The sequence below is a fragment of the Pseudomonas sp. 05N432 genome (genome assembly GCF_056396945.1).
This window is the reverse complement of the sequence record NZ_JBFTMM010000024.1, coordinates 1-113,470: the sequence shown is the minus strand read 5'-3', so window position 1 is coordinate 113,470 and position 113,470 is coordinate 1. Positions and strand designations below refer to the sequence as shown.

Annotated in this window: 93 protein-coding genes and 2 pseudogenes; 51 read left to right on the top strand and 44 right to left on the bottom strand. The window is 58.3% G+C overall.

The window, feature by feature from the left end:
* Positions 1 to 24 precede the first annotated feature (24 nt).
* The 6 genes from AC1DHT_RS26435 (at position 25) to AC1DHT_RS26410 (ending at position 5,929) form a co-directional block, all read left to right on the top strand.
* Positions 25 to 675: a DUF2931 family protein gene (locus AC1DHT_RS26435; RefSeq protein ID WP_442114800.1), complete on the top strand. Its 651-nt coding sequence runs from the start codon at positions 25 to 27 to the stop codon at positions 673 to 675.
* 510 nt (positions 676 to 1,185) lie between these two features.
* The gene (locus tag AC1DHT_RS26430) at positions 1,186 to 2,562 is read left to right on the top strand and encodes a glutamine synthetase family protein (RefSeq protein ID WP_427540534.1); all 1,377 of its coding nucleotides are present in this window, start codon (positions 1,186 to 1,188) and stop codon (positions 2,560 to 2,562) included.
* 108 nt (positions 2,563 to 2,670) lie between these two features.
* On the top strand, positions 2,671 to 3,333 hold the full coding sequence (locus AC1DHT_RS26425; protein WP_427540537.1) for a class I SAM-dependent methyltransferase: 663 nt from the start codon (positions 2,671 to 2,673) through the stop codon (positions 3,331 to 3,333).
* A 112-nt stretch (positions 3,334 to 3,445) separates the two neighbouring features.
* On the top strand, positions 3,446 to 4,579 hold the full coding sequence (gene rnd / locus AC1DHT_RS26420) for a ribonuclease D (RefSeq protein ID WP_427540540.1): 1,134 nt from the start codon (positions 3,446 to 3,448) through the stop codon (positions 4,577 to 4,579).
* Positions 4,576 to 4,869, top strand: coding sequence for a YcgL domain-containing protein (locus tag AC1DHT_RS26415; protein WP_019692499.1), 294 nt, complete (start codon positions 4,576 to 4,578; stop codon positions 4,867 to 4,869). Before rnd ends, AC1DHT_RS26415 begins: the two co-directional genes overlap by 4 nt.
* A 127-nt stretch (positions 4,870 to 4,996) precedes the next feature.
* Complete coding sequence (locus tag AC1DHT_RS26410; RefSeq protein WP_427540543.1) at positions 4,997 to 5,929, top strand: D-2-hydroxyacid dehydrogenase; 933 nt, start codon at positions 4,997 to 4,999, stop codon at positions 5,927 to 5,929.
* Positions 5,930 to 6,052: 123 nt separating this feature from the next.
* Here the strand turns inward: AC1DHT_RS26410 and AC1DHT_RS26405 are convergent, their stop codons facing one another.
* Positions 6,053 to 6,646 (bottom strand): nitroreductase family protein, encoded by a 594-nt coding sequence (locus AC1DHT_RS26405; RefSeq protein WP_427540545.1) that lies wholly within the window; start codon positions 6,644 to 6,646, stop codon positions 6,053 to 6,055.
* 282 nt (positions 6,647 to 6,928) lie between these two features.
* Between AC1DHT_RS26405 and AC1DHT_RS26400 the strand changes: the two genes are divergently transcribed.
* Complete coding sequence (locus tag AC1DHT_RS26400; protein ID WP_054596149.1) at positions 6,929 to 7,378, top strand: YcgN family cysteine cluster protein; 450 nt, start codon at positions 6,929 to 6,931, stop codon at positions 7,376 to 7,378.
* 39 nt (positions 7,379 to 7,417) lie between these two features.
* Positions 7,418 to 8,647 (top strand): hypothetical protein, encoded by a 1,230-nt coding sequence (locus AC1DHT_RS26395; RefSeq protein WP_427540548.1) that lies wholly within the window; start codon positions 7,418 to 7,420, stop codon positions 8,645 to 8,647.
* A gap of 143 nt (positions 8,648 to 8,790) precedes the next feature.
* On the opposite strand, the gene AC1DHT_RS26390 is transcribed toward AC1DHT_RS26395, so the two are convergent.
* The 4 genes from AC1DHT_RS26390 to AC1DHT_RS26375 form a co-directional block, all read right to left on the bottom strand.
* On the bottom strand, positions 8,791 to 9,159 hold the full coding sequence (locus tag AC1DHT_RS26390; protein WP_427540551.1) for a YgaP family membrane protein: 369 nt from the start codon (positions 9,157 to 9,159) through the stop codon (positions 8,791 to 8,793).
* Between the two features lie 77 nt (positions 9,160 to 9,236).
* Positions 9,237 to 9,707 carry an RNA methyltransferase gene (locus tag AC1DHT_RS26385; protein WP_019692493.1) on the bottom strand — a complete coding sequence of 157 codons (471 nt, stop codon included), beginning with the start codon at positions 9,705 to 9,707 and terminating at the stop codon, positions 9,237 to 9,239.
* 208 nt (positions 9,708 to 9,915) lie between these two features.
* Positions 9,916 to 10,290, bottom strand: coding sequence for a YajD family HNH nuclease (locus AC1DHT_RS26380; protein ID WP_054596159.1), 375 nt, complete (start codon positions 10,288 to 10,290; stop codon positions 9,916 to 9,918).
* Positions 10,291 to 10,339: 49 nt separating this feature from the next.
* Entirely contained in the window at positions 10,340 to 11,026 is a 687-nt protein-coding gene (locus tag AC1DHT_RS26375; RefSeq protein WP_427540553.1) for a spermidine synthase, read from the bottom strand.
* Positions 11,027 to 11,144: 118 nt separating this feature from the next.
* Here AC1DHT_RS26375 and AC1DHT_RS26370 point away from each other — a divergent pair, with 118 nt between their 5' ends.
* Positions 11,145 to 11,435: a hypothetical protein gene (locus AC1DHT_RS26370; protein ID WP_123582250.1), complete on the top strand. Its 291-nt coding sequence runs from the start codon at positions 11,145 to 11,147 to the stop codon at positions 11,433 to 11,435.
* Here the strand turns inward: AC1DHT_RS26370 and AC1DHT_RS26365 are convergent.
* Together AC1DHT_RS26365 and AC1DHT_RS26360 are read right to left on the bottom strand one after the other, a co-directional pair.
* Positions 11,432 to 11,905, bottom strand: coding sequence for a cyclic nucleotide-binding domain-containing protein (locus AC1DHT_RS26365; protein ID WP_054598263.1), 474 nt, complete (start codon positions 11,903 to 11,905; stop codon positions 11,432 to 11,434). The genes AC1DHT_RS26370 and AC1DHT_RS26365 overlap by 4 nt on opposite strands.
* Positions 11,906 to 12,088: 183 nt before the next feature.
* Positions 12,089 to 14,143: a S9 family peptidase gene (locus AC1DHT_RS26360; protein ID WP_427540556.1), complete on the bottom strand. Its 2,055-nt coding sequence runs from the start codon at positions 14,141 to 14,143 to the stop codon at positions 12,089 to 12,091.
* A gap of 100 nt (positions 14,144 to 14,243) precedes the next feature.
* Here AC1DHT_RS26360 and AC1DHT_RS26355 point away from each other — a divergent pair, with 100 nt between their 5' ends.
* The 3 genes from AC1DHT_RS26355 to AC1DHT_RS26345 are packed head-to-tail and all read left to right on the top strand — an operon-like array spanning position 14,244 to position 16,106.
* Positions 14,244 to 14,741 carry a hypothetical protein gene (locus tag AC1DHT_RS26355; RefSeq protein ID WP_054598264.1) on the top strand — a complete coding sequence of 166 codons (498 nt, stop codon included), beginning with the start codon at positions 14,244 to 14,246 and terminating at the stop codon, positions 14,739 to 14,741.
* A 32-nt stretch (positions 14,742 to 14,773) separates the two neighbouring features.
* Positions 14,774 to 15,550 (top strand): class II glutamine amidotransferase, encoded by a 777-nt coding sequence (locus AC1DHT_RS26350; protein WP_427540559.1) that lies wholly within the window; start codon positions 14,774 to 14,776, stop codon positions 15,548 to 15,550.
* 13 nt (positions 15,551 to 15,563) lie between these two features.
* Positions 15,564 to 16,106 carry a DUF2937 family protein gene (locus tag AC1DHT_RS26345; RefSeq protein ID WP_019692484.1) on the top strand — a complete coding sequence of 181 codons (543 nt, stop codon included), beginning with the start codon at positions 15,564 to 15,566 and terminating at the stop codon, positions 16,104 to 16,106.
* Between the two features lie 44 nt (positions 16,107 to 16,150).
* Here AC1DHT_RS26345 and AC1DHT_RS26340 read toward each other — a convergent pair whose 3' ends face one another.
* The 5 genes from AC1DHT_RS26340 to AC1DHT_RS26320 form a co-directional block, all read right to left on the bottom strand.
* On the bottom strand, positions 16,151 to 18,262 hold the full coding sequence (locus AC1DHT_RS26340; protein WP_427540562.1) for a TonB-dependent receptor: 2,112 nt from the start codon (positions 18,260 to 18,262) through the stop codon (positions 16,151 to 16,153).
* A 12-nt stretch (positions 18,263 to 18,274) separates the two neighbouring features.
* Positions 18,275 to 19,486, bottom strand: a complete 1,212-nt coding sequence (locus AC1DHT_RS26335) for an MFS transporter (protein WP_427540565.1) — start codon at positions 19,484 to 19,486, stop codon at positions 18,275 to 18,277.
* Positions 19,476 to 21,398, bottom strand: a complete 1,923-nt coding sequence (locus AC1DHT_RS26330; RefSeq protein WP_427540568.1) for an IucA/IucC family protein — start codon at positions 21,396 to 21,398, stop codon at positions 19,476 to 19,478. The genes AC1DHT_RS26335 and AC1DHT_RS26330 overlap by 11 nt, the downstream gene beginning before the upstream one ends.
* Before the next feature lie 125 nt (positions 21,399 to 21,523).
* Entirely contained in the window at positions 21,524 to 22,441 is a 918-nt protein-coding gene (locus tag AC1DHT_RS26325) for a LysR family transcriptional regulator (protein ID WP_054596167.1), read from the bottom strand.
* Positions 22,438 to 22,584: a hypothetical protein gene (locus AC1DHT_RS26320; protein WP_427534386.1), complete on the bottom strand. Its 147-nt coding sequence runs from the start codon at positions 22,582 to 22,584 to the stop codon at positions 22,438 to 22,440. The genes AC1DHT_RS26325 and AC1DHT_RS26320 overlap by 4 nt, the downstream gene beginning before the upstream one ends.
* Here AC1DHT_RS26320 and AC1DHT_RS26315 point away from each other — a divergent pair.
* The 4 genes from AC1DHT_RS26315 to AC1DHT_RS26300 all read left to right on the top strand — a co-directional run bounded on the left by AC1DHT_RS26315 (position 22,583) and on the right by AC1DHT_RS26300 (position 26,314).
* On the top strand, positions 22,583 to 23,875 hold the full coding sequence (locus tag AC1DHT_RS26315) for an MFS transporter (protein ID WP_427540572.1): 1,293 nt from the start codon (positions 22,583 to 22,585) through the stop codon (positions 23,873 to 23,875). The two genes, AC1DHT_RS26320 and AC1DHT_RS26315, sit on opposite strands and share 2 nt — an antisense overlap.
* A gap of 65 nt (positions 23,876 to 23,940) precedes the next feature.
* Positions 23,941 to 24,693 (top strand): 5-oxoprolinase subunit PxpA, encoded by a 753-nt coding sequence (locus AC1DHT_RS26310; protein ID WP_427540575.1) that lies wholly within the window; start codon positions 23,941 to 23,943, stop codon positions 24,691 to 24,693.
* On the top strand, positions 24,690 to 25,394 hold the full coding sequence (locus tag AC1DHT_RS26305; RefSeq protein ID WP_427540578.1) for a 5-oxoprolinase subunit B family protein: 705 nt from the start codon (positions 24,690 to 24,692) through the stop codon (positions 25,392 to 25,394). Before AC1DHT_RS26310 ends, AC1DHT_RS26305 begins: the two co-directional genes overlap by 4 nt.
* Positions 25,391 to 26,314 (top strand): 5-oxoprolinase subunit C family protein, encoded by a 924-nt coding sequence (locus AC1DHT_RS26300; RefSeq protein WP_427540581.1) that lies wholly within the window; start codon positions 25,391 to 25,393, stop codon positions 26,312 to 26,314. The genes AC1DHT_RS26305 and AC1DHT_RS26300 overlap by 4 nt, the downstream gene beginning before the upstream one ends.
* Before the next feature lie 119 nt (positions 26,315 to 26,433).
* Here AC1DHT_RS26300 and AC1DHT_RS26295 read toward each other — a convergent pair whose 3' ends face one another.
* The gene (locus AC1DHT_RS26295) at positions 26,434 to 27,612 is read right to left on the bottom strand and encodes a vWA domain-containing protein (RefSeq protein WP_427540584.1); all 1,179 of its coding nucleotides are present in this window, start codon (positions 27,610 to 27,612) and stop codon (positions 26,434 to 26,436) included.
* Between the two features lie 31 nt (positions 27,613 to 27,643).
* Entirely contained in the window at positions 27,644 to 28,489 is an 846-nt protein-coding gene (locus tag AC1DHT_RS26290; RefSeq protein ID WP_024265085.1) for an AAA family ATPase, read from the bottom strand.
* Positions 28,490 to 28,743: 254 nt separating this feature from the next.
* On the opposite strand from AC1DHT_RS26290, the gene cysK reads away from it, so the two are divergent.
* The 4 genes from cysK to AC1DHT_RS26270 all read left to right on the top strand — a co-directional run bounded on the left by cysK (position 28,744) and on the right by AC1DHT_RS26270 (position 32,212).
* On the top strand, positions 28,744 to 29,718 hold the full coding sequence (cysK, locus tag AC1DHT_RS26285; protein ID WP_427540587.1) for a cysteine synthase A: 975 nt from the start codon (positions 28,744 to 28,746) through the stop codon (positions 29,716 to 29,718).
* A gap of 315 nt (positions 29,719 to 30,033) precedes the next feature.
* Positions 30,034 to 30,972, top strand: coding sequence for an aspartyl/asparaginyl beta-hydroxylase domain-containing protein (locus AC1DHT_RS26280; RefSeq protein WP_427540590.1), 939 nt, complete (start codon positions 30,034 to 30,036; stop codon positions 30,970 to 30,972).
* 115 nt (positions 30,973 to 31,087) lie between these two features.
* A complete protein-coding gene (locus AC1DHT_RS26275; protein ID WP_167360482.1) occupies positions 31,088 to 31,252 on the top strand; it encodes a hypothetical protein in 165 nt (54 codons plus the stop codon).
* A 96-nt stretch (positions 31,253 to 31,348) separates the two neighbouring features.
* Complete coding sequence (locus tag AC1DHT_RS26270) at positions 31,349 to 32,212, top strand: DMT family transporter (RefSeq protein ID WP_427540593.1); 864 nt, start codon at positions 31,349 to 31,351, stop codon at positions 32,210 to 32,212.
* Positions 32,213 to 32,251: 39 nt separating this feature from the next.
* Here AC1DHT_RS26270 and AC1DHT_RS26265 read toward each other — a convergent pair whose 3' ends face one another.
* The 9 genes from AC1DHT_RS26265 to AC1DHT_RS26225 form a co-directional block, all read right to left on the bottom strand.
* Positions 32,252 to 34,834 carry a fimbria/pilus outer membrane usher protein gene (locus tag AC1DHT_RS26265; RefSeq protein ID WP_427540596.1) on the bottom strand — a complete coding sequence of 861 codons (2,583 nt, stop codon included), beginning with the start codon at positions 34,832 to 34,834 and terminating at the stop codon, positions 32,252 to 32,254.
* Positions 34,835 to 34,918: 84 nt separating this feature from the next.
* A complete protein-coding gene (locus tag AC1DHT_RS26260) occupies positions 34,919 to 35,671 on the bottom strand; it encodes a fimbrial biogenesis chaperone (protein ID WP_427540599.1) in 753 nt (250 codons plus the stop codon).
* 73 nt (positions 35,672 to 35,744) lie between these two features.
* A complete protein-coding gene (locus AC1DHT_RS26255; protein WP_427540602.1) occupies positions 35,745 to 36,338 on the bottom strand; it encodes a fimbrial protein in 594 nt (197 codons plus the stop codon).
* A gap of 205 nt (positions 36,339 to 36,543) precedes the next feature.
* Positions 36,544 to 37,191 carry a response regulator gene (locus AC1DHT_RS26250; RefSeq protein WP_427540605.1) on the bottom strand — a complete coding sequence of 216 codons (648 nt, stop codon included), beginning with the start codon at positions 37,189 to 37,191 and terminating at the stop codon, positions 36,544 to 36,546.
* 72 nt (positions 37,192 to 37,263) lie between these two features.
* Positions 37,264 to 40,488, bottom strand: coding sequence for a hybrid sensor histidine kinase/response regulator (locus AC1DHT_RS26245; RefSeq protein WP_427540608.1), 3,225 nt, complete (start codon positions 40,486 to 40,488; stop codon positions 37,264 to 37,266).
* Positions 40,489 to 40,572: 84 nt separating this feature from the next.
* Entirely contained in the window at positions 40,573 to 41,766 is a 1,194-nt protein-coding gene (pvrR, locus tag AC1DHT_RS26240; RefSeq protein ID WP_427540731.1) for a response regulator cyclic di-GMP phosphodiesterase PvrR, read from the bottom strand.
* Entirely contained in the window at positions 41,753 to 44,584 is a 2,832-nt protein-coding gene (locus AC1DHT_RS26235) for an ATP-binding protein (RefSeq protein WP_427540610.1), read from the bottom strand. Before AC1DHT_RS26235 ends, pvrR begins: the two co-directional genes overlap by 14 nt.
* A gap of 69 nt (positions 44,585 to 44,653) precedes the next feature.
* Positions 44,654 to 45,640 carry a fimbrial protein gene (locus tag AC1DHT_RS26230; protein ID WP_427540613.1) on the bottom strand — a complete coding sequence of 329 codons (987 nt, stop codon included), beginning with the start codon at positions 45,638 to 45,640 and terminating at the stop codon, positions 44,654 to 44,656.
* A 37-nt stretch (positions 45,641 to 45,677) separates the two neighbouring features.
* Positions 45,678 to 46,415, bottom strand: coding sequence for a fimbrial biogenesis chaperone (locus AC1DHT_RS26225; RefSeq protein ID WP_427540616.1), 738 nt, complete (start codon positions 46,413 to 46,415; stop codon positions 45,678 to 45,680).
* A 259-nt stretch (positions 46,416 to 46,674) separates the two neighbouring features.
* Here AC1DHT_RS26225 and AC1DHT_RS26220 point away from each other — a divergent pair, with 259 nt between their 5' ends.
* Together AC1DHT_RS26220 and AC1DHT_RS26215 are read left to right on the top strand one after the other, a co-directional pair.
* Entirely contained in the window at positions 46,675 to 47,052 is a 378-nt protein-coding gene (locus AC1DHT_RS26220) for a type 1 fimbrial protein (RefSeq protein WP_427540619.1), read from the top strand.
* Between the two features lie 212 nt (positions 47,053 to 47,264).
* Positions 47,265 to 47,696: an ANTAR domain-containing protein gene (locus AC1DHT_RS26215; RefSeq protein WP_427540622.1), complete on the top strand. Its 432-nt coding sequence runs from the start codon at positions 47,265 to 47,267 to the stop codon at positions 47,694 to 47,696.
* Between the two features lie 487 nt (positions 47,697 to 48,183).
* On the opposite strand, the gene AC1DHT_RS26210 is transcribed toward AC1DHT_RS26215, so the two are convergent.
* Positions 48,184 to 49,092: a DMT family transporter gene (locus AC1DHT_RS26210; RefSeq protein WP_427540625.1), complete on the bottom strand. Its 909-nt coding sequence runs from the start codon at positions 49,090 to 49,092 to the stop codon at positions 48,184 to 48,186.
* A 129-nt stretch (positions 49,093 to 49,221) separates the two neighbouring features.
* Here AC1DHT_RS26210 and aceK point away from each other — a divergent pair, with 129 nt between their 5' ends.
* The 6 genes from aceK (at position 49,222) to AC1DHT_RS26180 (ending at position 58,649) form a co-directional block, all read left to right on the top strand.
* Positions 49,222 to 50,943, top strand: a complete 1,722-nt coding sequence (gene aceK / locus AC1DHT_RS26205) for a bifunctional isocitrate dehydrogenase kinase/phosphatase (protein ID WP_427540628.1) — start codon at positions 49,222 to 49,224, stop codon at positions 50,941 to 50,943.
* 220 nt (positions 50,944 to 51,163) lie between these two features.
* Positions 51,164 to 55,075 (top strand): ATP-dependent RNA helicase HrpA, encoded by a 3,912-nt coding sequence (hrpA, locus tag AC1DHT_RS26200; protein WP_427540631.1) that lies wholly within the window; start codon positions 51,164 to 51,166, stop codon positions 55,073 to 55,075.
* Between the two features lie 305 nt (positions 55,076 to 55,380).
* Complete coding sequence (locus AC1DHT_RS26195) at positions 55,381 to 56,502, top strand: beta-ketoacyl-ACP synthase III (protein ID WP_427540634.1); 1,122 nt, start codon at positions 55,381 to 55,383, stop codon at positions 56,500 to 56,502.
* A gap of 61 nt (positions 56,503 to 56,563) precedes the next feature.
* The gene (locus AC1DHT_RS26190; protein ID WP_477761528.1) at positions 56,564 to 57,172 is read left to right on the top strand and encodes an RNA polymerase sigma factor; all 609 of its coding nucleotides are present in this window, start codon (positions 56,564 to 56,566) and stop codon (positions 57,170 to 57,172) included.
* Complete coding sequence (locus AC1DHT_RS26185) at positions 57,166 to 57,402, top strand: anti-sigma factor family protein (protein WP_427540640.1); 237 nt, start codon at positions 57,166 to 57,168, stop codon at positions 57,400 to 57,402. Before AC1DHT_RS26190 ends, AC1DHT_RS26185 begins: the two co-directional genes overlap by 7 nt.
* Positions 57,403 to 57,524: 122 nt before the next feature.
* Positions 57,525 to 58,649 (top strand): GNAT family N-acetyltransferase, encoded by a 1,125-nt coding sequence (locus tag AC1DHT_RS26180; protein ID WP_427540643.1) that lies wholly within the window; start codon positions 57,525 to 57,527, stop codon positions 58,647 to 58,649.
* Between the two features lie 180 nt (positions 58,650 to 58,829).
* Here the strand turns inward: AC1DHT_RS26180 and AC1DHT_RS26175 are convergent, their stop codons facing one another.
* The 4 genes from AC1DHT_RS26175 to AC1DHT_RS26160 form a co-directional block, all read right to left on the bottom strand.
* On the bottom strand, positions 58,830 to 60,662 hold the full coding sequence (locus AC1DHT_RS26175) for an ABC transporter ATP-binding protein (RefSeq protein ID WP_427531351.1): 1,833 nt from the start codon (positions 60,660 to 60,662) through the stop codon (positions 58,830 to 58,832).
* Positions 60,663 to 60,750: 88 nt separating this feature from the next.
* Positions 60,751 to 61,305: a peptidylprolyl isomerase gene (locus tag AC1DHT_RS26170; RefSeq protein ID WP_427531353.1), complete on the bottom strand. Its 555-nt coding sequence runs from the start codon at positions 61,303 to 61,305 to the stop codon at positions 60,751 to 60,753.
* A 3-nt stretch (positions 61,306 to 61,308) separates the two neighbouring features.
* On the bottom strand, positions 61,309 to 62,112 hold the full coding sequence (locus AC1DHT_RS26165) for an alpha/beta fold hydrolase (protein ID WP_427540646.1): 804 nt from the start codon (positions 62,110 to 62,112) through the stop codon (positions 61,309 to 61,311).
* Between the two features lie 14 nt (positions 62,113 to 62,126).
* Positions 62,127 to 63,050, bottom strand: coding sequence for a PA3225 family LysR-type transcriptional regulator (locus AC1DHT_RS26160; protein WP_477761527.1), 924 nt, complete (start codon positions 63,048 to 63,050; stop codon positions 62,127 to 62,129).
* A 49-nt stretch (positions 63,051 to 63,099) separates the two neighbouring features.
* Here AC1DHT_RS26160 and AC1DHT_RS26155 point away from each other — a divergent pair, with 49 nt between their 5' ends.
* From AC1DHT_RS26155 to AC1DHT_RS26145, 3 genes are all read left to right on the top strand, one after another.
* Entirely contained in the window at positions 63,100 to 63,414 is a 315-nt protein-coding gene (locus AC1DHT_RS26155; protein WP_427540649.1) for a 3-phosphoglycerate kinase, read from the top strand.
* 149 nt (positions 63,415 to 63,563) lie between these two features.
* Entirely contained in the window at positions 63,564 to 64,163 is a 600-nt protein-coding gene (locus AC1DHT_RS26150; RefSeq protein WP_054596217.1) for an FMN-dependent NADH-azoreductase, read from the top strand.
* Between the two features lie 282 nt (positions 64,164 to 64,445).
* Entirely contained in the window at positions 64,446 to 65,312 is an 867-nt protein-coding gene (locus AC1DHT_RS26145; protein WP_427540652.1) for a carboxylate/amino acid/amine transporter, read from the top strand.
* Between the two features lie 14 nt (positions 65,313 to 65,326).
* Here AC1DHT_RS26145 and AC1DHT_RS26140 read toward each other — a convergent pair whose 3' ends face one another.
* The gene (locus AC1DHT_RS26140) at positions 65,327 to 66,262 is read right to left on the bottom strand and encodes a CgnE/CgnB domain-containing protein (RefSeq protein WP_427540655.1); all 936 of its coding nucleotides are present in this window, start codon (positions 66,260 to 66,262) and stop codon (positions 65,327 to 65,329) included.
* 480 nt (positions 66,263 to 66,742) lie between these two features.
* On the opposite strand from AC1DHT_RS26140, the gene srmL reads away from it, so the two are divergent.
* Positions 66,743 to 67,891, top strand: a complete 1,149-nt coding sequence (gene srmL, locus AC1DHT_RS26135; protein ID WP_427540658.1) for a PheS-related mystery ligase SrmL — start codon at positions 66,743 to 66,745, stop codon at positions 67,889 to 67,891.
* Positions 67,892 to 68,010: 119 nt separating this feature from the next.
* On the opposite strand, the gene AC1DHT_RS26130 is transcribed toward srmL, so the two are convergent.
* Positions 68,011 to 69,309 (bottom strand): mechanosensitive ion channel family protein, encoded by a 1,299-nt coding sequence (locus tag AC1DHT_RS26130; protein ID WP_427540661.1) that lies wholly within the window; start codon positions 69,307 to 69,309, stop codon positions 68,011 to 68,013.
* Between the two features lie 193 nt (positions 69,310 to 69,502).
* On the opposite strand from AC1DHT_RS26130, the gene AC1DHT_RS26125 reads away from it, so the two are divergent.
* From AC1DHT_RS26125 to AC1DHT_RS26075, 11 genes and pseudogenes are all read left to right on the top strand, one after another.
* Positions 69,503 to 70,849, top strand: a complete 1,347-nt coding sequence (locus AC1DHT_RS26125) for a DEAD/DEAH box helicase (protein ID WP_477761526.1) — start codon at positions 69,503 to 69,505, stop codon at positions 70,847 to 70,849.
* Between the two features lie 271 nt (positions 70,850 to 71,120).
* Positions 71,121 to 72,839 carry a ShlB/FhaC/HecB family hemolysin secretion/activation protein gene (locus AC1DHT_RS26120; RefSeq protein WP_427540664.1) on the top strand — a complete coding sequence of 573 codons (1,719 nt, stop codon included), beginning with the start codon at positions 71,121 to 71,123 and terminating at the stop codon, positions 72,837 to 72,839.
* A gap of 24 nt (positions 72,840 to 72,863) precedes the next feature.
* Positions 72,864 to 86,999: a two-partner secretion domain-containing protein gene (locus tag AC1DHT_RS26115; RefSeq protein ID WP_442114799.1), complete on the top strand. Its 14,136-nt coding sequence runs from the start codon at positions 72,864 to 72,866 to the stop codon at positions 86,997 to 86,999.
* Positions 86,996 to 87,394, top strand: a complete 399-nt coding sequence (locus tag AC1DHT_RS26110) for a hypothetical protein (RefSeq protein ID WP_477761525.1) — start codon at positions 86,996 to 86,998, stop codon at positions 87,392 to 87,394. Before AC1DHT_RS26115 ends, AC1DHT_RS26110 begins: the two co-directional genes overlap by 4 nt.
* 211 nt (positions 87,395 to 87,605) lie before the next feature.
* Positions 87,606 to 87,950 (top strand): annotated as a pseudogene (locus tag AC1DHT_RS26105) (transposase); the annotation flags it as partial.
* A 68-nt stretch (positions 87,951 to 88,018) separates the two neighbouring features.
* Positions 88,019 to 88,252, top strand: coding sequence for a hypothetical protein (locus AC1DHT_RS26100; RefSeq protein WP_427540673.1), 234 nt, complete (start codon positions 88,019 to 88,021; stop codon positions 88,250 to 88,252).
* Between the two features lie 320 nt (positions 88,253 to 88,572).
* Entirely contained in the window at positions 88,573 to 88,932 is a 360-nt protein-coding gene (locus tag AC1DHT_RS26095) for a hypothetical protein (protein ID WP_427540676.1), read from the top strand.
* A gap of 137 nt (positions 88,933 to 89,069) precedes the next feature.
* A complete protein-coding gene (locus tag AC1DHT_RS26090; RefSeq protein ID WP_427540679.1) occupies positions 89,070 to 89,777 on the top strand; it encodes a transposase in 708 nt (235 codons plus the stop codon).
* 188 nt (positions 89,778 to 89,965) lie between these two features.
* Entirely contained in the window at positions 89,966 to 90,577 is a 612-nt protein-coding gene (locus tag AC1DHT_RS26085; protein ID WP_427540682.1) for a hypothetical protein, read from the top strand.
* A 126-nt stretch (positions 90,578 to 90,703) separates the two neighbouring features.
* Positions 90,704 to 91,234 carry a hypothetical protein gene (locus AC1DHT_RS26080; protein WP_427540685.1) on the top strand — a complete coding sequence of 177 codons (531 nt, stop codon included), beginning with the start codon at positions 90,704 to 90,706 and terminating at the stop codon, positions 91,232 to 91,234.
* Positions 91,235 to 91,339: 105 nt separating this feature from the next.
* Complete coding sequence (locus AC1DHT_RS26075) at positions 91,340 to 91,660, top strand: hypothetical protein (protein WP_427540688.1); 321 nt, start codon at positions 91,340 to 91,342, stop codon at positions 91,658 to 91,660.
* A 275-nt stretch (positions 91,661 to 91,935) separates the two neighbouring features.
* On the opposite strand, the gene AC1DHT_RS26070 is transcribed toward AC1DHT_RS26075, so the two are convergent.
* The 5 genes from AC1DHT_RS26070 to AC1DHT_RS26050 all read right to left on the bottom strand — a co-directional run bounded on the left by AC1DHT_RS26070 (position 91,936) and on the right by AC1DHT_RS26050 (position 95,399).
* Entirely contained in the window at positions 91,936 to 92,202 is a 267-nt protein-coding gene (locus AC1DHT_RS26070) for a short-chain dehydrogenase (protein WP_427540691.1), read from the bottom strand.
* Complete coding sequence (locus AC1DHT_RS26065) at positions 92,199 to 92,483, bottom strand: DUF3077 domain-containing protein (protein WP_427540694.1); 285 nt, start codon at positions 92,481 to 92,483, stop codon at positions 92,199 to 92,201. The genes AC1DHT_RS26070 and AC1DHT_RS26065 overlap by 4 nt, the downstream gene beginning before the upstream one ends.
* A 694-nt stretch (positions 92,484 to 93,177) precedes the next feature.
* On the bottom strand, positions 93,178 to 93,786 hold the full coding sequence (locus tag AC1DHT_RS26060; protein ID WP_427540697.1) for a hypothetical protein: 609 nt from the start codon (positions 93,784 to 93,786) through the stop codon (positions 93,178 to 93,180).
* Positions 93,787 to 93,795: 9 nt separating this feature from the next.
* Entirely contained in the window at positions 93,796 to 94,395 is a 600-nt protein-coding gene (locus AC1DHT_RS26055; protein ID WP_427540700.1) for a papain-like cysteine protease family protein, read from the bottom strand.
* Between the two features lie 266 nt (positions 94,396 to 94,661).
* Positions 94,662 to 95,399: a DUF899 domain-containing protein gene (locus tag AC1DHT_RS26050; protein ID WP_427540703.1), complete on the bottom strand. Its 738-nt coding sequence runs from the start codon at positions 95,397 to 95,399 to the stop codon at positions 94,662 to 94,664.
* Positions 95,400 to 95,591: 192 nt separating this feature from the next.
* Here AC1DHT_RS26050 and AC1DHT_RS26045 point away from each other — a divergent pair, with 192 nt between their 5' ends.
* Positions 95,592 to 95,984 carry a transcriptional regulator gene (locus tag AC1DHT_RS26045; RefSeq protein ID WP_427529804.1) on the top strand — a complete coding sequence of 131 codons (393 nt, stop codon included), beginning with the start codon at positions 95,592 to 95,594 and terminating at the stop codon, positions 95,982 to 95,984.
* Here the strand turns inward: AC1DHT_RS26045 and AC1DHT_RS26040 are convergent.
* A complete protein-coding gene (locus AC1DHT_RS26040) occupies positions 95,981 to 96,850 on the bottom strand; it encodes a DUF6279 family lipoprotein (RefSeq protein WP_427540706.1) in 870 nt (289 codons plus the stop codon). The genes AC1DHT_RS26045 and AC1DHT_RS26040 overlap by 4 nt on opposite strands.
* A gap of 176 nt (positions 96,851 to 97,026) precedes the next feature.
* Complete coding sequence (locus tag AC1DHT_RS26035; RefSeq protein WP_017337097.1) at positions 97,027 to 97,215, bottom strand: hypothetical protein; 189 nt, start codon at positions 97,213 to 97,215, stop codon at positions 97,027 to 97,029.
* A 351-nt stretch (positions 97,216 to 97,566) separates the two neighbouring features.
* On the opposite strand from AC1DHT_RS26035, the gene AC1DHT_RS26030 reads away from it, so the two are divergent.
* Complete coding sequence (locus AC1DHT_RS26030; RefSeq protein WP_262116753.1) at positions 97,567 to 98,403, top strand: CvfB family protein; 837 nt, start codon at positions 97,567 to 97,569, stop codon at positions 98,401 to 98,403.
* 97 nt (positions 98,404 to 98,500) lie between these two features.
* Complete coding sequence (locus AC1DHT_RS26025; protein WP_054596231.1) at positions 98,501 to 99,430, top strand: DMT family transporter; 930 nt, start codon at positions 98,501 to 98,503, stop codon at positions 99,428 to 99,430.
* Here AC1DHT_RS26025 and AC1DHT_RS26020 read toward each other — a convergent pair.
* The gene (locus AC1DHT_RS26020) at positions 99,378 to 100,556 is read right to left on the bottom strand and encodes an MFS transporter (protein WP_427540710.1); all 1,179 of its coding nucleotides are present in this window, start codon (positions 100,554 to 100,556) and stop codon (positions 99,378 to 99,380) included. The two genes, AC1DHT_RS26025 and AC1DHT_RS26020, sit on opposite strands and share 53 nt — an antisense overlap.
* A 103-nt stretch (positions 100,557 to 100,659) precedes the next feature.
* Between AC1DHT_RS26020 and ptrR the strand changes: the two genes are divergently transcribed.
* Both ptrR and AC1DHT_RS26010 read left to right on the top strand, forming a co-directional pair.
* Positions 100,660 to 101,595: a putrescine utilization regulator PtrR gene (gene ptrR, locus AC1DHT_RS26015; protein ID WP_427540713.1), complete on the top strand. Its 936-nt coding sequence runs from the start codon at positions 100,660 to 100,662 to the stop codon at positions 101,593 to 101,595.
* A gap of 73 nt (positions 101,596 to 101,668) precedes the next feature.
* Positions 101,669 to 101,797, top strand: a complete 129-nt coding sequence (locus AC1DHT_RS26010) for a PA1414 family protein (RefSeq protein ID WP_009042667.1) — start codon at positions 101,669 to 101,671, stop codon at positions 101,795 to 101,797.
* A 78-nt stretch (positions 101,798 to 101,875) separates the two neighbouring features.
* On the opposite strand, the gene AC1DHT_RS26005 is transcribed toward AC1DHT_RS26010, so the two are convergent.
* The 3 genes from AC1DHT_RS26005 to speB form a co-directional block, all read right to left on the bottom strand.
* Positions 101,876 to 102,601, bottom strand: coding sequence for an MBL fold metallo-hydrolase (locus tag AC1DHT_RS26005; protein WP_427540716.1), 726 nt, complete (start codon positions 102,599 to 102,601; stop codon positions 101,876 to 101,878).
* Between the two features lie 87 nt (positions 102,602 to 102,688).
* Positions 102,689 to 104,068 carry a sodium:solute symporter family protein gene (locus AC1DHT_RS26000; protein WP_427540719.1) on the bottom strand — a complete coding sequence of 460 codons (1,380 nt, stop codon included), beginning with the start codon at positions 104,066 to 104,068 and terminating at the stop codon, positions 102,689 to 102,691.
* Positions 104,069 to 104,243: 175 nt separating this feature from the next.
* Positions 104,244 to 105,194, bottom strand: coding sequence for an agmatinase (gene speB, locus AC1DHT_RS25995; protein WP_054596236.1), 951 nt, complete (start codon positions 105,192 to 105,194; stop codon positions 104,244 to 104,246).
* Between the two features lie 387 nt (positions 105,195 to 105,581).
* Here speB and AC1DHT_RS25990 point away from each other — a divergent pair, with 387 nt between their 5' ends.
* Together AC1DHT_RS25990 and AC1DHT_RS25985 are read left to right on the top strand one after the other, a co-directional pair.
* Complete coding sequence (locus AC1DHT_RS25990; RefSeq protein ID WP_427529820.1) at positions 105,582 to 106,475, top strand: LysR family transcriptional regulator; 894 nt, start codon at positions 105,582 to 105,584, stop codon at positions 106,473 to 106,475.
* 14 nt (positions 106,476 to 106,489) lie between these two features.
* The gene (locus tag AC1DHT_RS25985; protein WP_427540722.1) at positions 106,490 to 107,092 is read left to right on the top strand and encodes a tRNA-uridine aminocarboxypropyltransferase; all 603 of its coding nucleotides are present in this window, start codon (positions 106,490 to 106,492) and stop codon (positions 107,090 to 107,092) included.
* A gap of 86 nt (positions 107,093 to 107,178) precedes the next feature.
* Here AC1DHT_RS25985 and AC1DHT_RS25980 read toward each other — a convergent pair whose 3' ends face one another.
* From AC1DHT_RS25980 to AC1DHT_RS25970, 3 genes and pseudogenes are all read right to left on the bottom strand, one after another.
* Positions 107,179 to 108,534, bottom strand: coding sequence for an HlyD family type I secretion periplasmic adaptor subunit (locus tag AC1DHT_RS25980; RefSeq protein WP_347929292.1), 1,356 nt, complete (start codon positions 108,532 to 108,534; stop codon positions 107,179 to 107,181).
* A 9-nt stretch (positions 108,535 to 108,543) separates the two neighbouring features.
* Positions 108,544 to 110,703, bottom strand: coding sequence for a type I secretion system permease/ATPase (locus AC1DHT_RS25975; protein WP_477761524.1), 2,160 nt, complete (start codon positions 110,701 to 110,703; stop codon positions 108,544 to 108,546).
* 18 nt (positions 110,704 to 110,721) lie between these two features.
* A pseudogene (locus tag AC1DHT_RS25970) lies at positions 110,722 to 110,982 on the bottom strand (TolC family outer membrane protein); the annotation flags it as partial.
* 1,307 nt (positions 110,983 to 112,289) lie between these two features.
* Between AC1DHT_RS25970 and AC1DHT_RS25965 the strand changes: the two are divergent.
* A partial coding sequence (locus AC1DHT_RS25965) for an Ig-like domain-containing protein (RefSeq protein WP_477761523.1) occupies positions 112,290 to 113,470 on the top strand: 1,181 nt, incomplete at its 3' end.

Sequence of the window (113,470 nt, the reverse complement as noted above, 5' to 3'; positions counted from 1 at the left end):
CCCGCAGTTAAAGCGAGTGTTGCAATGTTATTGGCGTTGCTCTTGGGGGGATGCACCAAGGGCCTTGGTCGGTCACTGCCTTATGACGCGTGGAAGCTCAACTTTTTTGGTCCTGCCTACATGGAAGCCTGGATCGAAACGGCGGACGTGGTTGATATCAATGGACGCGTGTTTCGCGGTGCGGGCAGCGGAGGAGTGACCACAGGTTATCCGCGAGCACTCAGTAAAGGCATACCGACGACGTTTCGCGGCAACCCCAAAGGTTGGGCCGAGCATCCGGGAGGGAGTGGTCGACGCGTAACCGGTGCAGGTCTCCCCCGCTTGGTCTACGTACGCTGGCAGTCGCTGGCCGAGCCGCAGACCTACGAGGCGTATATCGAGATTCCCGAATCGGCTCGAACCACCATGCTCAAGGGTGAAGAGGCTTATTGCGGTGCCGTCGGCAAATGGAAAACGGACTACCGAAAGCTGCTGATTGTTGGTCTGGCACCGGGCGGTATCGCCAAAGTGTATTTGGGTGGCCCTTGCCTGAAGTCGACCGAAGTCACCCGCGTACAAGGCACGATCAACCCCGAAGGCCCTTACAGGGGCAAGACAAATGGTGAGTATTACTTTCTGTCAGAAGAGTCCAAAGCCTACATCGACCAGTTCGGTATTCCCTATGGCTCCTGGTAACCAAGGGGGCGCGTAAAGGGAGGGTATTACTCGTAAAGGCACTTGAAGTAGCGGCTGCTGAGTGGGCGTGCCATTCGGTGCTCAAGTCCATGCAATCACGCATTGCAGGCAGCCAATTGCCCGCAAACACCCGCGATTGTTTAGCCAATCCGCAACCAAGGTTCTTCAAGTCTGGATTTAACGGCTTATCACTGCGTGTGACGCTGCTCAGCCTCTGTGTTCTGCGGTGTTCTCTATGGACGGTTGCTCAGTCGACACTCACCCCGAGGCTTCGCCTGGCGCTCATGCGTCATGCCGTCAGCATCGGCGTCGGTTCACATCCGCCACCGCCCTGAACCTGTCTGCACTGCCTTCTGAACTGGCCTTTTGGGCGTTGTGGCACTGTCGCCATGCGCGCCCGCCGGATGCCTGTATTTCCCGTTAAGTCTTCTCAACGGTCCTTGCCTCATGTGCAGGGATTCAACTGGCGGCGCCTGTGCGTTTGCCTGACGCGGAAATACGAGTGTTCCCATGACTACGACTCCCTTTGCCTCGAAGCAAGAAGCCCTGACCTTCCTTGAACTCAACCCGGATATCGAGATGTTCGAGTTGTTCATCCTCGACAACAACGGCGTGCCGCGCGGCAAACTGCTCCATCGCGATGAACTGCTGGCGGTCTATGAAAGCGGCCGGCCGCTGCCGAGCACCATTCTCGGGCTGACGATCAATGGTGACGATGTGGAAAACTCCGGGCTGGTCTGGGAGGTTGGCGATATCGATTGCCGGGCCTATCCGCTCAGTGGCAGTTTGCAGCGCATGCCGTGGCGGCAGATTCCGACGGCGGCGGTGCAAGTCAGCATGCACCCGCAGGAGGGCCTGCCGGCGACCGTGGCCGATCCGCGGCATTTGCTGGCCAAGGTGATCGACGGGCTCAAGGCCGATGGTTATTACCCGGTGATGGCGGCAGAGCTGGAGTTTTACCTGCTCGACCAGCAACGCGACAGCAACGGTCGCCCGCAACCCGCGCGGGATGTCGACGGCGGCCGGCCACGGACAACCCAGGTCTACGGCTTGCGTGAACTGGAGCAGATCGAACCGTTTCTCGCTGATCTCTATGCGGCCTGCAAACTCCAGGGCATCCCGGCACGCACGGCGATTTCCGAGTACGCCCCGGGTCAGGTGGAAATCACCCTCGAGCACCGCAGCGATGCGTTGCAAGCAATGGACGAAGCGGTGCGTTACAAGCGTCTGGTCAAAGGCGTGGCGCACCGGCACGGGATGGTCGCGTGTTTTATGGCCAAACCCTTTGATGACCTGGCGGGCACCGGCATGCACCTGCACGTCAGTCTGGCGGACAAGCACGGCAACAACCTGTTCGCCAGTGAGGCGCCGGACGGCACGCCGCTGCTCAAGCACGCAGTGGGCGGCATGCTCGGCACTTTGCTCGATTCATTGCTGATGTTCTGCCCCAATGCCAATTCCTATCGGCGTTTCCAGACCAACAGCTACGCGCCACTGGCCGCGACCTGGGGCGTGGACAACCGCACCGTGAGCCTGCGCGTGCCGGGCGGACCGGCGTTTTCCCGGCACATCGAGCACCGCATCTGTGGCGCCGACGCCAACCCTTACCTGGCGGCTGCGGCGATTCTGGCCGGTATTCATCACGGCATTCGCGAACAGCGCGCCCCCGGCGCCCCGGTCGAAGGCAATGGCTACGCGCAAGCCAGCGAGTTGCTGCCGACCGACTGGCTGACCACGTTGCGCGCGCTGGAAGCTTCGGCCTGGGCGCGCGATGCGTTCGGCGCGCAATTCCTCGGGGTTTACCTGGCCGTGAAACGCGCCGAGTACCGTACGTTCATGGGGGAGGTCGGGGAGCAGGACTGGCGCTGGTATTTGCATCAGGCGTAATGCTGAAAGCGGCAGGCTAGAGCCTGTATCGTGATTAAACCTTTTTTTCACGCGCAGCTTGATAACCTGTCGCCAGTCAGTCGTTCCCTTTATCAAGAGTCGCCAGTTATGTCTGCGCAACCCCCATCCTCAGTCGAGCACGAATTTGCTCGACGCTACGATCAGGAGCACGCTCGAGTCTGCCTCCAGCCGCATCCCCGTGGGCTGGTGCAGCGGTTTTTGCAGTGGCGCGGCAAGCGACTGGTGCGGCGCGCACTCAAGGCGGCTGGCGAGCCGGGGCTGATTCTCGATGTGGCCTGCGGGGCAGGGGGCAACTGGCCGGTGCTGGCCGAGCACACCAACCGGGTGATTCTCGCCACCGACCCGTCCCAGGAAATGCTCGACCACGCCCAGACTCATCATCCGGCCGAGCTGCTCAAACGGGTCAAAACCTTTCAGAGCTCGGCATTCACCATCGGTTTGCCGGAAAATGCCGTGGATTGCATTTTTTGCACACAGTTGTTTCAGCACATCGAAAACAGTGAGCACCGCCTGGCGATACTGCGTGAATTTCACCGGGTCAGTCGCGACGCGCTGATCGTGTCAGTACAGCGAGATGGGTACTTCAAGCTGCGTGCGCGGTTCGGCGAGGATGCCCAACCGCGTCAATTGGCGACCAAGGCCCAACTTGAGGCAGAGTTCCGGCAAGCGGGCTTCAAGACGCTCAAATACCTGGACACCCTGCCTGGCAGCGATCTGCCGCGAGTCTACGTGCTGCATAAAGCCGACTAGTTGTCCTATTCTTCTCGAGCCGCGGGAGTTTTGCTCAAGCGCTTGCTCAGTCAGTGCGCGGAAATCGCCGGGGCCGATATATACTGCGCGCCATTCTTCAAGGGAGAGCCGTGTGGCCATCGATATTCACTGGATTCGCGACAACGATAGCCTCGGTCAGTTTTGCGCCCAATGGCAGCAGTTGCCGTTCGTCGCCCTCGACACCGAATTCATGCGGGTCGACACCTTTTATCCGATCGCCGGCCTGTTGCAGATTGGCGATGGCGAGCGGGCTTTCCTGATTGATCCGCTGACGATCGACAACTGGCAACCGCTGGCCCAATTGCTGGAAAACCCGGCAGTGGTCAAAGTGCTGCACGCCTGCAGCGAAGACCTCGAAGTCCTGCTGCGCTTGACCGGCAGCCTGCCGGCGCCATTGTTCGACACGCAACTGGCGGCTGCCTACCTGAACCTGGGCTTCTCCATGGGTTACTCGCGTCTGGTGTCGGAAGTGCTCGGCATCGACCTGCCCAAGGGTGAGACCCGTTCCGACTGGCTGCAACGTCCGCTCTCGGAAACCCAGATCAGCTACGCCGCCGAAGATGCCGTGCATCTGGCGGAGCTTTTCGTGCGTCTGCGGCCGAAGCTGTCGGACGAAAAGTACACCTGGGTCCTGGAAGATGGCGCCGAACTGGTGGCCAACCTGCGCCGCGAGGTCGACCCTTACGAGGTGTATCGCGAGGCCAAGCTGGCCTGGAAACTCTCCCGCGCCCAACTCGCGGTGCTGCGCGAACTCTGCGCCTGGCGCGAGCGCGAAGCCCGTGCCCGCGACCTGCCGCGCAACCGCATCGTGCGCGAGCATTCGTTGTGGCCGCTGGCACGCACCCAACCGGACAATCTCGGGGCACTGGCGAAAATCGAAGACATGCACCCGCGCACCGTGCGCCAGGACGGTGAGTTTCTGCTGGGCTTGATCAAGCAGGCGGGCAGTGTCCCGCCGGACCAGTGGCCGCCAGCGGTGCCGGAGCCCTTGCCGGTGGAAGCCGCGGCACTGGTCAAGCGTCTGCGGGCGCTCGGTCAGGCCGAAGCTGAACGCTTGAACATTGCCCCGGAACTGATGCTGCGCAAGAAAACCCTCGAAGCCTTGCTCAAGAGCGGCTTCCCCGAGGGCCCTTACCAATTGCCTGATTCGCTGCGTGGCTGGCGCCGCGAATTGATGGGCCAGGCCCTGCTCGACTGCCTGGCCACTGCCGGAGAACAGCCTTGAAACGTATTTGCTCTATCTACCGAAGCCTGAAGAAAAACGAGATGTACCTCTATGTGCTCAAAAGCGATGCACTGGAGCGCGTCCCGGAAAACCTGCTGCTGGCGTTCGGCAAACCGCATCACGCCTTCGACCTGGTGTTGACCCCCGAGCGCAAGCTCTCGCGCGAAGACATCACGGTGGTCCTGGAAAACCTCGACAAGCAGGGCTATCACCTGCAAATGCCGCCGGCTGAAGACGAGTACATCGAACACTTGCCGGAAGAGCTGCTACGACGCAATGATCCGGTTTGACGGATATCTGTAGGGGCTCTGTCCAGAGCCTCTGGAAACAATGGAATTGATTATTTTGGCGAGGGCCGCGAGCGAGGGAGAAACACTCCTTTGGCGGTCTTGTGCACTGTTTTTGAAGGTTTGAACCATGCGCGTTCTGATTGCCGAACACGACCACGCTGTATATGCCCAACTGTTGCGTCAGGCCGCACCTGAACTGCAAGTACTGACCAGCGGCGACTCCGCTGAATTGGCCAGCCTGGCCGCCGACTGCCCGGTCTGGCTCGGCCAGCCGGACCTGTTGGCGACGCTGTTGCGTCAAGGTCACGAGCCTCAGTGGCTGCAATCGACCTGGGCCGGTATTACACCGTTGCTCGCCGACGGCTTGCCACGCCACTACCGGCTGACCCGTGCGGTCGGGATTTTCGGTCAGATGATGGCTGAATATGTGCTGACCTACATGCTTGGCCATGAGCGCGAAGTACTGGCGCGATTGGTCAGCCAGGTCGAGCGCAAGTGGGACAACCGTCTGGGCCAGAGCCTGGCGGGGCGCAAGGTGCTGATCGTCGGTACCGGCGATATCGGTCAGAGCGTGGCGCAGTTCCTGGTGCCTTTTGGCGTCAAGCTGTACGGGATCGCCAGTACGCCGCGTGAGCAGGCGCCGTTCATTGAAGTCGCGGGGCTGGAGGCTCTGGGGCGCCTGGTCGGTGAAGTCGATTACGTGATCAACCTGCTGCCGAATACGCCGAACACTCACGACCTGTACAACGCCGCGTTGTTCAAGCAGTTCAAGTCGACCGGTTTGTTCATCAACGTCGGGCGTGGCGTGGCGGTAGTCGATGCGGATCTGGTCGAGGCCCTGAAGGAAGGGCACCTGGCGGGGGCGGTGATCGACGTCTGCCGTCAGGAACCGTTGCCGCAGCGCCATCCATTCTGGACCGCCTGGGGCTTGCTGCTGACTGGCCACAGCTCGGCACCCACCTCACCGCCGATGATGGTGCAGCTGTTTATCGAGAATCTGCGGGCGTTTCAGGCGGGTGAAGCGTTGCGCGGCGAAGTGGATTTCACACGCGGCTACTGATCAACCCCGATCAACTGTGGGAGCGAGCCTGCTCGCGATGAGGCCTGCACATCTAACATCAAGGTTGAATGTGAAACCGTCATCGCGAGCAGGCTCGCTCCCACATTGTTTTTTCAGTGTGGCTTACAGGCTGAAATCACCTTCAGCCGCCAGCTCGCTCAATGGGCGACGCGGGCTTGGGATTTCCCGGGCTTGCAGGTAATCGGCGAGGGTTGCCTTGTCACCCAGCTTGCCGATCGCCACCGCTGCGTGCAGTGCGTAGCCTTCAGGAATATTCAGCTCCTTGCGGGTCAGTTCCTGATCGAAACCGGCCATGCCGTGGGTGTGCCAGCCGCTGATAGAGGCTTGCAGGGCCAAATGACCCCAGGCGGAACCGGTGTCGAAGGTGTGCCACAGGGCGGCGGTTTCTTCGGTGGCGCCTGGCGCGGTGAAGGTGGTTTTCGAGATCACGATCACCAGGGCCGAGGCGTGTTGCGCCCAACTGCGGTTGAACTCGTTCAGCAGGCCCAGATAACGCTCCCAGTTCGGCGTATCGCGGCGCGCGTAGAGAAAACGCCATGGCTGCGAGTTGTAGGCCGACGGCGCCCAGCGAGCCGCTTCGAAAAAGCTCAGCAGGGTTTCTTCAGGGATACTTTCACCGGTGAAGGCGCGCGGCGACCAGCGATCAGTGAACTGTGGGTGAATGGCATATTCGGCAACGCGGGGATTAGCGCTCATGGACGAGTTTCCTGACTACGTTTATGAAGGAAAAGTTGAGTAAAAACCGACGCGCGCAGTTGAGCTGGGCAGTGAGGTTTTTCAGACCCGGGGCAATTGCCCTGAATGCAACGCGGTTGAGCGTTAATGGCACCTTGGCATGGGTCGTTGCGACTCGCAAAGCTACTTCGCGGCGGCATAACTGACAAGTCCTGTTCTACCGGCAGTCGCCAGCACTTGGCCCGCAGGGGCTGGGGCACTAGACTGGCGGCCTTTTCACCACCTGATGTTGATGCTTGAGCCATGGCCGCCAAAGTCGAACCTTTCTGGATACGCAAAACCCTCGAACAACTCGATCAAGAGGAGTGGGAGTCGTTATGCGACGGGTGTGGCCTGTGCTGCCTGCAAAAGCTCGAGGACGAAGAAGACAACAGCGTCTACTACACGCGTATTGCCTGCAAACTGCTGGACCTGAAAACCTGTCAGTGCACCGACTACGCGAACCGTCGCGACTCGGTACCGGACTGCATCCAGCTCACACCGGGCAAAGCCGATCAGTTCAAGTGGCTGCCGCCGACGTGCGGTTACCGTTTGGTCAGTGAGGGCAAGGACTTGCCGCTTTGGCATCACCTGGTCTGCGGCGATCGGGATGCCGTGCACCACGAGCGCATTTCCCAGTCCGGGCGCATGCTCGCTGAAGGCAGCGTGGCTGAGGATGATTGGGAAGATCATCTGATTTTTCGGGCGGGTTAAGTACCTGTCGTAGTACGAGCAAGTCACGAAGGAGTGTGTATGGCTGTTGGGTTGAAGCTGCCGTTGGTTTTGTCGTTGCTGGTGCTGGGTTCACCGGTGTGGGCGGCAAAAAAAGTCGATCTCGATTACCACGTACGATTATTGCCGCAAAGCGATCAGGCTGAAGTGCGCTTGACCCTGGCACATGGCTCGGCGGTGCGCAGCCTGGATTTTGATCTGGGCGATGGCAGCCAGTACAGCGACTTCAAGGCCGATGGTCAGTGGCAGCTCATTCCGGGCAACGCGGCGCGTGGCGTCTGGCATCCGGCTGCTGACAAGGCCAGCCTGACCTACCGGGTACGCATCAGTCACCCCCTCAAGAACGCCAGTTTCGATACCCGCATGACGCCCAATTGGGCGTTGATGCGTGGCGACGACCTGGTCCCGGCAGCGCGCCTGGATCAGCAGGACGGTGTCGAGCTGGTGTCGCGGCTGGAGTTCGAATTGCCGGAAGGCTGGAAAAGCGTCGAGACTTCCTGGCCGCGGGTTGGCAAGAACCGCTTTCGCATCGACAACGTTGCTCGGCGGCTCGACCGTCCCACGGGCTGGATGCTCGCCGGCAACCTGGGCAGTCGTCGTACACGCCTGGGCGAAACCGAAGTCACGGTTGCCTCGCCGCAAGGGCAGGGCATGCACCGGATGGACGTGTTGACGCTGCTGACCTTCGTCTGGCCGCAAGTGCAGGCGCTGTATCCGCGTCATCCCGGCAAGCTGCTGATTGTGGGCGCCGCCGACCCGATGTGGCGCGGTAGCCTGGCCGGGCACGAATCGATTTATCTGCACAGTCATTTGCCGTTGGTCAGTGAAAGCGGCAGCAGCCCGTTGCTCCGTGAGTTGGTCCAGGTATTGGGGCGAATCAAGGACAGTGATCGCAGTGACTGGATCAACGAAGGCTTTGCCGAGTACTACGCGATTGAACTGCTGCGCCGTGCCGGTGGCATGAGCGATGAGCGTTATCAGACGCTGGAAGACAAAATGGCCAAGGTCAGCCACCACGTCAGCACTCTGCGTGGCGATCAGCTCAGCGCGGCGCAGCTCGCCAAAGCGGTGTTGCTGCTACAGGAGCTGGACCGCGAAATTCGCCTGAAAACCCGCAACAAGCGTTCATTGGACGACATGTTGCGCGGCGCGATGGACCTTGGACGGGTGAGYACCAAGGAGTTTGTGGTATTGGCCCAGAGCATTATCGGCGAGCCGTCGAAAGTGCTGGATACCGAGTTGCTTCGCTGACACCGCCATCGTCGGATCGCCGCCCGGAGCCGGCTCGCTCCCACATTGATTCTGTATGAACACAGATTATGTATACGACAAAGATCCAGTGTGGGAGCGAGCCTGCTCGCGATGAGGCCTTAAGCCTCAGTACATTACTCGGATCAAACCCCAGCCTTGGGCGACTTCAGCGAATCATTGCCCGTCACCGTCGCGGTACGGGTTGCCGCATCGGCATTGGCTTTAAGGGTTTTGAGCTCTGCGCCGGCCCGTTCAATTTTCGACCTGGCGTTGTTCAGGTCCTGACGACTTTTTTCGAAGAAGCTTTTGGCCGAGCTGTGACCGGTGATGCCGCGAGCCAGGGCTGCACCGCCGAGTGCCACCTCGATCAGCCCGAACACGCCACCACGGCGCAGGCCTTTGCCGACCATCACCACACCACCGGCCATGCTCGCGACGCGTTCCCAGCCCTGGACGTTTTGCGTTGGTGGCGTCTGGAGCGGCGTGGGTTCTACGCGTTTGATGTCGCTCATGATCTGTCTCCTCAGGGGCAATGGTTATACAGCCGACCGTGCAGTCGGCCGTCTCGTTCCATCCCGCGCTCAGCGTATCAGCGAAATTTTGGACCGGAACGGGTGTTATTGCCCTTGGCCATGCGGTCGTAAAGCACCACGTTGACGGTGGCCGCCAGGTTCATGCAGCCGGTGGTCGGGATGTAGACCACGTCTTCGCACCACTCGCGAATCTCTTTATCGAGCGAACCGTCTTCCGGGCCGAAGATGTACAGCGCACGGTCCGGATGGGTGTACTCAGGCAGCGAACGGGCGCCATCGACCAGCTCGACCGCCACCGGGACGCAGCCCAGCGGGAGGATTTTCTTCAGGTCGTCGATGCCGATCAGCGGAATGTCGTGGTGGATTTTCTTGGTGTCGGTGACAAAGTCACGGGCGCGTTCATAACGCTTGCCGGTGTAGAACACCGACGCCACGCCGTAACAGCCGGCGGCGCGCATCACCGAACCGACGTTCTCCGGTGATTTGGGGTTATACAAACCAATGCAGCTGTACCGTTTGTTTGCCACGAGCGGGGTGCCCTTCGAGAAAAACCGCGATTATACGGGGATTGCTCGATGGTGGTCAGATTGTAGATTGGTGGTGTCGGGTCTATTGCTATCGCGAGCAGGCTCGCTCCCACAGGGGATCTTCTGTGAACACACTATTTGTGATCACCCAAAACCAATGTGGGAGCGAGCCTGCTCGCGATGAGGCCCGCTCAGACGCTGAAGGTCTTCAGTCGTCCTTTTTCATCAACCCGGCCAACGCGGCAAACGGGTTATGCGTTGCCTTGGCGATTTTCGGCGTGCTCAGTGAGCCGTCGCCGAAGTACTGCTGGTCGGTGTAGCGCGAGTGTTCGTTGTCGTGGCAGTACAGGCACAACAGCTCCCAGTTGGAACCGTCCTGCGGGTTGTTGTCGTGGTTGTGGTCGCGGTGGTGCACGGTCAACTCGCTCAGGCGTTTGCCGGAAAACTCACGGGCACAGCGGCCGCAGACGTGCGGGTACATCTTCAGGGCCTTGTCGCGGTAACCCATTTCACGGTCGCGCTGGGCGTCGGCGAGGATGCGGTCCAGTTTGGCCGTGTTGGAGGGAGGCGTTGACGAACTCATGGGTTCACCTTTGTAAAAAGACTAATGACGGTAATAACGAGAGTTTAGCTCAGGCCTTGAGCTTCTCGGCAATCCAGATCGTGTGTCGGGTGCCTTTGTTGCCATGGGCGAAGACTTGCACTTCTTCGGCCTTGAAGCCGGCCTTTTTCAATTTGTCGGAAAATTGCCGGTCAGCGCTGGCTGACCATACGGCGAGCACACCTTTGGGGCGCAGGGCCTTGGCGCAGGCGCTCAGTCCTCCGGCCGAGTACAGCCAGCTGTTGGCTTTCTGGGTCAGGCCTTCGGGGCCGTTATCGACGTCGAGCATGATCGCGTCGAAACCTTGCGGTTCGGCCTGCAGGACCTTGGCCACGTCTTCCATGCGGATCACCGTGCGCGGGTCGAGCAGCGGTCGCCCGGACTTTTCGCCCAGCGGCCCGCGGTTCCACTCGATCACCCCCGGCACCAGTTCGGCGACCACCACTTCAGCGGTCTTGCCCAGGTGCTTGAGCGCCGAAGCGAGGGTGAACCCCATGCCGAGGCCACCGATCAGCACCCGTGAATTCGGCCGGCCGGCGACCTTGCGGCAAGGAATCTCGGCCAGGGCGTCTTCGGAGCCGTGCATGCGGGTGTTCATCAATTGTCCGCCGTCACCGCCCTGGATCTTGATGACGAAATCTTCGCCGTACTCGAACAGGCACAGGGCACCGCCGTTTTCGGGGATCGGGGTGGTGTCGAGCAGAACGAAACGTTTCATGGGGCTCTCTTTAAAGGAGGGAAACTGGCATCAGGGAAGAGAAACCGGCATTGAGAAGGGCAATCTTGCGCGGTTGGGAGTAGCCTTAAGGCAACAAGCAAGGGCAACGGAGCCATTGATGAAGCGCACCATTCTAACGGTCATTGTGTTGGCCGCGCTCTCGATAAGTGCAGCGCAGGCGCAAGAGTTGCAAACGGTCCCTGTTACACCCTCGGCAGCCCCGGGCTCACCCGGCACCGCTACCCCCACGCCATACCCGCAGATTACCCCGACCACGGTGCCCAAGGTCGGCAGCAGTAGCGGTGGTGAACCGTTGTTGCCACCGATCGAAATGCCCAACCCGCCCAAGGACCAGACCTTGCCAGGGCTTGAGCAGATTCAGCAAAAAAACAAATCCCCCGGCGGTTAAATCTGTTGCGAGAGCAATTGGCCGTCGGCCATGCGCAGGCGTTTGGACAGCGACACGGCAATGGCACGGATGATCTTCGCGGCGATTTTCGGTGCGTCGTTGAGCATCTTTTCCAGCGAGTCCTTGCCCAGGTTGAGCAGTTGGCAATTGCTCGCCGCCACGCAACTGGCCGAGCGCCGTTCGCCATCGAGGACGGCCATTTCGCCGAATGCCCGGCCGCTGCGCAACGTTGCGATCGTCACCGGCTTGCCGTCGCTATTGGTTTTCTGCACCGCCACCTGACCCGAGTGAATGATGCACATGAAGCTGCCGGCATCACCTTCGTGGAAGATCTCCTGGCCCTCGGCGATGGTGCTGATGCTGAAGTAGCCGGCAGCCGCCGTGAAATCGGCCAGTTGCAGTTGATCGAACAGGCCGCAGTCCATCAGCCAGTCGCGAATTTCTTTGTTCAACAGGGTCGGTTCTGACATGTCATCACAGTCTTTTTCTTGTGTCTGTTGCTGAGTTGGGCTTTGTGGGTAATTGCCAATCCCTTGTGGGAGCGAGCCTGCTCGCGATAGCGGCATTACATTCAACCTTGGTGTTGGCTGATCCACCGCTATCGCGAGCAGGCTCGCTCCCACATTTAAGACCTGTACGCCTTGCAGAGTTCCTCAGGCGATTCCCAGTACCTTGAAAACAAATGCGTATTCGAGGGCTACGTCACGTAATCCTTGATAACGCCCGCTCATCCCGCCATGACCGGCACCCAGTTCGGTCTTGAGCAGCAACAGATTATTGTCGGATTTGGTCGCTCGCAACTTGGCCACCCACTTGGCCGCTTCCCAATACTGCACACGGCTGTCGTTGTAGCCGGCGATCACCAGGGTTGCAGGATAGGCGTGAGCGCTGACGTTTTCGTACGGCGCGTACGCCTTGATCCGATCATAAACTGCCGGCTCTTCAGGATTGCCCCACTCGTCGTATTCGGTGACGGTCAGCGGCAAGTCCGGATCGAGCATGGTGTTGAGCACGTCGACGAACGGCACCTCGGCAATCGCCGCCGCAAACAGTTCCGGGCGCTGGTTGAGCACCGCGCCGATCAGCAATCCGCCGGCACTGCCGCCGCTGATGGCCAGTTGTTTGGCGGTGGTGTGGCCGTTGGCGATCAGATGTTCGGCGCAGGCGATAAAGTCGTTGAAGGTGTTCTGCTTGTGTTCCTGCTTGCCTGCGCGATACCAGGCTTCGCCCAGTTCACCGCCGCCGCGCACGTGGGCGATGGCGAAGGCCATGCCGCGATCGAGCAGGCTCAGGCGCGCATGGGAGAACCACGGGTCGAGGCTTTCGCCGTAGGCGCCGTAGCCGTAGAGGTAAAGCGGCGTCGGCTTGCCGAGCATTTCACGTTTGACCACCAGGCTGATCGGCACCTGTGTGCCATCGGGCGCGGTCGCCCACAGGCGCTGACTGACGTAGGCATCGGCGTCGAAGGGGCCGAGCACCTGGGTTTCCTTGAGCACCTTCTGCTCGCCGCTGGCAAGCTCTAGCTGACGAATCTGCGCCGGGCGATTCAACGCCTCGTAACGCAGGCGTATCTTGTCGCTGGCAAACTCCAGGCTGTTTTGCACATGCAGGCTGTAGGCCGCGTCCGGCAGTTGCACGCGGTAAGCGGGCAGGCCTTGCGGGTGAACTTCGATGATCGGCAAACCGCCTTCGCGCAGGCTCAGGGTCATGGCCGAGGCATTCAGGCTCATGCCGTCAAGCATCACCGTGTCGCTGTGAGGGATCAGGTTTTGCCAGTCGCTTTCGGTTGGCGCGACCCCGGTGTCGGCAGCCTGATACAACGCAAAGTTGATGCCGTCGCGATTGCTGCGAATCAGCCAGGTCCATTGATCGTCGAGCTTGCCGTGGTCGACGTCGTACTCGTGATCTTCAACCCGTCGTGCCAGGCAGGTGAACGGCTGTTGTGGTTGCGAAGCATCGAGCACCCAGACTTCGCTGGTGGTTTTGCTGCCCAGCGACAGCAGCAACTGGCGTTCGGAGCTTGAGCGGTAGCAGTGCAGGAAAAACCGCCCGTCCGCTTCATGGAAGACTTCTTCGGCGGCGGTACCGTCGAGACGATAACGAAACAGCTTGTGTGGGCGATGAGTGTCATCCAGCTCGCCGAAAAACAGCGTCAGGCTGTCGTTGGCCCAGGTCATGCTGCCGTCGCAATTGTCGAACGTCAGTTCACTGACCTTGCCGTTGGACAGTTCCTTGACGAACAGCGTGTAAATCTCTTCGCCGCTGGTATCGAGGCTGTAGGCCAGGCGCTGGTGGTCCGGGCTGATGCTGAAGGCGCCCAGCGAGAAAAAACCGCCATTGGCCAGCTCATTGGGGTCGAGCAGCAGCTGTTCCTGGCTTTCATCGACCAGCAGGCTGTCGTCGGCCGGGCGCGGGCAGCGGTAATGCCGGGCATATTCGTCACCGGCGACGGTGCGGGTGTAATACAGGTAGGGGCCCCACGGGGAGGGCAGCGACAGGTCGGTTTCGAGAATCCGGCTTTTTATTTCGTTGAACAGGGTTTCTCGCAGCTCGGCCTGGTCGGCCAGTTGTGCTTCCTGATAGCTGTTTTCAGCCTTGAGGTAGTCGAGCACCTGTGCGCTGTCGCGCTCCTGCAGCCAGGCGTACGGGTCATCGCCGTCGGCCTTGTGGGCAATCGGGGCGCTGCAAACGTGGGCGGAAAGGGGCATGAAGGACTCTCGGGCGTAATGTAAAAATGGCTTCACAGACAGCGGGGCAGCCTGATCGGTGAAAAGCCGTTATCATAAGCGCCTCTTTGCCTGCCTTGCCATGGACACCATGACCGAGAACGACTATCTGATCGCTTGGGGCCTTTACGCCTTTGCCGCTTTAGGCTGCCTGTTGGTGTGGATGCGGCTGACCCGCTGGATGTGGCGCTGGTTGCGCGAGCCACTGCGTCTGCTCATGGTCGTGCTGTTGTTCAGCCCGACCATTATCGACCCGGTGAAGGAAAAATTCGCCCCGGCCATCGCCATTACCGCCCTGGACCTGCTGTTCAAGGTTGGTAACAACATCTGGCGCGCGATCTCCGACCTGGTCATGTACAGCATGATCGCCTTCGGCATTTACCTGATCTTCGCGTTGATCCGCTTTCCCATCGAGCGCGCCGCCAATGCTCGCAAGGAGCGGGAGGCCGCCGCGAAAGCCGCTGCCAAGGCTGCCGATCCGGATGATGACCAGCCCTTCGGCGGTGCTGGCGATGATCGTTATGGTCGTCCGCCGGTGCCAAGCAACCCCCAGCGTTCGCGAGTTGAACCCCGTCTTTGACGTTGCCCCGGCATTGAAGCGAGAGTCCAGGCATGTGTGAATTATTGGGCATGAGCGCCAATGTACCGACCGATATCGTGTTCAGCTTCACCGGGCTGATGCAACGTGGTGGTCGAACCGGCCCGCATCGGGACGGTTGGGGGATCGGGTTCTATGAAGGTCGCGGCCTGCGCTTGTTTCAGGACCCGGCGGCGAGTTGTGAGTCCGAAGTCGCGCAGCTGGTACAGCGCTATCCGATCAAAAGCGAAGTGGTGATCGGGCATATCCGCCAGGCCAACGTCGGCAAGGTCTGCCTGTCCAACACCCACCCGTTCGTGCGTGAGTTGTGGGGCCGCAACTGGTGCTTCGCGCATAACGGCCAACTCGCCGACTTCCAGCCAACCGCCAGTTTTTACCGGCCAATCGGCGACACCGACAGTGAAGCGGCATTCTGCGATGTGCTCAACCGCGTACGTGAAGCCTTCCCGGAGCCGGTTGAAGTCGAGCAGTTGCTGCCGAGCCTGGTGGCGGCGTGCGCCGAGTATCGCAGCAAAGGTGTGTTCAACTGCCTGTTGAGCGACGGCGACTGGCTGTTCTGTTATTGCTCGAGCAAATTGGCGCACATCACCCGGCGCGCACCGTTTGGTCCGGCACGCTTGAAGGATGCGGACGTCATCGTCGACTTCCAGGCCGAAACCACCCCCAACGATGTGGTGACGGTCATTGCCACCGAACCCCTGACCGAAAACGAAACCTGGACCCGTTACGAACCGGGCCAATGGAGCCTGTGGCGACGCGGCGAATGCGTCAGCCAGGGCAAGACCGAATAAGGAACACCTTTCTATGTTGCTCAGTTATTTGCGGCTGGTGTTGTTTGCGATCGGCCTGTTGGTGGGTGTGCAGGTACCGGGTTTCATCAACGACTACGCCAAGCGGGTCGAGGCGCACCTGATCGAAGCGCAGACCGGCTTGCGAGGGTTCCAAGGCACCGCCGAGCAGTTCTTCAAGGGCGATCTGCAAGCATTGGTTGCTCATTACCGTGCCAGTGACGACCCGGTGTTTCGCAGCGATGCCGACAGCCTGAGCACCTTGCTCACTCGCCAATTGGCGCTGGACAAGCAATTCCAGGCCATGCAAGGCCCGTGGTACATCCGCGTCCTGCAAGTGGTGTTGGCGGCTGACCCGGATATTCGCAAGGAAACCTGGAACGGCTACAGCTACCAGCTATTGCTGACGCCTGAAGCCATGGGCTGGGGGCTGAGCGGGGCGATGTTGCTGTCGTTCGGGCTGGAATGCCTGTTCCGCCTGATCGACTGGGTGGTGTTGGGCGGCAAGCGCCTGCGCCAGAGCCGGCCGATTGAAGAGCGCGATTTACGCGGTTTGTAACGCCATCGAAAGTGCAGGAGCCGGCACGCCGGCTCCTGTTTTATTTACCAGTCGATCGAGTAGCTCATGCTCAACGTACGGCCTTCGGCGTTGGCGAACGGCGCTTTGGCATTGGCCTGGGCGAACAGGTTGACGTACGTACGGTCGGTCAGGTTGTACACCCCGCCTTCAAGACGCCCGACCGGCAATCGCACCGAGCCCAGCAGGTCCACCAGCGTATAGCCCTTGATGTCGCGCCCGTTGTTGTCCTTGGCGGCGGCGTCGTAACTGGCCAGGCGCATGCCTTGCAAACGCAGGGTGTAGTCATCTTCGGTGTAGCCGACGAACAGCGTGGTTTTGGCTGGTGAGATGCGTGTCGCCGGCAGGTCGATCCATTTGCCGTTCTGCTCGGTCTCGCCCTTGGCCCACGCGTAAGTGCCCCCCACCGACCAGTGATCGGTCGCGCGGTAGGTCAGGCTGTTTTCGATGCCGCGCACCCGTTCCTTCTGGTTGATCAGGCGCAGGACGCGATCGTTGGCATCGTAGAACTGGGTTACGTCCGAGGTGTTTTCATACACGGTGACATCGGCCTGCCACTGGTCCCAGTTGCCGCGCCAGCCCAACTCGTAGCTGTCGACCTTGATGGCCTGGGCGTTGAGGCTCTGGATGTCGAAGGTACTGTTCACATCACGCAAGAAGCGCTGGATATCCGGCAGCGAAAATCCCTGGCTGTAATTGGCGAAGAGGTCCTGGTTCTCGCTCAGGTGATAGACCGCGCCCAGGTTGTACAGCGTGGCGTCATATTTGAGGGTGTCGCCGGGCAGGGTGGCGCGAACGCCGGTCTGGACGATCTGACCGTAGGCGATGCTGTCGGCGACCTCACTTTCGATCCACTCGCGGCGCACACCGCCACGCAATGTCCAGTCGCCAACGTCCCAGGACATCTGCCCGAACAGCGCCTTGGTGGTGGTTTCGAGATCCGGGCCCATCTCGAAGGTGGTGCCGGTCTTGGTGTAGGTCAGCCCTTTGAGGGTGTACTGGTCACCCCGCTGGCGCGAGCGTTCGTGATCGTAGTCGGCGCCCCAGACCAGATTGCCCGTAGCGCTGCCGATGGCCGGCAACGGCGTGTCGATGGCCGCGCGCAAGCCATAGACATCCTGCACGCTGTTGTTGTCGGCGATCCCGGCCTTGCCCCGCGACAGGTCCGGGAAGAACAGCGCATCGGCCCGGCGCCAGTAACTTTCCAGTTGCAGGCCCTGACCGTAGAAGTCCTTGTCGGTGTAGTTGAGGTTGACCGCCTGGTTATGGGTGTAGGGCTGGTCGTCGAGTTTCAGCCCTTTGACCGCTACGGCTTGCTGCAGGTTTTTCGGGTCTTTGGTGAAGTCCGTGTCCTGCTGGTCCTTGTAGTCCTGCAGCGACAGGCTGAGTTTTTTGTCGGCATCCAGTTCGTAACCGAAACGACCTTGCAGGTCATAGGTTTCGGTGTCCATGTTGCTGCCCTGGGAGGTGTCCTGGGGGATGCGCTTGCCGTTGCCATCGAACTGATCGTTGCGCTGGGTCAGGTCGGCGGATACGTACCAGTCCAGCGCGTCCTTGCGCCCGGTCGCACTCTGGAAAGCTTCGTAGGCGAAGCCTTTGCTGTTGAGGTTGTTGCCGCTGGTCAGGCCCAGTTTGCTGCTGTAGGCAATGTCCTGGCCCTGGTTGCGCTTGGTGATGATGTTGATGATGCCGCCCGAAGCGCCGGCACCGTAGATGCTGCTGGCGCCGGAAATCACTTCGATGCGCTCGATGCTGGCCGGCGCAATGCTGTTGAGCTGGCGGAAGTTATCGCGCGTGGCGTTCTGCGATACGCCGTCGATCAACACCAGCATGTTGCGCCCGCGCAGGGTCTGGCCAAAGTTGCTCATCCCGCCGCTGGACGGCGCAAGGCCGGGCACCAGTTGTCCGAGAATGTCGGAGACCCGGCGACCCGCGCCGCTCTGCTCGCGGACTTGCTGTTCGTCGATGACCTGCACCGAGCCCGGAATCGAGGCAATGCTCGCTTCGCTGCGAGTCGCCGAGACGACGGTGGCTTGCATGTTCAGGGTGCCGGGTTGCTGCTCGGTCTCCTCGGCCCAGGTCTGGGCGCTGAAGGAGCCAAGCAGCGGAATCAACAGAGAAAGTTTGGTTCGGGTCATGACGTGGTCTTTTTAGTTTTGATAAGTGTGGGTAGATAAGGGTGTGGGGCCGGGTGTGGAGGTGAAACTCCGCACCCAGCGAATCCCGATGGCGGCCAGTGCGTAAGTCAGCGCCACCAGCCAGAAGCTGTGGTTCAGCCCCACCAGCCCCATGCCGATCCCGCCGAGTACGGCACCAAGCAAGGCGCCAGCCTTGGCCGCGCTGTTGCCGAGGCCGAGGGCAAAACCCTGTTGGCTTGAAGCAACGGTGTTGGCGATCAGTGCATAGGCGACCGGCAGCAGGGCGCCTTGCCAGACACCCCAGACCAGCCGGCTGACGAGGAACCCCAGCCATTCGTTGGCCAGTGCCGTGGCCGCCAGTGTCAGGGCGCACAGCCAGGCGACGCCTTCGATGACGCGCAAGGTGTAGGCCGGTTGCCAGCGGTCGAACAGGCGTCCCCACAGTGGGGCGGAAATGGCCAGGGTCGCGGCGCTCGCCGCATAAGTGGCGCCGATCAGCCAGCTCGGTGCGTGCAGAATCTCGGCGACGTACAGCGCGTAGAACGGCTGCGGCATCATCTTCGCGGCCTGAATCAACACGATCACCAGCAGGATTCCACCGAGCCAGCCTTTGGGCAGGACCACCGGCGCAAGCGGTTTTTTCGTCGTGGCGCGCGCCTTGTCGGCCGGAAGGAAAAAACTCCCCAGTGCGCACAGCAGGCAAATCGCCGTCGCGCCATAACAGAGCAGGGCGAATCCCGAGATGTCCATCAACCAGCCGCCCAGCACCGGGCCGATCAGCGAGCCGACGGCGGTCGCTGATTGCAGGCGGGCCAGGGTGTGGCCGCGCCGGGAGCTGTCGCAGCAGGCCAGGGCATAGGCTTGCGCGGCGGCGAGAAACCCGGCCAATGCGCCTTGCATTACGCGAATGCCCACCAGCAGCCACGGGTCGACGGTGATGGCCGCCAACCCTTGGCACAACGCCAATGCCAGTAACGCCCGAACGATCATCGGCTTGTGTCCGGTGCGATCACCCAACCGGCCCCATACGGGAGTCAGGAGCATGGCGGCGAGCATCGGGCCGGCATAGACCAGCGCCGATAACAACGCGGTATAGCCGGCGCCCTCGGGCCCGAGCAGATGGCGGATCTGCAAGGGCCAGAACGGGCCGCTCATTTCCATGGCACCCATGGAGACCAACTGGATGACGATCAGCAGTCGCAACGCGCGACTGTCAGCGAGCATGGGCGCTGGATCGCAGTGGGTTGCTCAGGCGTCCGACGATGTCGGCGTGGCTGTCGTGCAAGCGCATGCGCATGAACGATTTGGCCGGCCAGTCCTGTTCCAGCAAGGCCGCGCGCTCGCTGTCCCAGCGTGCCGGTTCGACGTGTTCACGCAAGGCGTCGAAACACTCTGCAACGTGCGCTGCCAATCGCTCCCACAGGAGGTTTTCCGATACGTTCCAGTGACGGGCGCAGAGCAACGTCAGCTCGCCGAGGTGGCACATGAACGTGGTGTGCAGGAGTTTGTCGCGGACAAAACCGGACTCGTCGTACAGGGTCATTTTCGGATCGTGCAGCTGGATATCCAGGCCCTTGGCATGCAGGGTCTTGCGATCGATGCGGATGTCGCCGAAGTCACGCAGTAACAGCCGATTCAACTGCCCGTCAGCGCCCATCACCATGAAGCTGTTTTGCTGGTGCGCTTCGAACGCCACGCCATACATCAGGTAAATGCCCAACAGGCTCGGTACGGCAATCGACAGGTAGTCCTCGAAGAACGCCAGCATGGCCTCGCTGTCGTCACGGCCCTGGGCCAGGCGTACCCAATCGCGCAGCAAAGGTTGTTCGAATTCGTTGACGGCGAACAGGCTGCCGACCGGTATCGCCAACTCGCCTGCTTGCAGCAGGGTCAGCGGGTTGTCGCGGTACAGCACGGCGGCATGCCGGGACAGTTCGTCATTGGCCGGTTGTGGCGCGTAATGCACGCCGATGCGCTCCGGCACGATGTTCAGCAGGCGCTGAATCTGCGGCTCCTGATCGAGAATATCCAGCAACAGCTGACTGATGCGCGGCCCCATTCGGGCCGAGCGCGGCGACACGGTGCGCTGCACGCTGGTCAGCCGTAAGGCCACCGGCAATTTGACCATCGGCGCAACGCGACTGGCCTCCGGTACGACCGTGCGGAACGACATGGTCGGATGGCCAGTGAAGGCCACGATGTCGGTGATGATCAGCAGGTTGTCGGCGATTTCGTTGGCGAACGATTTTGGCAGCTCTTCATCGGCTTGCCAGGGGTGCGACGGGAGCGGGAGGTAGTCCGTTACTTCCAGGCCCAATTGCTGCAAATGGCGCTGCAATTGTTCGGCGGCCTGTGGGAAGTGACCTTGCCACCAGCCCCAGTAATCGGCGCTGCCGACCAGCGTTTCGACGTGGGCGTACTGGCGGTGCAGGGCGCACAGCACGATCGGGAAACTCGCTTCGAACTCCGGCGAGAAAGCGATGACCTGAGTGGCGCTCAAGCCCAGTTTGGTCTTGTAGTTGGGGTGCCATGGATGGCCGAGCGTGCCCCACTGTTCGAGCAGTGATGTCGGGTTCTGGTGACCGGGGCTGGCTTTGAGCCAGGCGAGCAGGTTGTCGTCGTGTTCGGTGCCGATCTGCTCTCTCAGGCGTTCGGTCCATCCATGGTGAAACGCCAGGCACAGGGTGTCGTTGCTGTAGCTGTCATCCAGCTCGCGGGCCAGACGTTCCAGTACCTGCGCAGAGGCGGGCGGGTTGAGCTGGGTGGCGAGATGGGCCAGCAGTTCGCTGGGCAACTGGATCTTGTGCGGCAATGCATCGGGGGTGTGCAGAACGATACTGCCGCGTACGTCCCAGCTGTTCATCCTGCCACCGGACAGGTGATCGAAGCACAGGTGCGCACCGTCGCCCAGCGGCAGCCAGCAGCGGCGGTTGTCGTCGTATTCGCAGGCGTCAGGGTTGATCAGGCCTTCACGAAACAGCGCCTGGATCAGGCGTTGAAAACAGCGCTGGGCGGCGGGTTCCAGCGCATTGCTCAAATGATCGAGGGTGATGCGGTGGGACTGGAAAGCCTGGGTGCCAAGGGCTTCGCTCCAGTGTGAGAGCAGTTGCTGCTGTTGTTGCGTGTAGGCGCGCATCAGGTCCGACTCCTTCTGGACAGTTGTTTAGCTGAATGCGCGCTGAGAATACCTTCTAAAAACAATAATGCAAATGATAGTAATTCCTACTTGTGGTGTGGGAAAGCTCCTATTCAGAGGCTGGTTTAGTCTTTGCTCAAGACGATGTAGTGCTCACCGACCTTCTGCGCATAGCCCTCCACCACGTGCTGACACAACGCCACAATCTCCTCGACCCATTCCGCGCCGACCCGCCATGAGACCACCACTTGCAGGTTGGGCGGGCGTTGGTCGATGGCCAGCAAGGTCAATTCGCCCCGGGCCAGTTCTTCACTGACCAGCACCGGCGGCAAGGCACCAATGCCGAAACCGTCACGCAGCAATCGGATAATCGCCGACACCGAATTCACGCAATTGAGCTTTGGCGCGAGTACGCCATTGGCCTGCATCAGGCTGAGCACGTCCTGATGCGGGTGGGAGTTTTTCGAGTAGGTGATGATCCGTTCACGGGCCAGTTCGGCGACGCTGGTGTAGTTGCGGTTGTAGATCGAATGGCTGGCGACGATCCAGCCCATCGGGTGGCTGGCCAGTTCCAGGCTGCGCACGCTTTCCTGGCGCAGCAGGTCGGTTTGCAGAATCAGGTCGAGAAAACCTTTTTGCAGCTGATCGCAGAGATTCAGCGAGGTATCGGCGACCAACTCGATTTCTACCAACGGATAGTGATCGGTCATCTGTGCCACCAACGGACTGAGCCAGGTGTGAATGACCGTGTCCATCACGCCGATGCGAACCCGTCCGACCTTGCTTGAGCGGGTTTCCAGCGACTGCTTCAGCGCTTGCATGGTGTCGAGCATTTGCTCGGCGTAATCGAGCACCTTCACACCTTCGGGCGTCAGCTTCACACCGCGTGAATCACGCAGGAACAGCTTTACCCCAAGCTCGCTTTCCAGCACCGCGATGCGGCTGGAAATCGAGGCCTGGGTGGTGAAGAGCTTGTCGGCCGTCAGGCGAAAACTTTTCAACCGGGCGACCCAAACGAAGGTTTCGAGAAATTTGAGGTTCATGCGATCAACTTTTTCTTATGCCTTGGCAGGGTTTTTATTAGTTGGACGGGCAGGGCGCCGTCGTCGAAAAATGCGCCAAACCCACGATAGGCGTCGTCGGTGTTCAGAACAATACCAATAAAATTCAGCTGGAGATTTGCCATGAGTGCGCCCGACACGCTCGATGTCGCCAAACCCAAGATCGAGAGCCGCCCCGGCCCCTTCGACTGGTATCGCAACATCAATCAGCAGGAACGCCGAACCTTCTGGAGCTGCAAGATCGGCTATGGCCTGGACGGTATGGACACCCAAATGCTGAGCTTTGTGGTGCCAACACTGATCGCCATGTGGGGCATCACCACTGGCCAAGCGGGGCTGATCCACACCAGCACGCTGATCGCTTCGGCGATTGGCGGTTGGGTCGCCGGGATTCTCTCTGACCGCATCGGTCGCGTGCGCACCTTGCAACTGACAGTGCTGTGGTTTGCCTTCTTCACCTTCCTCTGCGGGTTCGCGCAAAACTACGAACAACTGTTGATCGCCCGAACCTTGATGGGCTTCGGTTTCGGTGGTGAATGGACTGCCGGCGCAGTACTGATGGGCGAGGTGATCCGCGCCAAAGACCGCGGCAAGGCGGTGGGCATGGTGCAATCCGGCTGGGCCCTGGGCTGGGGCCTGACGGCGATTCTGTATGCGCTACTGTTCTCGATCCTGCCGCCGGAGGATGCCTGGCGCGCGCTGTTCATCCTCGGCATTGTGCCGGCAATTTTCGTGATCTTCGTCCGCCGACTGGTCAAGGACCCGGAAATCTACCGCCAGGCCAAGGCCCGGCAGGAACCGAGCAACCCGTCGAGGTTCTACGAGATTTTCGCCCCCGGCATGCTCAGCACCACGTTTCGCGCGTCCTTGCTGACCACTGGCGCCCTGGGCGGTTACTACGCGATCACTTCCTGGCTGCCGACCTTCCTGAAAAACGAGCGCGGACTGAGCGTGCTCGGCACCGGCGGTTATCTGGCGATGGTGATTCTCGGGTCTTACGCCGGCTATGTGATCAGCGCCTATATGACTGACATTCTGGGTCGCAAGAAGAACTTCATTCTGTTCGCGGTCGGCTCGTTCACCATTGTGCTGCTCTACACCCAACTGCCGGTCAGCAATGGTGTGATGCTCTGGCTGGGCTTCCCGCTGGGGTTCTTCGCCTCGGGGATTTTCAGTGGCATGGGCGCGTTTCTCACCGAGCTGTTTCCAACGCGGATTCGCGGTTCGGGCCAGGGCTTTTGCTACAACGTTGGTCGCGCGCTGGCGGCGCTGTTTCCGCTGCTGATCGGTTTGCTCAGCCAGAAAGTACCGCTGAGCGTCGGGATCGGCGCGTTTGCGGCGGTGTCCTACGGTGTAGTGATCCTGGCGGCGTTGAGCCTGCCGGAAACCCGTGGCAAGCAACTCGAAGCGCAGTAACTGATAATCTGTGGGACAGCTCGAACGTCCCCGGTTAAAACGAAAAAACCTCAGGAGTACTCACTGTGAGCCGCCTGCTATTGAACTGCGATATCGGCGAAAGCTTTGGTCACTGGACCATGGGGCTGGATGCCGAAGTGATGCCGTACATCGATTGCGCCAACATTGCCTGCGGGTTCCATGCCGGTGACCCGAGCATCATGCGCAAGACCGTCAGCCTGGCGCTGAGCCATGGCGTGCAGATAGGTGCGCATCCGGCCTATCAGGATCTGGTGGGGTTTGGCCGCCGTTCCATGGCCTACACCGCGCAGGAACTTCAGGATCTGCTGCACTACCAGATCGGTGCGCTGGACGGCATTTGCCGGGCTCAGGGAACTCGCGTCAGTTACGTCAAACCCCACGGTGCGATGTACAACGACATGATGGCCAACCCGGCGCAACTGCGGGCGGTGATTCAGGCCGTCGCGGCGTATGACCCCCTATTACCGTTGATGCTGATGGCGACCCGTGACAACCACGCGGCTCAACTGATGGGCGACGAGTACGGTGTGACGCTGTGGTTCGAAGCATTCGCCGACCGTGCCTATGACAGCGCCGGGCATCTGGTTTCACGGCAGTTGCCGGGGTCGGTGCATCACGATCCCGAGACCATCATTCAACAGGCGCTGACTATCGCTCGCGGTGACAAGCTTGTCGCCAGCGACGGCAGCGCCTTGCATTTGCAGGCCAACACCCTCTGCGTACACGGCGACAACGCCAGTTCGGTGGCGGCGGTGCAGCGGATCCGTGAAGCGTTGAATCAGCAGAGCGCGCCATGAAGCCACGGGTTGAAGTGGTGGCCATCGATTGTTTGATGGTGCGGTTGTTCGATGAAATCGCCGAAGCCAACATGCCGTGGATGCTCGCCGCCAGCGAGCGACTGCGTGCAGGATTCGCCGGGCATTTGATCGATCTGGTGCCGTCTTATACGACCCTGATGGTGCATTACGATTTGCTCGCCTTGAGTCCGGTCCAGGCGCGGGAGCTGATCGCCGAAGCCTTGACCGATCTGACCCCGAACGCCCGGGCCAGTGGTCAATGTCATGTGTTGCCGGTCTGGTATGACCTCAGTGTCGGACCTGAGCTGAGCCTGCTTTCGCAGCGCAGCGGGCTGGCTGTGGAGGAGGTGATTCGTCGCCACAGCGAGCGTGAGTATCAGGTCTTCGCGCTGGGTTTTGCACCGGGGTTTGCCTTTATGGGACTGGTTGAAGAAGTGCTGGCCGCGCCCCGTTTGAATACCCCGCGCAAGCGTGTGGCGGCCGGCAGTGTGGGGATTGCCGAGCGGCAGACTGCGGCTTATCCGGTGGTGTCGCCGGGTGGCTGGAACCTGATCGGTCGCACCCCGGCCAAACTGTTTGATCGCGAGCGTGAGGGCTACAGCCTGATGCAACCGGGCGATACGGTACGTTTTGCCGCGGTCGGCCATGCCGAGTTCGTCAATCTGGGCGGCGACGATACGCCGCTGGAGGTACTGGCATGAGCCGTTTGACGATCGAAGCCAGCACGCCGCTGTGCCTGCTACAGGATGCCGGGCGCTTCGGTGTGCGGCATCTGGGCGTGACCCAAGGCGGTGCGGCGGATTGGTTGTCGATGTCCTGGGCCAACTGGCTGCTGGGCAACTCGCTGGAGGCTGGGGTGATTGAAGTCACCCTCGGCGGTTTGACCCTGGAGGCGCAAGACGATTGTTGTCTGGCGCTGGCGGGGGCGGACCTCGGTGCGCTGCTCGACGGCCAGTCGCTGGCGCCGTGGCGCAGTTTTTCCCTGAAGAAAGGCCAGCGTTTGCAATTCACCCAACCCATGCACGGTGCCCGTGCCTATCTGGCAGCGCCCGGCGGTTTCAATGCGCCCCAGGTGTTGGGCAGTTGTGCGACGGTGGTGCGCGAGGAGCTCGGTGGTCTCGACGGTTTTGGCCGGCCCTTGGCCCGCGGTGCCGAATTGGGTTATTCCGGGGCGGCGCAGGCTCTGCGGGAGGTGCCGCGCGAGCAGCGACCAGACTTCACGCTGAATCAGCCGCTGGATCTGGTGCTCGGTGCGCAGCATGGCGCGTTCAGCGGGCAGAGCCTGTTTGACGCCTTCAACCGTGTCTGGACCCTCGACAGTCGTGCCGACCGCATGGGTATCCGTTTGCTGGGGACGGCGTTGCAGTATCAAGGCAAACCGATGATCTCCGAAGGCATCCCGCTGGGCGCGGTTCAAGTGCCACCGGACGGACAGCCGATCGTGCTGCTCAATGATCGGCAGACCATTGGCGGTTATCCACGGTTAGGCGCGTTGACGCCGTTGGCGTTGGCCCGCCTGGCGCAGTGTTTGCCAGGGCAGCAGATCCGGTTGGCGCCGGTGGTGCAGGAAACGGCGCATCGGCAGCAGGTCGAGTATTTGCGCAGGTTCATCAACCGCTAAAAGCTTCGCGAGCAGGCTCGCTCCCACAGTAGATCGGTGTTGCTCACACGTTGTGTGACCGACACTTACCCCTGTGGGAGCGAGCCTGCTCGCGATAGGGCCCTGACGGGCAGCGAAGCTTATTTGGACAAAAACCGCATCCCTTCTTCCAGCCCGCGCAAGGTCAGCGGGAACATCTGGTCTTCGATCAGATCGCGCACGATGTTGGTCGAGGAGGTGTAGCCCCAGGTGTCTTTCGGGTACGGATTGATCCAGATGAGCTTCTTGTACTTTTCCATGAAGCGCTGCATCCACACGTAACCGGCTTCTTCGTTCCAGTGCTCGACGCTGCCGCCAGCCTGGGTGATTTCATAAGGCGCCATGGCGGCGTCGCCGACGAAAATCACTTTGTAGTCGGCGCCATACTTGTGCAGCAAGTCCATAGTGGACGTGCGTTCCGAGCCACGGCGCATGTTGTTCTTCCACACCGACTCATAAATGAAGTTGTGGAAGTAGAAGTACTCCAGGTGCTTGAACTCGGTCTTGCAGGCCGAGAACAGCTCCTCGCAGATCTTCACATGGGCGTCCATCGAGCCGCCGATGTCGAACAGCAGCAACAGCTTGATGGTGTTGCGGCGTTCCGGGCGCATCTGAATATTCAGCAGCCCTGCGTCACGGGCGGTGTGGTCGATGGTGCCGTCGATGTCCAGCTCGTCCGCCGCACCCTGGCGGGCGAATTTGCGCAGCCGCCGCAGGGCCACCTTGATGTTGCGCGTGCCTAACTCGACTTGATCGTCGAGGTTCTTGTACTCGCGCTGGTCCCAGACCTTGACCGCTTTGCCCTGGCGTTTGCCGGCATCGCCGACCCGGATGCCTTCCGGGTTGAAACCGCCGGAGCCGAACGGGCTGGTGCCACCGGTGCCGATCCACTTGTTGCCGCCGGCATGGCGCTCCTTCTGTTCTTCGAGACGCTTCTTGAACTCTTCGATCAGCTTGTCGAGACCGCCGAGGGACTGGATTTGCGCGCGCTCCTCATCGGTCAGCGAGCGCTCGAATTCCTTGCGCAACCAGTCTTCGGGAATCAGCGCCTGAAGATGATCGTCGAGTTTTTCCAAGCCATTGAAGTAGGCACTGAACGCCCGGTCGAACTTGTCGAAATGCCGTTCGTCCTTCACCAGAATCGCCCGCGACAAGTAATAAAACTCGTCCATGTCGGCGAAGGTCACGCGCTGTTTCAGCGCGTTGATCAGGTCCAGCAGCTCACGCACCGAGACCGGCACCTTGGCTGCACGCATTTCATTGAACAGGTTGAGCAGCATGGCTTTCGCCCTTGATCTTGTCAGAAGAGTATCAGCGGGTGCCGCGACGGCTCATGAACGCCAGGCGCTCGAGCAATTGCACGTCCTGTTCGTTCTTCACCAGGGCGCCGGCCAGCGGCGGAATGGCCTTGGTCGGATCGCGTTCGCGCAGTACCGCTTCGCCGATGTTGTCGGCCATCAGCAATTTGAGCCAGTCGACCAGTTCGGAGGTCGATGGCTTCTTCTTCAGGCCCGGGACCTTGCGCACATCGAAGAACACGTCCAGCGCCTCGCTGACCAGGTCTTTCTTGATGTCCGGGTAGTGCACGTCGACGATTTTTTGCAGGGTGACGCGGTCCGGGAAGGCGATGTAGTGGAAGAAGCAACGGCGCAGGAAGGCGTCCGGCAGCTCTTTCTCGTTGTTGGAGGTAATGATGATGATCGGACGCTGCTTGGCCTTGATGGTCTCGTCGATCTCGTAAACGTAGAACTCCATCTTGTCGAGTTCTTGCAGCAGGTCGTTCGGGAACTCGATGTCGGCCTTGTCGATTTCGTCGATCAGCAGAATCACCCGCTCTTCGGACTCGAAGGCCTCCCACAGCTTGCCCTTTTTCAGGTAGTTGCGGATGTCATGGACCTTGTCCACACCCAACTGCGAGTCACGCAGGCGGCTGACCGCGTCGTACTCGTACAGGCCCTGGTGAGCCTTGGTGGTGGACTTGATGTGCCAGGTGATCAGCTTGGCACCGAAGGACTCGGCCAGTTGCTCGGCGAGCATGGTCTTGCCGGTGCCAGGTTCGCCCTTGACCAGCAAGGGCCGCTCCAGGGTGATGGCGGCGTTGACCGCCAGCTTCAGGTCATCGGTGGCGACATATGCGCGGGTGCCTTCGAACTTCATCGGTAATTCCTCGAACGGTAACGCCGATCTGCGCCGGGCAGGGCGGGCGAAATAAAAGTATGCCCGACTATAACGCGGCGCCCGGTCGACTGTGAACGCAGACGGCTTATTCAGTCTCTGAATGGAGCGTCACAAGGTGACCCGGTCAGCTCGGTAAGCGGCCAGACTTGGGTGCCGCCTGTTCCGCGACTGGACGCCCAAGGGTGCGAGGCATACCCTTGGAGGCTTCTCCAACGCTGCATAAGGACCCAGCCATGAGCCGCATTTTTGCTGATAACGCGCATTCCATCGGCAATACGCCATTGGTTCAGATCAACCGTATTGCGCCTCGCGGCGTGACCATTCTGGCGAAGATTGAAGGACGCAATCCGGGCTATTCAGTCAAATGCCGGATCGGCGCGAACATGATCTGGGATGCTGAAAGCAGCGGCAAACTCAAGCCGGGCATGACCATTATCGAACCGACCTCGGGCAACACCGGCATCGGTCTGGCGTTCGTCGCGGCAGCTCGCGGCTACAAGTTGGTGCTGACCATGCCGGCGTCCATGAGCATCGAACGGCGCAAGGTACTCAAGGCCCTTGGCGCCGAACTGGTACTGACCGAGCCTGCCAAAGGCATGAAGGGGGCCATCGAAAAGGCTGCCGAAATTCTGGCCAGTGACCCGGCCCGCTACTTCATGCCGCAGCAGTTCGAGAACCCGGCCAACCCGGCGATCCACGAAAAAACCACCGGTCCGGAAATCTGGAACGACACCGACGGCGCCATTGATGTGCTGGTCTCGGGTGTCGGTACGGGCGGAACCATCACCGGCATTTCGCGGTATATCAAGAACACCCAGGGCAAGCCGATTCTCTCGGTGGCGGTGGAACCGCTGGTCTCGCCGGTGATTACCCAGGCCATGGCCGGTGAGGAAATCAAGCCAAGCCCGCACAAGATCCAGGGCATCGGCGCGGGTTTTGTACCGAAAAACCTCGATCTGTCGATAGTTGACCGGGTTGAACTGGTCAGCGATGAAGAATCCAAGGCCATGGCCCTGCGTCTGATGCAAGAGGAGGGGATTCTCTCCGGGATTTCCTGCGGCGCGGCCATGGCGGTTGCCGTGCGTCTAGCCGAAACCCCGGAAATGCAGGGAAAGACCATCGTGGTGATCCTGCCGGACTCCGGTGAGCGTTACCTGTCGAGCATGTTGTTCAGCGATTTGTTCACCGAGCAGGAATTGCAGCAGTAACGTCTGTGTTGACGTTGTGGCGAGGGAGCTTGCTCCCGCTGGAGTGCGAAGCACTCCTTAATCCTGCGGGAGTGTTTCGTCAGACTGATCGCGTCAGCTGACGGGAGCAAGCTCCCTCGCCACAGGAGATTTGTGTTGACTCAAATCAGTCAAGGTTCAGGTGCCTTATGTTAATAAGTGCTTTATTGCGCAACCTTTAACACTGATTGTTCAGTTATGTGGGTTTTTCCCAAGGCCGGTAGTGTTTATCATGGCCGGCTGCCATGTCGGGTAATTGACAATGCGCAGAGAGACCTTTTTTCAAGGAGTTTCCTCATGACCTTTTCCTTTGCCGCAAAGGCGTCGCTGTTGCTGCTGTTCATCGGCAGCACGCTCTACGTGCATTTGCGCGGCAAGGCGCGTTTGCCGGTCTTGCGTCAGTTCGTCAACCACTCGGCGTTGTTCGCTCCTTATAACGCCTTGATGTACCTGTTCTCGGGAGTGCCGTCCAAACCGTACCTGGACCGCAGCAAGTTCCCGGAACTGGATGTGCTCAAGGAAAACTGGGAAGTCATTCGTGACGAGGCCATGCACCTGTTCGACGAAGGCTATATTCGCGCCGCCGAGAAGAACAACGACGCCGGTTTCGGTTCGTTCTTCAAGAAGGGCTGGAAGCGTTTCTACCTCAAGTGGTACGACAAACCGCTGCCATCGGCCGAATTGCTCTGCCCGAAAACCGTCGAGCTGGTCAGCCGCATCCCCAACGTGAAAGGCGCGATGTTTGCCCTGTTGCCGGGCGGTAGCCACCTCAACCCGCACCGCGATCCGTTTGCCGGTTCCCTGCGTTATCACTTGGGCCTGTCGACACCGAACTCCGACGACTGCCGCATTTTTGTCGACGGTCAGGTCTACGCCTGGCGCGACGGTGAAGACGTGATGTTCGATGAAACCTACGTGCACTGGGTCAAGAACGAAACCGAAACGACCCGGGTCATTCTGTTCTGTGACATCGAACGACCGCTGAGCAACCGCTTGATGACGCGTATCAACCGTTACATCAGTGGCCTGCTGGGCCGTGCCACGGCGCCGCAAAACCTCGATGACGAGCGCGTCGGCGGGATCAACAAGGTCTACGCCTGGAGCAAGAACTCGAGCGACAAATTCAGCGGTGTGGTCAAAAAGTGGAAGCGCCGTAATCCCAAGATGTACCGCATCCTGCGGCCAATATTGGCGGTTGTGGTGCTGACGGCGCTGGGTTACTGGTTGTTTGGCTGAGCGACAGGCCTGCGATCTTTTGATCCGGTCATTGCAAAAAATATCGAGCGCTGGTTATAGTCAGCGCTCGCTGCGTTTCCAACCCGGCGATTTCTCCCTCGAAAAAGATCAGCCCATGCCTGCATCCCTCATCAACGCGGTAGTCGATTCAGCGGTCAACGCTGGCGTCGTGCCGTGCGGGAATGTGCAGCCTGCGCAGATCAGTCACTATCCCCCTCCTGTCAGTCGCACGCCGGTGTGCGCGGTGGTTTCACCGCCAGGTGTTGGCTTCTCGGGCTGATCAGCGGCTTCTGCTGTTCCCTGCGCCCGCCTGAACACAACGACTGAATTTCAGCTTCGGCTGAGTTGGCTTCTTGCCTGATGACAGGTGGTTTTCATGTTGCTCATTTCAAAAAAGACCGCGCTCGCGGCGGCGTCCACGAGCCTGTTCGTTCTGCTCTGGAGTAGCGGGGCGATTTTCTCCAAATGGGGGCTGGCTCACGCCTCACCCTTTGCCTTTCTGTTGATCCGCTTTGCCATTGCCCTCTGTGGGCTGGTGCTGTTGATCCCGTTGCTCAAGCTCAAACTGCCCCGGCGCGGCAAGCCGATGCTGTATGCCGCGGCCACCGGCCTGGTATTGCTGGGCGCCTATCAGATTTTCTATCTGCTGGCGCTGGACCTGAAGGTTACGCCCGGGGTCATGGCCACGATCATGGGGGTTCAACCGATCCTCACCGTGGTGCTGATTGAGCGCCAACGCTCCAGGAGCCGGATGTTCGGCCTGATGCTCGGGCTGGCGGGGTTGATCATGGTGGTCTATCAGGGCATCGGCCTGGCCGGCATGTCGCTGGCCGGAATGCTCTTTGGTTTGCTGGCGCTGGTCAGCATGACCGCAGGCTCGATCATGCAGAAGCGCATCACCGACAATCCCCTCGGCACACTGCCGGTGCAATACCTGGCCGGGCTGCTGTTGTGCGGAGTTTTCGTGCCGTTCCAGCCATTCCACTTCGAGCACAGCACGGGGTTCATCGTGCCCGTGTTGTGGATGGGCCTGGTGGTATCGTTGCTGGCGACCTTGCTGCTGTATCGCCTGATCGCCCGAGGCAATCTGGTGAATGTCACCAGTTTGTTCTACCTGGTGCCGGCGGTGACGGCAGTGATGGACTACCTGATTTTCGGCAACAGACTGGCGATGTTGAGCATGCTTGGCATGCTGTTGATCATCGTCGGCCTGGTGTTTGTGTTCCGTAAAAGCCGCTGATGCTGACGCGGCCTTCGTGATTGGCGAAGGCCGCGTTTTTCATGGCTGGCATTGCAGGCGCACGCGCTCATAGTTCAGGGCTTTGTTGCGCTCGGGCAATGCATAGGGCGCCAGGCAGTGTTTGCCATCCCATTTGATGGTGAGGGTGGCTGATTCTTCTTCCACCAGCGCCAGGGCTTTACCGCTCGGGTCAGAAATGGCCAGTTGTTTACCGGCGGCGTCTTCCAGCGCGGCGCCAAACGGAATGGCCTTGTTTTGTGCATCAAACAGCTCGAACTGCACCCGTCGACCGGTCTTGCCGGTGTATCGTGCTACCACCACCGCTCCCCGGCGCGGCACCAGCTGTTGGGTCGCGTTGTCGATTTCGATATCTCCACCCAGATCGCGGGTATCCAGACTGATCCAGTTCACCCTATAAGGTTGCGCGTTGGGGATGACCGCGTAGCCGTTACGCCCAGTCTCAACGCCACTGTAGCTGCTGATTTTTGCTCCCAGGATTCCCGGTACCTCGGCCAGCGCAAAGGTTTCACTGACAGTCTGTCCCAGGTTCACTCCGCCCGCGTGGGCCACTACGGAGCCGGCAACGTTGAGGTTTTGCGAGTCATAACCACGTCCCTGGCTGTACCCCAGGCTGATGTCTGCCACCGACGTACGACTGTTGATATTGGCTGACGCTGAATTGCCGCTGGTGCTGCTGTTGCCACCTTGAACCGAATAGAACGTATCGCTGGTATCGGACAGGTAACCATTGATACCCGCTTGAGTGTCGCTGCTGCCTTTCTGAGTGCTGGTGGTGACGAACGCCCGTGGTGCACGAGGTTGACTACCCAGCGGGAAAGAGACGGATAGGTTGAGCTGGGTGTCGCTGCTTGAAGGTCCCCACGTCCCAAGGTCCTTAGTGCGCGTCACGCCAAGATTGTAGCTGACATCACCCCAGTTGTTGCTATAGCCGGCCGAAAAGCTCTGAGAGCCGCCGCGGTTCCAGTAACGTTGGTCACTGGCATTGACGTAGAGGCTGCCGAATTCCCGGTTGCGTCCCATGCTCTGGTTGATTGTCAGGTCGGTGCGGGTTTTCGAGTTGCCGGTACGCTTGCGCGCTCCCTCACTCAGGTCTTCCACATGGTCGGGCAGGGTTCTATAGCCCTCGGTTGAGTACCGATAAGCGGCCAGGGTGAAGTTGGTGTCTGTGCCGGTAAAGGTTTTCGCATACAACGCACGCACACTATTACCCTGAGTTATTTGCCCCAGGGCACGGCTGGATGAGTGGGTAACGTCGAAAGAGACGGCGCCTAGTGAGGTGTTCTTGCCCGCCCCCAACGACAGGGCCTTGTAGTTGTCACTGGCTTGTACGCCGACGATACCGGTCAGGTTGCTGGTCAGGCCGTAGGCCAGGGTGCTGCTGATAAATTGCGGTGTCGCCATGCCGTCGGTGTTGCTACTGTATTGACCGGCAGAGATGCTGTATTTCACCTGATCTTCACGCACCATGATCGGCAGGCTGGAGAACGCCTGCTGGGTCACCCGACGGCGTCCGTCGGCCTCGATGATAGTGATCTGTAAATCACCGTTGGAACCGCTGGGATAGATATCGCTGATTTCGAACGGTCCTGGCGGCACGCTGGTGGTGTACAGGATGTAGTCGTTCTGACGAATCTCCACGGTGGCGTTGGTTTGCGCCACTCCCCGAATGATTGGTGCATAACCGCGTTCGCTATCGGCGCGCATGCCCTCATCGGAAGCCAGTTTCAAGCCGCGATAGCGCACGCTGTCGAACAAATCGGTATCGGAGAAAATGTCACCGGCACTGAATTGCCCCTTGAGCGCAGTTACGTCATGTTGCAGATAGCTGCGGTTGCTCTTGAACGTTTTTGGGCGGCCGGTGCCGCTGCTCAAGTTGGACTCGTTGCGCAGGCGCCAGGCGCCCAGGTTAATGCCGTTGCGCAGACCCAGGTTATTGGCGATACGCGTATCGAAGTCACCGGCACTGCGGCTGCTGTTGAACTGATAGTTGATAAAGGCTGCCGGTACGCCATCATCCCACAGCGCAGGATCGACATAGCCGCGCATGCCGCGTTGCATCGCCACTTGCGGTACGCTGGCAGCCAGTCGCAGGTGGTTTGAGTCATAATGCAGGGTGGCCTGATCGATCAGTGACGGTAGGTCATAGCAGCTTTGCGGGATGTCCGGGTCGAGCTTGTCCCGGGCTTGCAGCCTGGCGATGTCGACACCCAGTTGTTTAAGCAGGTCAAAGGTCAGGCACGGCTCGACGCGACCTGTTTGCGGATTGCGGTTGAAATCGATATCTCGCCGGCCCACCAATACTTCATTGCTGTAAAGGTCGACCCGATAGTTGCCCGGCAGCACGCCGTTGGCAGACAGCAGCAGTTGCAGGTCCACCGCTGATGGCGAACCTTGCAGGAACGTGGTGTTGAACGCTTCCACTTGCGGTTGTTCGGCAGTGTCTGCTGGTGCTTGTGTTGCAAGTGCCAAAGAAGGCAAACCTGCAAAAACGGCCAGCGATAAGGCATTTAACTTCAGCGAACTAAAAGTTGTTGTATGACGTAACGTCCGCGCGCATTTTTTTGCACAATGATTGGGCCTGTTGCCAGAAAAAAAAGACATGCAAAGAACCTATGTCATCCGCGAATAACTACAGGGCGGAGCGAGTAGAAGCATACTCAAAGCATGCCGGGGTTAAGTAGGCAGTTATGGCGTAGGCGATGTCTCTGTGCTGTTGGCACTGTTTGAACTGCCGTTCGCGAGCTTTGCCGCGTATTGGTTTTGTGCGCCATAGTCATTAATACTGGAGAACGTCAGGCGTGCTGTGCTGTCTGTTGAGAACTTTCTAATGACAAACTCTTTTTCTTCTCCGGGCGCAATCATTGTCGAGTCGGCTGCCAGTTCAACTTGTTGTGAACCTTGAAGTTTTATATCTGCCATGGAAACGTGATACAGGCTAGGGTTTTTGACGCTTAAAACGGTTTTCCCAGAGTGCTGAGCGAGTTGCCATTGAAGTTCGGAGGGTGCCAGCAGAGCATCTCCGGGCAGGCCGGCAGGGCGGAAGAATATTTTGATGCGCTGGCGCACAGCCAACTGCAAAGTATTTTCGGCGAGGGCGGCCTGCGGTATTTCCTGGACGTTGAGCCATACTACGGACTCTTTGTCCGTCGGCATGCCGGCGCCTTCATACAGAACGCGCAGCAGTTGCTGTTCCTTGGCGAATATCCGGGTCAGGGGAGGTGAGACAGCAAAAGGCGTGGCACCTGGCTTCGAGTCGCCACTGTCGACCCAGGATTGAATCAATACATCTTGATTGCCATTACGTACAGTGACATTGGCTTCCTTGTGTTGGCCATCAAAGACAATACGGGTGGCACTCAGTGAAATACTGCCCATGGCTTGGGCAGCCATGAGCAAGCCCAGTAGACCCAGGCAAGCGGGAATTGAACGACGCAACATAGTGTTTACCGTTTGTTTCTATGTGAATGGCGAGGCTGGGAAGCCTCGCGCATATTCGGTCTGGCTCTACGGCTTATTCGTATTGCAGGATGAACGGCAGTGTTGCGTCACCGCGACCGGCGGTGGAGGTGCCGGCAGCGCCGGTAGTGACGTAGGCGGCGGAGAAGTTCAGCGTGGTATCCCCACCGGCCGTGCCTGTACCGTGCATGCCGCTCTGGATCTTGGCGGTAGTTTTGGAGCTCAGGTCGATCAATGCGCCGTTGCTATCGAGCAGGGCGATGCCGACGTTGGCGGCAGTGCCGGTGCCTTTGGTCAGCGCAAGGACTTTCTTGCCGGTGACCAGGCCTGAACCACCGCTGTTCGCGTCAAAGATCATGGCCACTTTGGTGCCCAGGTTGCAGTTGACGTTCAGGTTGAAGTCTTTTGCAGTTACACGCCCCGAAGCGGGGCTTTCGGCAGTCCCCATGTCCTTGATGGACACCGCGCCCATATTCACGGAGATCACGCGGTCGGCGTTGGCGCCGTCAACGGAGCAGGCGTCGTTGTTGATGACACCCGTGAACGTAATCTTGCCGCTGCCGCCCTGGGTAGGAGGATCTGCGGCAAAAGCGCTGCCAGAGGCCGCGATAACTGACATGGCAATAAGGGCCAGGGAAAACTTCTTCATGGTGATGTCCATTAGTATTGATGGGGAAAGGACTACATCGAAATGCCAGTACACGATAGAGAACGAGGCTGTTCGAGGAAATCAGACGATTCTTATAAATACTAATGGGGTCAGGTTGTTGATGTAGAAGATCGTGGCGGGAAAGGCTTTAGTGTGTGCAAAGCCATTATGGCTAATGGCATCGCGACCGATTTTATCAGCTTTTTTAGTTGAAGAGACCGCGTTCCAGGCAGTAGGCCAACAAGTCCTGATCGCTATTGACTTCAAGTTTTCGCATTGCCGAAATTTTTTGTGCACTAATGGTTTTTGAACTTCTGTTCTGACTGCGGGCTATATCACTCACACTCTTGCCGGAGATAAATAGGCGCAGTATCTCGAACTCCTTGGGCGACAAGGTGGTGAATCGATCATCAAGGGCCGTGGAGGATTCCACGACGGAGGTTTTCGCCGGTTCCAGGCTGCGATAAATACCCTGTTGGGCAATAGCTTTGAGCGCGAGCTGGATTTCAGTGTGCAACTGGCTCTTCTGAATCACCCCGACCACCCCCAGTTCGTGAAGGCGGGCGAGGATCAGAGGGTTGGAGACCATGGTCAGTATCAGAATCCGCACGTGTGGAAAATGTCGCTTCAGATAGTCGACCAACTTGAGCCCGTCACCATAAGGCGAGTCTGCGGGCATGTTGTAGTCGGTGATGACAATGTCCACGGGTTGTTGCTCAAGTAATTCGATCAGGCCCTGTGAGCAGACGGCCTCACCGACAACGCAATAACGCGCGTCGCGCTCGATCAGTTCGCGTACTCCAAGAAGCACAATCGGGTGATCGTCCGCGATGATGACTTTGAGTTTTTCCATAAAGGCCGCCCGTAATGCCGGTGTAGATGATTGGGGTATTTCCATATGATTGCACGCAATGGGCCGCTGTTATTACTCAAGAGCGTCCAGAACATTCGAAAGCCTGCCCAGTATCTGCTTCACCTTCAGTGCAAGGGAAGTGTCGAGGATTGCGCCCGCGAGCGAACACTCCAGATCAACACATTCCTGAGCCAGGCCGATGGCTTGCACGGCACCCAGGGCGCCGGCGATGCTGTGTAGCCTTTCACCGAGGACTCTGCAGTCGTTTTGTTCGAGTGCGGTCTTGATCCGTTGTATGTCTTGCTGCAGGGTGCTGATGAACAACGGTCGCATTTTGGGGGAGAGTTGAACGGTATCGGTGTCCGGTGTCCGGGAGCGGGCGGTGATGGTTTCAGACTCGACGCGAGTCGGCACCGCTTGCAGGGCCGGCTTGCAGAGTTTGACCAGGTGGGCTCGCAGGGTTTGCAGGCTCAGGGGTTTGACGATCCAGGCATTCATTCCGACGGCGATGCAACGCATGCCTTCCTCACGCATGGCGTTGGCGGTCACACCAATGATTGGCAATTGGGGATCATGCTCCCGAAGTGTTTTGGCCAATTCATAACCGTTCATGAGTGGCATGTTGACGTCTGTCAGCACCACGTCGAAGACTTCAGGTCGCCACAGGTGCATGGCTTGTTCGCCATTGGCGGCTACGACGACGGAGCAACCGAGCGCCTCGAGTTGTTCCTTGATGATCGCCTGGTTGATCGGGTTGTCCTCTGCCACCAGAATGTGCAAATGGAGGTTGCCGGCTCTTTGTTGTTCAGCTTGCCGGGGCTGTTCGCGTTTGCCTTGCTGTGCCAGCGAGACCGCCAAAGCAATGGCTCGCACGTCATGCATATCGACTTCCCAGCCATTATTGGTGTACTCAGGCGGGTTACGTCCGCCTGACGTACAACGAACACGCGGGCCATCCCAGGGCTGCTCTGGATCAGAGGGTAAAACGTCCACCAGCACCGCTTTTGGGTGTTTCTGTTCCAGCGGCGACGTTGCCAGCGTGGCATGAATCCCCAGGCGATCAAGCCAGTCGCACAGTGTCTGTGCCAACTCGCGGACCGGGGCCTGGACATACACCGGTGATGGGCAGGGCTCGATTACCCTGCAGTCCGGGAGTTCACCGGTCAGTACCGGCAAGCTCATCTGCAGAGCGAAGCTGCTGCCCAGACCTGGTTCGCTGACCACTTTTATGTGGCCGCCCATCATCTCGCTTAACCACCTGCAAATCGGCAGCCCCAAACCCGCGCCGCCTTCGCAGGACGCATCCCGGACCTGATAGAACAGTTCGAACAGCTTGGCCTGTTGCGGCTCGGAGAGACCAATACCGGAGTCGGTGACCTGCCACTCCAGGCTGACCTGATTGTCACAGCGCTCCAATACTCGGGCCCGCAGTACAACACGCCCGGTGTCAGTGAACTTGATGGCGTTACTCAACAGATTGTTGAGGATCTGGCGGATCCGCATCGGGTCCCCCAGCAGCCGGTTTGGCAGCGCAGGATCGATGCATGCATAGAGTTGCAGACCCTTGCTCAGGGCGAACGCGGCATACGTGCGCAACGTGTCTTCGAGCATGTCCAGGGGGCAGAACTCGATGGATTCAATCGCCATTTGCCCAGATTCGATTTTCGAGACGTCCAGCACATCACTGATTAGTTGAAACAGGGTGGCTGACGAGCGCTGAATGGTTTGCAGGTATTCTTGCTGACGCGAGTCGAGGCGAGTCATTCCGAGCAATTCGAGGGTGCCCAGTACCCCGTACAGCGGCGTGCGGATTTCATGACTCATGGTGGCCAGGAACAACGTCTTGGCTTCATTGGCGGCATCGGCAGCTCGTCTCGCTGCTTCCAGCGCGGCGGCATCCTCTATGTGCCGGGTGACATCATTGAAAGCATAAAGTCGTACATCCTGACCCTGATAGCGGGTCGAAACGAAACCGACTTGCAGGTGGCGGCCTTCAACTTCCAGGTAAGTCTCACCGACGTCGGTGCTGTTATGGTGCGGGTCAAGAACCGTCATCAGCTTGGCTGTTCCCTGCCATTGCTGGGCGCGCTGGTTTTCCATCAGGATCTTGTCATCCGAACGGCGCACCACGCACAGCCCCGTTGGCGCGGTATCGATCACCACCCGGCTGAATGCCTCGCTTTCCGCGATGCTTTCATGGGCGCGTCGGGCGGGGAGAATGACTTGCTTCTTGTACCAGCGGCTGGCGAGCCAACCCATGATGATGACGCTTGTCAGCAGTATTGCCAGGCTGGTCAGCGGCCATAGCGCATAGCGGAAAAAGCTCTTGAAGCTGATCGCATAGATGGCGGTCCACTGGGGGCCGATGTTGTTGGTGATTTTGAAGACCAGGCCGTCATGTTTGAAGTTAAGCCCTTCATTCAAGGGCGATTGCGGTCTGAGCGAACCGGTCAGTACCTCACCTGATGGCGCGACCAAGGTGAAGTGGTCATAGATTGACCATTCCATGGTGCGTTCGACATCGTTTACCTGGGACATGTCCAGCAGCGTTGCGACGAACACTCGGGAGTCGGCGCCACTGATGTGTAGTTGTTCAGGTTTTAACGGAATATCAATGTAGGCCATTAAGCGGACCGGTGTCGAACTGTCGGTGGTTTGATCGTAATGTCTCCAGTGGACCGCGCCATCGGCCAAAGACTGACTGTTTTGGTTCAAGTGCCCCAGGACCGTCTTTATCACCCTGGCGAAGGTCTGGTCGAAGTTCGCCGTACTGCCACGCAAGTGTCCGGCAGCCGGAACGGCGATATCGATAGTTTCCTTAATATTGAACAGGAAGATCTGCGGCGACTGGAAGTGCGAGACGGACCAGAAAGTGCTGTAGAAGGTGCTCAGGTGTGCACCCAGCGTGAAAACCTTTGGATGCTCGCTGCTGGCGATTTTCTGTTGATTGACTTTGATGCTGAAAGGCATCGAGAACGAAAACTCTTGCTCTTGATAAATGCCTTCTTGCGGCTGTGCTTTATGCAGATGCTCCAGGGTGTTTTCGTTATTGAGCAGTTCGTCCTGAACGCTGTATTGAGACAAGGTCTTCAAAAAGGTTTCTTGCTCACGAATGTTTCCCATCAAACGCGAAAAGTGAAAGCGGACCTCGTCGTACTGCTCCTCGATCAGACGTTGACATGACCAATAGCTGGTTCCGATCAGCAACAATGCCACTCCGAGCAACACCACCAACCCTTTGTTCAGTCGCAATGAACTGCGGGTGAGTTTCTCCAGGAGGGCGTTGTCGTGTTTCATTAAGGATATCCGCAGGATAGTGAAGAGTCGGTGCAGGATGGATAGTACCTCTGATGTTTGATGAGCGTCGGTCAGGCCAGAAAATTAATAAAATGTCGCCGGACCATCATTGGTCAGCAACTGCTGGAACTGGTCCGACGATACTGCATGGGAAATCAGAAACCCCTGAACCTGCGTGCAATCGATTTTGCGCAGCAGCGCAAGCTCCTGTGGCGTTTCCACTCCTTCGGCCACCACTGTCAGACCCAGTTTGCGACCCAGCGCGACAATGCTGGTCAAGGCTGAGGTCATTCCTTCGTTTTCATGGCAACCCTGGACCAGCGCCCGATCGATTTTGAGCTCGGTAAAGGGGGTCGAAATCAGGTTCACGTAAGAGCTGTAGCCCTTGCCGAAATCGTCTTGCGATAGGCCGAAACCCTTGATGCGCAGACGGCAGGCACCCGCGTAGAAGTTGCTGACGTCCTGCGGGATGGAGCACTCCATCAGTTCGAAACAGATCTTTCCCGGTATGCCTTGGTGGTGCAGGACAAATTCCAGCAGACGGTCCGCCAGGTCATGGCTGTTAAGCAGGTGCGTCGGCAAGTTGATCGACACGGGAATGTCATAACCCTGCTGGCGCCATCGCGCCTGGGCATAAATGACCTGCTTCAATACCAGCCATAACAAACGTTCCTCCAGTCCGAACGCTTTGAGCGCGGGCAGGAACGAGCCAGGAAGCATGACGCCTTGCTCCGGGTGCATCCAGCGCACCAACGCTTCGGCGGAGACGATGCGGCCGTTGGCCAGAGACTTCTTGGGCTGAAACCAGGCCTGAAACTGTCCGTCGCTCATCGCCCGGATAATCGAATGCCGGTCAAACTCCAGGGGCGCAGGAATGGCCTGTGAAGCGCTGCGGTTTTTGCCCTCGAGTTGTTCCGTCAGGCTGCGCAGTGAGGCTGAAGAGACGGGCTTGGAAATCAGTCCGATCACTTCCATTCCGAGATTTTTCGCTACTAGACTGGCGGCCGTCAGCATGCGCCTGGATGCGGCACTCATGATCGCCAGGGCGGGTTTGTAGTGCAGACCTGCCAAGCTCTGGATAAATTGAACGCCGTCCATACCCGGCATCAACAGGTCCGTCAGCACTAGGTCGAAATCGCACCGCTGCAAGCGTTCCAGCGCCTCTTTACCATCCTGTGCGGTTTCGAAATTGAACTCACCCAGTTCACTGAACAAATGCAGCAGATACATGTGCTGAAAGGGGTGGTCCTCAACGATCAAAATGTTATAGGGCTTCATGGGAGGTCCCTTCATAAGGCGCCAGGTAATTGAATAGGGCCCGCAACGCAAAGGGTTTGACCAGGCAATGGGTCATTCCGGCTGCAAGACACAGTTCTGCTTCTCCGCGCATGGCATTGGCCGTTGCTCCGATGATCGGGAGCGAGCAGCCCTGACGGCGCAGTTCTTTGGCTAACTCATAGCCGTTGACTTTGGGCATGTTCACGTCAGTCAGGACCACATCGAAGTCCCCGGCTTTCCAGAGCAGCAGTGCTTCGTGCCCATCGCAAGCCATCTCCACGGTGCAGCCAAGTTCCTCAAGCTGATCCCTGAGAATCAACTGATTGATGATGTTGTCTTCGGCCACCAGGATGTGCAGGTTGAGCTTCTTCAGCTCGCGTTTGTGTGCATATTCATCGACTCTGGCGACCCAGAGTCCCTGTGCCTGGCTAACCGCCTGGTGAATGGCGCTCAAATGGTTAAGGTTGACGTGCCAGCTACCCGCTTCGATTTGCGGTTCACTGCAACCGTTACCACTGACAATAATCAACTGACCCGACCAGTCGGGTACCAGCGGTTGCTCGACAGTGCCTGGATGCAGTTCGAGCAACAGGTCGCCGCCGGCGGCGTCCGCCTGGGACGGGCGGACGATCTGTGCCCGGGCACCCCAGCGGCGCAACCAGCCGCTGATGGATTCCGCGAGTTCGCGAATCGGCGAGACCACATAAATAGTCTCTGGCAACAGGCTGCTCATGGTGCTCGTCTCGACGGTGGCCGAGGCTTCTTCGAGCGGCAGGGTCAGCGTGAAGCTGCTGCCCAGTCCGAGTTCGCTGACCATGCGAATATGGCCGTTCATCAGTTGAGTCAGACGTTGGCAAATGGGCAACCCCAGCCCGGTTCCGGCAACAACATTGGTATTACCTTCGGTTTGATAGAACGGCTCGAAAATGAAGCTCTGGTCTTCCTGAGCAATACCGTTGCCTGTATCGGACACTTGCCACAACAGACTCGAACGTTCGCCATCGCGGTTCAGCAACTTGACGCGCAATACAACCCGACCGCAGTCCGTGAACTTCACCGCGTTACTGAGCAAGTTATTGAGGATTTGCCGGATCCGGGTGACGTCGCCGATCAGCCGTTCGGGCAGTTGCGGATCGAAGCAGGCGTAAAGTTGCAGTCCTTTGCCCATGGCGGCTGCGGCATAACCCTGAATGACTTCGTGAACCAGATCCAAAGGGGAGAACTCGCTCAATTCCAGTGCAAGTTGCCCGGCTTCGATTTTTGAGACATCGAGCACATCACAAATCAATTGGAGCAGGGTCGCGGAGGAACCTTCTATGGCGTGCAAATAGTCTTTTTGCTGCGCATCGAGTTGAGTCCGGGCCAATAACTCCAGGGTGCCCAGCACGCCATAGAGCGGCGTACGAATTTCATGGCTCATGGTGGCCAGGAACAGGGTTTTTGCCTCGTTGGCTGCATCGGCCGAGTGCCGGGCTTCCTCCAGCGCTGCTTCCACCTGTTTGCGTGCGCTGATATCGCTGAAGGCGCAAAACAGCACGTCCTCACCCTTGTAGCGGGTTGGCGCGCTACTGAGGTACAGGTGCCGACCTTCGACGGTTTCAAAGTAATCGGAGCGGGTGGGCTGTTCGGTGTCGAATGCCTGGCTGATCCAGCCGGCACACAACAGCTCGCGTTCCAGACCGTTACCCAGCCATTGCTGGGCCAGGGTATTTTCCAGTACCACTTGACCATCGGTACGGCGCAGTACGCATAGAGCCACGGGAGCCGTCTGGATCACATCACGGCTGAATGCCTCGCTCTCGATCAACGCCTGAATGCGGTTGATCGCAGGCGTAATGAAGCGACATTCGACACGCCGCATCAGCAACAGGATCAGCGTCACGCTGAACAGACAGAACACCAGCGAGCCCAACAGTTGCAGCCACAATCCGGACACCACCGCCAGCAGGTCGATCGAATACACCAGTTGCCAGTCTGACGACTTCAGCTGCTTGCGGATCACCAGGTGGTCCGGCACCAGACCACTGCCGACAAACCCGAAAAAATTGTCACCTTGGGGTTTGAGCAGCATCTGGCTCAATTGCGCGGTGTGACTGTTGGTAAATACCAGCATGCCCTGGGAGTTGAGCATCATAAACTCGCCCGCGCTCTGATCGTTCAGGGCCGTAGAGACTTCTCGGCTGTCCATCTCCAGGCCCAGCCAGCCGGAATCTGAATCACGGTCATCCAGACGAATGAATATATACAGATGCGAGCGTTGCTCAGACTGATCAGTGAGCCACAGTTCGTCGAGGGTCGATGTGTCACTGTCCTTTAGCACGTCCAACTGACTCAGCATGCTGGACGAAAAGTTGGGCACCACCGATGTTGAGTCATAGAGACGTGTTACTTGCGCATTCGGGCCGGTGTTCACGTAAAGCAGATTGACCTGTTTGCCTTTCATGTAGTCGCGCATGCGCTGGGTCAGCCAGATACTCCACAGATTGCCGGGAGTATTACCCAGTTGCAGATGAACTTCTTCAGTGGAGGGTAGGTAAACGATTGGTTTGGCCTGTTTGGATTTGCGCACTGCCGACAGACTGAGGCTTTCGAGCAAGGCTTCGCGATTGGTGAAGAAGGTGTACGCCTCGGCAATCGCACTGCTCATGTAGCCGCGACGTTGGGAAATATCATTGTTGAAGGTGAACAGCAGAAAGTTGTAAACGCCGCTCAGAATGCCGATCAATAAAACGAGTGCAAAAAGACGAAGCAGCCTTCTGGCTGCTTTGGGGCTTGATAACACCGGGCTGATCTGGAGCAGGTAACTTTTTAATCTCATCCGTCGACTCTAAAGAGCGACCTGTCGGATGGGCATCAGACGATTCTTAAACGCCTGGCTGGACGTTAGCTATTTGTAAAACATATCGACGATCACGGCGGCCTCAAAGGTTCCGGGTACAGGTGCGGTACGCCAGATCAAGTCGGCTCTGAAGTCATTTCTTATCTGACCGGCCTCGGTCAGTGCAGCCAGCTTGAACCAAGTGTTGAACGGGATCTTTTCGTTGGTTTCCTGGCGTACCAATGAAATGCCAACGGAACTGTTATTGGGCGGAACCAGCAAGTTGCTGATCACGCTCCCCCCACCGGGGGTGGTGGCGAATCGGGCGTTGACCGTATAGGGCGTATCGCAGCTTCTGAGCAGGCTCAGACTGAAATTGGCGGTGCTGGCGACCTGTCCGATTTGTGCTGTGCCGGAAAGGGCGCGGCGGAAATTGACCACACTGGGGGTAATCGTCAGCTCCGGGGTACAAGGTACGAAGCGAATGTTGTTTATTCCCGTCACGACATAGTTGAGGTTAGTGTTGGGCTTTGGATTGAGGTCGCCCGCGCCGTCCAATTGAAAGACCCGGTATTCAGTGAGTGTACTGGCTTGTCCCGAAGATGGGGTAGGGCCGTATTTTTCGATGAAAACACTGAAGCTCAGGGGGAATTTTGCTTTGTTCCAGCCTGTGCAGTTGGCCCAGTTGCAGCCGAGGTGGGAGGATATGTCGGTGCTGACTTTACCGTTGCTCTGGGTGATAGGCGCAGAATTGTAACGTATACCTATACGAATACCATTACCGATACTTACGTTTGCCGGATTAATGTGGAAGTAGATCTCTTCAGGACCTCTTTCATAGTCATCGGCGCATATGACATTGATTGACTTGGAGGCTGACTCCCAGATAATCGTTCCGTCTGGAGCGTCGGCGGGGACGGCAAGTGCTGTTCCCAATGCTTCCTTGATGCTGGCAGATTCAGTCTCATCTTCTTTGCAGGACAGCGCGAAACTGGTGGCGGGGCTGGCAGCGAAGGCAAGCAGTGAGGTCAGTAGAAGCTTTTTAGCGGGTGACATGGAATGAATATCCTGCGGTGAGGGCACGCGTGATGCATTACTGAAGGTTTGCGCTATGGCGAGTTTGCAAACCAATGTCGGTGATTTCGGTAAAGGTTATTTTTGTGTCAGCGCTGATAGCGATTGTTGGCGTTTCGATAAGCCGGTCTTCTCCGGGTTTCAGAAATACATACTCGGAAAGCTTCTGTGTATGGCTGCCCGAGCCGATTCCTACATCAACCAGGGAAAGGTGAAACTGACTCGGATTTCTTATTTCAATTCGTTGCCCGTCCGGCTTTTTCCAGATCAGTTTTTGCACGGCTTCGGACGCGGAGCCTTGAAGGTCGGGAGGGCGATAAAAGAGTTTCAAGCGCTGACGGATTGCAAACTGCACGCTGTCCGGGTTTTCCGGCTTGAGGGGGATTTCCATGATGTTCAGCCAAAGCTGCGACTCGCGATCGTCGGGCAGGCCTTCACCGACATAAAAAATTCGCAGCAGGTGGCGCTCCTGGCTGTGCAATTGCACTAGCGGTTGGACGATGGCGAAAGGTAGAGCGCTGGTGTCGCTGTCGTCCTCATGGCTAATCCAGCTTTGCAGCACCGTATCCTGAGCGGTCTGGTTAATGACGCTGATGCTGGCCTCTTTATCCTTGCCGAAGTAGATCAAGCGTGTGCCTTCAATCTTGAGCGAGGCCTGTGCCTGTGTGACGACCCAAAGCAGGAGCAGCAGTAGCACCCTGCCCAGGCGCGTTGTCAGGTAAGGCCGAGAAGTCAGTAATCGATTGTCTTTGAACATTAACGGATGGTGTTTCCCTGAGAGAGTTTGAGGCGTGATATCGGCCCCATAATAAGAGTGGGGTGAGTGGAACCGCTCTCAGGCATTTCTTAAAAGCAGGGGCGTCGTCAATCCTGACTTGCAGTCCGGTATCAGGGGGGCATTTCTTCCTATCTGAGACCTGCCTGGCAAAGCAGGTCTGAAACCATCAGACAATCCTTAAAAAAAACCGATCCTGGTCAATACTCAAGACGTAAGCCTTTACATCAGGAGTGTCAGCATGAACGGGAAGTTTTTCTCTGTCGGTATGGGACTGTTTTTCAGCCTGACCGGAATGTGTTTCGCGGCGACCCCGGTGGCGCAGGGTGTCATTTCATTTCACGGCAGCATTGTCGAGTCATCGTGCGCGTCTTCTGCCCAGGTGGGAGGGTTGAAACTGGACGACTGCCCAGCGCTGGCACGAGGCAGTGTCATCAGTGTGCGCAGTGTTGAGCCGGTTCGCTCGGTCAGTGCACTCGATCATTCCAATGTGGGCGTGAAACTGGTCGCTGACAGCGGTAAGGAGGGCCGTTATTACAGTCAGCAATACGCGCTGGTGGATGGCTCAGGCAACCCGGTGAATTCGGGCGCTTACCTGATTACGTTGACCTCTCCATAAGCGCGTGTTTTAGAGTGTATTCGAGCTTGTTTCAGTTTTAGGCCGAGTCGTTAACTGCTCCACGTTCCTCCTGTCCTAAACCGAGGAAGGAGGACGGCTGTTTCAGAATTGTCTTAGATTCATTTTTAGTGGTGAAAGGTAGCCTTGGTTGCTCTTCAGTGAGTCGAAGGTGTTGATAAGCGCTCACGGGGCCAACCTGTCAGGTTTACCGCATGTCAAACAAGGCGCTACGCATACTGATCGCTGACGGGCAGCATTTTCAGCGAATAAAAATAGAAAAAATGCTCAATCAACTGGGCTACTGCCGAATTGCTCCCTTGAGTTCATTTCAAGAGGTGCAGTCGGTGACCCGCACTCAAGGTCATCCTTTTGATTTGTTGATTATTAACACCGCCCTGGTGCTCTCAACGGAATTCAATTTGTTGAAGTACTGCCATGAAAACCCTCGAATTCGCCATGCGCTTATCTATGAGGGGTGGCGCACGGAATGCTCGATGGTGTCGGTATCTGTGAGTCAGGCCATACAGGTTTGCTTGTCCAAGACGCCAGATTTCGACTCCCTCAAACGCTGCATGGATGTGGTTGATCCAGCGTCTCGCAACTCTTCATTGGAGAGAACTTCCGGGCTATTGACGGCGATTTGAGGTTCTCGATACACGGTCGTTGGCCGGTAATACCCAAAGTCCCTTTTATCGTGATGCACCCGTAGCAATTAAGAATCGCCTCATGTCTCAGCGGTTTCGACCTGATCTTGGGCTAGGCCTAGGGTGAGAGCAATATCGTCATACGGCATTCGCGAGACGTACGCCGTGTCTTTGGCCTATTGACCGCAGACAACTCCTATCGACGCCACCGGCCGCAATCAGCTGAGTGCGGTTGTGGCGGTTTACTCTCCGGCAGGTCTCTACGATCAGCTTCTACTCACCTACAACTCGGACGCCGAGTTCACTGGAAGCAGCCAAGCTACCAGTTCGCACAAATGCGTCACCGGTAATTTGATTCGGTAGGGCGGGTTGACGTCTTTCGATCCGCCCGATTCGACCCAACCCAACCCGATACATGAGACCTTTATGTCGGAGCAAGGCAGCCCGGGTGGTATATTGAGAGTGTCGATGCGCCGCTGCCTAATGGTTATTGCTCCACCAGTTCGGGCACCTTCACCGCCGCAGGCTTCAACACCAGCCATAACGCCCCTGCAATCAACAGCCCGCCATACAGGTGCGCCATCGACAGTGGTTCATCGAGAAACAACGCGCCCCACAACACGCCGAACGGCGGGATCATGAAGGTTACGGTCATCGACTTGACCGGGCCGATCGAACTGAGCAGGCGGAAATACAGGATGTAGGCAAACGCCGTGCAACCCAGGCCCAAGCCCAGCAGCGACAACCAGACATTCCAGCCGCCCCAGCTAACAGGCGGCTGAGTGATGACGCTGTAGCCGAACAACGGCAACACGAACAGCGTTGCGCCGAGCATGCTGCCCAATGCCGAGAGACGGCTGTCGAGGCCGCCTTGATGGTCGAGCCAGCGTCGCGCCAGGAACCCGGCGAAACCGTAGCAGGTGGTTGCCAGCAGGCAGGCGAGTGCGCCCATCAGCAATTCCATATCGAAGGCCACCGGACCTGCGCGGGTCAGGACGGCGACGCCAAACAACCCGAGGGCAACGCCGGCAATTTTTGACAGGGTGAGTCTTTCGCTGAAGAACAGGCCGCCGATCAGCACGCCCATCAGCGGGGTGGTGGCGTTGAAAATCGCCGAGTAGCCAGCCGGCAGCACTTGAGCGGCCACCGAGTACAGGGTCGCTGGAAGACCGGAGTTGATCACCCCGAGCAGCAGCACGGTTTTGAACTTGCCACGGAAATCCCAGTTGATTCGCATCAGCGCCAGAATCACCAGCAACCCGGTGGCGGCGATCGATACGCGGAAAAAAGCAGTGGGGATTGTGCCAATCACTGGGGCGATGATGCGCATGAACAGAAAGCTCGCCCCCCAAATGGCAGCAAGTGACAACATACGCAGAATATCGACGGGGTTCACAGCTCGTTCCTTCCTTTATCAGGGCGCAAGTGTCGCTGCCTCAAGGTGCCAAGGCAATGGTTGCGTTGCGTAACAATTGACCTCTAAGCTCAGCCCCAACGACAAGAACCATCCCGCAGAGGTCTTCACATGCCGCAGCCATGGCCCGCCGCCGAAATCGCCCAGATGATCCTCGACGGCTTCGACGATTACCGCGAGCATTTCCGCCAGATCACTGACGGTGCCCGGGCGCGCTTCGAAAAGGCGCAGTGGCAGGAAACGCAGATCGCGTCGGCAGCGCGGATCAACCTCTATGAAGAAAAGGTCGGTGAAACGGTGGGGTGCTTGCATCAGTCGTTCGCGGACGATGTGCTGATGGACGTCACCTGCTGGCCGCTGGTCAAAAGCGCCTATATCAGCCTGATCGACCTGCGTTTCGACGATGAATTGTCCGAGACCTGGTACAACTCGATTTTCTGCGGGCTGTTCAGTCATGACCTGATCAGCGATGGCTGCATGTTCATCCACACCACCCGACCCAGCTTGCATCGGGCCCGGGCTGCGCAGACCCGGATCTATAAGCCGCATGGTCAGTTGTCCGGCATGCTCGCGAGCATTTTTGCCGATTACCGCTTCAGCGAAGACTACGCTGACCTCGACCGCGATCTGCGCCGACTCGAAGCGCAACTGCGCGAGAGTTTGCCCGATTGGGTCTGCAAGGACCCGGAACTGAGCGTCGAGCTGTTTTCCTCGGTGCTCTACCGCAACAAGGGCGCCTACCTGGTAGGGCGCATCTATACCGCGGACGAGCAATGGCCACTGGTGATTCCGTTTCTGCACCGCGAAGGCCGAGGGATTCAGATCGACGCGTTGATCACCGATGAAGCCGAAGTGTCGATCATTTTCTCGTTCACCCGCTCGTACTTCATGGTCGATGTGCCGGTGCCGGCGGAGTTCATCGGTTTTCTCAAACGCATCCTGCCGGGCAAGCACATCGCCGAGCTGTACACCTCGATCGGTTTCTACAAACACGGCAAGTCGGAGTTCTACCGGGCGTTGATCAACCACCTGGCCAACACCGATGACCAGTTCATCATGGCCCCGGGCGTGCGCGGCATGGTCATGAGCGTGTTTACCCTGCCGGGGTTCAACACCGTGTTCAAAATCATCAAGGACCGTTTCTCGCCGTCGAAAAACGTCGACCGCGCCACGGTGATCGAGAAGTATCGCTTGGTGAAAAGCGTCGACCGGGTCGGGCGCATGGCCGATACCCAGGAGTTCGCTGACTTCCGTTTTCCGTTGAGCAAATTTGACCCGGCGTGCCTGGCCGAGCTGCTGGAAGTCGCCGCGTCGACGGTCGAAGTGGAAGGCGACACGGTGTTGATTCGCCACTGCTGGACCGAGCGGCGCATGACCCCGCTGAACCTCTACCTGGAAAACGCCAACGACGCGCAGGTGCGCGAAGCGCTGGAAGATTACGGCCTGGCGATCAAGCAACTGGCGGCGGCGAACATTTTTCCCGGTGACATGCTGCTGAAGAACTTCGGCGTCACCCGGCACGGGCGCGTGGTGTTTTATGACTACGACGAGATCTGCTTTCTCACCGAAGCCAACTTCCGCCACATCCCGCAACCGCGCACCCCGGAAGACGAAATGGCCTCCGAGCCGTGGTATTCGATCGGGCCGCTGGACGTGTTTCCCGAAGAGTTCCCACCGTTCCTGTTCGCCGATTCCGCGCAGCGCCGATTGTTCGATCAACTGCATGGCGAGTTGTACAACGCCGATTACTGGAAAGGCCTGCAAGCGGCAATTCGCGCCGGCAAGGTGATCGATGTGTTTCCGTATCGGCGCAAAGGCCTCGATAACGAATAACCGGCTCCGCGCAACCCTGTAGCAGCTGGCGAAGCCTGCGTCCGAGGACGAAGTCCTCGCAAAACCGGTGCTCGCGGTCCATCAGGAATACCCGGGAAGCAGGTTTTACGACTGCTTCGCAGCCGAACGCAGGCTTCGCCAGCTGCTACAAGGATCTCGTTTGCTCGTTAAATCTGCGACAATCCGCCCCCTGCGCCACTAGACGACCTTTGCGTACCTGATGACTGACGAATCGCCTTCAATCGACAAACTGCTGAAAAACCTCGATCACGCCATGCTTGCCGACCGCCACCGGCTGCGGCGGCAGTTGCTCGAGCTGCGCAAGAAACCCGACGACGCCAAGCTGGCCTTGTGGGTGACGCGCATGCAAGCGTCTTGCGACCAGGTGGTGGCGCGACGTGCCAGCCTGCCGCTGATTCGTTACGACGACAGCCTGCCGATCGCCGCCAAGCGCGACGAAATCAAGGAGGCGCTGCTCAAGCATCAGGTGCTGATCATCGCCGGCGAAACCGGCTCGGGTAAAACCACCCAACTGCCGAAGATCTGCCTGGAAATCGGTCGCGGCCAGCACGGTCTGATCGGTCACACCCAGCCGCGTCGAATTGCTGCGCGCAGCGTCGCGAGCCGGGTCGCCGAAGAGCTGGCGACGCCGCTCGGTGCCTTGGTCGGCTATCAGGTGCGGTTCGAGGATCAGAGTGATGCCAATACCCTGATCAAACTGATGACCGACGGCATCCTGCTGGCGGAAACCCAGAACGACCGCTACCTCGAACGCTACGACACGATCATCGTCGACGAAGCCCACGAACGCAGCCTGAACATCGACTTCCTGCTCGGTTACCTGAAAACCCTGCTGCCGCGTCGCCCGGACCTGAAAGTCATCATCACCTCGGCGACCATCGATCTCGAGCGCTTCTCCAAGCATTTCGACGATGCGCCGATTGTTGAAGTCTCGGGCCGTACTTTCCCGGTGGACACCTGGTATCGGCCGCTGACGCTGGAACAGGACGAAGAGGGCAACCGGGTCGAAGACGACCTGACCGTGGATCAGGCGATCCTCGCCACCCTCGACGAAATTGCCGCATACGAACGCAGCGAACGCCGCAGTCCCGGCGACGTGCTGGTGTTCCTGCCCGGCGAGCGCGAGATTCGTGACGCCGCGGACATGCTGCGCAAGGCCCAGCTCAAACACACCGAAATCCTGCCGTTGTACGCACGGCTGTCGCCGGCCGAGCAGCAGCGGATTTTCCAGTCCCACCCGGGCCGTCGCGTGGTGCTGGCGACCAACGTCGCGGAAACCTCGCTGACCGTGCCGGGCATTCGTTACGTGATCGACAGCGGTACCGCGCGCATCAGCCGTTACAGCTACCGGGCCAAGGTCCAGCGCTTGCCGATCGAGGCGATTTCCCAGGCCAGCGCCAACCAGCGTAAAGGCCGTTGCGGACGGGTCGAGCCGGGCATTTGCATCCGTCTGTACAGCGAAGAAGATTTCATCGGTCGGCCGGAATTTACCGACCCGGAAATTCTCCGCACCAACCTCGCGGCGGTGATTCTGCAGATGCTCCATCTGCGCCTCGGGGAAATCACCGATTTCCCGTTTATCGAGCCGCCGGATGGCAAGGCCATCAGCGACGGTTTCAACCTGCTGCAAGAACTCTCGGCAGTCGACCGCAACAGCCAGCTGACCCCACTGGGGCGGCAACTGGCGCGGCTGCCGGTGGACCCGCGCATGGGCCGGATGTTGCTCGAAGCGGCGAAACTCGGCAGCTTGCAGGAAGTGCTGATCGTTGCCAGTGCGATGTCGATCCAGGACCCGCGCGAGCGTCCACCGGAACGTCAGCAGGCCGCCGATCAGGCCCACGCACAATGGAAAGACGTGGACTCGGATTTCGCCGGGCTGGTCAATCTGTGGCGTGGCTTTGAAGAGCAACGCCAGGCCCTGACCGCCAGCCCGCTGCGCAATTGGTGCCGCAAGAATTTCCTGAATTACCTGCGCCTGCGCGAGTGGCGCGACTCCCATCGTCAGTTGAGCCTGATCTGCCGCGACATGCAGTTGAGCCTGAACAAAGAGCCGGCTGACTACCCGAAACTGCACAAAGCGGTGCTGTCCGGGTTGCTCAGCCAGATCGGCCAGAAAACCGAGGACGGCGATTACCTGGGGGCGCGTCAGCGGCGCTTCTGGATTCACCCGTCGTCGGGGCTGGGCAAGAAGCGCCCGCAATGGCTGATGACTGCCGAACTGGTGGAAACCACCAAGCTTTATGCGCGCATGGTGGCGAAGATCGAGCCGGACTGGATCGAGCCGCTGGCCGGGCACCTGATCAAGAAGAACCACTTCGAACCGCATTGGGAAAAGAAGCGCGGACAGGTCGTGGCCTACGAGCAAATCACCCTGTTCGGGTTGATCGTGGTCGGTCGCCGGCCGGTGCATTACGGGCCGATCGATCCTGTCACCTCGCGTGAACTGTTTATCCGCGAAGCGCTGGTACGCGGAGAGATTCAGTCGAAAGCCAAGTGTCTGTCTGCCAATGAGCAATTGTTGGAACAGCTCGACGAACTGGAGGCCAAGGCCCGTCGTCGCGACATTCTGGCAGACGAGGAAACCCTGTTTGCCTTCTACGACGCGCGCTTGCCGGCAGAGATCCATCAGACCGCGACCTTCGACAGCTGGTATCGGATCAACAGCCAGAAAGACCCGCAATTGCTGATCATGCGCGAAGAAGACGTGCTGGCTCGCGAAGCCAGCGAAGTCACCGCCGCGCATTACCCGGACACCTTGCGCCTGGGCGATTTGACCTTGCCGTTGAGTTACCACTTCGAGCCCAACCATCCCCGCGACGGCGTGACCTTGCGCGTACCGGCACCGCTGTTGCCGATGCTGCCGCCGGAGCGCCTGGAATGGCTGGTGCCAGGGGTGATCGAAGCCAAGAGCATCGCCCTGGTGCGTAACCTGCCCAAGGCCTTGCGCAAGAACTTCGTGCCGGTGCCGGACTTTGTCAAAGCGGCGTTGCAGCGCATCACCTTCGCCGACGGTTCCCTGCCGCAGGCATTGGGTCGCGAACTGTTGCGCATGACCGGTGCGCGGGTCAGTGATGAGGCCTGGGCCGAAGCGGCGCAGCAGGTTGAAAGTCATCTGCGGATGAACCTGGAAATCGTCGATGGCCAGGGCAAGTTTCTCGGTGAAGGCCGTGATCTGGCCGAGCTGACCGCACGTTTCGCCGAGGCCAGCCAGGCGGCTTTGGCGGTACCACAGACGGCGAAAAGCCAACAGCCGGTGGAGGCCAAGGTCTTCGCCGCGGTGGCCGAGAAAACCCAACAGAAGATCGCCGGGCTGTCGATGACGGTCTACCCGGCGCTGGTGGAAGAGGCGGGCACCGTTAAGGAAGGGCGTTTTTCGACCCCGGCCGAGGCCGAGTTCCAGCATCGTCGGGCGTTGCAGCGGTTGCTCATGCAGCAACTGGCCGAGCCGGCGAAGTTCTTGCGCGGGAAGCTGCCGGGGCTCACCGAGCTGGGCCTGATGTACCGCGAGCTGGGGCGTATCGACAGTCTGGTGGAAGACATCCTGCTGGCGAGCCTCGACAGCTGCATTCTCGACGGCGAAGCGAGCTTGCCGCGTGACGGCGCGGGTTTGGCTTCGCTGGCCGAGCGCAAGCGCGGTGCATGGACCGAGCATGCCGAGCGTCTGGCGAAACTGACGCTGGAAACGCTCAAGCTCTGGCACGCTTTGCAGAAGCGCTTCAAAGGCAAGATCGACCTGGCGCAAGCGGTGGCCCTGAACGACATCAAGCAGCAGCTCAGTCACCTGGTGTATCCGGGCTTTGTCCGTGAAACCCCGATGCAGTGGCTCAAGGAGCTGCCGCGTTACTTGAAAGCCGTCGAGCAGCGTTTCGAGAAACTCGGCGCTCAGGTGCAGAAGGACCGGGTCTGGAGCGGCGAGTTGTCCGGTCTCTGGGCTCAATACCAGACCCGCGCCAACAAACACGCGCAGGAAGGCAAGCGCGATCCGCAACTTGAGCTCTATCGCTGGTGGCTGGAGGAATACCGGGTTTCGCTGTTCGCCCAGCAATTGGGGACCAAGGTGCCGATCTCCGACAAGCGTTTGAGCAAGCAATGGACCCAAGTCGAACCGTAAACCCTGTGGGAGCGAGCCTGCTCGCGAAGGGGCCAGAAAACTCAGTATCAATGTTGACTGACACACCGCTTTCGCGAGCAGGCTCGCTCCCACAGGTCTGCCATTGTTCGTGCGGCAGGGGCCAAACGCCAATGTTTATGGCAAACTTCGCCGTTATAAACACCGCCCCCGCAGATTTTAGCCTTCGCAGCCGGGCGGATCGGAATCAAGAGATGCCAGGTTGATGCCCTTCGACGGGATAAACCCTTTATGTGTTGGTACGTCGGTGCCAATACTTTCTGCCTGAACAGATTAGAGAAACGACCATGCATAATGTCGTCATCAGCGGCACCGGCCTGTACACACCGGCCAACAGCATCTCCAACGAAGAGCTGGTGCAGTCTTTCAATACTTACGTCGCTCAGTTCAATGCTGACAACGCTGACGCCATCGAGCGCGGTGAAGTGGAAGCGTTGACCGAATCCAGCGCCGCCTTTATCGAAAAAGCCTCGGGGATCAAAAGCCGCTTTGTCATGGACAAGGAGGGCATTCTCGATCCAAAGCGCATGGCACCTCGTTTGCCCGAGCGTTCCAATGACGAATGGTCGGTGCTTTGCCAGATGGCCATTGGCGCTGCCGAGCAGGCCCTGCAACGCGCCGGCAAGACGGCGGCGGACATCGACGGGGTGATCGTTGCCTGCTCCAACCTGCAACGTGCCTATCCGGCCATTGCAATCGAAGTCCAGGAAGCGCTGGGTATCGAAGGTTTCGGTTTTGACATGAACGTGGCCTGTTCCTCGGCGACATTCGGCATTCAGGCTGCCGCCAACAGCGTACAGCTGGGCCAGGCCCGGGCGATCCTGATGGTCAACCCGGAAGTCTGCACCGGTCACCTGAACTTCCGCGACCGCGACAGCCACTTCATCTTCGGTGACGCCGCCACTGCGGTAATCATCGAACGTGCCGACCTGGCCACGTCCAAGTATCAGTTCGACATCGTCAGCACCAAACTGCTGACCAAGTTCTCCAACAACATTCGCAACAACTTCGGCTTCCTCAACCGCGCGGCGGAAGAGGGCATCGGTGCCCGTGACAAATTGTTCGTCCAGGAAGGCCGCAAGGTGTTCCGTGATGTCTGCCCGATGGTCGCGGAACTGATCGCTACCCACCTGGACGAAAACAAGCTGAACATCAGTGACGTGAAGCGTTTCTGGCTGCACCAGGCCAACCTCAGCATGAACCACCTGATCGTCAAGAAGCTGCTGGGCCGCGAAGCCACCGAAGAAGAAGCCCCGGTGATTCTCGACACGTATGCCAACACCAGCTCCGCCGGTTCGGTGATTGCCTTTCACAAGAACCAGGACGATTTGCCAGCTGGTTCGCTGGCAGTACTCAGCTCGTTTGGTGCCGGTTATTCGATTGGCAGCGTGATTCTGCGCAAGCGTTGAGTTGTGAAGGGCAGTGACAAGCCTGAGTCATGCACCCCCTCGCCACAGGAAATCAGTATTGATGACTGACGACACGCAACTGCTCGCCCGCCTGTTGGCGGGCGAGCAGCAGGCTTTCAAGGAGTTKGTCGGCACCTACCAGAGCGCCATGCGGGCGGTGGCTTATGCCATCGTCGGTAACCGGCATGCCGACGAAGTGGTGCAGGATGCCTGGCTGTCGGTGGTGCGCAACCTGAACGGGTTCGAGGGGCGTTCCAGCCTCAAGACCTGGCTGTTGACCATCACCGCCAACGCGGCAAAAGGTCGATACAAACAAAACCGCCGGGAAGTCTTGCTCGATGACCTGCCGTCACCCCACGGCACCATCGATGATGATCGTTTCTCCGCCGCTGATGGCCACTGGCTGGTGGCGCCGTTCAGCTGGCATCAGGACACCCCGGAAGCGCTGCTCACCGAAAACGAACTGCGTGAATGCCTGGAGCATACCTTGCTCAGCCTGTCGGAACTGCAAAGCAGCGTGCTGCTGTTGCGTGAGCGCCAGGGCCTGGAGCTGGAGGAAATTTGTAATCTTCTGGAGATCTCGCTCTCCAATGTTCGTGTGCTGCTGCACCGCGCACGGTTGAAGGTGTTTGCAACCGTGGAGCATTTTGAGGAAACCGGCGAATGTTGACCTGTAAGGAACAAGTAGCGCGGTCCAGCGATTATCTCGATGGCCAGTTGAGCTTTCGTGAGCGGCTGATGGTGCGCCATCATTTGATGTTTTGCCCCAATTGCCGACGGTTCATCCGACAGATGCGCCTGATGCAGGCGACCTTGCGCGCCATGCCCGAAAAACCGCTTCCCGGTGTCGACGAGCTCGCCGCGCGGTTGGCCGCCGAACAGCAAAAGGGTAAACAGTAATTTCAGGTCACACCTCCCTCAGACTTCGTTTTGACCCCGCTTCGGCGGGGTTTTTATTTCGGCAAGGGCCGTGGATGGGCGATACTCGGCGGGTCTGTAGGCAACAACCGCAGGGGAACAGGATGCCGTTACACGTTTTGGACAGTCTGTCCGCCATCGCGCCTCAAGAGTGGGACGCGCTGGTGCCCGAGACTCAGCCGTTTCTGCGTCACGCTTTTCTCGGGGCGCTGGAAGACAGTGGCAGCCTGGGGCCGCAGTCCGGCTGGCAGCCGGAGCATCTGCTGCACATCGAAGACGGTCGGCTGCTCGCGGCAATGCCGAGTTACCGCAAATGGCATTCCTACGGCGAATACGTGTTCGACCATGCCTGGGCCGATGCCTGCGAGCGCGCCGGGATCGATTACTACCCCAAACTGTTGACGGCTGTGCCGTTCAGCCCGGTCAGCGGGCCACGGTTGCTGGCGGCGAATGTGCAGGATGGTTTCGAACTGCTGAACAGCATCCCGGGTTATCTGGAAATTGAAGGGCTCTCCAGCGCCCATATCAACTTTACCGACGCCTTTACCGACGCAGCATTGGCCGAGCAACCGGGCTGGTTGCAACGCATCGGTTGCCAGTACCACTGGCAGAATCGCGGTTATCGGGATTTTCAGGACTTCCTTGATGCATTGAGCTCACGCAAGCGCAAGCAGATGCGCAAGGAGCGTGAACAAGTGGCGGGGCAGGGCATCGAGTTTGAATGGCTTGAGGGGCATCAACTCGACCAGGCACAGTGGGATTTTGTCTATGCCTGTTACGCCAATACTTATGCGGTGCGTCGGCAGTCGCCGTACCTGACGCGGGAGTTTTTCAGCCTGTTGGCTGAACGCATGCCCGAAGCCATTCGGGTAGTCCTGGCCAAACAAGGATCACGGCCGGTGGCCATGGCCTTTAGCCTGGTCGGTGGCGATAGCTTTTATGGACGTTATTGGGGCTGCCTGGCGGAGTTCGACCGCCTGCACTTCGAGACCTGTTTCTATCAAGGCATGGACTATGCGATCGCCAACGGTTTCCAGCGTTTCGATGCCGGTGCCCAGGGCGAGCACAAATTGATTCGTGGTTTTGAACCGGTGATCACCCATTCCTGGCACTACTTGCGTCACCCGGGATTGAAGTCGGCGGTGAAGGATTTTCTTGAGCGCGAACGTTTGGGTGTCATGGGCTATGCAGAAGAAGCGAAGAGCGCCTTGCCCTACCGCCAGGGCTGACTTTCATTGGCGCTGGTGGCTATCTTCCGTAGCAGCTGCCGAGCCCGCGAGGCTGCGTCCGGCTGCGAAGCAGCCGTAAAATCAAATGGTCACTCGGTTAGATCGCGTAAACAGCAATTACGACTGCTCCGCAGCCGGACGCAGCCTCGCGGGCTCGGCAGCTGCTACAGCGCTCTTGTCTCAATCGATGCCGACAAACCCACCGGTCTGGTGCTGCCACAGCCGCGCATACAACCCGCCATGAGCCAGCAGTTCGGCATGGCTGCCGGTTTCGGCGATATGGCCTTTTTCCAGCACCACCAGGCGATCCATCCGCGCGATGGTCGAGAGTCGGTGAGCGATGGCAATCACGGTCTTGCCCTGCATCAGGGTTTCCAGGCTTTCCTGAATCGCCGCTTCGACTTCCGAGTCCAGCGCCGAGGTCGCTTCGTCCATGATCAGGATCGGCGCGTCCTTGAGCAGCACCCGGGCGATGGCGATCCGTTGGCGCTGGCCGCCAGAGAGTTTCACCCCACGTTCACCGACATGAGCATCGAAACCGGTGCGGCCTTCAGCATCCGATAGCAACGGGATGAACTCGTCGGCGCGGGCCTTGCGGACTGCTTCCCAGAGTTCTTCGTCGGTGGCGTCGGGTTTGCCGTAAAGCAGATTGTCACGGATCGAACGGTGCAGCAGCGAGGTGTCCTGAGTGATCATGCCGATCCGCTCGCGCAGGCTTTCCTGGGCCACGCTGGCGATGTTCTGCCCATCGACCAGGATCTGCCCGCTCTGCAGGTCGTAGAGGCGCAGCAGCAGATTGACCAGGGTCGATTTGCCGGCGCCTGAAGGGCCGATCAAACCGATTTTTTCACCGGGTTTGATGGTCAGGTTGAGGTCGTCGATGATTCCGCTTTTCTTGCCATAGTGAAACGTCACGTGTTCGAAACGCACTTCGCCACGGGCCACTTCCAGGCGTGGTGCCGGTACGCGGTCGGTGACGCTGATCGGTTGGGCGATGGTTTGCAGGCCGTCCTGGACCATCCCGATGTTTTCGAAGATGCCGTTGACCACCCACATGATCCAGCCCGACATGTTGACGATGCGGATCACCAGGCCGGTGGCCAGGGCAATGGCACCGACCGAAATCAGCGACTGGGTCCACAGCCACAGCGCAAGGCTCGTGGTGCCGACGATCAGCAGGCCGTTCATGCTAGTGATGACCACGTCCATGCTGGTGACGACGCGGCCGGCCAGTTGGGATTTTTCGGTTTGTTCTGCGATGGCTTCGCGGGCGTATTGCTGTTCGAAGTTGGTGTGGGCGAAGAGCTTCAGCGTGGTGATGTTGGTGTAGCCGTCGACGATCCGGCCCATGAGTTTGGAGCGCGCATCGGAGGACACCACCGAGCGTTCCTTGACCCGCGGCACGAAGTAGCACAGTGCGCCGATGTAGCAGGCGATCCAGGTCAGCAGCGGGATCATCAGGCGCCAGTCGGCTTCGGCGAACAGCACCAGCGAGCTGATCGCATAGATCAGCACATGCCATAACGCGTCGACAGCTTGCACCGCCGAGTCGCGCAGGGAGTTACCGGTCTGCATGATCCGTTGGGCGATGCGGCCGGCGAAATCGTTCTGGAAAAAATTCAGGCTCTGTTTGAGCACGTAGCTGTGGTTTTGCCAGCGAATCATGCTGGTCATGCCGGGGCTCAGGGTTTGATGCACCAGCAGGTCATGCAGGCCGACGAATATCGGTCGCAGAAAAAGTGCGACCACCGCCATCCAGGCCAGCTCGACGCCATGGATTTTGAAGAAGTCCGTGTTTGGCGTGCCTTGGGCCAAATCGATGATTCGACTCAGGTAACTGAACAGCGCCACTTCGATCAGCGCGCCGATCAAACCGACGACCAACAGCGCGGCAAAACTCGGCCAGACCTGACGTAAATAATAGGTATAGAAGGGGAGAACCCGGCTCGGCGGAGCCGCCGTCGGGGCGTCACGGAAAATATCGATCAGTTTTTCGAAACGACGATAGAGCATCAGATAAACGCCCGCGTACGGGCTCTCCTTTTTTCGATGCGAGCGGCGCGGTGAACACACCGCTACCGCTCAGGACGCCTAATGCAGTTTAGTCGATGCGCTTGGCCGACTTGATCAGCACCGGGTCGATGGGCACATTCTGCATGCCTTGCTTGGTGGTGGTTGGCGAGTTGACGATGATGTCGACAACGTCCATGCCTTTCACGACTTTGGCGAACACCGCGTAACCGGCATCGCGGCCCGGGTCGAGGAAGTCGTTGTCCTTGACGTTGATGAAGAACTGGCTGGTGGCCGAATCCGGATCGGAGGTGCGCGCCATCGACAGGGTGCCACGCACGTTATGCAGGCCGTTGCTGGCTTCGTTCTTGATCGGTGCTTCGGTAGGCTTCTGTTGCATCGACGTCGTGAAGCCGCCGCCCTGAGCCATGAAACCCGGGATCACGCGGTGGAAAATGGTGTTGTTGTAGAAACCTTTGTCGACGTAAGCGAGAAAGTTCTTGGTACTGATCGGCGCCTTGACCGGGTCCAGTTCGATTTCGATCTGGCCGTTGGTCGTTTCCAGCAGCACGTGCGGTGCTGGGGCGGCCATCAGGTTGGTGGCGAACAATACTGCGCCTGTGACTAGGGCGATTTTTTTCAGCATGGGTCAGTGATCCTGGGTAGTGGTGTCGACTGCGGTTAGAAATTCAAGCAGGGTTTGGTTGAAACGGTCTGGCTGGTCCAATGGCGTTGCGTGGCGTGAATCTTCGATCACTACCAGCCGCGCATCGGGCAGCAGTTTTACATAGTCTTCTTTCACCGAAACCGGGGTGTAGTCATGGTCGGCGCTGATGATGAGGGTTGGACAGGTGATTCTTGAAAGTCGTTCCTGCACACCCCAGCCAACAATGGCCTTGAAGCTGGCGAGATAAGCACGTTTGTCGTTTTTTGCCCAGCGCTCGGCGATCTTACGCCGCAGATCGGCTTGTTCGGGTTTGGGAAACAACATGCGTCCCAAGGCCTTGCCGATGGTTTCCATGTTCAACAGATGAGCCATGCTCCAGCGTTTGAGCAGCCACCAGTAGTCGCTGAGTTTTTTCATTCTGACCTGGGGCTGGCTGTTGACGATGCTCAGGCTCTTGAGCATCTGCGGCTGATCCACCGCCAGCTGAAAACCGATCATCCCGCCCATGGACAACCCGACCAGATGCGCCGGGCCGAGCTTCAGGTGTTCGATCAGCGCGACCAGGTCGGCGCTGAAACCGGCAATGCTATAGCGCTCGCGGGGTTTGTCGGACCGACCGTGGCCGCGTACATCCGGGACGATCACCCGGTAACGGGTCGAGAGCTCCGGGATCTGTTTTTCCCAGTCCAGCGTACTCGAGCCCAGCCCGTGAACCAGCAGCAGGGGTGTGCCGTGGCCATATTCCTCGTAGTGCAGGGTGCAACCTTCATGTTCGAAATAGGCCATGGTGCAACTCCTTGTCAGGCTTGTTCCGGGGCCGCGAACGGCGCATCCAGCGGCGCGGTGTCGAAGGTGCGCAGCAACTCGACGAGAATCTGCGTGGCCGGCCMCAGGGGTTTGTCCTTGTTTGAATACAGAAAGAAGGTCGGATGGCGACTGCCACCCTGATCCAACGGTAGCACCTTGAGCAGGCCTTCCTTGAGTTCTCGTTCGATCATGTGCCGTGGCAGCCAGGCAAAACCCAGGCCGCTGCTGACGAACGTGGCCGCGGTGGCCAGGCTGCCGACGGTCCAGCGCTGTTCGGCACCCAGCCAGCCGACATCACGCGGTTGCTGGCGACCGGAGTCGCGGATCACCACCTGCAACTGGCTTTCGAGGTCGTGGAAGCTCAGTTCACGATTGAGGCGATGCAAGGCATGTTCGGGGTGGGCGACGGCAACGAACTCGACATCACTCAGCTCCGCGCCCAGGTAACCGGGAATGTTGAAGCCACTGATGGCCAGGTCCGCCACGCCTTCGAGCAGCACTTCCTCGACCCCGGACAGTACCTCTTCACGTAGACGTACCCGGCAGCCGCGACTTTGCGGCATGAACGCGCTCAAGGCGCGAACCAGTCGCGCGTTCGGGTAAGCGGCGTCGACCACCAGCCGCACTTCCGCCTCCCAGCCTTGCTCCATGTGGTGCGCCAGATCTTCAAGCTGACTGGCCTGTTTGACCAGTTGCCGCGAGCGGCGTAGCAGCACGCCGCCGGCTTCGGTCAGCACCGCCTTACGGCCGTCGATGCGCAACAGCGGCACACCGAGCTGGTCCTGCATGCGCGCGACGGTATAGCTGACGGACGACTGCGAACGGTGCAGCGCTTCGGCGGCCTGGGCGAAACCACCGTGGTCGACCACGGCCTGTAGTGTTCGCCATTGATCAAGGGTCACGCGGGGCGCTTTCATGATGAGCTCCTCTTGTCCTAAGCTGGCAGCTTCCATTGGAGGCTGCCAAATGAAAAAAATCTGTTGTGTGGTGCTGGCGATGTTGCCGCTGACCGCGTTTGCCTACCCCATTGATGTACAAAAACAACTCAACGGCCTGAAAATCGACTACACCACCCATGACACCGCACACGACATTGGCGCCATTACGCTGAACAACTCCAGCGGTAAAGCCGCCGAATGCACGGTGGCATTCCGCAATGGCCCGGAATTACCGCGCACTCGCCGCGTGAGCCTGGAGCCAGGCAAAAGCGCCGACCTCTCGGCCAGGTTCAACCGTGAAATCATCAAGCTGTACATCACCCTGACCTGCAAACCCAAATAAGGGCGGTTGCACAGGCGGGGCAGATACGCTCCGCTTATAAACGAATTTGTTGATGGTTTATAGCAGTTATTTGTGCTTTTTCATCGATACAACACTGTTTAATCTCCACTCCATCGACTTACAGCATTCACCGATGGAGGCTACATCCCATGTCCCGCGTTCTGATCATCGAAAGCAGTGCCCGCCAGCAAGACTCGGTATCGCGTCAGCTGACTCAAACCTTCATCAGCCAATGGAAAGCCGCACACCCGGCCGACCAGATCACTGTTCGTGACCTGGCGACCCATCCGGTTCCACACCTGGATGCCAATCTGTTGGGCGGCTGGATGAAACCTGCCGAGCAGCGCAACGAAACCGAACAGTCGTCGCTGGAGCGCTCCAACCAGTTGACCGACGAACTGCTGGCTGCCGACGTCCTGGTCATGGCCGCACCGATGTACAACTTCGCGATTCCCAGCACCCTCAAAGCCTGGCTCGACCACGTGCTGCGTGCCGGTGTGACCTTCAAGTACACCGAAACCGGCCCGCAAGGTCTGCTCAGCGGCAAGCGTGCTTATGTGTTGACCGCTCGCGGTGGCATCTACGCCGGTAGCACCTCCGATCACCAGGAACCGTACCTGCGTCAGGTCATGGCGTTCATCGGCATCCACGACGTCACCTTCATTCACGCCGAAGGCATGAACCTGGGCGGTGACTTCCACGAAAAGGGTCTGAACCAGGCCAACGCCAAGCTTGCCCAGGTTGCCTGAACCGTTAATCGCCAGATAATCACCTGATGGTTAAGTAGCTCCCGCACCTCCTTCAAGCCGGTTCGCGCATCGAACCTCCCTTTGCACTTGTTGCTCATGAGTGCTCTAGCCCGATTGAACGCTTTAGCGAGATCGGGCTTTTTTTTGCCTGCGGTTTTGTGGAGGATTGACACACCGCTATCGCGAGCAGGCTCGCTCCCACAGGGGATTTGTGTGTTGYCTGATGATTCGCAGTGAATAGCAAAACCCGCTATCGTCGCCGCCATTCGAAACGAGGCGAGCATGGGCTATCTACTTTTTGTCACGCTGATCCAGGCGTTTTCCTTCAGTCTGATCGGCGAATACCTGGTCGGTCATGTCGACAGCTATTTCGCGGTGCTGGTGCGGGTGTTGCTGGCCGGGCTGGTGTTCATTCCGTTGACCCGCTGGCGTCAGGTGGAACCGGCATTCATGCGCGGGATGCTGTTGATCGGCGCGTTGCAGTTCGGCGTGACCTACGTCTGCCTGTACCTGAGCTTCCGGGTGCTGACGGTGCCGGAAGTCTTGCTGTTCACCATCCTCACGCCATTGCACGTGACCTTGATCGAAGATGCGCTGAACCGCCGCTTCAATCCCTGGGCGCTGGTGGCGGCATTGGTTGCGGTGCTCGGTGCGGCAGTGATCCGTTATGACCGGATCAATCCGGACTTCTTCATGGGATTTTTGCTGCTGCAACTGGCCAACTTCACCTACGCCGCAGGCCAGGTGCTGTACAAACATCTGGTGGCACGCCATCCGAGCGACCTGCCGCATTATCGGCGCTTTGGTTACTTTTACCTCGGCGCGCTGGCCGTGGCCCTGCCGGCGTTTCTGCTGTTCGGCAAACAGAACTTCCTGCCGGAAGCGCCGCTGCAATGGGGCGTGCTGGTGTTCCTCGGACTGGTGTCCACCGCGTTGGGCCTGTACTGGTGGAACAAGGGCGCCTGCCTGGTCAGCGGCGGGACATTGGCGGTGATGAACAATTTGCATGTGCCGGTGGGGCTGCTGATCAACTTGCTGATCTGGAATCAGCATGAAGCGCTGGGGCGGCTGTTCCTGGGTGGCTCGGTGATTCTGGCAGCGGTGTGGATCAGTCGGTTGGGTGTTCGGCAAGTCGCAACGCCAGCGTAGGTGGAGAGTGGCTCCTAAGGGAGCTGCTGTTCTATTGGGGTTACGTTGACACCCGGACTTAAAAAATCGATGTGGTAGCCCGAAGAGCCATCTCCTATCGCCAAATGGACACCACTGATGCCCTCATTCATCTGGGAATTGACCTGGTAATTGATAGTGGACGCGATTGACTCATTCACCCCGATAGCGAACTCAGTCAGTTTTAGGCCGCGAGGACCCGCTGCGAGCTCAAGAAGATTTATGTGTTCAGCATTCTTCGTTTTAAAGGAAGTTATTGTGTTGTTCTCTACCGTGAGAAGCGCCTCTTCGTCTGCAATACGTTGTGTCAGTATTTGAAGTGATGCTTTCAGGTCTTCTGATAGCGCTGGATTGGTCCTCCTCAAGACAGTCAATATTCCTGATACTTTCAAGCTTCCGTGAAATGTAAATGGGCAGGGTTCTTGTGGTTTCATGTGGGCGTAATGAACTTCGAAAAATTCGGCCACGGATTGAATGAAGTTGTGGGTGATGTCTTCTTCAATCAGTGCATAAGGTGAGGCGTGCTTGTTAATGGTGACTACAGCATCGGCGTCATTACCTGAAAGCTGAAAGCTCCTGTAGCTGTTCAGCATGTTCAATGTTGCTCGCTGTGTCGTTAGTGCTTTCCTGAAGTCACTGCTTAATAGTAGTTTTAAGCTGTAAATCGCACTTGTAACAGATGGGTCAAATACTTGAGCTGCGCAGAAAATACTTTTTTTGATTTTGGTGTTTTTGGCGAGCTCGAAGGCACGTTTGGCAGCGTTATTGCTGAAAGAAAAAATAATGCTGTTTTTGGGTAGTGTTGTTATGTTTTTCAGGCTCAATGTCTTGAGCTCTAGCATTGAGCACTCATTCAGAAAAACTGGGGAGTCAGCGATTACTGCTACTTCATCTTGATCAAATAGCGTATGGATCATGTTTGACGTGGACATGGCTTGGTTCTCACTTGGGGCAATGGGCGCCAGGAGATTTCTTGGCGCCCATTGACGTTACTTAGTCTTCAGTGTGAGCCCATGCCAATGGAGCCCAGCCAAAATTGTCAGGGTCTGAGGTGATCCGGTTGAGTTTTTCATAATAGCTGTTCTGCTTATCCATAAGAGTTCATCCTTTATTTATTTTTCATTATTTAGCCTCCTTGAGGTGCTCAAGAAGTGCCTGCATTAGGTCATGGTTTTTTCTAGGGTTCAATTGATTTTAAGGTTATTGATAGAGTGATTTGGTATTTTGGGTGGGCTTTCTGGGCGCCTAAAGTTATTTGTGTAGGTTGTCTCTGTAGGCTTGTTCTGATTTTTGGAGAAGTTGAGTCTGATTGGTTGTGGGTGGACGTACTAAACAGGTAGGTTGGTTTTTGCCTGTTATGTATTGCTCGCTTGAATGGGGGCGTCCTACATCAATTATATAGAGAGCTGGCGATGTACCCTTCGAAGAAATACCTCACGGATGATTCTGTTCAGTCGGCATTGGCGTTGGCTGATCTTACCGAGTCAAGTGTCCCCGAACATGCCATACGGATATTGCTCATTGAAGTTGTCGAAGGGCTTGCTAAAAAAGGTTGGCCCAGCGCCGAGGTACAGACCGGTCCGCGTATTGTTTCTGCGGAGGAGAATTATGGTTTGTTGGGTTATGACCCTGCTGAAATCACGCTCGGTAGCGAACACACTCGCTGGGTCGACGACCATTCCTTATTACGTACGCAGACCACCAGTCAAATCCCGGCTGCGCTCCAGCGTGCGGCGCAGAGGCGGCAGCCGGACGAAATGATCCTGTTGGCTGCGCCCGGAATTACCTTTCGCCGTGACAGTCGTGATCGATGGCATTGTGCTGAACCCCATCAAATGGATATCTGGGTGCTGGGCGATCCGGAGCTTTCGACGCGTGAGCATTTATTGCGTTTGGTGGGCGATATCCTCCAGTTGGCAGTTCCTGACAAGCCCTGGATCCATCGCGACAGCCCACATCACTACACCGAAGGTGGAATCGAAGTAAATCTGCTAAATAATGACCTGCCCGTTGAGGTATTGGAGTGCGGTTGTATTGCTGCTTCGTTATTGAAGCGGTTACAGATTGATCCAACGAAGCATGGTGGACTGGCCTTGGGCATGGGATTGGATCGCTTGACCATGTTGCGCAAAGGTATTCCGGATATTCGTCTGCTTCGTGACCCCAATGCACGCGTACAAGCGCAGATGAATGACTTGAAACCGTGGAAAGCAGTATCACGCTTACCCTCAATTACCCGAGATATTTCCTTAGCGGTAACGCCAGGCCAAAGCGAAGAAGTATTGACCGAAAAGATGTTGCAGGCAGCCGGAGAGTGTTCAGGCTGGATCGAGGAAATGCAGATCAAAGGGCGCTGGCCTCTGGCGGAGTTGCCTCTTCAAGCGATTGAGCGTCTGGGGATTTTACCCGGGCAGGAGAATGTGCTTTTACGAGTAGTTCTGCGTGATAGTTCACGTTCGATAACCACTGCCGAGGCCAATGGTTTGTACGAGAGAATCCAATCGGCGCTGCACGAGGGAGTTCCTGGTGCGGGTTACAAAATGGATAGTCAGAAGCGCTAGGTTTGCTTCGCCCCTCGTAGGAGCAAAGCTTGCTCGCGATGAGCGATAACGCGGTTTACCCGATAGACCGCGGTGTCTGCATCGCGAGCAGGCTCGCTCCCACAGGGGGATATGTGCAGCTACATCGAGCGTTTTTCTGGCTCAGGGATGTGGCTCGCGCCGAGTACTGCCGGGAGTAATCCGGCCCTGAGATCCCCGCCGCTCGGCTGCTGATACAAACTCAAACCAAACTCCGGCAGCACTGCCAGCAGATAATCGAAGATATCGCCCTGGATCCGCTCGTAATCGGCCCATGCCGTGGTGCGAGTGAAGCAGTAGATTTCCAGTGGCACGCCCTGAGCAGTGGTTTGCATCTGGCGGACCATGCAGGTCATGTTCGGTTGAATTTCCGGATGACTCTTCAAATACGCCAACGCATAAGCGCGAAAGGTTCCAATGTTGGTCATCCGCCGGCGGTTGGCCGACATCGCCGCGACGTTGCCCTGGGCCTCGTTCCAGCTCTTGAGCTCGGCCTGTTTGCGGCTGATGTAATCGGTGAGCAAGCGCACCTGGGTCAGCTTCTGTTCTTCATCGTCATGGATGAAGCGCACGCCACTGGCGTCGATGAACAGGCTGCGCTTGATCCGTCGGCCGCCTGACTGCTGCATGCCGCGCCAGTTCTTGAACGATTCGGACATCAAGCGCCAGGTCGGGATCGAGACGATGGTCTTGTCGAAGTTCTGCACCTTGACCGTATGCAGGGTGATATCCACCACGTCGCCATCGGCGCCCACTTGCGGCATTTCGATCCAGTCGCCGACCCGCAGCATGTCGTTGCTGGTCAGTTGCACGCTGGCGACGAACGACAGCAGGGTGTCCTTGTAGACCAACAGAATCACTGCCGACATGGCGCCCAGACCCGACAGCAGCAACAGCGGCGAACGGTCGATCAGGGTCGCGACGATGATGATCGCGCCGAACACGAACAGCACCATTTTCGCTAACTGCACGTAGCCTTTGATCGAGCGCGTGCGGGCATGTTCGGTGCGTGCGTAGATGTCCAGCAAGGCGTTGAGCAGGGCGCTCAGGGCCAGCACCAAAAACAGGATGGTGAAGGACAGGGCGACGTTGCCGAGGAAATTCTGAATGGTTTTGCTCAGTTCCGGCACCAGGTTCAAACCGAACTGGATCACCAGCGACGGGGTCATTTGCGCCAGTCGATGGAACACTTTGTTTTGGAACAAATCGTTGAACCACTGCATCGCCGGTTGCCGGCCGAGCAATTTGACGGCGTGCAGCACCACATAGCGCGCCACTCGTCCGAGCAGCAAGGCGATCACCAACAACACCATCAGCGCCAGGCTGGAATGCAGAAGCGGGTGCTGGTCGAGAGCGCCCCAAAGGTCTTGGGTATTGAGCCAGAGCTGTTTGAGATCCATGGGTTAAAACGATTCTTCTGTGGGACGAGAGGGGGCGATTAGAGCATTTAAGACGCATCGAGTTACGTTCAGGGACAAATCCGCTAACAAAATCGCCATTGTTTGCGTCCGATTGCATAAAGAAACTCGGCCTTCGCGCTCGAAACCGTTACCCTATGCAGCTGATTTTTTGTATTTCTTCGAGGTAGCACCCGTGTTTTCCCAATTCGCCCTGCACGAACGCCTGCTCAAAGCCGTGGCCGAGCTTAAATTTGTCGAGCCAACGCCAGTGCAAGCAGCGGCTATCCCGCTCGCGCTCCAAGGGCGTGACCTGCGGGTGACTGCGCAAACCGGTAGCGGCAAAACCGCTGCATTCGTATTGCCGATCCTCAACCGTTTGATCGGCCCGGCCAAAGTCCGCGTCAGCATCAAGACCCTGATCCTGCTGCCGACCCGCGAGCTGGCCCAGCAGACCATCAAGGAAGTTGAACGCTTCGCGCAGTTCACGTTTATCAAGTCCGGCCTGATCACCGGCGGTGAAGACTTCAAGGTCCAGGCCGCCATGCTGCGCAAGGTGCCGGACATCCTGATCGGTACTCCGGGCCGGATGATCGAGCAACTGAACGCCGGCAACCTCGACTTGAAAGAAGTTGAAGTGCTGGTGCTCGACGAAGCCGACCGCATGCTCGACATGGGCTTTGCCGAAGACGTACAGCGTCTGGTCGACGAGTGCACCAATCGTCAGCAGACCATGCTGTTCTCCGCGACCACCGGTGGTTCGGGCCTGCGCGAGATGATCGCCAAGGTCCTGAACAACCCTGAGCACTTGCAGCTCAATGCCGTCAGCCAGTTGAACGACACCACCCGTCAGCAAATCATCACCGCTGACCACAACCAGCACAAAGAACAGATCGTTAACTGGTTGCTCGCCAACGAGACCTACCAGAAGGCCATCGTCTTCACCAACACCCGGGCCATGGCCGACCGTATCTACGGCCGTCTGGTGGCGCAGGAGTACAAGGCGTTMGTCTTGCACGGCGAGAAAGACCAGAAGGATCGCAAGCTGGCGATCGACCGTCTGAAGCAGGGCGGGGTCAAGATCCTCGTCGCCACCGACGTTGCGGCTCGCGGCCTGGACGTGGAAGGCCTGGACCTGGTGATCAACTTCGACATGCCACGCAGCGGCGACGAATACGTTCACCGTATCGGTCGTACCGGGCGTGCCGGCAACGATGGCCTGGCCATCTCGCTGATCTGCCACGGCGACTGGAACCTGATGTCGAGCATCGAGCGCTACCTCAAGCAGAGCTTCGAGCGCCGCACCATCAAGGAAGTCAAAGGCACCTACGGCGGACCGAAAAAGGTCAAGGCCTCGGGCAAAGCCGTTGGCGTGAAGAAGAAAAAGGTCGACGCCAAAGGCGACAAGAAAAAGACCGGCGCCAAGGCCCCGACCAAACGCAAGATTGCCAACCGCCCGAAGACCGACGCCCTGTCGCTGGTCAGCAAGGACGGCATGGCGCCGCTCAAGCGCCGCAAGCCGCAAGCGCCGGCCGCTGAATAACGCGCTTTGGCGATCCCATAAAAAACCCGGACAGTGTCCGGGTTTTTTCATTTTTGGCTTATGGCGATCTCGAGGTCGGGCCTCGCTCCTCGGACGCACTCAGCCAGAAACTCCACAGGCTTTTGAGACCATAAAATTCGAGCCGTGAAGGTGTGTGTCAATAAAGACATATTTCGCAACAAATCAGCGCCCGACTTATTGACGTCAGAATGATGGCAACTTAACATTGCGCCATCATATTGATATCACTTGTCGTCTCGAGGGATCGAACATGTACCTGCACACCCTCGGGAAGAGGTTGTGTGCGGCTTTGCCGTGTCTATTGCTGAGTTTCACCAGCGTAAACCTTGCCCACGCCGCACCCACCCCTGGTGAAACCGACCTGATCCGCGAACGTCAGGATCGCCTGCTCGAAGAGCAGCGCCGGCGTCTCGAAGAGCTCAAGGAACTGCCCGGTAAAGCGGCCAAACCGACGGCCCCTACAGCCCCAGCCGACACCCGCTGCTTCCCGATCAAAGACATCGACCTCAAAGGCGCCGACAGCCTTTCGGCCCGTGAACGCGAGCGTTTGCTCAAGCCTTACATCGATCAATGCCTGGGCGTCACTCAGCTCAACGAGCTGCTGAAAGTCATTACCGACAGCTACCTCGAGAAAGGTCTGGTGACCAGTCGTGCCTACTTGCCGCAGCAGGATTTGTCTGCCGGTCATTTGCAGGTGCTGGTGGTCGAGGGCAAGCTCGAAGGGATCAAAGGCGCGGAGGGCAGCAAGCTGTCGGACCGTGAGTTGTCCATGGCATTCCCTGGCAAGACCGGTGAGCTGGTCAACCTGCGCGAGATCGAGCAACTGGTCGATCAGTTGAACCGTTTGCCGTCGAATCAGGCACAGATGGAATTGGCCCCCGGTAAAGCCGTGGGCGGCAGCGAAGTGCGGGTCAAGAACACCCCGCAAAAGCCCTGGCGCGCCGGTTTGTCGCGCACTAACGAAGGCCAGCGCAGCACCGGCGAGCAGCAGTGGGGCACGACCTTTGACTGGGACAATCCGCTGGGGCTGGCGGATCAGTTGATGTTGCGCGGTGGTCACGACGCGGTAAGCGATCATAACCACACCTCGAGCAACGCCATGCTCGATTACAACCTGCCGTGGGGCTGGTGGAACTTCAATTACAGCTACAACCAGAGCGATTACAGCTCGCAGATTGCCGCCAATGGCTACAACTTCAAGCAGACCGGCGACAGCACGACTCACCAGTTCAAGGCCGAGCGCGTGATCTATCGCGATGCCGTGAGCAAGACGTCCTTGAGCGCCGGCGTGTCTCACATGCGGATTAACAATTTCATCGAAGGCAGCAAGCTGGCCCTGAGCAGCAACCATCTGAGCGAAGCGCAATTCGGGATCAACCACGGGCGGCGTGTCGGCTCGGCTTTCGTCAACCTCGACCTGGGCATGCAGAAAGGTATCGGCGCCTTCGATGCCCAGAGTAACGGTCATCCAGGCCCTGGGGACGCGGATGCGCGGTACCGCAAATACACCGGCACCCTGAGCTACTTGCAGCCGTTCAAGCTCTGGGGCGAGTCGTTGAGCTTCAGCAGTTTGATGACCGGCCAGCGCAGCGAGGACGTGCTGTTCAGCCCGCAGCGCACCAGCCTGGGCGGGTTGTCGTCGATCCGTGGTTACAAGGACCAGTCGTTGTCCGGTGACAGCGGTGGTTACTGGCGCAATGACCTGCGCTGGAGTCGCCCGGTGAACTGGGCATGGCTGCGTCCGGTGTTCGCTGAATACGGCACCAGCCTGGGCTACGACCAAGGCGTGATCAGTCATGGCCGCTACAACGGCGAGCAACATGGGCGGATGTCGAGTGACTCGATCGAGTTGTTTGCCAAGGGGCAGCATGTGTCCGCCAGCGTGACCTTCGCCCACTCCCTGGAGCGGCCGGATGCGTTGACCGAGCGCGAAGCTCCGATCTATTTCCGCGTGGATTTCTCCCTCTAACTTTCGTTTAGTCGAGACCTGAATATGGACGTTCGCCAACTGGCCTTTCTGGCCGGACAGCCTTCTGCTGCCGTGAATCCCCGTGAACGTTTCATGGGCATGCCGAAACGCGGCCTGGCGTTCCTGCTGGCCAACGTGATGTTCTGGCAACCGATGTGGGCGCAGGCGGACGGCATCGTGGTCAGCGCGCCGGGCACCAGCCTGGATCGCGCCGGCAATGGTGTGCCGATCGTCAACATCGCCACACCCAACGCGACGGGGCTCTCGCACAACCAGTTCCACGACTACAACGTCACCCTGCAGGGCTTGATCCTCAACAACGCTTCCACCCAGACCCAGCAAACCCAGATGGGCGGGATCATCGTCGGCAACCCGAACCTGAAAGGCAGCGGTCCGGCGCAAACCATCCTCAACGAAGTCAACGGCGGCAGCCCGAGCCAGTTGAATGGTTACACCGAAGTGGCGGGGCAGTCGGCGCGGGTGATCGTCGCCAACCCCTACGGCATCAGTTGCAACGGCTGCGGGTTTATCAACACCCCACGGGTGACTTTGACCACCGGCAAACCGGTGCTCGACAACGGTCGACTGGACCGCTTTCAGGTTGATCAGGGCAGCGTCTCCATCGACGGCACCGGGATCAACGCGAGCAACGTCGACCGTTTCGAAATCATCACCCGCAGCGCCAAGATCAACGCGCAGATCCAGGCAAATAACCTGACCATCGTTGCCGGTCGCAACGACGTCAACGCCGACACCCTCAACGCCACCGCCCGTGCAAACGACGGCAGTGCCAAGCCGGAACTGGCGATCGACTCCTCGGCGCTCGGTGGCATGTACGCCGGCGCGATCAAGCTGGTCGGCACCGAAGCCGGCGTCGGGGTGAAACTCGACGGCAAACTGATCGCCAGCGGTGGCGATATCCAGCTCGATGCCAACGGCCAACTGAGCCTGGCCGACACCTCGGCGGTCAATGGCGCAGTGAATATCAAAGCCGCCAGCCTCAATGCCCAAGGACCGATTTACGCCGGCAGCTCCCTCACGGTGCAAACCCAGGGCGACCTGAGCAACCAGCAAACCCTCGCCGCTCGCGACAGCATCAACCTGAGTGCCGGCGGCCAGTTGACCAACAACGGCATCATCGAAGCCGGGGTCAACGCCGACACCAGCCGCAATGCCAGCGGTGACGTGAACCTCAGCGCTCAGAACTTCAACAACAGCGGCAAAAGTGTCGTCGCCAGCCGCAACCTGACGGTCAACACCGCGCAAACCCTGACCAACCAAGGCGGCACTTTAAGTGCGAAACAAGGCGCGAGCATCAACGCCGGGACGCTGGATAATCAGAACAAGGGGCGGGTGCTGAGCACCGGCAGCCTGAACCTCAACGCCAACCAGTTGCTCAATGCCCAAGGCGGACTGGTGACCAGCAACGGCGAACTGCTCGCCAATGTGGGTGCACTGAGTAACAGCGCCGCTGAAATCTCCAGCCTTGCCGGGGTCAGCTTGAATGTCGGGTCCCTGGATAACGTCGCAGGACTGGTGTCGGCCGGCAGCACCCTGAATATCAACGCCAGCGGTGCCTTCAACAATCAGCGCGGTCGCCTGGCTGCCCAGCAGCGCCTGCAAGTGACGGCGGCGTCCCTGGATAACAGCCAGCAAGGCTCGATCATCAGCCAGGGCACTTTGGGCCTGACGGTTTTCGGTGCACTGGACAACCATCAAGCGGGCACGATCCAGAGCACCGGCAGCGCGGTGATCAACAGCGGCAGTCTGGATAACCATCAAGCCGGCGTGCTCACCGGCAGTAACGCTTTGAACCTGACCACTGGCCAGGTGGACAACAGCGAAGGCGGACGCATCGCCAGCGCCATGGCCCTGACCGCCAGTGTCAGCGGCCTGGACCAGCACAATCAGGGCCAATTGAGCGGCGCCACAGGCCTGACCCTGGACCTGAACAACGGTCTGCTCAACAACCAGAACGCCCTGATCACCACACCCGGCGCGCTGCTGCTGAAGAACCTGAATGCGGTGGTTAACCAGAGCGGTGAAATCTCCAGCAAACAAGGCTTCACGCTGGCGGCTGCCAGCCTGGACAACACGAGCGGCAAAGTCCTCAGCGAGCAAGCGCTGGTCCTGCGGATCGCCCGAGCCCTGGACAACACCGGAGCGCTGATTTCCGCCTCGGCCATCGATTTGCAGGCCGACAGCCTGAACAACCAGCTTGGCACGATGAACGCTGGCACAGGATTGAACCTGTTGCTCGCCGGCAGCCTGAACAACCAGGGTGGCAAACTGAGCGCCCGGGACATCACCCTGCAGGTGGCTGACCTGGATAACCGTCAGGGCCATCTGACCAGCGATAACAGTCTGACGCTGGGCAGTCAGGGCGCGATCAACAACGCCACGGGGTCGATGACCGCTGGCCAATTGCTGACGGTGCAAGGCGCCAGCCTCGACAACACCCAAGGCACACTGACGGGGAGTGCGGGGCTGACGGCGAAGATTGCCGGACAGCTGCTGAACCAGGCCGGGTTGCTGTCTTCGAACGGTCTGCTGACCTTGGGCAGTGCCAGTCTCGACAACCAGCTCAAGGGGCGGATCGTCAGCAAGGCCGATCTCAACCTGAGCACGGTCGGGTTGCTGGATAACCGTACCGGTAGCCTCAGCGCCGGTGGCGCGCTGACGCTCAATGCCAACCGGATGGACAACCGTCAGGCGGGTTCGCTGAGCGCTGCCCAAGGCCTGAACCTGACCATCGACAGCCTCGACAATCAGGGCGGCAACGTCTCCAGCCAACGCTACTTGAACCTGACGGGCACGACGCTGGACAACAGCCATGGCGGCCAACTGCTTGCCAATGGCGACATCGATCTGACCCTCGCCCAGCTCAATAACCAGCTTGGCGGTCAGCTGTCCGGTCAGGCCGGTTTACACCTCAAGGCTGCGCAACTGAACAACGGTGACGGAGGTAATCTCTACGCCAAAGGCAAGCTGGACCTGACACTGAGCGAGCAGTTGCTTAACACCCGCGGCACGCTCAAGGGCGATGGCGCGATCCTGCTCAGCGTCGGTAGCCTGAACAACGACAGCGGCAACCTTTCCAGCGTCAAGGACCTGAAGCTCACCAGTCTCGGCACCGTCAGCAACCTCGGCGGCACGCTGATCAGCGGCGATACGCTCGACCTGACTAGCGGCCAGCTCAACAACGGTGCCCAAGGCAGCATTTCCAGCAGCAAAGCCCTGACCGCAAGCGTCAGCGGCCTTGATCAGCAAAACGGCAAACTGTTCAGCAGCACCGACCTGAGTCTCGATCTGAATAACGGCCAGCTCAATAACCAGGGCGGTCTGATCAATGCCCCAGGCCAGTTATTGCTGAAAAACCTCAAGGGCGTAGCGAACCAGGGAGGCGAGATATCCAGCGATCAGGGATTCACGTTGGCGGCGCAAACGCTCGACAACACCGATGGCACGATTGGCAGTCATCAGGCGCTGATCCTGCGTGTCGACCAGACCTTGAACAACCTCCGGGGGCTGGTGTCGGCCAATGGGCTGGATGTCCGAGCCGCTAGCGTCGACAACAGCGCTGGCAAGATCGGCAGCGATTCGGACCTGACCGTGAATGTCGAGGGCGGAGTCACCAACCTCAATGGCTCGGTATCCAGTGCCGGGATCTCGACCTTCAAGGCCGCGAGTCTGGACAATACCAAAGGCCAACTGACGGGTGACCTTGGGCTGAGCATCGACCTGAGCGGCGCCCTGAATAATCAGGGCGGCAAGCTCGGTTCCGGCAAGGCACTGAGCCTGACTGTCGACAGCCTCGACAACCGTGCGGCGGGAATGCTGCTGGCCGTCGATGGCAGCCTGACGGGGAAAATTGCAGGAGCGTTCGATAATCGGGAGCTGGGAAAACTAAGAGCCACCGGCAGCATCGACCTGACCACCGGCAGCCTGGATAACCGTGGCGGCAGCCTGGCCGGCAAGGACCGGCTGACCTTGCGCAGCAATTCGGCAGATAACCGCGGTGGGCTGATCGAAGCTGACAAGGACCTGAGTCTGCTCGTCGGGCAACTGGATAACCGCGACAAAGGCGTGCTGACCGGCAAGGCCGCGATCAGCTACGAAGGCTCGCAGTTGGACAACAGCGGTGGCCTGCTCAGTGCAGTCGGTCCCGTGACGCTCAAGGCCCGGGACATCACCAACACCAAAGGCCGGATAGCCAGTCAGACTGACCTGACCGCTACCCTCGACACCTTGAACCAGCAGGGTGGTGAGTTGGTCGCCCAGGGCAGTTTGTTGCTGACCGGCAAGACCCTCGACAACCGCAACGGCGGTCTGGTGGGCAGCACCAACGCGCTGACCGTCAATGTCGATCAGATCGACAACCGCGCCGGAGAAATCTCCAGCACCGACAGCAGCGTGAACCTCACCGGTCAGCGTCTGGACAACAGCGACGGCGGCAAACTGCTGTCCGCGACCGACCTGCAGTTGACGGTGGCGCAACTGATCAACCAGAACACGGGCAAGCTGTTCGCCAAGGGCAGCGCTCGCCTGGCCGGCACCACGCTCGACAACAGTAGCGGTAGTTTCTCCGGCCTCAAGGGCCTGGATATTCGTCTTGATGGGGCGCTGCTCAATAACGCCGGGTTGCTCAGCGGCGAAGGCGGATTCACCCTCAACGCCGCCACGCTGGATAACACCGCAGGCAAGCTCAGCAGCGCTGGCGCTCTATCGGTCACCAGCCTGGGGGCGTTGCTCAACCAGGGTGGTTCGATCATCACCGATCAGGGTTTGACCCTGGCCAGCTCCAGCCTCGATAACAGCCAGCAAGGCCTGATCAACGGCAAGGGCGCCACCCGTGTCACCACCGGTATTTTGAACAACAGCCAGGGCGGCCATCTCACCGGCGACGACACGCTGGACCTGACCGCAACCCAGGTCAGCAACGGCGGCACCGGCCGCATTGCCAGCGAAAAAAACCTGACGGCAAGCGTCACCGGCCTGGATCAACAAGGCGGCGAACTCTTCAGCAAAACCCGTCTGGACCTGGACCTGAACAACGGCCAACTGAACAACCAAAACGGCCTGATCAATGGGCCCGTGCTGGTGCTCAAGAACCTCAAGGACATCGCCAACCAGAACGGCGAAATCTCCAGCGCCCAAGCCTTCACCGTCGCCGCGCAAAATCTCGACAACAGCGCTGGCAAGCTCCTGAGCAACCAGGGCCTGACCCTGCGTATCGCGCAGACCCTGAACAACCTTAACGGGCTGATTTCGGCTGCGTCCCTCAACAGCCGAAGTGCCAGCCTGGACAACAGCCATGGCCTGATCAGCAGCGCTGGCGACATTGATCTGGGCGTGACCGGGTCCTTCACCAATCAGAGCGGCACCCTGATCGGCGATGGGGCGGTGCTGTTGGCGGCCAACAGCTTCGACAACAGCAACGGCTCGGTCGCCGGCAAGGCCGATGTGTCGGCAACCGTCACTACCCTCAATAACCAGAACGGACAACTGATCGCCAGTGGTGCCCTGAGCCTGACCAGCAGCACGCTCGACAACCGCCAGAATGGCCTGGTAGGCGCTACAAAAGCGCTGAAACTCAATGTCGGTGATATCGACAACCGTGGCGGCGAACTCTCCAGCAGCGCCGACATCAGCCTGACCGGCAATCGTCTGGACAACAGCGACAGCGGTCAGATCATCGCGGCCATGGGCTTGACCATGACCCTCGGCCAGGTGCTCAACCGTAATCAGGGCCTGATCAACGGCAAGGCCGGGTTAACCCTGGATGGCCAGACCCTGGACAACAGCGCTGGCCACCTGCTCAGCGGGCAAGATGCCCGGCTGGGCCTGAGCGGCGACCTGACGAACAATCAGGGCCAGATCAGCAGCGAAGGCCAACTCACCGTCAACAGCGCCAACCTGAGCAACACCGGTGGCAGCTTGTCGAGTGCCGGCGCGTTGAAGGTCAATGTCAGCGGTGCGCTCGGCAACCAGGGCGGGCAACTGGTCAGTGACCGCAGCGTCGACCTGACCAGCGTCAGCCTCGACAACCGTCAACAAGGCGTGATCAGCGGCAAGGGCCCGGTGGGCGTGACCACCGGCGCCTTCGACAACAGCCAGAACGGTCGCCTGAACAGTGGCGACAGCCTGAGCCTCACGGCCGGTCAGGTCACCAACCAGAACGGTGGCAGCATCGGCAGCGCCAAGGCACTGACGGCCAGCGTCACCGGCCTCGACCAGATGGGCGGCAAACTTTTCAGCAACACCAGTCTCGTCCTGGACCTGCATCAAGGTCAGCTGAATAACCAGAACGGCCTGATCAATGCCCCGTCGCTAGTGCTCAATAACCTCAAGGGCGTTAACAACCAGGGCGGCGAAATCTCCAGCGCCCAGGCCTTTGGCCTCGCCGCCGACAGCCTCGACAACAGCAACGGCAAACTCCTCAGCAACCAGGCCGTGACCCTGCGGATCAATCAGGCCTTGACCAACCTCAAGGGCCAGATTGCCGCAGCGGCCCTCGACGTCCGCGCCGCCAGCCTGGATAACACTGACGGCACCCTGAACAGTCGCAGCGACCTGACCCTGAATGTCGCGGGTCTGCTGAGCAACCAGAACAAAGGCCTGATCAACGCGGCACAAAACCTGACGCTGACCAGCGCCGACCTGAACAACCAGGGTGGCATCCTGCTCGGTGGCAGTGCCGTGACCCTGAATGCGATGGCGCTGAACAACAGCGCCAACGGCCTGATCAACAGCCAGGGCGGCTTGACCCTGACCGCCAACAGCCTGGACTCCAGCAATGGCGGTGAGGTCTCGGCGAAAGGTGACATATCACTGACCCTGGGAGCCCTGACCCAAAACGGCGGGCGTTTGCTGAGCGATGCCGGGATCACGCTTGACCTGAGCGGTAGCGACCTGAACAACCAGAGCGGCTTGATCACCGCCAAAGGCCCGCTGACCATCAGCCGCCTGCGCGACCTGAACAACCAGAGTGGCGAAGTCTCCAGCAGCCAAAGCTTCACCCTCGCTGGGCGCACCTTCGATAACAGCGGCGGCAAACTGATCAGCAACAACCTGCTCAGCCTCAACGCTGGCAATCTGCTCAACCAGAATGGCCTGATCTCCGGTTGGCAGGGCCTCGACGTCAACAGCGCCAGCCTCGACAACCGCAACAACGGCACGCTCTCCAGCCGCAGCGGCAACCTCGGCGTGACCTTGAGCGGCGCCTTGCTCAACGGCGGTGCCGGCGCGCTTGTCAGCCAGAAGGCGCTCACCGTCAACGCGGCGAGCCTCGACAACAGCGGCGGCATTCTGTCCAGCGGCGCCGGCCAGACCCTGACCGTCAGCGGCCTGCTGAACAACGGCCAGAACGGCCTGATCGACAGCGGCGCGGCGCTCACCGTGCAAGCCATGACCCTCGGCAACACAGCGGGCGTGATCAACGCGCAACAGAACCTGAGCTTCACTGGCAGCACGCTGGACAACAGCGCCGGCAGCCTGGTCAGTAACGGTGCGCTCACCCTCGACCTGCTTGGCGCATTGACCAACACCAACGGCAAACTCGCCAGCGCCGGTCCGCTGGTGATCCAGCGCAGCAGCCAGATCAACAACCAGGGCGGTCAACTGGCCAGCCAAGGCCTGATGACCCTGCTCACCGGCAGCCTCGACAACCGCAATCGCGGCACCATCGCGAGCAACAACAACCTCGTCATCAACACCTCCGGCGCCGTCCAGAACAACGGCGACGGACTGATCTACAGCCAGAACGGCAACCTGCAACTCACCGCCGCGAGCCTGGCCAACGCCAAAGGCACCGTGCAAAGCCTGGGCGCGATGAACCTGGCCGTGGCCGGCGATATCGACAATCAGAGCGGTCGGCTCCTGGCCCAGAACGGTGACCTTAGCGTCAGCGCCAACAATCTGGACAACCGCGGCGGCACCCTCGCCAGCGTCAAGGGCGCACTCGAAGCGCGCATCGTCGGCGTGTTGAAAAATGGTTACGACCTGACCAACAACCGTCAGGGCGGCATCGTTCAGGCACAGCGGCTGAACCTCAGCGCATTGGGCGGCATCGATAACTACGGCGGCCGCATCTCGGCGCAAAGCGGCGATGCAATCATCGCCACCCGCGACTTCGACAACCGCAATGGCGGCCTCTACGCCAAAGGCCGGGTCAGCGTCACCGGCAACAACTTCGACAACAGTGGCGACAACGACGGCCAGATCGCCGGCAACGGAATCGACCTGAACCTCAGCGGCGCCCTGAACAACCGCCTGGGCATCATCGAGAGCGACAGCACCCTGAGCGTGCGCGCCGCCAGCCTCGACAACCAGACCGGCCAGTTGCGTGCCTTGGGCACCAGCGGCAAGACCGACTTCCAGATCGGCGGTTTGTTTGATAACCGCAACGGCACACTGGAAACCGCCAACAGTGACCTGACGCTCAACGCCGCAGGCTTCCTGAACCAGGGCGGTAGCTTGTTGCACGTGGGCACCGGCACGTTCGATATCTCCACGGCCAACGTGACGGGGGCCGGAGGTTCCATCGTGACCCGTGGTGGGCTGACTCTCAACGCCGACTCGTTGACCAACAGCAGCGTGATCCAGGCTGGGCGCCTGACCGTCAACGTCAACAACCTGTACCAGACCGGCAGTGGGCAATTGCTGGCTTCCACCAGTCTGGTGGGTAACGGGGGGAACTGGAACAACGATGGTTTGATTGCCAGTGATGGCAGCATGAGTTTGGCGCTGGGCGGCAACTATAGCGGCAATGGCAGGATCAGCAGCCTGGGCAATCTCGGGCTGACAGTCGCCTCGATGACTCTGGGCGGTGCGGGCAGCATTGCCAGTGGTGGAGACGCCACGATCAATGTCGGCGGCCAACTCAACAACTATGGGCGGATGACGTCTGCCACCGGGATGACGGTCAATGCCGGGTCAATCAACAACTACGGGACCTTGGGCAGCAGTGGCAATTTGCGTCTGAGTACGTCCAGCTTGCTGAATCAAAATGGTTTGATCTTCAGCGGTGGTGACATGGCATTGCGGGTGAATGACTTCACTAACCGTTATGCGGACGTGTACAGCCTCGGCAATATCAGCATCGCCAGGGATGACGGTAATGGTTTGAGTTCTTCGATTAACAACATTTCTGCAACGCTTGAAAGTGCCGGTGATTTGAGTCTGACGGCGGATCATATCGAGAATCGCAAGGATGTATTCCAGACGACTGGGGGGTTGGTTTCGGGGTATATCGGGGTGCAGTGCTACTCCTGCTCTGCATTCGATTTCTCCCAAGTCGATACTCATCTGGTCTGGGTGGAAAACTATCACTCTCAGATCGTTCAGGACTCGGTATCAGCGAGCATGACGGCAGGACGAAACTTTCTGGCCAGCGGCCGGGAGTTTCTCAATCAAGCCTCGACGATTAGCGCTGGCAACAACCTGACCATGAACCAGCAGACGTTTACCAACCAGGGCGCGTCTGTAGGTGATTACAGTGTGCGGCGTTCGTTTGATCCCGGCTCGGATGCTATGCAGAGTTTGGGTTATTGGCACTCATTGATGGACTACAACGCCGCGAATGACCCTTCCTATGACTCTGGAATTTTGGGTCATGCAGAGTCAGGTGGTGGTGGGCCATTTACTCACCCTAATTTACATCTCTGGACCAGCGACAATGTCGAATCCCTGGTCCGTGTACTGGAAAAAAGTGGAGGTCGCGGGGATAACCCGTGGATCCGCTTTGGTCCGATAAATGTTAGTTATGGTGGCGGCTATGAGATTTTTACCTCGCCTCACTACAGTAGCGATGCCGTACGAGCACAGGCGCCGGTCGCGGTTCAGAACGCCACCTTCTTCGACAACACGCTTATTCAGAGCAGTCCGTCCAGCTCTGCCAGCGCCATCGTGCAGGCAGGTGGTACGGTCAACATCACCGCTTCGCAGAATCTCACCAACAGCGTGGTTCGCTCAGGCATAGCGCTTGGTGGCGGAGCATCGCGCGTCGGCTCGACGCAACTCGGCGGCCAGTCCGCACCCACCGTAGTTACCTTCAATGCTCAGTTGCCGCCAAACCTTGCCCAGCAGCAAGTCAACCCGCTGACATTACCCGGCTTTACCCTGCCTACCGGCCAGAATGGCTTGTTCCGTCTGAGTGGTCAGGGCACTAACGCGGCGGCAGTTACTACGACTGACGGCGGTCCGCAAAGCTGGACCATGGGCAGCGCCTCGGTCAGCACCGCTCAGCGTCAACAAAACCTGCCGGATGTTCAGGCGCGTAGCGTCCAGATCGGTGATATCGCCCAAGTCGCCTCCAGCGACCGGCAACTGACCCGGATCACCCGTCAGGTCACCGACAGCAACATGGGTGCCAGCACGATCAATGTCAGTGCTCCCGCCGACAATGGCGGCACCCTGCTGTTACCCGGCCATGACAGTAATGGTGGAGCGATCACCCAGGTAGGTGTCGTGCATGTCGATGGCGCCAGCCATAGCGCGCTCGCTACCGGTCCGGACCTGAGCGTGCCAACACTGCCGCTCAACCCACGTGACCCATTGGCCACCGTGACCTCTCCTGTGGTCGGGCCTCTTGTGCCGCCCGTGAATACTCAACCCGGTGCCCCGACTACCGTCCCCGGTGCGGTCACCGCACCGACCGCCAGCACTCCGCTGATCGCTACCCCTGCGGCCAGTCAGACCGTGGCCCGGGTCCAGGGTCTGCCGGACACCTCGTTCAAGTCTAATCCGCAGAAATACCTGATCGAAACCAACCCGGTGCTCACCGACCTCAAGCAGTTCATGAGTTCGGACTACCTGCTGGCGAACCTCGGCTACGACCCGGATAAAAGCGCCAAGCGTCTGGGCGATGGCCTCTACGAGCAGAAGCTGATTCAACAAGCGGTGGTCGCGCGAACCGGCCAACGCTTCATCGACGGCCAGACCTCGGACGCCGCGCTGTTCAAGTACCTGATGAACAACGCAGTCACCAGTAAAAACCAACTTAACCTGTCACTGGGTGTAAGCCTGACTTCCGAACAGGTCGCGGCCCTGACCCACGACATCGTCTGGATGGAAAACGCCACGGTCAATGGCGAGCAAGTGTTGGTGCCGGTGTTGTACCTGGCCAACGCCAACAACCGCCTGGCGGCCAACGGCGCACTGATCCAGGGTAACGATGTCAATCTGATCGCTGGCAAGGACCTGAACAACGCCGGCACCTTGCGCGCCAGCAATAACTTGTCGGCTGTCGCCGGCAATGACCTGGTCAACAGCGGTCTGGTGGAGGCCGGTAATCGTCTTGACCTGTTGGCGGGTAACAACATCGTCAACAAGGCTGGCGGCATCATCGCCGGGCGTGACGTCAACCTGACCGCGCTCAAGGGTGACGTGGTCAACGAACGAACAATCACCACGGCCAAAGCCAGCAATGGCTACATGAGTACCAGCAACGACTACGCCAACAGCGCTGCTCGTATCGAGGCCGCCAACGATCTCACGCTCCAGGCTGGCCGCGATGTCATCAACACTGGTGGCGTATTGCAAAGCGGTCGCGACACCCAGATCAACGCGGGGCGTGACGTGAATCTGGTGTCCGCCCAGACCGACAGCAAGCTCGCTGGCGGCAGCAGTTTTCTCGACGAGAAAATCACCCAGCTGACCGGTTCCCTCAGCGCGGGACGCGACGTTTCCGTCAGCGCCGGTCGTGATATCTCTGCCATTGCCAGTCAGATCGATGCCAAGCGTGACATTGCAATGTCGGCCACGGAAAACCTGACCCTGGCCTCGGCGGCAGACGAAAGTCACTTTTACTCCAAGGACCGCCACGTCACCGAGCAGCGGGATCATGTCGGCCAGATTGCAACCACTCTCACCGCTGGCGGCAATGTTGCGCTGAGCGCGGGTAAGGACCTGACGCTCATTTCCAGCCGCATCAACGCTGGCGACGAAGCGTATCTGGTGGCGGGCGACAAGCTTGAACTGCTGGCGGCACAGGACAGCGATTACTCGCTGTACGACAAAAAAGATAAGGGTAGTTGGGGGAGTACAAATACCCGGAAGGACGAAATAACCAAAGTCACCAATGTCGGTAGTCAGATTACAACCGGTGGCGACCTGGCCTTGGTGAGCGGTGGCGATCAACGCTACCAAGTGGCGAAGCTCGAAAGCGGCAATAACCTGACCCTGCAAAGTGGTGGCGCCATCACCTTCGAGGGTGTGAAGGACCTGGACAAGGAGAGCCACGAAAAGAACGACAGCGATCTGGCCTGGACCTCCATGTCAGGTAAAGGCCACACGGATGAAACCCTGCGTCAGAGCCAACTGACCGCCCAGGGCAATCTAGTGATCAAAGCCGTCGACGGCCTGCATATCGACGTCAAGCAGATCGACCAGAAGACCGTTAGCCAGACCATTGACGCAATGGTCAAGGCCGACCCGCAACTGGCTTGGCTCAAGGACGCCGAGAAGCGTGGGGATGTGGATTGGCGGCAGGTTAAGGAGATGCACGAGTCCTTCAAGTACAGCCATTCCGGGCTGGGCCAAGGGGCGATGCTGGCGATCATTATTATTGTCACAGTGTTGACGGCGGGTGCTGCGAGTGCGGCGGTGGGGACTGCGGCGAGTGCGACGGCGGGCTCTGGAACTGCGATGGCCGCTGCAACTACGTCTGAGGCTATTGCGGCGGGGGCGGAGTTTACGGCGGCAGGTTGGGGCAATGTGATGGCTTCGGCTGCGCTGACCTCGATGGCCAGTACCGGTGCCGTCAGTTTGATCAACAACAAGGGGAACCTGGGCGCAACTCTGAAGGGCATGACCTCATCGTCCAGCCTGAAAGGATATGCGCTGGCGGGAATCACGGCCGGGATAGGCTACACGATGCCTTACAACCCTGCGGTGTTCAGTGTGAACACCCTTGAAAAGGCCGCTGTTACGTCAGTTGCCGACGCAGCGGCGAAAACTGTCATTGAAGGCGGGAGCCTGAAAGACAATTTGGGCAATGCATTGCTCAGCGCCGCTGAAAGCACGCTGCAAGCTATCGCATTCAATGCTGTGGGTAACCTTACGGAAGGAAAGTCTGCGGATGGTAGTCCGGAGAAAATTGCGCTTCATGCTTTAGTGGGTGGGCTGCTCAGCGAAGCTGAAGGCGGAAAATTTGAAACAGGAGCTTTGGCGGCGGGCGCCAACGAGGCATTACTGCCTTATTTGGTTAAGGCTGCGGGTCAGAATCCGAAACTGTTAGTAGCGTTCTCGCAGATCGTTGGGGTGGTAGCCGCTGGAGCCGTGAACGGTAATCTTCAGCAAGGCTCTGACATTGCAGGAAGCGCAACCACTTTCAATTTTCTCAATCATCACCAAGTGGATAACCTTGTAAAGGCTTTGGCCGTTTGTGATGGAAAGACTGGTGCCGCTGCCGCAGGATGCAGGGCTGACGTTGCGGTTCAATACCAAACCATTAGCAACGCGAAAACGGGGATTGCCGTATTAGGCTGTTCATTCGAAGAGTGCAGCCCTCAGTACGATGCTGTTAAAGGGGGCAGCGATGCACTGGATCAAGCCGTTCAAAGTAACCCGCAGGGACTGAGTAAAGAAAGTCTCGAAATCTTGCAGGGGTTTCAGGATTCCAATCAAAGCGATTATGATTTGGCGCAGCATAAGGCGGTGCTAGGAAACAATCAGCAGGTCACGGGAGCAGTATTAAGTGGTGGTTTTGGAGGCGCGACAGCTGCTTCTAAAGGTGTTGCTGCAGTAGAAGGAGCAGAGGGCTCAGCGGTAACGGGAGCTGCAAACGGTGCAAAAGAAATACCTAAGGAATTAGGTAAAGTGTCTTTTGATGCAGCTAATGGTGTGGGAACCATCTACTCTCCAAGAGTCACCATGAGCGGAAGTGAAATAACATTCGATGAGTTTGCGATAGGGACTTCGAAAGGATTCATTGGCGTTGGTGCTGATGGGGCCGCTGAGTTAGCAGGGCCACTGAAGAAAATGCTTGCTTATGCTCAGTCCCAGGGTGCAGAAAAAATCACTCTGACAGGTCGCTATGCATCCCCAGAAGGTTCTATGCTTGGGACCGGTAGTTTTGATAATGTAAATCAGAGTTTTTCCTTTAGCTTTCCAGCGACTAAGGATGGCTTGAGGGGGTTTTTAAAAGGGGTTGGACAATGAAGATTCGTCRAACACTTGAAAAAAGGATGAAAGATGTTGAAGCCTCAGGTCGAGGGCGCTTTCATGAGGAAGCTGAAGAGGGTGAAATTTTATTTTCTACTGGTATAGAGGGTGGAAGGTTAGATGTATATGTTGACGGCTTCTCCTTTAGGAATAATGAAGTTGTGAATAAGGTGTTGTTTGCTGATATTTCTAGTATTGAAAGTCACCTGAGTGTAGAGCTGTTTTCGAATGCGAGTCGCTCGGGGGATGTTGATTTTTACGTTCCATTAGATGTGAAATGTGGCTTGTCTCATTTTGCGCTATTTTTACCATTCTTGACTTACTCTAATGTTATGAATATTTTGGTTGGACTTAGAGAGGATTGGGTGAGGCAGATATCTCCTGAAGGATAGTTGGTGCAAAAGGAGGATTGGGGAGAATTGATCCACCCATTCCAAAGCAGAATAGGGGACAGACCCTGAGGGATCCCCACAAATCTACCCCAAGCCCTGCGTCTGCTGATGTACCATCAAAAAGTGGCAGATTTATTTATCAAAGGAAAAGGGGACAGATTTATTTTTCGCTGATTTGCTAGGCTGAAAGCTCCATGGAAGGAGGTTGCTCATGCCCAGGATGGGACGCATTGTTTTGCCGAACTACCCGCATCACGTTGTCCAACGCGGTCATAACCGTCAGGTGGTGTTTGCTGCTGCCGAGGACTATCAGCGTTATCTTGCCGACCTTCGGGAGCTTAAGGAGGCATTTGGGGTAAGGGTGTATGCCTACTGCCTGATGACCAATCATGTCCATTTGCTGTTGGCGCCAAGCGAATCGGTGGCAGGCCTCGGGCAGCTAATGAAGGCGCTGGCGGCGCGTGCCACTCGGTACCGTAACCGGTTGGAAGGCCGTACCGGTACGCTGTGGGAGAGTCGGCGAAAAGGGGACCGGCGAAAAGGGGACAGATTTATTTATTGATGAATGATCTTGGTCGTCGAACATAAATCTGTCCCCTTTTTGTTTTTATAATGAGACTGCTCGTGATAAAAAATAGAAATCCCATTTTGCTGTTAATAAAGTTCACCGGCCTGCTTTTTGTGGTGCTCTCGATATGGGGCATTATTTCGTTATTAGTAGTGCTTCCAATTGCTGCTGGTCTGGATGCTGATTTCAATGAGGTTTTCAAAATGCTAGGCGTGCCGTTCACATTGGTCATGACATTCTTATGGTTTTACCGAAATTACACTCTGGTGAAAGAAATGATGGGCCGTTGAGGGAAAGAGGAAAAGGGGACTGCTCCTGAGGGATCCCCACAAATCTACTCCAACATCTGCGCCTGTTGATGTACTTCCTCTCAAATAAATCGTACCCCGCGACGAGGTTCATAGTTTTCGCGGGGTACGGCGTTGAGCACCATCGTTTTGCAAGATTTTGCACGCAAAGCCTGAGGCTCAGTTGCTCCTTCCTCGAAAGCATCAAAAGGGGGCAGATTTATTTATTGATAAACGATTTTGGTTGTCGAAAATAAATCTGTCCCCTTTTTTTAAAGCAGTGGATTAGAGAGCGTACGCACATTGAGCAGGTGGATTAAGTAATGGGTAATTTCATACATGTTGTTTTGTCGTGCTTACCTTTGAGTATTGAAAGTATTTTTTGGGATGGTGATAGCCTGTTGTTGTCTTCAGGGGGGTGGTACTTCAGAACTGAAAGCGCATGGCGTGTATCTAGAGAGGGGGAAATGCAGTTTGCTTGTTGGGATGAGGATGCCGGTGATTTGATTAACGGGCTGGCAGGGTTGTCTGTGGTAGGAGTCGATTGGGTTATAGGTGGTCAACCGATCGACCCATCTATGAAGTTGTCAGATGGTCGTAAACTCGATGTGTTCTGCTCAACGTCTATTGAGCCGTGGGTTATGAGTCTTCCGGATGGCAGTATTTATGTAGGTAATTCGTAGGTGTCAAAGGTATTGAAAATACTCCAGGGAAGCACGTACTAAGCGAAAAGGGGGCAGTCGTCGAAAGCAAGGAAAAGGGGACAGATTTATTTTTCGCTGATTTGCTAGGCTGAACGCTCCATGGAAGGAGGTTGCTCATGCCCAGGATGGGACGCATTGTTTTGCCGAACTACCCGCATCACGTTGTCCAACGCGGTCATAACCGTCAGGTGGTGTTTGCTGCTGTCGAGGACTATCAGCGTTATCTTGCCGACCTTCGAGAGCTTAAGGAGGTATTTGGGGTAAGGGTGTATGCCTACTGCCTGATGACCAATCATGTCCATTTGTTGTTGGCGCCAAGCGAATCGGTGGCAGGCCTCGGGCAGCTAATGAAGGCGCTGGCGGCGCGTGCCACTCGGTACCGTAACCGGTTGGAAGGCCGTACCGGTACGCTGTGGGAGAGTCGGTACAAGTCCAGTGTGGTGCAATCCGATACTTATCTGTTGGCATGCTGTCGCTATATTGAACTGAATCCGGTACGTGCATGCATGGTGGTCGATGCGACGGACTACCCTTGGTCGAGTTACCGGGCACGTGTAGGCGATCTGCCTGATAGCGATTGGCTAGATACTGACGCCTGTTTCGATGTGTTGGGTGATACCAGCCTGGAACGGTACAAAAATTATGAGGGTTTTGTACGACAAGCTGTTTCCAGCGAAGAAGTAAGGCTTATCCGTGAAGCTCTACAACGTGGGCAGCTAACCGGGACGGGGCGTTTCGTCGATGAAGTAGAACAGATTTCGGGGATTCGAATAGAGCGTCGAGGTCAAGGCAGGCCAAGGGAAAAGTCTGGGGTTGTAAAATAAATCTGTCCCCTTTTTGGTCGTGGATCAAAGACCTGTGGTCGGAGTTCCAAGAAGCCCTGATGCTCCTAAGATTGTTGATCCAACCAAAGGGCAGCCGAGCGTGTCACTAGAGCTTCCAAAGGTCTGGGATTCTTTGCTTGAAAAGCATTCATCGAACGCGCGAGTGCTTACGCAGGAGGAGTTATTTCATGAATTCGGACGTTGAGTATCAGTCGTTAGAAAATGATCTTTTTAATGGTTATAAGTCGGTGGCGTTGTTTGTTGTTGGTAATGAGCATTATTATGTTGTGGATGATAAGTGCAATTTTTGTATTGATGTCAGGCCTGACTATTTAACTTATGTTGAAAGCGGTCGGTTAAATGTGGCTGATTATGAAGCATCTCTTCGCCTTTTTAGGGCAGGGGTTTCCGTGTTGAATGCGGTAAATTTTCGCGAGTATATAAATGGGACGGAGGCGAAAATAAAGACCGTTGCGTGGATGCGAAAGTTTTTTTTAAATGGGTATTCTTCTGAGAGGATTTCAGGCTTCTATAGTGATATTGAAGATTTTTTGGCGTTTGGGAAATCTCTGGATTGGCAAAAATGGGATTTTTTGCGAATGAAATTACCTAGCTTTTATATAAATTTTGACCGTGGGATATACCGGCATACTGATTGGGATAGACTGCATGAAGAGTTGGCTCTTCCAAAGGAGAGTTGGGATGCTCGGGCGGGTAGTGACTTTGGATTGCTAGTTCCAGATAAGCAGCAATATTGGCTTACGACTCAGATGAACTTTTGGAAACTCTACGGTCGATAAATAAGAGAGGTGGGGAGAAGGGGGTGGATTTATTTGTGGCGAATTTATTTGCGGGGTGCCGGATATTGTCGTCGTAAATAAAATCGTCCCCTTTTTGGAATACAAGCGTTTGCTGAGGGGTGAAATGTGAATAAATTAATTTTTGAGTTTTCTCCTGTTGATAAGATTCGCAGAGTTATCCCTGCTGCGGGCGGTGAGTGGTTTTCGAATGTGGTTCTAAAAGTTAGAGCGGTGGCGGGCTGCGAGTGTGTTTTATTTGGTGTTAATTGGGACTCAAGGGTGTTAATTGAATGGTTGAGTGCTAATGCGGATGAAATTATCAATGAGCCATTTGTTTTTTTAAGTGATCGTTCTTTGGCAAGGACTATTGCAGATAAAATTGAGGAGGATTTGTCAGAGGTTGACGAGGATCTTTTGTACGAATACAGAGTTAAGCATGACCTGCGGTTTGCGCTTAGGGGAGTCGATATTCCGTCGATAATTCTCGGGGTTGGCGTCAGAGGGCATGAGGTTTCGGTATGCGGTATGGGTTTTGAGATGGTGTTCGCGGTTGATCTTGGGGCGCTATTACATGGATTGACTAGGCTCGAAAAGAAAATGGGTGAGGATGTCCAGTCGGGATATTTTGAGGGCGAGCGATTGGTTCTTAGTTCGTAACTTGTTTCTAACCACGCATTGATCAATTTGGGGGGCAAAGCCAGTCTCGGAAAATTCAATCCACTTTTTCGTGTGAGCTTTTCACCTTGATGAGCGAGGCGTGTTTTGGGAAAGATAGAAACTATAAAAAAGCTAATTAGTGTCGGGCGAGCTAAAGATGTATTGGACTTTGTTGAAGGGGACTCTCCTTACATTTCTGAGGTGTCTTTAGGTGCTCCTCAAGAACAAGAGTTGCGGCGTCTATGGGTGATTGCAGTGCATCATTTAAGATTTGTTTCGGAATTTGGTGTTTCATCTTCAGGAGTTCATAAAGATGGAAAGTATTTAACCGCCTTTCCTGAGGGATTTGAGCAATGGCTTCAAGCAGGAGCTCCGGGGGTCGCAGACGAAGATATTAGCGCCTTTCTGAAGGATCATCCTTTGTAAGAGTGAAGCGAAAAGGGGACACCCACTAGCCGGTCTCGAGTCAAGGCTAATAGGCACCCCCTTTTTGGTGCAGATTAATTGCAGCTTGGAAGGCTCCAACCTTAGCCGCACTCTTAAAACGAGCCTTACCCTCAAATAAATCGCACCCCGCTATGAGGTACATAGTTATCGCGGGGTACGGCGTTGAACATCATCGCTTTGCAAGATATTGCGCGCACGACCTGAGGCTCATCAGCTCCTTCCCCGCAACGTGCGGGAACAGCCTATGCGTTACCTCAGTGCTGCGCCCGAATCTGGCGCCCCAACACATCCATCACATCACAACCGTCCCGCAGCAGCATGGCCGCTGCGTGCGCGATTTGCTGCACGTCTGCGCCTTTGGCATGGGCAATGTCGAGGCTGGCCAGGCTTTCCATCATTTGCGTGACCGCCAGAAACCGTGCAGCGGCGCTGCAGTGCAGCACTTCCAGCGGCGCTTGGGTGGCGACCAGCAGCACCGGGATATCGCAATCGTTGTTGGTCATCGGCATGTGCGGGTTCATGCGTCATCCTCCGGTTGGGCGGCGTGCAGTCCGTCGATCGACGCCTGGAGCAATGATCGGGCGGTGCCGAGCATCTGCTGGCTGGCCCAGCGTAACGAGACGATGTGTTCCGGGGTGGTGGCGGTGGGGGCTTGATGGGCGAGGGCTTCGGCGCAGCTCAGGTAGATCGAGGCGTGTTCGAGTGCGTCGAGTAACGGGATGTCGGGTTGGACGGCGAACAGGTAATGGTCGACGTGGTCGCAGCGGGCGAAGGGGATGGATTTTGTGGTTGGATCGGTCATGGGTGTAGCTCCGTAAGATTCAGAAGAGCTGCCACGAAATCGCCGTCAAACGAAATAGGGTGGCAACTGTACGTAGGTTGACGGACCGGCTCTCACGTACACCGGCGCACCCGAAGGTGCCCCACGCACAGTTGCCATAAATGCTGCGGGCATAAGAATGCACGAGCAGAGAGAGGCTATGCGCGTCGTAAGAAAAGCGGGCCGTCAAACCCGATCACGAATGAGTCGTGACAGGCGCGAGGATAGGGAGTGGGGCGAGGTCAGTCAATCGGCCTAAGGTCTGACGCAGGTGGTTTGTTTGTAGGTTTGTTCTGAAACGGACAGTTGCCGTGTGCGCGGATACCGATGCGGAAAAGGGACACCCATTAGCCGGTCCCGTCCTGAACAAGGATTACACCCGTTTCAGGACCAGACACTCACCTAAAAGCCCGGACACTGTCCGTAATGCTGTTCATTGAAGCCGTAATGCGATCTGTAGCAGCTGCCGAAGGCTGCGTTCGGCTGCGAAGCAGTCGTAAATTCAGTAATTGCGGTGTGTCAGGTACACCACGGCAGCCGGACTCACGACTGCTTCGCAGCCGAACGCAGCCTTCGGCAGCTGCTACAGAGAATGCTTCGCGGCTGAAATTGCTTGAGTGAACCGCATTACGAACAGTGTTTGGGCTTTTTTACTTTTCAGCACTCCAACAACTGATTAACTCCCCAACAATCCCGTAGCGTCCGCATCAAACAGTTTTTTGGTCTGGTTGGCAGCAGGCGTCAGCAGGGCAAGTAGTTTGGCCTCGTTATACAACTGCGTACTGGCCAGGCTCTTGGGTGTCGGTTCTATCGGAATAATGATGTCCTCATTACCGGCGTCGTTTGCATGCAGCCAGATCGCCACAAAGTGCAGTGCCGAGACAAACAACACTCTGAGCTCATAGGATTTCCCCTGCAGGCTCGCCGAGTTTTCTGCCAGGTTCAGCGCACTGACGGTGGCGGGGGCCATCGCGCCATGGTTCAGCGATGAGAACTCGACATGGCCGTGTACTTCGGCCAGTTCGGCATCGGCAATGGTCGTTCCATCGGAAAACACCAGGTAGTGCCAGTTACCTTGGGTGGCCGCTTTCAAGCCTTTACCCTGGGTCAGGTCTTCCAGGCTCAGTGAATAACCACGGTAAGGCTCGGAGAGGCTGATTTTGCTCGGGACGGCATTTGCAAACTGGCGGTTGATGCCAAAGCCTTGTGTCTGCAAGGCTGCTTGAAGTGCAGGGCGCAGTGTTTGTACGCCGTTGGAAGGCGCCATTGGGTAAGAAAGTTTCATGCTGCCCTCCTAGTTTTTCCGGGTGAAGTAAGTGTTGGTCCAGTTGCCGCCGCCGTTGTATGAGCCGGGGAACGTATTTAATGCGCGCGTGGAATAGCCATAGATGGAATCTGCGACCAGTACATAGTTGCCATTGGTTCCATAAAACGTCAGGAAGTGAGCACCACCGCCATACCAGGCAACGCGTATGCCGATGGGTCTTCCCATGTTGATCTGGTTTTCGATGGCGCTCATTTGAATCGAGCCCTGGCTCATGCTGGCAAAGCTTCTGGTGGTCCTGAGGGCCGAGTCCAGATAGCCATAAACGTTGCAGGGGCCCGGCTGGTTGCAGCAGGAGTTCCTGTCGAGTTCATAGTTGGCGACGACGCATTGGCTCCAGGTCCCGGTGCCGTAATAGTTGCCAACAGACGCCGAAACTGCTGCCCAGCACCAGTTGGTCTGGGTTTGCCGCTGCATGCTGAAGCTGAGGCTGGCAGCGGCCAACGCTGCTGGCTCTACGGATGTTTCGATATCGGCCAGTTCAGGGTTGATAAGGTGTTGGGACAGGCATTTGGGAAGTGCTTCGCCGGTGGCGGAACTTTTAAGCTGTGTTTCTTCAGTCAGTAACATGATTCATCCTCCATGAATGAACGTAGCGTCCAGCTTGGGTATGTGTACCTTTTTGAAATAAAACGGCTTTGTCGTCAGTGAAGTATCGGCTTGCGCTATTTGCCATCTTCGATGGCCGGCTCCGATCGGGTCTCGCTGTAACCTTAGGATGCAATATGCGTTAGCGCAAATTTATAATGCGTTAATGCATTTTTTGTGGCGGACGTCTTCGAGTGGAGAGGGCGCTTGCACTCCCTCGCCCCCACCGGGGCGAGGGGCCGGCAGCATTACTCGCAGCCACAGTCTTTGGCGCTTCGCGCGGTCTCATAACGATCGTGATGGCGCACCCATTCCATGCCGTGCTCTTCGTTGCGGCCCTTGGGCGTCAGGTCGAGGAAGTTATAGGCACCGACCAGCAAGTCCAGGCCGCGAGCGTAGGTGGAATAGGTGTGGAAGATTTCCCCGGCGTCATTGCGATAAAACACGCTCAGCCCCGGCAGTTCGCCTTCAGTGCTGGTGCTTTTTTCGTAGTTGTAGGTCGCGGTGCCGTCCGCGAGTTCCTGATCGCTGATGGTCACCTTGTAGTCGGCGTTGAAGTCACTGCCGGCCGATGAGACCCATTTGAATTTCCAGCCCATGCGTTTGCGGAACGCCTGGAATTCTGCCAATGGCGCGTGGGAAACCACCACCAGTGAAACGTCGTGGTGGGCCAGGTGCAGGTTGGCGCCGTCGAAGTGGTCGGACAGAAACGAGCAGCCATGACAGCCTTCTTTCCAGCCCTTGGCAAACATGAAGTGATAGATGATCAACTGGCTGTTGCTGCCGAAAAGATCGGCGAGGCTTTGCCGCCCGTCGGGGCCTTCGAACACATAGTTCTTGTCGACTTTCACCCAGGGCAGTGCGCGACGTTCGGCGCTAAGTTTGTCGCGTTCCCGGGTAAAGGCCTTTTCGTGGATCAGATGCTGTTTACGGGCCGCGAGCCATTCTTCTTGGGACACGACCTTGTGCTGTTGCACGCTGTTCATGACTTTCCCTCCTGCGAGGTTGGCGTGTTGTGGCTTACACAGCCTAGTCGTTTGATCGACGCTGTAATCGACAAGCCGCTGATCGGTTGTCGCTGACATCCGCCCGCATGACAACCTGGCTGAACGGCTACTGATAGCGCCGGTCACAACCTATGAGAGGCCTCTCACTGTCTGGCTGGAGGTTGATATCGGATGACGGCTTATAACTGGGATTTGCTTGAACGAATGCTGCACGAAGTGCAGAACGGCGCCGACCACAGCTTTGCCCCGCGCGTCTATGCCGAGCAGCATGCGGCAGAGAAGGCGGCAGAGGGTGAGCCCATCGGTAATCTGGATGAGCTGAAAGTGACCGCCACCGAATATGAAAAGCTCCTGCTGGATCGTGGCTATATCGAGTCACGCCCCGAGAGCGAAGGGGGTAACGGCGAGAATTTCATCCTGACGCCGCGCGGTTCGAGTCTGCTGTGCATGATCGACAGCAGCATTGAGGGCAATGACCATCCACGGCAGGTGCTCGACGAGCAGGTGGATGCACTGGACCCCGCGACCTTTGATGAAGTGGCGTCTAAAGTGCAGATCGCTTAAGACGCTCCTGCGACCTTCAAGCACTTCAATGCGCTGAAATCGCTGCGCATCTGGTCGATTTTTTTCAGCAAGTGCTGGCGTTGATCGGCGGTACTGTCGGCCATCAGGTCGACAATCAGGCTGCGCGCCTGGGCTTCGGTGTGGGTGTAAGCCTGGCGATAGGCCGGCGTCCATAAGGTCTCGCGATCGACCAGCAGGGTTTTGATGCGTTGCGCAAAGTCGCTGCTGTGGCGTTGTTCCACTGCTGCGCTGAACAGTGCCTGCCAATGAGCGCGGTTGGCGAGCCATTGCTGATTTTGCTCGCCCAGTGCGTTGGCCCAGGCAACAACGCGTTGCGCCTGCGTATTGCTGAGCGGGCCAAGCCAGTAGGCCAGGCGCTTATCCATCCGCTCGATGCGATGTTTGATCTGCTGTGCCAGCGGCGCTTTGAGGTATTTCTGCTGATTCACGCGCTGGTCTTTGGCAAAGGCCTGCTTCATCTCGTTGACCTGCTGGTCATTCAGCCCTTGCAACAACTCGACCGCCGACGGGGTGATTTCCCGGGCGGTCTGGGCAATGGCTTGTTTGGCTTCCTTGATACGGGCTTGCAGTGCGGCGTCTGTGACTTGATTGGTTTCGACCATCTGCTGCAAACGGTCGAGCCAGTCGACGTAGCCGGGTATTTGCGTGGAGCAATGCCAGCTGAGGTGTTCCTTGAGACGTTCGTTGAGCCAGCCTTTCTGCTCGCTGTTCATGTCCAGGTAGTCGCTGAGCGTCCAGGGAATGATGATGTCGAGATTGTGGTAGGCCAGGCTCACTCGGTTGCAGGCCGGTAGTGAAAGGCACAGGGTCAGGAGCAACGTCAGGTGTTTCAACCAGCGCGACATGAGGCAATCCTTGCAAGGGCGTAGTTCTGGTGTCTGAATGCAGGATGGACCCGGCTGTTCAGCTGATCAAATAGAACGCGCGTTTGGTCTTGAAGGATGTTGCTGGGGAGGAGGGTTCCAGTCCTAGCGCTTCGAAGCTCAAAGCGCTTAGGGACCAGGGTGACGCGAGGGGGGTGTTACTTTTTGCCCAGGGTGATCTGTTTGGACGGGCCGAATGTCTGGCCGCTGACGCCTTTGGCAATTTGCTGGATCTCGCCGCCGGATTTGAGGAAAGCAGCAATCTGGTTGTTGATCGATTCGCTGGTTTCAACGGCTGGAGCTGGCTTTGCTTTGCTGTTGGATGCTTTTACACGCATGGCGGCCATTAACCTGTAGAAAATTAACTTGGCCAGGCATCGTACAGGAAATACTTGACAATTGCTTGGTAAATATCCGCCTGAAATAGCCGAGGGCAGGTGTCGATTATTCATAAGTTACTGTTCGCAATAATCACCTAAGCTGCTGTTTTGAATAAGAACGCAGGCATGAAAAGTATCCTGTATGGCTTGTCGATATCAGCAAAAAGCACCTGAACGGTCTGACGAGCGGGCCTTGGTCTGGCGCAAAACCCAGGAAAAATGAGCCTCTCAGAGGATTTTTCTTCGCAAGCAAGCCGGCCGTCCAACAGCACCGGCAAAACCGGGTAGAATGGCGTCCAAGCAATGAGGGTATTGGAAATGGCTTTAGTCGGGCGCTACAACAGCTTGCAAGTGGTTAAACACACTAACTTTGGTTTATATCTGGACGGTGGCGCGGATGGCGAAATCCTTCTGCCGAATCGTTATATTCCCAAAGATATTCCCAGCGAAGATGAAGACTGGCTGAACGTTTTTGTTTATCTGGACAGCGATGACAAACTCATCGCAACTACTGAAAAACCGAAAGTTCAGGTCGGTGAATTCGCCAGCCTTAAAGTCGTTGAAGTCAACAGCATCGGTGTGTTTCTCGACTGGGGTCTACCCAAGGACCTGCTGCTGCCGTATTCCGAAGAAAAGCGTCAGATGACTGCGGGCGAATACTGCGTGGTGCACGTCTACCTCGACAAGCACACCCGCCGTATCACCGCGACCGCGCGTCTGGATCGCTACCTGGACAAAACCCCGGCCAGCTACAAACCTGGCCAGGAAGTTGACCTGCTGGTAGCCGAAGCGACCGACATGGGCTTCAAGGCGATCATCAACAACAAGCATTGGGGTTTGATCCACAAGAACGAAATCTTCAAGTTCATGCGTGCCGGCAAGGAAGAGAAGGGCTTCATCAAGGAAGTTCGCGCCGACGGTAAGATCAGCCTGAGCCTGCAGCCCGTGGGTGAAGAAGCCGCCACCAGCCTGAACTCGAAGATTCTCGCTAAACTGCGCGACAACAACGGCACTTTGCCGGTCAGCGACAAGAGCGACCCGGCGCTGATCAGCAGCCTGTTCGGTGTCAGCAAAGGCAACTTCAAGAAGGCCATCGGCGCGCTCTACAAGAACGGCCAGATCGTCATTCATGCGGATCGCATTGAACTCAGCTGAGCCGAGCTGACCTGACCTGATTGCCCCGGCCAAGTACCGGGGCATTTTGTTTTTAGTGAGTAACTGCCATGTCGTTAACCGTTCGCGAGGTTTCGCGGTGATTGCCACTCGGCGCAGCGCCGATGGTTTTGCCCTGCAAGTGATGCTCGGGTTGTGTCTGATCTGGGGTATCCAGCAGGTGATGATCAAATGGGCGGCGGCGGACATCGCACCGGTGATGCAGGCCGCCGCACGTTCCGGAATTTCCGCATTACTGGTGGGGTTGCTGATCTGCTGGAAGGGCGGCTGGAATCAGGTTGGCAGCACCTGGCGCGGCGGTTTGCTGGCGGGTGGTCTGTTTGCCACCGAGTTTTTGTTTATCGCCGAAGGTCTGAAACTGACCACGGCGGCGCACATGTCGGTGTTCCTCTATACCGCGCCGATCTTCACCGCATTGGGCGTGCACTGGCTGCTGCCAAGCGAGCGTTTGCGGCGGTTGCAATGGCTGGGGATCCTGCTGGCGTTTATTGGTATTGCCGTGGCATTTGCCGGGGGCGTGTCCTGGGACAATCTGGACCGGCGGATGCTGCTCGGCGATGCGTTTGGCGTTCTGGCCGGGGCCGCCTGGGGCGCGACGACGGTGGTCGTGCGCGCCTCGCGGTTGTCGGAAGCACCGGCGACCTTGACCCTGTTTTATCAACTGATCGTCGGTTTTCTCGGCCTGCTGCTGATTGCCGCGCTAAGCGGGCAGATCACCCACGTCCACCTGACTAACGTGGCGGTGGCCAGCGTGCTGTTCCAGGGGCTGGTGGTGTCGTTTTTCAGCTACCTGACGTGGTTCTGGCTGCTGCGCCGTTACCTGGCGTCGAACCTCGCGGTGTTCTCCTTCATGACGCCGCTGTTCGGTGTCACCTTCGGGGTGTTGCTGCTCGGTGAGCCGTTGAGTGTCAACTTTGTCGTCGGTGCCGTGCTGGTGTTGCTCGGCATCACCTTTGTCAGCGCAGAACAGTGGGTGCGCCGTCGTTTGCGCACAATGCTGGAGCGTTGAGTGGACGCAGCAGCAAACCACCGGCTACCAGCAGACCGCTGCCCGCCACCATCAACGCCGGTTGCAAGCCACCACTGAAGTGGCTGCTCAGCGCTGCCAGCAATGGCCCGCTGAGCTGACCCACGGCAAAACACGCGGTCAGCAGGCCGGCATTGCGCTGGGTGGCCTGCGGCGCCAGTTCTCGCGAGCGCTGCATCACCAATTGCATGCAGGCCAGAAACGGCGTGCCACAGAGAATCACCCCCAGGGCCAGACCTAGACCGCTGCCCAGCAGGCAAGCGAAGACCCCGGCCGCTTGCAGCCACAACGTCGCGATCAGCCAGTGACGGGTGGCATTAGGGTTATGCCGGCGCAAACTTACCAGCAGCACACCGATGGCGGACGCCAGGCCAAAACACGGCCAGAACAAATCGGCCAGCCATTGGCCGTGAAAACGGGCACTGGCCATCTGCGACAGAAAGGTCGCAGGAATGATGTAGCCCAGACCGTACAGCGCGTAGATCAAATCCAGTCGCGGGATACCGACACTCTTTGAAACGCCGGCCGTGGGGGTGGCTGCCGCGCTCGCGGTCGGTTGCGGCAGGATCGGCAGAATCACCAACAGCATTGCCAGGCCTACACCGGCATACACCAGCCACAAGGTCGCGGAGCTTTGTCCCAACAGGTTCGAACCAAGAGCGAGCAAGCCCGTCAGAAAAATCCCCAGGCCCGGCCCGGCGAATACCAGTGCGCCGAGCCGTGGACGTCCGGCAGCCATCGCCAATGGCTGACTCAACGCGGTGATCATGACCAGCACCCAGGCGCTGGCGACGCCGGTACCGAAGCGCAAAACCAGATGCGGCCAGAAGCCCGTGGCCCAGAACGAGGCGAGGGTCAGTAGCACGCACAGCCACAATCCGCCGAGCAGGCGCCGACGAACCTGCTCGGGGCGATGGGCGAACATCGCGTCCACGGCACCGATGAAGTAGCCCAGGTAATTTGCCGCCGCAATCAGACCTGCGGCAGTCAGGTCGATCTGACCTTCGCTGAGCAAATGCGGCAGCTGCGGAGTGAGCGCAAAGCGCCCAATGCCCATGGCCATCATCAAGGCAATGAAACTGGCGAGTAAGCGTACAAGCGGCGACATGATCAGGATTCCTGCAGCGGAGCAATGACCGTCAGGCTAGGACTGATTGACTTTCTTTAAAAATGAATAATAGTGAGTAACTTGTTCTTATTTGGAGAAAGGTGTGGAATTCAGCCAATTGCGCATCTTCCAGGCGGTGGCCGAGGAAGGTTCCATCACCCGCGCCGCCGAACGCTTGCATCGGGTGCCGTCCAATTTGTCGACCCGGCTCAAGCAGCTTGAAGATCAGCTGGGTGTAGAACTGTTCTTGCGTGAGCGTCAGCGTTTGCAGTTGTCGCCCGCAGGCAAAGTACTGTTGGACTACACCGCCAAGCTGTTTGCCCTGCATGACGAAGCCCACGCAGCCGTGCAGGGCGGGCAACCGGCCGGCGATTTCGTGCTGGGCACCATGTACAGCACCGCGGCGATTCATCTGCCGGGTTTGCTGGCGCGCTATCACCGCACTTATCCGGCGGTGAACCTGCAAGTGCAGTCGGCGCCCAGCGGCGAATTGCTCGAAGGCCTGCTCACCGGGCGTCTTGACGCCGCGCTGGTCGATGGCCCGCTGCAACTGGCCGGGCTCGACGGTGTGCCGCTGTGTGACGAAAAACTGGTGCTGATCAGCGAAGCCGATCACCCGCCGGTACGCAGCGCGCTGGATGTGCAGGGGCGCTCGGTGTTCACCTTTCGCCAGGGCTGTTCCTACCGGATGCGCCTGGAGGCCTGGTTCGCCCATGATCATGCGGCGATGGGCCGGGCAATGGAAATCGAGTCCTATCAGGGAATGCTGGCGTGTGTGATTGCCGGCTCCGGCGTGGCGCTGATGTCCGAGTCGATGCTGGCCAGTCTGCCGGGACGCGAGAGTGTGGCCGTGCATCCGTTGGCCGAACCTTTCGCCAGTGCCACCACCTGGCTGATGTGGCGCAAGGGTATGCTCGGCGCCAATCTCAATGCGTGGATCGAGGTGCAACAAGCGGCGTTCGGTGGTGGCCGACCGATGGGGGCTGATTTTGATGAATTCGGTAACAGATCTTTGCCTATTGAGGCGAGCATTGCGTAAGACTTCGGACTACTATCTGTATGAAGCGTCTATAGAACCTGGTCGCTCAGCACTACCCTGAAGGGGGGGCACCATGAAAGAGAAACTGCAAAACTGGCTCCATGACCTCGGTGTCGCGCTTGGTTTGATCGAACCACCTCTGCAACCCGTGCCAATCCGCACCGACGATGAGCAACGCCGCCGTCAGCAACGCCGCCGGTAAACGAGGTAAGGCGTAAAGGAATCGCAGCCTTCGACCATCGCGTCGGAGGCGCGAGAGTGCCGCGCTCGCGCACTCGCTTTAAGCGTGCTGTTGCAGCCAGTGGTCAATCATCGTGTGCAACTTCTCCCCCGAAAAACTCCCGAAATGTCCGCCATGCACCGTGCGAATCGGCAACGAGCGCAAGCGTTGCAGGCTGCGGGCGTAATCCTCAAGGTTGGAATGGTAGGCGTCTTCGACCAGCGGTCCGTCGTAGATGATGTCGCCGCTGAACAGCGTGCCGGTGGCAACTTCAAAAAGGCTGATACCACCCGGTGAATGGCCGGGAGTGTGCAGCACCTGCAAGGTTCGATTACCCAGGTCCAGCACGTCACCTTCTTCGATCAATCCCGTGGCGGGTGCGGCTTTGACCCGGTATTCGGCGTAGCACAGCGGGCAATCGGGGTGGGCTTCGAACATCTCGTCGCCGACAAACGCCCTGGAAAGGGTGTTGTCGCCGTCGGGTTCGGCGAGGATCTGTGCTTCGGCCGGATGCACCAGCCGTTCGGGGAATTCGTGATGACCGGCGATATGGTCGAAATGGCAATGACTGGCCACGGCCACCAGCGGCCGGTCGGTCAGCCAGGGCAGTTGCTCGCGCAGGCTGACCAGGCCCGAGCCGCTATCGAGCAGCAGGTCTTTGTCGCGGCCCTGAATGTGCCACAGGTTGCAGCGGTAGAACGGTCGAATATAGGGCTCGTGAATCAGCCGAATGCCGTCGCTCAGGTGTTTGACTTCGAACCATTGGTCGCGGCTGACGATTTTCATGGTGCCTTCCTCCAGGCGAAAAAAACGGGTGCAGCAACCGACGCTGCACCCGCCGAAGAAAAGGTTCAAGCCATAATTGGTTTCAGCTTATATCGCGTTCGCCACGGCAACCGGGCGAGGGGACAGCAGGCTGACCACGATGAAGCTCACCAGGCCGATCGCCAGGCTGTAGTAGATCGGGGTGTTGGCATCCAGGCCATCCTTGAACATGAACACCAGGGCAATCACAAAGCCCAGGCCCATGCTGGCGATAGCGCCGGAGGTGGTTGCCCGTTTCCAGAAAATAGCCCCGATCAACGGCACCAGCATGCCGCCCACCAACAGGTTGTAGGCCAGGGTCAGGGCACTGATCACGTCACTCACCACCAACGCGATACCGAGCACGACAATACCGGTCAGCAGGGTGAACAGGCGGTTGATGCTCAGGCTCGATTGTTTACCACCGCGCAGTTTTGGCAGCAGGTCTTCGGTCAGGGTGGTGGATGCTGCGAGCAGGCCGGCGCTGGCGGTGGACATCATAGCGGCCAGGGCTGCTGCGATGACCAGGCCACGGATACCGTCAGGCAAGGACAGTTTGACGATTGCGGCGAAGGCGTTGTTGACGTTGTCCAGGTCCGGGATCAGTACGTGCGCAGCCATACCGATCAGCGCACAGGCCAGACCGTAGAGAATGCAGTAGAAACCGGAAATGGTGCCTGCATACTGAGCGACTTTTTCGTTCTTGGCGGTGAACACCCGTTGCCAGATGTCCTGACCGATCAGGATGCCGAAGAAGTAGATCATGAAGTAAGTGATGATGGTGTCCCAGCCGATGGTGGTGAAGCTGAAGCTGGATGCCGGCAGTTTCAACACCAGCTCATCCCAGCCACCCACGCGGTACAGGCAGATCGGCAACAGGATGAACATCAGGCCGACGGTCTTGATCACGAACTGAACGATGTCGGTCAGGGTCAGCGACCACATGCCGCCGATGGTCGAATACACCACCACCACGCCACCGCCGAGTACTACCGAAATCCAGAAGGGCAGGCCGAACAGCACTTGCAGCACGGTGCCGATCGCGAGGATCGAGGTCACGCCGATCATCAGCGCGTAGGCCAGCATGATCACCGCACTGGCCTGGCGGGCCATCGGGTTGTAACGCTTTTCGAGGATCTGGGTAACGGTGAAGATTTTCAGTTTGAGCAGCGGCTTGGCCAGGAACAGGTTCAGCGCGATGATCCCGCAACCCAGTGCGGCGCAGAGCCAGAAACCGGAAATACCGTGGACGTAACCCAGGCGAACGGTGCCCACCGTCGATGCGCCGCCCAGTACGGTAGCGGCCATGGTGCCCATGTACAGGGTTGGACCGAGGTTACGACCGGCCACGAGGTAGTCTTCGTGGGTCTTGGCCTTGCGCATGCCGTAATAGCCCAGCACGAGCATGCCGGCGGCATAGATGAGTACAACGAATAAATCCAAAGCCATGAAGCGTGTCTCCGATTGTCTTTCTTATAAGAGCTTTGCAGGTGCGAGGGTTCTTGCGTGTAGTAAGCGAAGCAGGCATCGGCGCTGAAGCACGCGGGGGGAGTGTTGCGGACAAACGCCGACCCCGTCAGGTGGCGGCGTTCACGCGCTAATCACGTTCGCTTGGGGTCAAGCCTCAGCGGTGCGCCACGCCCGGCAGTACGCAGAGCATTTCGTACAGCAGGTTGGCGCCCAGCAGCGAGGTGTTGCCGGTGGTGTCGTACGGCGGCGAGACTTCTACCAGGTCGCAGCCAACCAGGTCGAGGCCTTGGCAGCCACGAACGATTTCGATCGCCTGAATGGTCGTCAGGCCGCCGATTTCCGGGGTCCCGGTGCCGGGTGCCCAGGCCGGGTCGATGCCGTCGATGTCGAAACTCAGGTACACCGGGCCACCGCCGACTTTTTCGCGGACTTCAGCCATCAGCGGTTCCAGCGACTTGTGCCAGCACTCCTCGGCCTGAACCACGCGGAAGCCCTGTTTGCGGCTCCAGTTGAAGTCTTCAGCGGTGTAGCCCTGTGCGCGCAGACCAATTTGCACGACGCGATCGCAATCCAGAAGGCCTTCTTCAACGGCGCGACGGAAGGTGGTGCCGTGGGCAATCTTCTCGCCGAACATGTGATCGTTCACATCGGCGTGGGCATCGATGTGCACCAGACCGACCTTGCCGTGTTTTTTGTGGATGGCACGCAGGATCGGCAGGGTAATGGTGTGGTCGCCACCGAGAGTCAGCGGGATCACGTCATGTTCGAGGATCTCGTTGTAGGACTCTTCGATGATCCGCACGGCGTCCAGCAGGTTGAAGGTGTTGATTGCCACGTCACCGATGTCGGCAACCGATAGCGAGTCGAACGGTGCAGCGCCGGTGGCCATGTTGTACGGGCGGATCATTACCGATTCTGCACGAATCTCGCGCGGTCCGAAGCGGGTGCCGGCCCGCAAGGAGGTGCCGATGTCCAGCGGGATGCCGATGAAAGCAGCGTCCAGGCCGGCAGCGGTTTGCAAGTGGGGGAGTCGCATCATGGTGGCGATGCCGCCGAAGCGCGGCATTTCATTGCCGCCCAGTGGTTGGTGAAGAATCTTGTCCACGGGTATGGCCTCATCATCATTGTTTTATTTATGGGGTTGCACCGCGCAAAGGGATCGCACAGGCACCTGTTGAGCGGATTCTGCGAAATGCGGGGTGGGAGAAGAATCGCTGCCGGCAAATACTTAGTTCAGATTTTTCTAAACTAATGGCGAGGAGGGAGATAGACTTCCCCCCAATGAAAGCTGGAATACGTCCTGTAGCAGCTGGCGCAGCCTGCGTTCGGCTCGGTCCGCGCTCGGGCGCGGCAGTCGTGATTGCGATACTTGGGGTGTCAGGAAAATTGAGTTGCCTGGATGGCGACCGCTCCGCGGCCGAACGCAGGCTGCGCCAGCTGCTACGGAGGGCGGTGTCGTGACGACAACAGCATTTCACTTGGAGTCTTCACCATGGCCAACGCTTTACCCGACCTGAAACTGTTGCGCATCTTCGTCAGCGTGGTGCGGCATCAGGGGTTTGCCAACGCGCAGCAAGAGCTCAACCTCTCGACATCGGCCATCAGCACCTACATGAGCCAGCTCGAAGCGGCGTTGGGTTTGGTGCTCTGTCATCGTGGGCGTGGCGGTTTCAGCCTGACCAGCAAGGGCGAGCTGTTCCATCAGGAGACGTTGCGCCTGTTCGGTGAACTTGAAGGTTTCGAGCAATACGCTGCGGCGCTCAAGGGTGAATTGCGCGGTACGCTCAACCTCGGGGTGCTCGACTCGACCGTCAGTGACAAGGCCTTGCCGTTCGCCGAAGCCATTGGCGCCTACAGCCAGGAACACCCGGCGGTACATTTACACCTGTCGGTGATGAGCCCTTACGAGCTGCAGCTCGGCGTGCAGGACAACCGCCTCGATCTGGCCATCGGCTCGTTCTCTACGCGCATGAGCGGACTGGTCTACATGCCGTTGTACCGTGAACAACATTGGCTGTATTGCAGCAATCGCCATCCCTTGTTCAGCGAGCGGCGTATTCCCGAACAAGTCATCACCCAGCAGCGCATGGTTGGTCGTGGTTACTGGAGCCAGGCCGAACTGGCCCGCCACGGCTTCAAGCACAGTGCAGCGACCGTGGAAAGTATGGAAGCACAGCTGATTCTGGTGTTGTCCGGCGCCTACATCGGCTACCTGCCGGAACACTACGCTCAAGCCTGGGCCGACAAGGGCGATTTGCGTGTGCTGCTGCCGGCCACTTTCGGCTACCAGGCCCCGTTTTCGATGATCGTGCGTCGTGGGCGCAGTCGCGAGCCATTGATCCAGACCTTCCGCGACTTGCTCAAAGCGCAGCTCAACCAGGCCTGATCGGGGGGAATCGTATGTCCAGAGTTCAATGCGCCCGTTGCCTGCGCCCGCAAACCCATTGCCTGTGCCCGTTGATTCCGAGCCTCGACAGTCGCACCCGGGTGCTGCTGTTGCAGCATCCGAGCGAGGTGAACCATGCGTTGAACACCGCGCGGCTGGCGGCGTTGGGGCTGAACAATGCGGAGCTGATCGTCGGCGAAGTGTTCGAGGATTTACCGCGTCTGCTGAATCAACCGGGTTACCGGGCCCGCTTGTTGTTCCCGGCCGACGATGCACAACCGTTGCAGGCCTATACGCCTGACGATCATCCGTTGCTGCTGGTGGTGCCGGACGGCACCTGGCGCAAGGCGCGCAAGATGCTGCACCTCAATCCATTGCTGGCAGCGTTGCCCCGAGTGACGCTGGCCGAAGGCGCGGTTTCGCGCTATCGGTTGCGCAAGGCACCGGGGCCGGGAGCGTTGTCGACGGTGGAGGCGATCGTGCAGGCATTGCAAACGCTGGAGGCACCGACGACCTTCGAGCCGCTATTGCGACCGTTTGAAGCGCTGATCGAAGGGCAGATCGCGGCGATGGGGGAGGAGACGTACCAGAAAAATCATGGTGGGGCTGATTCATAATCAGCAGGTCTACCAAGTCGCCCCCATCGCGAGCAAGCTTGCTCGCGATGGCAATGGACCAATCAAAGCCGATCCCGGTAAAAAACCTACCTCTCGCGCATCGCTTCGGTGCGGGCCTTGAGCACCGGTTTGAGCAAGTAATCCAGCACGCTTTTCTCGCCGGTAATGAGGTCCACCGTAGCGACCATCCCCGGGATGATCAGCAGCGGCTTAACGTCGCCGCCCAAGTGGTTTTTGTCGGTGCGTACCTGAATCAGGTAGAAGCTGTTGCCCTTGTCGTCGGTGATGGTGTCGGCCCCGAGCAGTTCGAGTTTCGCGCTCAGGCCGCCATAGATCGTGTAGTCGTAGGCGCTGAACTTGACCATGGCTTTCTGGCCAGGATGCAGGAACGCCACGTCTTGCGGGCGGACCTTGGCCTCGATCAGCAGGTTGTCTTCCAGCGGCACGATTTCCACTATGTCGCTGCCCGGCTGAACCACACCACCGATGGTGTTGACCTTCAGTTGCTTGATCACCCCGTGCACCGGCGACACCACCGTGGTGCGGGTGACCTGGTCATCGATGGCAATGCTCGACGCGGTGATTTTCGACAGGTCGGTGCGTTTCTCGTTGAGCTCCTTGGCGGCGTCCGAGCGAAAGCCTTGCACTGATTCATCGATCTTGCTTTTGATCTCGTTGATCGCCGATTCGGCCCGGGGAATCGCCAGGGTGGTGGCGTCCAGCGAACCACGGATTTCCACAGCGCTGCGTTTGAGACGAAGCATTTCCACTGGTGACACCGCGCCGGTTCCCACCAGCGGTGCCGACATGTTCATTTCCTGTTGCAGCAAACCCAGACTGGAACTGAACTGGCCCTGCTTGGAACGAAACTCTGCCAATTCCTGGGTTTTTTGTCGAAGTTGCTCCGTCAGTGTACGTTGCTCGCTGGCCAGGCGACGTTGTCGTTGTTCAAACAGCGCGCGCTCGTCTTCAGCCACTTGCGGGGCGTTTGCGATGACCTCGTCAGACAGCTTGAAAGGCCGACCCTCGGCTTCGGCAGACAGCCGTTCGACCTTTGCGATCAAAGCAAGGCGATCCGCCTCACTCTCGCCCTTGTTAGACAGAAACCGTGTGTCATCAAGGCGCAGCAGGGTATCGCCCTTGTTCACGATTTGCCCTTCCCGCACGAATATCTCGGTGACGATACCGCCCTCCAGATTCTGGATCACCTGAACCTTGCTGGACGGTATGGCCTTGCCCTCACCCATGGTGACTTCTTGCAGCACGGCGAATTTGGCCCAGACCAGCGCAGTGATGATCAGCGCCGCGGCGATCCATACGGTCATCCGCGACCAGCGCGGCGAATCCTGCAGCGATGCTGCGTAGATGTCGGGCATGAATTCGCTTTCTGCGCTTTTGCTGAAGCTATTGAAATAGCCGCGTGAACCTTGTGACGCAGACATAGGCGACTCCTAAACAGCCACAGAGCCGACACGGCCCTTGCGCAGTGCATCGATGACTGCTTCTTTCGGACCGTCGGCGACGATCCGGCCGTTGTCCAGCACCACCAGACGGTCCACCAGGCTGAGCATCGAGGTGCGGTGGGTGACCAGCAGCAAGGTTTTACCCTGAACCCACTTATGCAGGCGTTGGCGCAAAACTTCTTCGCTGCTGTTGTCCATGGCGCTGGTGGGTTCGTCGAGCAACATGATCGGCGGGTCGAGCAACAATGCTCGGGCCAGCAGCACCGCCTGACGCTGGCCGCCGGACAGCAACTGGCCGCGCTCACCGACAGGCCGATCAAAGCCTTGCGGGTGCTGGCGGGCGAGGTCAGTGACACCGGTCAGTTCGGCCACTTCGAGCATCCGCGAGTCGCTGATATAGCGGGCGCCGAGGGTCAGGTTGTCCCGCAGGCTCCCGGCCAGTAGCGGAAGGTCGTGGGCGACATAACCGATTTGCTGGCGCAGGTYGGCGACGTCCAGTTGCCTCAGGTCCAGACCATCGAGCAGCAGTTGGCCTTCTTCCGGTGCATAGAAACCCATCACCAACCGCGTCAGGGTGCTTTTGCCCGAGCCGCTGCGGCCGATGACACCGATCCGTTCGCCGGGTTTTACACTGAAGCTGACGTTGGACAGCGCCGGGGAGTTTTGCCCGTTGTAGTGGAAGGTTACGCCGCTGACGTCCAGTGCCCCCAGCAGCTGCGTGCGCTCAAGTGGCCGCTGTTTGGCATCGCGTTCTTGTGGCAGGGACATCAGCGTATCGGTGCTGCGCATGGTCAGTTGGGCTTGTTGGTAGCGGGTGATCAGCCCGGCGATTTGCCCCAACGGTGCGAGGACGCGGCTGCCGAGCATGTAGGTCGCCACCAGGGCGCCGACGCTGAGGTTACTGGCGATGATGCTGTAGACCCCGGCGACGATGGTCGCCATGCCGGAGAACTGCTGGATGAACTGTGTGCCGTTGGTGACCAGCGCCGACAGGTGGCGGGCATGGCTGTCGAGGCGGGTGAGGGCGCCGTGGGTGCTTTCCCATTTGTGCTGGCGTTCGCTTTCGGCACTACAGGCCTTGAGGGTTTCCAGGCTGCCGAGGGTTTCGATCAGCAGTGCCTGGCGTTCGGCGCCAAGCGCCAGACTCTTGCGGACCGTGTCGCGCAGGCGGATCTGGACCATCATCGCGAAGAGGATAGTGATCGGGAACGCCAGCAATGGGATGACCACCAGCCAGCCACCGAGCAGGCCGATCACCACCAGCATCAGCACCGTAAACGGCAGGTCGATCAGGCTGGTCAGGGTCACGGCGGTGAGAAACTCGCGCAGCCCCTGGAAGTCATGGATGCTTTGGGCAAAACCGCCAATGGTTGCCGGTCGCGCTTTCATCGACATGCCGGTGATACGTTCGAACAAAGTCGCGGAAAGGATCACGTCGGTTGTTTTCCCGGCGGTGTCCAGCAAATGCGCGCGTACGATCCGCAGCACCAGTTCAAAACCGGTACCGATCAACAGCCCAATAGCCAGCACCCACAAGGTCGAGGTGGCCTGGTTCGGCACCACCCGGTCGTAGGTCTGCATTACAAACAGCGGAACCATCAGCCCCAGCAGGTTAATCAGGAGACTCGCCAGAATTGCATCGCTGTAGAGCCAGCGCGACAGCTTCAAGGTGTCGCGAAACCAGGCCTCGACGCGCGGCACCAGCGGTGAGCGCAAGTCTTCGAGCTCATGCCGTGGCCGGGCGAATAACGCCTGGCCACTGTATTCCTCGGCCAGTTCTTCACGGCTGACCCATTGTTCACCGCCCTCGGCCTCGCTAGGCAGAATCAGCGCCTTGCCATCGTCGCCCCAGCGCCGCAAGACCGCGCAGCGGCCATTCTTGAGGATCAGCATCACCGGCAGGTTGAGCGTTGATATCGACGCCAGTTCACGCCGCAGCAATCGCGCCTGCAAACTGGCCCGAGCCGCTGCACGGGGCAGTAGCTCCAGGCTCATGCGTTGCCTGGCCAGTGGCAGCCCGGCACTGAGGCTGGCCCGGCTGACGGTGCAGTCGTGCAGCTTGCAGAGGATCAACAAACCATCCAACAGCGGATCATCAAAGCTCAGACGTGGATCAACGCCATTGTTGCCGGGTTCCATGCTGGTCAAATCGATCTCTCCAGTGAGCTATCTCATTTCAGGCAAACGGGCTTCGCTCTTCACTTCGGTCTGGGCGATCGCTTCCGCCGGCACCACGACTTTTTCCCTGGTCAATAATTCACCCATGTTCGCCAACACTCGGTACATGGAGAACTCCTTGCTGTAACGCACTTCGGTGTAGCGGCGATTGGCGTTGTACAGCTCGTTTTCACTGTCCAGCAGGTCGAGCAGGGTCCGTTGGCCAAGGCCGAACGGGTCCTGGTAGGCCGTACGTACCCGGGTGGTTGTCCAGTGTGCTTTGAATCGCTTCGCTCAGTGGCATGGCCTGGGTCTGATGTGAACAAGCCGTGGCCAATAAAATCGCGCAGCAGAGGGGGTTCGAAACGGCCATAGTCCCTGATCCTGATGGTGCTTATCAGTCGCCAAATAATTGGCGAGATTTATAGGTCAAGCTGTTTCAGGCTTGTAACAGAGAGCTAAGAACATCTTGGAGAGAAACCAAGAGGAATTTCTCATAAGGCCTATGTCAAAAAAAGCTAATGCGCTCTGCTAAATCCAGTACATCGTTCAAACCGAAGACCCTTGGTTTATAAGCTTTAGAGAACTTTGGCGGTCTGAAGGAGCGCTCAATCACGTTTTTCAACGTAGGGCGGGGAAGTGGTGGAGGGGATGGAACGGCGCGTTTTTTTGAATGGCATTTTTTTTGACACTCGTCTCGAGAAATCTTGACGCTGCTTACGCAGGAGGGGGCTGACGAGAAGTTGATTTCATTCGGTTTTACCCCGGCAGAAACAACCAGCCTGCGAGGGCCATGTGGGGCGAGAAGATCGCAACGGAGCGCAATTTACGCTGAGCCAGGTAACTGCAGTGCGAACAGGCAGAAGAACCTGCGTCGGTACAGACTCAGCCAGCCCACGCCCCATTTGGGTTTCAGCTCATTTGAGCCGCGCCAGTGTTGAGTGACCATAKCCCTCTCGCCCTTTTTTTGCCAAAAATAGACCGCCAAAATATCGACACTTAAGTGTCCGCTTGTCGGAATATTGGCGCTTTTCACCTTTCCCTTCGGGTAGCGCCTTTACAAGGTCTGACCCGACAGCTAGACAAATATCAACCTGATATCAGGAAAGGCCGTCTCCTTGACGCAGTGATATCCCAAGGCACGGCCCCCCACCCAGCCATTATTTCAGGAGTCCCTTCCACATGGGTGCTCTCGGTTTATTGCGTGCCATGCGCAGCGCAATCCCAGGCTTGGTCCCACGTTCGCCCAACCTGTCTTGCGATCCGTTCCTCAAGCGCGGCGAGCTTCTCCACCTTCGCGATACCGGCGCCCCTCTGCCGGCAGCGCCCATCCAGTCAGGCCCGGCAGTCGGCTGCCCAGCTGGCCGACGATGTCTGGCGACCGTCTCGTACCGCTCCCGAACAACCTGAGCGGTACAAAAACGGGACTTCGTCCCCATCGCCTCACAGACATCGGATGACGACATCGTGAATGGACAGAACACTGCGCCGGTTTGCTCCAGCAAAGAAGAGTCCGTTTTGTGGCTGTTAGCAGTCCGTAGCGATTTTTAAAGAACTGGCATTCTCGGGAGTAAGACATGGCTACCACCACTACCAGCGGCGGAACCGTTACTTCGTTTTCCAACACCCCGCAGGCAACGGATGACATCTTCACTACTGGTGTTATTGGCACGGGCAGCGCGACCATCACTGAAGATCTGCAGGGGGTCGTGTATCTGGACGTCATGTCCAATGATCTGGGCGGCAACGCGAAAACGCTCTGGTCGCTTGATGACGCGCTCAGCGCTTCCACTGCGACCAAGATCTATGCCCCCGCCGACCTCCTGACCCAAGACACGAGCAGAATTGAGGCGCTTGATCCGCTCAGTGGTGACCACAGTCGCCAGGGTGCCAAGATCTGGATCACCCAGGATGGCAGGGTCGGCTACGATGCCGCTACTTTGTCGGATGCTTTCAAGGTACAACTCCAGGCGCTTGCTGTCGGCGAGTCCCTGACAGACAGCTTTACCTATGCGATTCGTCTCGGCAACGGCACGCTCAGTTGGGCCACTGCGACCGTGCAGTTTGCGGGGCGCAATGACGCTCCGGTGGTGACTGGCACAGTAACCGGTAATGCCGATGAGGACGGGCATGCTGTCACGTTGAACGCGCTAGCACACGCCTCAGACGTCGATCATGGCACTACACTTTCTGTCGTTAACCTCCCGGCTTCCCTACCAGCCGGCGTGAGCTATGACGCGATAACGCATTCTTTCACGCTTGACCCGACGAACGCGGCCTACCAACACCTCGCAGCAGGCGAGCCGATGACGGTGACGGTGAGCTTTGGTGTTACCGACGGCATCGCCACGACTCCCGGGTCGATGTCATGGTTGATCACCGGCACCAACGACGGTCCGGTGGCGGTGGCCGATACGGCCGCCGGTACGGARAACCAGGCCCTGACCATCAACGTGCTGGCCAACGATACCGATGTCGACGACGGTCACCTGTTCACGCTGAACTCGGCCAGTGCGCCGGCAAACAAGGGCACGGCCAGCGTGGTCGGCAACCAGCTCGTATTCAATCCGGGAGCCGACTTTGATCATCTGGCGCAGGGCGTGGTCGAGCACGTGACGCTCACTTACCAGATGCAGGACGAACACGGGACGCTCTCGAGTTCCACGGTGGACGTGACCATTACCGGCACCAACGATGCGCCGGTGGCGGTGGCCGATACGGCCGCCGGCACGGAGAACCAGACCCTGACCATCAACAA

Excerpts from the sequence above, each read along its gene's own strand:
- AC1DHT_RS26355 (WP_054598264.1), top strand. The coding sequence starts at position 14,244 with ATGGACACCATGACCGAGAACGACTATCTGATCGCTTGGGGCCTTTAC.
- AC1DHT_RS26255 (WP_427540602.1), bottom strand. The coding sequence starts at position 36,338 with ATGAAGAAGTTTTCCCTGGCCCTTATTGCCATGTCAGTTATCGCGGCC.
- AC1DHT_RS26090 (WP_427540679.1), top strand. The coding sequence starts at position 89,070 with ATGCCCAGGATGGGACGCATTGTTTTGCCGAACTACCCGCATCACGTT.
- AC1DHT_RS26390 (WP_427540551.1), bottom strand. The coding sequence starts at position 9,159 with ATGAGCGACATCAAACGCGTAGAACCCACGCCGCTCCAGACGCCACCA.
- AC1DHT_RS26350 (WP_427540559.1), top strand. The coding sequence starts at position 14,774 with ATGTGTGAATTATTGGGCATGAGCGCCAATGTACCGACCGATATCGTG.
- AC1DHT_RS26245 (WP_427540608.1), bottom strand. The coding sequence starts at position 40,488 with ATGAAACACGACAACGCCCTCCTGGAGAAACTCACCCGCAGTTCATTG.
- AC1DHT_RS26070 (WP_427540691.1), bottom strand. The coding sequence starts at position 92,202 with ATGAACCCGCACATGCCGATGACCAACAACGATTGCGATATCCCGGTG.
- AC1DHT_RS26335 (WP_427540565.1), bottom strand. The coding sequence starts at position 19,486 with ATGCTCGCTGACAGTCGCGCGTTGCGACTGCTGATCGTCATCCAGTTG.
- AC1DHT_RS26325 (WP_054596167.1), bottom strand. The coding sequence starts at position 22,441 with ATGAACCTCAAATTTCTCGAAACCTTCGTTTGGGTCGCCCGGTTGAAA.
- aceK (WP_427540628.1), top strand. The coding sequence starts at position 49,222 with ATGCCGCAGCCATGGCCCGCCGCCGAAATCGCCCAGATGATCCTCGAC.
- AC1DHT_RS26050 (WP_427540703.1), bottom strand. The coding sequence starts at position 95,399 with ATGAACAGCGTGCAACAGCACAAGGTCGTGTCCCAAGAAGAATGGCTC.
- cysK (WP_427540587.1), top strand. The coding sequence starts at position 28,744 with ATGAGCCGCATTTTTGCTGATAACGCGCATTCCATCGGCAATACGCCA.
- AC1DHT_RS26095 (WP_427540676.1), top strand. The coding sequence starts at position 88,573 with ATGGGTAATTTCATACATGTTGTTTTGTCGTGCTTACCTTTGAGTATT.
- AC1DHT_RS26140 (WP_427540655.1), bottom strand. The coding sequence starts at position 66,262 with ATGTCCACGTCAAACATGATCCATACGCTATTTGATCAAGATGAAGTA.
- AC1DHT_RS26250 (WP_427540605.1), bottom strand. The coding sequence starts at position 37,191 with ATGGAAAAACTCAAAGTCATCATCGCGGACGATCACCCGATTGTGCTT.
- srmL (WP_427540658.1), top strand. The coding sequence starts at position 66,743 with ATGTACCCTTCGAAGAAATACCTCACGGATGATTCTGTTCAGTCGGCA.
- AC1DHT_RS26040 (WP_427540706.1), bottom strand. The coding sequence starts at position 96,850 with ATGTCGCGCTGGTTGAAACACCTGACGTTGCTCCTGACCCTGTGCCTT.
- AC1DHT_RS26065 (WP_427540694.1), bottom strand. The coding sequence starts at position 92,483 with ATGACCGATCCAACCACAAAATCCATCCCCTTCGCCCGCTGCGACCAC.
- AC1DHT_RS26290 (WP_024265085.1), bottom strand. The coding sequence starts at position 28,489 with ATGAAGTTCGAAGGCACCCGCGCATATGTCGCCACCGATGACCTGAAG.
- AC1DHT_RS25985 (WP_427540722.1), top strand. The coding sequence starts at position 106,490 with ATGTCCAGAGTTCAATGCGCCCGTTGCCTGCGCCCGCAAACCCATTGC.
- AC1DHT_RS26130 (WP_427540661.1), bottom strand. The coding sequence starts at position 69,309 with ATGGATCTCAAACAGCTCTGGCTCAATACCCAAGACCTTTGGGGCGCT.
- AC1DHT_RS26305 (WP_427540578.1), top strand. The coding sequence starts at position 24,690 with ATGAAGCCACGGGTTGAAGTGGTGGCCATCGATTGTTTGATGGTGCGG.
- AC1DHT_RS26295 (WP_427540584.1), bottom strand. The coding sequence starts at position 27,612 with ATGCTGCTCAACCTGTTCAATGAAATGCGTGCAGCCAAGGTGCCGGTC.
- AC1DHT_RS26330 (WP_427540568.1), bottom strand. The coding sequence starts at position 21,398 with ATGCGCGCCTACACGCAACAACAGCAGCAACTGCTCTCACACTGGAGC.
- AC1DHT_RS26000 (WP_427540719.1), bottom strand. The coding sequence starts at position 104,068 with ATGGCTTTGGATTTATTCGTTGTACTCATCTATGCCGCCGGCATGCTC.
- AC1DHT_RS26225 (WP_427540616.1), bottom strand. The coding sequence starts at position 46,415 with ATGTTCAAAGACAATCGATTACTGACTTCTCGGCCTTACCTGACAACG.
- AC1DHT_RS26165 (WP_427540646.1), bottom strand. The coding sequence starts at position 62,112 with ATGGCCTATTTCGAACATGAAGGTTGCACCCTGCACTACGAGGAATAT.
- AC1DHT_RS26035 (WP_017337097.1), bottom strand. The coding sequence starts at position 97,215 with ATGGCCGCCATGCGTGTAAAAGCATCCAACAGCAAAGCAAAGCCAGCT.
- AC1DHT_RS25990 (WP_427529820.1), top strand. The coding sequence starts at position 105,582 with ATGGCCAACGCTTTACCCGACCTGAAACTGTTGCGCATCTTCGTCAGC.
- AC1DHT_RS26060 (WP_427540697.1), bottom strand. The coding sequence starts at position 93,786 with ATGAAACTTTCTTACCCAATGGCGCCTTCCAACGGCGTACAAACACTG.
- AC1DHT_RS26020 (WP_427540710.1), bottom strand. The coding sequence starts at position 100,556 with ATGTCGCCGCTTGTACGCTTACTCGCCAGTTTCATTGCCTTGATGATG.
- AC1DHT_RS26145 (WP_427540652.1), top strand. The coding sequence starts at position 64,446 with ATGGGCTATCTACTTTTTGTCACGCTGATCCAGGCGTTTTCCTTCAGT.
- AC1DHT_RS26230 (WP_427540613.1), bottom strand. The coding sequence starts at position 45,640 with ATGTCACCCGCTAAAAAGCTTCTACTGACCTCACTGCTTGCCTTCGCT.
- AC1DHT_RS26265 (WP_427540596.1), bottom strand. The coding sequence starts at position 34,834 with ATGTCTTTTTTTTCTGGCAACAGGCCCAATCATTGTGCAAAAAAATGC.
- AC1DHT_RS26370 (WP_123582250.1), top strand. The coding sequence starts at position 11,145 with ATGAAGCGCACCATTCTAACGGTCATTGTGTTGGCCGCGCTCTCGATA.
- AC1DHT_RS26055 (WP_427540700.1), bottom strand. The coding sequence starts at position 94,395 with ATGTTACTGACTGAAGAAACACAGCTTAAAAGTTCCGCCACCGGCGAA.
- AC1DHT_RS26435 (WP_442114800.1), top strand. The coding sequence starts at position 25 with ATGTTATTGGCGTTGCTCTTGGGGGGATGCACCAAGGGCCTTGGTCGG.
- AC1DHT_RS26045 (WP_427529804.1), top strand. The coding sequence starts at position 95,592 with ATGACGGCTTATAACTGGGATTTGCTTGAACGAATGCTGCACGAAGTG.
- AC1DHT_RS26220 (WP_427540619.1), top strand. The coding sequence starts at position 46,675 with ATGAACGGGAAGTTTTTCTCTGTCGGTATGGGACTGTTTTTCAGCCTG.
- AC1DHT_RS26150 (WP_054596217.1), top strand. The coding sequence starts at position 63,564 with ATGTCCCGCGTTCTGATCATCGAAAGCAGTGCCCGCCAGCAAGACTCG.
- AC1DHT_RS26195 (WP_427540634.1), top strand. The coding sequence starts at position 55,381 with ATGCATAATGTCGTCATCAGCGGCACCGGCCTGTACACACCGGCCAAC.
- AC1DHT_RS26320 (WP_427534386.1), bottom strand. The coding sequence starts at position 22,584 with ATGGCAAATCTCCAGCTGAATTTTATTGGTATTGTTCTGAACACCGAC.
- AC1DHT_RS26365 (WP_054598263.1), bottom strand. The coding sequence starts at position 11,905 with ATGTCAGAACCGACCCTGTTGAACAAAGAAATTCGCGACTGGCTGATG.
- AC1DHT_RS26085 (WP_427540682.1), top strand. The coding sequence starts at position 89,966 with ATGAATTCGGACGTTGAGTATCAGTCGTTAGAAAATGATCTTTTTAAT.
- AC1DHT_RS26185 (WP_427540640.1), top strand. The coding sequence starts at position 57,166 with ATGTTGACCTGTAAGGAACAAGTAGCGCGGTCCAGCGATTATCTCGAT.
- hrpA (WP_427540631.1), top strand. The coding sequence starts at position 51,164 with ATGACTGACGAATCGCCTTCAATCGACAAACTGCTGAAAAACCTCGAT.
- AC1DHT_RS26375 (WP_427540553.1), bottom strand. The coding sequence starts at position 11,026 with ATGAAACGTTTCGTTCTGCTCGACACCACCCCGATCCCCGAAAACGGC.
- AC1DHT_RS26410 (WP_427540543.1), top strand. The coding sequence starts at position 4,997 with ATGCGCGTTCTGATTGCCGAACACGACCACGCTGTATATGCCCAACTG.
- AC1DHT_RS26380 (WP_054596159.1), bottom strand. The coding sequence starts at position 10,290 with ATGAGTTCGTCAACGCCTCCCTCCAACACGGCCAAACTGGACCGCATC.
- AC1DHT_RS26400 (WP_054596149.1), top strand. The coding sequence starts at position 6,929 with ATGGCCGCCAAAGTCGAACCTTTCTGGATACGCAAAACCCTCGAACAA.
- AC1DHT_RS26175 (WP_427531351.1), bottom strand. The coding sequence starts at position 60,662 with ATGCTCTATCGTCGTTTCGAAAAACTGATCGATATTTTCCGTGACGCC.
- AC1DHT_RS26235 (WP_427540610.1), bottom strand. The coding sequence starts at position 44,584 with ATGAGATTAAAAAGTTACCTGCTCCAGATCAGCCCGGTGTTATCAAGC.
- AC1DHT_RS26170 (WP_427531353.1), bottom strand. The coding sequence starts at position 61,305 with ATGCTGAAAAAAATCGCCCTAGTCACAGGCGCAGTATTGTTCGCCACC.
- AC1DHT_RS26425 (WP_427540537.1), top strand. The coding sequence starts at position 2,671 with ATGTCTGCGCAACCCCCATCCTCAGTCGAGCACGAATTTGCTCGACGC.
- AC1DHT_RS26275 (WP_167360482.1), top strand. The coding sequence starts at position 31,088 with ATGCCTGCATCCCTCATCAACGCGGTAGTCGATTCAGCGGTCAACGCT.
- AC1DHT_RS26430 (WP_427540534.1), top strand. The coding sequence starts at position 1,186 with ATGACTACGACTCCCTTTGCCTCGAAGCAAGAAGCCCTGACCTTCCTT.
- AC1DHT_RS26300 (WP_427540581.1), top strand. The coding sequence starts at position 25,391 with ATGAGCCGTTTGACGATCGAAGCCAGCACGCCGCTGTGCCTGCTACAG.
- AC1DHT_RS26030 (WP_262116753.1), top strand. The coding sequence starts at position 97,567 with ATGGCTTTAGTCGGGCGCTACAACAGCTTGCAAGTGGTTAAACACACT.
- pvrR (WP_427540731.1), bottom strand. The coding sequence starts at position 41,766 with ATGAAGCCCTATAACATTTTGATCGTTGAGGACCACCCCTTTCAGCAC.
- AC1DHT_RS26345 (WP_019692484.1), top strand. The coding sequence starts at position 15,564 with ATGTTGCTCAGTTATTTGCGGCTGGTGTTGTTTGCGATCGGCCTGTTG.
- AC1DHT_RS26010 (WP_009042667.1), top strand. The coding sequence starts at position 101,669 with ATGAAAGAGAAACTGCAAAACTGGCTCCATGACCTCGGTGTCGCGCTT.
- AC1DHT_RS26180 (WP_427540643.1), top strand. The coding sequence starts at position 57,525 with ATGCCGTTACACGTTTTGGACAGTCTGTCCGCCATCGCGCCTCAAGAG.
- AC1DHT_RS26360 (WP_427540556.1), bottom strand. The coding sequence starts at position 14,143 with ATGCCCCTTTCCGCCCACGTTTGCAGCGCCCCGATTGCCCACAAGGCC.
- AC1DHT_RS26155 (WP_427540649.1), top strand. The coding sequence starts at position 63,100 with ATGAAAAAAATCTGTTGTGTGGTGCTGGCGATGTTGCCGCTGACCGCG.
- AC1DHT_RS26340 (WP_427540562.1), bottom strand. The coding sequence starts at position 18,262 with ATGACCCGAACCAAACTTTCTCTGTTGATTCCGCTGCTTGGCTCCTTC.
- AC1DHT_RS26215 (WP_427540622.1), top strand. The coding sequence starts at position 47,265 with ATGTCAAACAAGGCGCTACGCATACTGATCGCTGACGGGCAGCATTTT.
- AC1DHT_RS26005 (WP_427540716.1), bottom strand. The coding sequence starts at position 102,601 with ATGAAAATCGTCAGCCGCGACCAATGGTTCGAAGTCAAACACCTGAGC.
- AC1DHT_RS26315 (WP_427540572.1), top strand. The coding sequence starts at position 22,583 with ATGAGTGCGCCCGACACGCTCGATGTCGCCAAACCCAAGATCGAGAGC.
- AC1DHT_RS25980 (WP_347929292.1), bottom strand. The coding sequence starts at position 108,534 with ATGTCTGCGTCACAAGGTTCACGCGGCTATTTCAATAGCTTCAGCAAA.
- AC1DHT_RS26270 (WP_427540593.1), top strand. The coding sequence starts at position 31,349 with ATGTTGCTCATTTCAAAAAAGACCGCGCTCGCGGCGGCGTCCACGAGC.
- AC1DHT_RS26405 (WP_427540545.1), bottom strand. The coding sequence starts at position 6,646 with ATGAGCGCTAATCCCCGCGTTGCCGAATATGCCATTCACCCACAGTTC.
- AC1DHT_RS26260 (WP_427540599.1), bottom strand. The coding sequence starts at position 35,671 with ATGTTGCGTCGTTCAATTCCCGCTTGCCTGGGTCTACTGGGCTTGCTC.
- AC1DHT_RS26280 (WP_427540590.1), top strand. The coding sequence starts at position 30,034 with ATGACCTTTTCCTTTGCCGCAAAGGCGTCGCTGTTGCTGCTGTTCATC.
- AC1DHT_RS26115 (WP_442114799.1), top strand. The coding sequence starts at position 72,864 with ATGGACGTTCGCCAACTGGCCTTTCTGGCCGGACAGCCTTCTGCTGCC.
- AC1DHT_RS26120 (WP_427540664.1), top strand. The coding sequence starts at position 71,121 with ATGTACCTGCACACCCTCGGGAAGAGGTTGTGTGCGGCTTTGCCGTGT.